The sequence below is a fragment of the Variovorax sp. 01N425 genome (assembly GCF_056399465.1).
The window spans coordinates 332,926-444,900 of the sequence record NZ_JBFTRJ010000004.1; the positions used below are offsets into that span (position 1 = coordinate 332,926).

At 69.3% G+C, this 111,975-nt stretch carries 102 protein-coding genes and 1 tRNA gene (2 of these 103 cut by a window edge); 46 read left to right on the plus strand and 57 right to left on the minus strand.

Going from position 1 to position 111,975, the window contains the following annotated elements; genetic code table 11:
- The 12 genes from AC1DSC_RS09405 to alaS all read right to left on the minus strand — a co-directional run.
- A protein-coding gene (locus tag AC1DSC_RS09405) for an aldehyde dehydrogenase (RefSeq protein WP_012748263.1) crosses the window boundary here: on the minus strand, positions 1–856 show its 5' portion. Its footprint begins 623 nt before the window's first position; only the first 856 of its 1,479 coding nucleotides appear in the window; the start codon lies at positions 854–856; its stop codon lies beyond the left edge, outside the window.
- A 13-nt stretch (positions 857–869) separates the two neighbouring features.
- Complete coding sequence (locus AC1DSC_RS09410; RefSeq protein ID WP_012748264.1) at positions 870–1,664, minus strand: aspartate dehydrogenase; 795 nt, start codon at positions 1,662–1,664, stop codon at positions 870–872.
- A 5-nt stretch (positions 1,665–1,669) separates the two neighbouring features.
- On the minus strand, positions 1,670–3,388 hold the full coding sequence (locus tag AC1DSC_RS09415) for a thiamine pyrophosphate-binding protein (RefSeq protein ID WP_012748265.1): 1,719 nt from the start codon (positions 3,386–3,388) through the stop codon (positions 1,670–1,672).
- Entirely contained in the window at positions 3,381–4,220 is an 840-nt protein-coding gene (locus tag AC1DSC_RS09420; protein WP_020610580.1) for an SDR family oxidoreductase, read from the minus strand. Before AC1DSC_RS09420 ends, AC1DSC_RS09415 begins: the two co-directional genes overlap by 8 nt.
- Positions 4,221–4,228: 8 nt before the next feature.
- Positions 4,229–5,065, minus strand: a complete 837-nt coding sequence (locus AC1DSC_RS09425) for an IclR family transcriptional regulator (RefSeq protein WP_012748267.1) — start codon at positions 5,063–5,065, stop codon at positions 4,229–4,231.
- Positions 5,066–5,109: 44 nt separating this feature from the next.
- On the minus strand, positions 5,110–5,985 hold the full coding sequence (locus AC1DSC_RS09430; RefSeq protein WP_369663080.1) for an alpha/beta fold hydrolase: 876 nt from the start codon (positions 5,983–5,985) through the stop codon (positions 5,110–5,112).
- A 17-nt stretch (positions 5,986–6,002) separates the two neighbouring features.
- On the minus strand, positions 6,003–6,551 hold the full coding sequence (locus AC1DSC_RS09435; RefSeq protein WP_012748269.1) for a cupin domain-containing protein: 549 nt from the start codon (positions 6,549–6,551) through the stop codon (positions 6,003–6,005).
- A 34-nt stretch (positions 6,552–6,585) separates the two neighbouring features.
- Positions 6,586–7,401, minus strand: coding sequence for an SDR family oxidoreductase (locus AC1DSC_RS09440; protein ID WP_012748270.1), 816 nt, complete (start codon positions 7,399–7,401; stop codon positions 6,586–6,588).
- A gap of 9 nt (positions 7,402–7,410) precedes the next feature.
- Positions 7,411–8,397 (minus strand): Bug family tripartite tricarboxylate transporter substrate binding protein, encoded by a 987-nt coding sequence (locus AC1DSC_RS09445; RefSeq protein WP_012748271.1) that lies wholly within the window; start codon positions 8,395–8,397, stop codon positions 7,411–7,413.
- Between the two features lie 187 nt (positions 8,398–8,584).
- Positions 8,585–9,841 carry a D-amino acid dehydrogenase gene (locus AC1DSC_RS09450; RefSeq protein WP_012748272.1) on the minus strand — a complete coding sequence of 419 codons (1,257 nt, stop codon included), beginning with the start codon at positions 9,839–9,841 and terminating at the stop codon, positions 8,585–8,587.
- Between the two features lie 57 nt (positions 9,842–9,898).
- Entirely contained in the window at positions 9,899–10,933 is a 1,035-nt protein-coding gene (locus AC1DSC_RS09455) for a 2-dehydropantoate 2-reductase (RefSeq protein WP_012748273.1), read from the minus strand.
- The gene (alaS, locus tag AC1DSC_RS09460) at positions 10,933–13,557 is read right to left on the minus strand and encodes an alanine--tRNA ligase (RefSeq protein WP_012748274.1); all 2,625 of its coding nucleotides are present in this window, start codon (positions 13,555–13,557) and stop codon (positions 10,933–10,935) included. Before alaS ends, AC1DSC_RS09455 begins: the two co-directional genes overlap by 1 nt.
- A 246-nt stretch (positions 13,558–13,803) precedes the next feature.
- On the opposite strand from alaS, the gene AC1DSC_RS09465 reads away from it, so the two are divergent.
- On the plus strand, positions 13,804–14,625 hold the full coding sequence (locus AC1DSC_RS09465; RefSeq protein WP_369663081.1) for a ferritin-like domain-containing protein: 822 nt from the start codon (positions 13,804–13,806) through the stop codon (positions 14,623–14,625).
- A gap of 127 nt (positions 14,626–14,752) precedes the next feature.
- Positions 14,753–15,313: a hypothetical protein gene (locus AC1DSC_RS09470; RefSeq protein WP_012748276.1), complete on the plus strand. Its 561-nt coding sequence runs from the start codon at positions 14,753–14,755 to the stop codon at positions 15,311–15,313.
- Between the two features lie 45 nt (positions 15,314–15,358).
- Here AC1DSC_RS09470 and AC1DSC_RS09475 read toward each other — a convergent pair whose 3' ends face one another.
- From AC1DSC_RS09475 to AC1DSC_RS09485, 3 genes are read right to left on the minus strand one after another with little or no spacing between them, the layout of a single operon-like run.
- Positions 15,359–15,688 carry a hypothetical protein gene (locus AC1DSC_RS09475; RefSeq protein WP_369663082.1) on the minus strand — a complete coding sequence of 110 codons (330 nt, stop codon included), beginning with the start codon at positions 15,686–15,688 and terminating at the stop codon, positions 15,359–15,361.
- Positions 15,689–15,701: 13 nt separating this feature from the next.
- Positions 15,702–15,941, minus strand: coding sequence for a hypothetical protein (locus tag AC1DSC_RS09480; RefSeq protein WP_012748278.1), 240 nt, complete (start codon positions 15,939–15,941; stop codon positions 15,702–15,704).
- 35 nt (positions 15,942–15,976) lie between these two features.
- A complete protein-coding gene (locus tag AC1DSC_RS09485; RefSeq protein WP_012748279.1) occupies positions 15,977–16,375 on the minus strand; it encodes a hypothetical protein in 399 nt (132 codons plus the stop codon).
- Positions 16,376–16,489: 114 nt separating this feature from the next.
- Here AC1DSC_RS09485 and AC1DSC_RS09490 point away from each other — a divergent pair.
- Positions 16,490–16,563: transfer RNA gene (locus AC1DSC_RS09490), tRNA-Gly, on the plus strand.
- A 34-nt stretch (positions 16,564–16,597) separates the two neighbouring features.
- On the opposite strand, the gene AC1DSC_RS09495 is transcribed toward AC1DSC_RS09490, so the two are convergent.
- Positions 16,598–16,855, minus strand: coding sequence for a hypothetical protein (locus AC1DSC_RS09495; RefSeq protein WP_012748280.1), 258 nt, complete (start codon positions 16,853–16,855; stop codon positions 16,598–16,600).
- A gap of 238 nt (positions 16,856–17,093) precedes the next feature.
- Positions 17,094–17,867 carry a TIGR04325 family methyltransferase gene (locus AC1DSC_RS09500; RefSeq protein WP_012748281.1) on the minus strand — a complete coding sequence of 258 codons (774 nt, stop codon included), beginning with the start codon at positions 17,865–17,867 and terminating at the stop codon, positions 17,094–17,096.
- A gap of 864 nt (positions 17,868–18,731) precedes the next feature.
- Between AC1DSC_RS09500 and AC1DSC_RS09505 the strand changes: the two genes are divergently transcribed.
- The 19 genes from AC1DSC_RS09505 (at position 18,732) to AC1DSC_RS09595 (ending at position 49,099) form a co-directional block, all read left to right on the plus strand.
- Positions 18,732–26,096, plus strand: coding sequence for an amino acid adenylation domain-containing protein (locus tag AC1DSC_RS09505; RefSeq protein ID WP_436287856.1), 7,365 nt, complete (start codon positions 18,732–18,734; stop codon positions 26,094–26,096).
- Complete coding sequence (locus AC1DSC_RS09510) at positions 26,093–31,099, plus strand: non-ribosomal peptide synthetase (protein WP_012748283.1); 5,007 nt, start codon at positions 26,093–26,095, stop codon at positions 31,097–31,099. Before AC1DSC_RS09505 ends, AC1DSC_RS09510 begins: the two co-directional genes overlap by 4 nt.
- Positions 31,100–31,105: 6 nt before the next feature.
- Complete coding sequence (locus AC1DSC_RS09515) at positions 31,106–31,867, plus strand: 4'-phosphopantetheinyl transferase family protein (protein WP_012748284.1); 762 nt, start codon at positions 31,106–31,108, stop codon at positions 31,865–31,867.
- The gene (locus AC1DSC_RS09520) at positions 31,864–32,682 is read left to right on the plus strand and encodes a serine aminopeptidase domain-containing protein (RefSeq protein WP_012748285.1); all 819 of its coding nucleotides are present in this window, start codon (positions 31,864–31,866) and stop codon (positions 32,680–32,682) included. The genes AC1DSC_RS09515 and AC1DSC_RS09520 overlap by 4 nt, the downstream gene beginning before the upstream one ends.
- A 49-nt stretch (positions 32,683–32,731) precedes the next feature.
- Positions 32,732–33,613 carry an alpha/beta hydrolase family protein gene (locus AC1DSC_RS09525; protein WP_230537795.1) on the plus strand — a complete coding sequence of 294 codons (882 nt, stop codon included), beginning with the start codon at positions 32,732–32,734 and terminating at the stop codon, positions 33,611–33,613.
- 31 nt (positions 33,614–33,644) lie between these two features.
- Positions 33,645–34,823: a polysaccharide biosynthesis/export family protein gene (locus AC1DSC_RS09530; protein WP_012748287.1), complete on the plus strand. Its 1,179-nt coding sequence runs from the start codon at positions 33,645–33,647 to the stop codon at positions 34,821–34,823.
- A gap of 45 nt (positions 34,824–34,868) precedes the next feature.
- Positions 34,869–37,163, plus strand: coding sequence for a polysaccharide biosynthesis tyrosine autokinase (locus AC1DSC_RS09535; RefSeq protein WP_012748288.1), 2,295 nt, complete (start codon positions 34,869–34,871; stop codon positions 37,161–37,163).
- A complete protein-coding gene (locus AC1DSC_RS09540) occupies positions 37,160–37,822 on the plus strand; it encodes a sugar transferase (protein ID WP_012748289.1) in 663 nt (220 codons plus the stop codon). Before AC1DSC_RS09535 ends, AC1DSC_RS09540 begins: the two co-directional genes overlap by 4 nt.
- A gap of 42 nt (positions 37,823–37,864) precedes the next feature.
- On the plus strand, positions 37,865–38,845 hold the full coding sequence (locus tag AC1DSC_RS09545) for a GDP-L-fucose synthase family protein (protein WP_012748290.1): 981 nt from the start codon (positions 37,865–37,867) through the stop codon (positions 38,843–38,845).
- A gap of 48 nt (positions 38,846–38,893) precedes the next feature.
- Positions 38,894–40,222: a hypothetical protein gene (locus tag AC1DSC_RS09550; RefSeq protein WP_012748291.1), complete on the plus strand. Its 1,329-nt coding sequence runs from the start codon at positions 38,894–38,896 to the stop codon at positions 40,220–40,222.
- A gap of 8 nt (positions 40,223–40,230) precedes the next feature.
- Positions 40,231–41,319: a glycosyltransferase gene (locus AC1DSC_RS09555; RefSeq protein WP_012748292.1), complete on the plus strand. Its 1,089-nt coding sequence runs from the start codon at positions 40,231–40,233 to the stop codon at positions 41,317–41,319.
- Positions 41,316–42,248 carry a hypothetical protein gene (locus AC1DSC_RS09560; protein WP_012748293.1) on the plus strand — a complete coding sequence of 311 codons (933 nt, stop codon included), beginning with the start codon at positions 41,316–41,318 and terminating at the stop codon, positions 42,246–42,248. The genes AC1DSC_RS09555 and AC1DSC_RS09560 overlap by 4 nt, the downstream gene beginning before the upstream one ends.
- Positions 42,249–42,258: 10 nt before the next feature.
- A complete protein-coding gene (locus tag AC1DSC_RS09565; RefSeq protein WP_230537796.1) occupies positions 42,259–43,191 on the plus strand; it encodes a hypothetical protein in 933 nt (310 codons plus the stop codon).
- Between the two features lie 31 nt (positions 43,192–43,222).
- The gene (locus AC1DSC_RS09570; RefSeq protein WP_012748295.1) at positions 43,223–44,488 is read left to right on the plus strand and encodes a lipopolysaccharide biosynthesis protein; all 1,266 of its coding nucleotides are present in this window, start codon (positions 43,223–43,225) and stop codon (positions 44,486–44,488) included.
- Entirely contained in the window at positions 44,485–45,720 is a 1,236-nt protein-coding gene (locus AC1DSC_RS09575; RefSeq protein WP_012748296.1) for a glycosyltransferase WbuB, read from the plus strand. Before AC1DSC_RS09570 ends, AC1DSC_RS09575 begins: the two co-directional genes overlap by 4 nt.
- A 59-nt stretch (positions 45,721–45,779) precedes the next feature.
- On the plus strand, positions 45,780–46,568 hold the full coding sequence (locus AC1DSC_RS09580) for a LuxR C-terminal-related transcriptional regulator (protein ID WP_012748297.1): 789 nt from the start codon (positions 45,780–45,782) through the stop codon (positions 46,566–46,568).
- A 39-nt stretch (positions 46,569–46,607) separates the two neighbouring features.
- On the plus strand, positions 46,608–48,146 hold the full coding sequence (locus AC1DSC_RS09585; protein WP_012748298.1) for a mannose-1-phosphate guanylyltransferase/mannose-6-phosphate isomerase: 1,539 nt from the start codon (positions 46,608–46,610) through the stop codon (positions 48,144–48,146).
- A gap of 29 nt (positions 48,147–48,175) precedes the next feature.
- Positions 48,176–48,775, plus strand: a complete 600-nt coding sequence (locus AC1DSC_RS09590) for a hypothetical protein (RefSeq protein WP_012748299.1) — start codon at positions 48,176–48,178, stop codon at positions 48,773–48,775.
- Positions 48,776–48,868: 93 nt separating this feature from the next.
- Entirely contained in the window at positions 48,869–49,099 is a 231-nt protein-coding gene (locus AC1DSC_RS09595) for a hypothetical protein (protein WP_012748300.1), read from the plus strand.
- A gap of 11 nt (positions 49,100–49,110) precedes the next feature.
- Here the strand turns inward: AC1DSC_RS09595 and AC1DSC_RS09600 are convergent, their stop codons facing one another.
- The 5 genes from AC1DSC_RS09600 to AC1DSC_RS09620 all read right to left on the minus strand — a co-directional run bounded on the left by AC1DSC_RS09600 (position 49,111) and on the right by AC1DSC_RS09620 (position 57,255).
- The gene (locus AC1DSC_RS09600; RefSeq protein ID WP_012748301.1) at positions 49,111–50,043 is read right to left on the minus strand and encodes a hypothetical protein; all 933 of its coding nucleotides are present in this window, start codon (positions 50,041–50,043) and stop codon (positions 49,111–49,113) included.
- A gap of 79 nt (positions 50,044–50,122) precedes the next feature.
- Positions 50,123–53,479, minus strand: coding sequence for an error-prone DNA polymerase (locus AC1DSC_RS09605; protein ID WP_012748302.1), 3,357 nt, complete (start codon positions 53,477–53,479; stop codon positions 50,123–50,125).
- Entirely contained in the window at positions 53,472–54,821 is a 1,350-nt protein-coding gene (locus tag AC1DSC_RS09610; RefSeq protein ID WP_278876615.1) for a Y-family DNA polymerase, read from the minus strand. The genes AC1DSC_RS09605 and AC1DSC_RS09610 overlap by 8 nt, the downstream gene beginning before the upstream one ends.
- Entirely contained in the window at positions 54,790–55,596 is an 807-nt protein-coding gene (gene imuA / locus AC1DSC_RS09615) for a translesion DNA synthesis-associated protein ImuA (RefSeq protein ID WP_478131802.1), read from the minus strand. Before imuA ends, AC1DSC_RS09610 begins: the two co-directional genes overlap by 32 nt.
- Before the next feature lie 117 nt (positions 55,597–55,713).
- Positions 55,714–57,255, minus strand: coding sequence for a WD40/YVTN/BNR-like repeat-containing protein (locus AC1DSC_RS09620; RefSeq protein WP_012748305.1), 1,542 nt, complete (start codon positions 57,253–57,255; stop codon positions 55,714–55,716).
- A gap of 214 nt (positions 57,256–57,469) precedes the next feature.
- Here AC1DSC_RS09620 and AC1DSC_RS09625 point away from each other — a divergent pair, with 214 nt between their 5' ends.
- A complete protein-coding gene (locus tag AC1DSC_RS09625; protein WP_012748306.1) occupies positions 57,470–58,441 on the plus strand; it encodes an aldo/keto reductase in 972 nt (323 codons plus the stop codon).
- Positions 58,442–58,454: 13 nt separating this feature from the next.
- Here AC1DSC_RS09625 and AC1DSC_RS09630 read toward each other — a convergent pair whose 3' ends face one another.
- The 7 genes from AC1DSC_RS09630 to AC1DSC_RS09660 form a co-directional block, all read right to left on the minus strand.
- Positions 58,455–59,420, minus strand: a complete 966-nt coding sequence (locus AC1DSC_RS09630) for a Bug family tripartite tricarboxylate transporter substrate binding protein (RefSeq protein ID WP_012748307.1) — start codon at positions 59,418–59,420, stop codon at positions 58,455–58,457.
- 12 nt (positions 59,421–59,432) lie between these two features.
- On the minus strand, positions 59,433–60,560 hold the full coding sequence (locus AC1DSC_RS09635; RefSeq protein WP_478131803.1) for a porin: 1,128 nt from the start codon (positions 60,558–60,560) through the stop codon (positions 59,433–59,435).
- A gap of 116 nt (positions 60,561–60,676) precedes the next feature.
- Positions 60,677–62,374, minus strand: a complete 1,698-nt coding sequence (gene ilvD, locus AC1DSC_RS09640) for a dihydroxy-acid dehydratase (protein ID WP_369663084.1) — start codon at positions 62,372–62,374, stop codon at positions 60,677–60,679.
- A complete protein-coding gene (locus tag AC1DSC_RS09645) occupies positions 62,371–62,823 on the minus strand; it encodes an aconitase X swivel domain-containing protein (RefSeq protein ID WP_012748310.1) in 453 nt (150 codons plus the stop codon). The genes ilvD and AC1DSC_RS09645 overlap by 4 nt, the downstream gene beginning before the upstream one ends.
- Before the next feature lie 211 nt (positions 62,824–63,034).
- Positions 63,035–64,330: an aconitase X gene (locus AC1DSC_RS09650; RefSeq protein ID WP_012748311.1), complete on the minus strand. Its 1,296-nt coding sequence runs from the start codon at positions 64,328–64,330 to the stop codon at positions 63,035–63,037.
- Between the two features lie 44 nt (positions 64,331–64,374).
- Complete coding sequence (locus AC1DSC_RS09655; protein WP_012748312.1) at positions 64,375–65,217, minus strand: IclR family transcriptional regulator; 843 nt, start codon at positions 65,215–65,217, stop codon at positions 64,375–64,377.
- A gap of 69 nt (positions 65,218–65,286) precedes the next feature.
- Positions 65,287–66,738, minus strand: a complete 1,452-nt coding sequence (locus tag AC1DSC_RS09660; protein ID WP_012748313.1) for an FAD-dependent oxidoreductase — start codon at positions 66,736–66,738, stop codon at positions 65,287–65,289.
- A gap of 167 nt (positions 66,739–66,905) precedes the next feature.
- On the opposite strand from AC1DSC_RS09660, the gene AC1DSC_RS09665 reads away from it, so the two are divergent.
- Both AC1DSC_RS09665 and AC1DSC_RS09670 read left to right on the plus strand, forming a co-directional pair.
- Complete coding sequence (locus AC1DSC_RS09665) at positions 66,906–67,904, plus strand: Bug family tripartite tricarboxylate transporter substrate binding protein (RefSeq protein WP_012748314.1); 999 nt, start codon at positions 66,906–66,908, stop codon at positions 67,902–67,904.
- The gene (locus tag AC1DSC_RS09670; protein WP_012748315.1) at positions 67,901–68,917 is read left to right on the plus strand and encodes a Bug family tripartite tricarboxylate transporter substrate binding protein; all 1,017 of its coding nucleotides are present in this window, start codon (positions 67,901–67,903) and stop codon (positions 68,915–68,917) included. The genes AC1DSC_RS09665 and AC1DSC_RS09670 overlap by 4 nt, the downstream gene beginning before the upstream one ends.
- A 14-nt stretch (positions 68,918–68,931) precedes the next feature.
- On the opposite strand, the gene AC1DSC_RS09675 is transcribed toward AC1DSC_RS09670, so the two are convergent.
- The 4 genes from AC1DSC_RS09675 to AC1DSC_RS09690 form a co-directional block, all read right to left on the minus strand.
- Positions 68,932–69,804, minus strand: a complete 873-nt coding sequence (locus AC1DSC_RS09675) for an alpha/beta fold hydrolase (RefSeq protein WP_012748316.1) — start codon at positions 69,802–69,804, stop codon at positions 68,932–68,934.
- A gap of 28 nt (positions 69,805–69,832) precedes the next feature.
- Positions 69,833–70,663 (minus strand): DODA-type extradiol aromatic ring-opening family dioxygenase, encoded by an 831-nt coding sequence (locus AC1DSC_RS09680; protein WP_012748317.1) that lies wholly within the window; start codon positions 70,661–70,663, stop codon positions 69,833–69,835.
- 76 nt (positions 70,664–70,739) lie between these two features.
- Positions 70,740–70,976, minus strand: coding sequence for a hypothetical protein (locus AC1DSC_RS09685; RefSeq protein ID WP_012748318.1), 237 nt, complete (start codon positions 70,974–70,976; stop codon positions 70,740–70,742).
- Positions 70,977–71,122: 146 nt separating this feature from the next.
- Positions 71,123–71,908, minus strand: coding sequence for a helix-turn-helix transcriptional regulator (locus tag AC1DSC_RS09690; protein ID WP_012748319.1), 786 nt, complete (start codon positions 71,906–71,908; stop codon positions 71,123–71,125).
- Positions 71,909–72,076: 168 nt separating this feature from the next.
- Here AC1DSC_RS09690 and AC1DSC_RS09695 point away from each other — a divergent pair, with 168 nt between their 5' ends.
- The 8 genes from AC1DSC_RS09695 to AC1DSC_RS09730 all read left to right on the plus strand — a co-directional run bounded on the left by AC1DSC_RS09695 (position 72,077) and on the right by AC1DSC_RS09730 (position 81,488).
- The gene (locus AC1DSC_RS09695; RefSeq protein ID WP_012748320.1) at positions 72,077–73,234 is read left to right on the plus strand and encodes a helix-turn-helix transcriptional regulator; all 1,158 of its coding nucleotides are present in this window, start codon (positions 72,077–72,079) and stop codon (positions 73,232–73,234) included.
- A 110-nt stretch (positions 73,235–73,344) separates the two neighbouring features.
- Entirely contained in the window at positions 73,345–75,207 is a 1,863-nt protein-coding gene (locus tag AC1DSC_RS09700) for an ABC transporter ATP-binding protein (RefSeq protein WP_012748321.1), read from the plus strand.
- 373 nt (positions 75,208–75,580) lie between these two features.
- On the plus strand, positions 75,581–76,990 hold the full coding sequence (locus AC1DSC_RS09705; RefSeq protein ID WP_012748323.1) for a DUF2868 domain-containing protein: 1,410 nt from the start codon (positions 75,581–75,583) through the stop codon (positions 76,988–76,990).
- Positions 76,987–78,408, plus strand: coding sequence for a GTPase/DUF3482 domain-containing protein (locus AC1DSC_RS09710; RefSeq protein WP_012748324.1), 1,422 nt, complete (start codon positions 76,987–76,989; stop codon positions 78,406–78,408). Before AC1DSC_RS09705 ends, AC1DSC_RS09710 begins: the two co-directional genes overlap by 4 nt.
- A gap of 145 nt (positions 78,409–78,553) precedes the next feature.
- Positions 78,554–78,913, plus strand: coding sequence for a hypothetical protein (locus AC1DSC_RS09715; protein ID WP_012748325.1), 360 nt, complete (start codon positions 78,554–78,556; stop codon positions 78,911–78,913).
- Positions 78,914–79,015: 102 nt separating this feature from the next.
- A complete protein-coding gene (gene trhA / locus AC1DSC_RS09720; RefSeq protein WP_012748326.1) occupies positions 79,016–79,636 on the plus strand; it encodes a PAQR family membrane homeostasis protein TrhA in 621 nt (206 codons plus the stop codon).
- A gap of 92 nt (positions 79,637–79,728) precedes the next feature.
- Complete coding sequence (locus AC1DSC_RS09725; RefSeq protein WP_026284125.1) at positions 79,729–80,166, plus strand: helix-turn-helix domain-containing protein; 438 nt, start codon at positions 79,729–79,731, stop codon at positions 80,164–80,166.
- 20 nt (positions 80,167–80,186) lie between these two features.
- Positions 80,187–81,488, plus strand: a complete 1,302-nt coding sequence (locus AC1DSC_RS09730) for a UDP-N-acetylglucosamine 1-carboxyvinyltransferase (RefSeq protein WP_012748328.1) — start codon at positions 80,187–80,189, stop codon at positions 81,486–81,488.
- 21 nt (positions 81,489–81,509) lie between these two features.
- On the opposite strand, the gene bla is transcribed toward AC1DSC_RS09730, so the two are convergent.
- Positions 81,510–82,409 (minus strand): class A beta-lactamase, encoded by a 900-nt coding sequence (bla, locus tag AC1DSC_RS09735; RefSeq protein WP_012748329.1) that lies wholly within the window; start codon positions 82,407–82,409, stop codon positions 81,510–81,512.
- Between the two features lie 165 nt (positions 82,410–82,574).
- Here bla and AC1DSC_RS09740 point away from each other — a divergent pair, with 165 nt between their 5' ends.
- The 6 genes from AC1DSC_RS09740 (at position 82,575) to AC1DSC_RS09765 (ending at position 86,207) form a co-directional block, all read left to right on the plus strand.
- A complete protein-coding gene (locus tag AC1DSC_RS09740) occupies positions 82,575–82,916 on the plus strand; it encodes an ArsR/SmtB family transcription factor (protein ID WP_012748330.1) in 342 nt (113 codons plus the stop codon).
- Between the two features lie 29 nt (positions 82,917–82,945).
- Entirely contained in the window at positions 82,946–83,482 is a 537-nt protein-coding gene (locus AC1DSC_RS09745; protein WP_012748331.1) for an SRPBCC family protein, read from the plus strand.
- A gap of 90 nt (positions 83,483–83,572) precedes the next feature.
- A complete protein-coding gene (locus AC1DSC_RS09750; RefSeq protein WP_012748332.1) occupies positions 83,573–84,214 on the plus strand; it encodes a CDP-alcohol phosphatidyltransferase family protein in 642 nt (213 codons plus the stop codon).
- Positions 84,215–84,240: 26 nt separating this feature from the next.
- Complete coding sequence (locus tag AC1DSC_RS09755; protein WP_012748333.1) at positions 84,241–84,882, plus strand: histidine phosphatase family protein; 642 nt, start codon at positions 84,241–84,243, stop codon at positions 84,880–84,882.
- 45 nt (positions 84,883–84,927) lie between these two features.
- Complete coding sequence (locus AC1DSC_RS09760; protein ID WP_012748334.1) at positions 84,928–85,890, plus strand: DnaJ C-terminal domain-containing protein; 963 nt, start codon at positions 84,928–84,930, stop codon at positions 85,888–85,890.
- A gap of 2 nt (positions 85,891–85,892) precedes the next feature.
- A complete protein-coding gene (locus AC1DSC_RS09765; protein ID WP_012748335.1) occupies positions 85,893–86,207 on the plus strand; it encodes a chaperone modulator CbpM in 315 nt (104 codons plus the stop codon).
- A 24-nt stretch (positions 86,208–86,231) separates the two neighbouring features.
- On the opposite strand, the gene AC1DSC_RS09770 is transcribed toward AC1DSC_RS09765, so the two are convergent.
- The 7 genes from AC1DSC_RS09770 to AC1DSC_RS09800 form a co-directional block, all read right to left on the minus strand.
- Positions 86,232–86,879, minus strand: a complete 648-nt coding sequence (locus AC1DSC_RS09770) for a DUF2894 domain-containing protein (protein ID WP_012748336.1) — start codon at positions 86,877–86,879, stop codon at positions 86,232–86,234.
- A 10-nt stretch (positions 86,880–86,889) separates the two neighbouring features.
- Entirely contained in the window at positions 86,890–87,546 is a 657-nt protein-coding gene (locus AC1DSC_RS09775; RefSeq protein WP_012748337.1) for an OmpA family protein, read from the minus strand.
- Positions 87,546–89,636, minus strand: coding sequence for a DUF802 domain-containing protein (locus AC1DSC_RS09780; RefSeq protein ID WP_012748338.1), 2,091 nt, complete (start codon positions 89,634–89,636; stop codon positions 87,546–87,548). Before AC1DSC_RS09780 ends, AC1DSC_RS09775 begins: the two co-directional genes overlap by 1 nt.
- A complete protein-coding gene (locus AC1DSC_RS09785) occupies positions 89,629–90,327 on the minus strand; it encodes a DUF3348 domain-containing protein (RefSeq protein WP_012748339.1) in 699 nt (232 codons plus the stop codon). The genes AC1DSC_RS09780 and AC1DSC_RS09785 overlap by 8 nt, the downstream gene beginning before the upstream one ends.
- Before the next feature lie 127 nt (positions 90,328–90,454).
- Positions 90,455–90,970 (minus strand): DUF2867 domain-containing protein, encoded by a 516-nt coding sequence (locus AC1DSC_RS09790; protein WP_150106789.1) that lies wholly within the window; start codon positions 90,968–90,970, stop codon positions 90,455–90,457.
- A gap of 14 nt (positions 90,971–90,984) precedes the next feature.
- Positions 90,985–91,212, minus strand: a complete 228-nt coding sequence (locus AC1DSC_RS09795; protein WP_012748341.1) for a DUF7661 family protein — start codon at positions 91,210–91,212, stop codon at positions 90,985–90,987.
- Complete coding sequence (locus tag AC1DSC_RS09800) at positions 91,209–91,685, minus strand: NUDIX hydrolase (RefSeq protein WP_012748342.1); 477 nt, start codon at positions 91,683–91,685, stop codon at positions 91,209–91,211. Before AC1DSC_RS09800 ends, AC1DSC_RS09795 begins: the two co-directional genes overlap by 4 nt.
- A 69-nt stretch (positions 91,686–91,754) precedes the next feature.
- Here AC1DSC_RS09800 and AC1DSC_RS09805 point away from each other — a divergent pair, with 69 nt between their 5' ends.
- Positions 91,755–92,330 (plus strand): DNA-3-methyladenine glycosylase I, encoded by a 576-nt coding sequence (locus AC1DSC_RS09805; protein ID WP_012748343.1) that lies wholly within the window; start codon positions 91,755–91,757, stop codon positions 92,328–92,330.
- A 107-nt stretch (positions 92,331–92,437) separates the two neighbouring features.
- Here AC1DSC_RS09805 and AC1DSC_RS09810 read toward each other — a convergent pair whose 3' ends face one another.
- From AC1DSC_RS09810 to metE, 3 genes are all read right to left on the minus strand, one after another.
- A complete protein-coding gene (locus AC1DSC_RS09810) occupies positions 92,438–92,779 on the minus strand; it encodes a hypothetical protein (RefSeq protein ID WP_012748344.1) in 342 nt (113 codons plus the stop codon).
- A 253-nt stretch (positions 92,780–93,032) separates the two neighbouring features.
- Positions 93,033–93,899 carry a hypothetical protein gene (locus AC1DSC_RS09815; protein WP_150106790.1) on the minus strand — a complete coding sequence of 289 codons (867 nt, stop codon included), beginning with the start codon at positions 93,897–93,899 and terminating at the stop codon, positions 93,033–93,035.
- A gap of 41 nt (positions 93,900–93,940) precedes the next feature.
- A complete protein-coding gene (gene metE, locus AC1DSC_RS09820) occupies positions 93,941–96,286 on the minus strand; it encodes a 5-methyltetrahydropteroyltriglutamate--homocysteine S-methyltransferase (RefSeq protein ID WP_012748346.1) in 2,346 nt (781 codons plus the stop codon).
- Positions 96,287–96,387: 101 nt separating this feature from the next.
- On the opposite strand from metE, the gene AC1DSC_RS09825 reads away from it, so the two are divergent.
- Complete coding sequence (locus tag AC1DSC_RS09825; RefSeq protein WP_012748347.1) at positions 96,388–97,314, plus strand: LysR family transcriptional regulator; 927 nt, start codon at positions 96,388–96,390, stop codon at positions 97,312–97,314.
- On the opposite strand, the gene gcvA is transcribed toward AC1DSC_RS09825, so the two are convergent.
- Positions 97,283–98,227 (minus strand): transcriptional regulator GcvA, encoded by a 945-nt coding sequence (gene gcvA / locus AC1DSC_RS09830; RefSeq protein ID WP_369663086.1) that lies wholly within the window; start codon positions 98,225–98,227, stop codon positions 97,283–97,285. The two genes, AC1DSC_RS09825 and gcvA, sit on opposite strands and share 32 nt — an antisense overlap.
- A gap of 136 nt (positions 98,228–98,363) precedes the next feature.
- Between gcvA and AC1DSC_RS09835 the strand changes: the two genes are divergently transcribed.
- Complete coding sequence (locus AC1DSC_RS09835; protein ID WP_012748349.1) at positions 98,364–99,656, plus strand: MFS transporter; 1,293 nt, start codon at positions 98,364–98,366, stop codon at positions 99,654–99,656.
- Entirely contained in the window at positions 99,628–99,783 is a 156-nt protein-coding gene (locus AC1DSC_RS09840) for a hypothetical protein (protein ID WP_012748350.1), read from the plus strand. Before AC1DSC_RS09835 ends, AC1DSC_RS09840 begins: the two co-directional genes overlap by 29 nt.
- 12 nt (positions 99,784–99,795) lie before the next feature.
- On the opposite strand, the gene mmsB is transcribed toward AC1DSC_RS09840, so the two are convergent.
- Genes mmsB through AC1DSC_RS09865 form a run of 5 tightly spaced genes read right to left on the minus strand, consistent with a single transcriptional unit; the run spans position 99,796 to position 104,940 of the window.
- Positions 99,796–100,698: a 3-hydroxyisobutyrate dehydrogenase gene (gene mmsB, locus AC1DSC_RS09845; RefSeq protein ID WP_012748351.1), complete on the minus strand. Its 903-nt coding sequence runs from the start codon at positions 100,696–100,698 to the stop codon at positions 99,796–99,798.
- 34 nt (positions 100,699–100,732) lie between these two features.
- On the minus strand, positions 100,733–101,848 hold the full coding sequence (locus AC1DSC_RS09850) for an enoyl-CoA hydratase/isomerase family protein (RefSeq protein WP_369663087.1): 1,116 nt from the start codon (positions 101,846–101,848) through the stop codon (positions 100,733–100,735).
- 28 nt (positions 101,849–101,876) lie between these two features.
- Positions 101,877–103,031, minus strand: coding sequence for an acyl-CoA dehydrogenase family protein (locus tag AC1DSC_RS09855; RefSeq protein ID WP_012748353.1), 1,155 nt, complete (start codon positions 103,029–103,031; stop codon positions 101,877–101,879).
- Positions 103,028–103,384 carry a lysozyme inhibitor LprI family protein gene (locus tag AC1DSC_RS09860; protein WP_278881339.1) on the minus strand — a complete coding sequence of 119 codons (357 nt, stop codon included), beginning with the start codon at positions 103,382–103,384 and terminating at the stop codon, positions 103,028–103,030. Before AC1DSC_RS09860 ends, AC1DSC_RS09855 begins: the two co-directional genes overlap by 4 nt.
- Positions 103,385–103,416: 32 nt before the next feature.
- Positions 103,417–104,940: a CoA-acylating methylmalonate-semialdehyde dehydrogenase gene (locus AC1DSC_RS09865; RefSeq protein ID WP_012748355.1), complete on the minus strand. Its 1,524-nt coding sequence runs from the start codon at positions 104,938–104,940 to the stop codon at positions 103,417–103,419.
- 140 nt (positions 104,941–105,080) lie between these two features.
- Here AC1DSC_RS09865 and AC1DSC_RS09870 point away from each other — a divergent pair, with 140 nt between their 5' ends.
- On the plus strand, positions 105,081–105,977 hold the full coding sequence (locus AC1DSC_RS09870) for a LysR family transcriptional regulator (RefSeq protein WP_012748356.1): 897 nt from the start codon (positions 105,081–105,083) through the stop codon (positions 105,975–105,977).
- Between the two features lie 10 nt (positions 105,978–105,987).
- Here the strand turns inward: AC1DSC_RS09870 and AC1DSC_RS09875 are convergent, their stop codons facing one another.
- The 4 genes from AC1DSC_RS09875 to AC1DSC_RS09890 all read right to left on the minus strand — a co-directional run bounded on the left by AC1DSC_RS09875 (position 105,988) and on the right by AC1DSC_RS09890 (position 109,252).
- Complete coding sequence (locus AC1DSC_RS09875; RefSeq protein ID WP_012748357.1) at positions 105,988–106,320, minus strand: hypothetical protein; 333 nt, start codon at positions 106,318–106,320, stop codon at positions 105,988–105,990.
- Between the two features lie 12 nt (positions 106,321–106,332).
- Positions 106,333–107,727 (minus strand): CoA transferase, encoded by a 1,395-nt coding sequence (locus AC1DSC_RS09880; protein WP_012748358.1) that lies wholly within the window; start codon positions 107,725–107,727, stop codon positions 106,333–106,335.
- Positions 107,728–107,808: 81 nt separating this feature from the next.
- Complete coding sequence (locus AC1DSC_RS09885; RefSeq protein ID WP_012748359.1) at positions 107,809–108,447, minus strand: 3-oxoacid CoA-transferase subunit B; 639 nt, start codon at positions 108,445–108,447, stop codon at positions 107,809–107,811.
- Position 108,448: 1 nt separating this feature from the next.
- Positions 108,449–109,252 carry a CoA transferase subunit A gene (locus tag AC1DSC_RS09890; protein ID WP_012748360.1) on the minus strand — a complete coding sequence of 268 codons (804 nt, stop codon included), beginning with the start codon at positions 109,250–109,252 and terminating at the stop codon, positions 108,449–108,451.
- Between the two features lie 101 nt (positions 109,253–109,353).
- Between AC1DSC_RS09890 and AC1DSC_RS09895 the strand changes: the two genes are divergently transcribed.
- Together AC1DSC_RS09895 and AC1DSC_RS09900 are read left to right on the plus strand one after the other, a co-directional pair.
- Positions 109,354–109,920: a LuxR C-terminal-related transcriptional regulator gene (locus AC1DSC_RS09895; RefSeq protein WP_012748361.1), complete on the plus strand. Its 567-nt coding sequence runs from the start codon at positions 109,354–109,356 to the stop codon at positions 109,918–109,920.
- Between the two features lie 115 nt (positions 109,921–110,035).
- Positions 110,036–110,182, plus strand: a complete 147-nt coding sequence (locus tag AC1DSC_RS09900; protein WP_012748362.1) for a hypothetical protein — start codon at positions 110,036–110,038, stop codon at positions 110,180–110,182.
- A 25-nt stretch (positions 110,183–110,207) separates the two neighbouring features.
- On the opposite strand, the gene AC1DSC_RS09905 is transcribed toward AC1DSC_RS09900, so the two are convergent.
- The 3 genes in view from AC1DSC_RS09905 to AC1DSC_RS09915 are tightly spaced (at most 45 nt apart) and all read right to left on the minus strand, a layout consistent with a single transcriptional unit that may run on beyond the window.
- The gene (locus tag AC1DSC_RS09905; protein WP_012748363.1) at positions 110,208–111,179 is read right to left on the minus strand and encodes a Bug family tripartite tricarboxylate transporter substrate binding protein; all 972 of its coding nucleotides are present in this window, start codon (positions 111,177–111,179) and stop codon (positions 110,208–110,210) included.
- 45 nt (positions 111,180–111,224) lie between these two features.
- Positions 111,225–111,605, minus strand: coding sequence for a VOC family protein (locus tag AC1DSC_RS09910; RefSeq protein ID WP_012748364.1), 381 nt, complete (start codon positions 111,603–111,605; stop codon positions 111,225–111,227).
- Positions 111,602–111,975 carry the final stretch of a hydroxymethylglutaryl-CoA lyase gene (locus AC1DSC_RS09915; RefSeq protein ID WP_012748365.1) on the minus strand. The gene runs 610 nt beyond the window's last position, so only the last 374 of its 984 coding nucleotides appear in the window; its start codon lies off the right edge, out of view; its stop codon occupies positions 111,602–111,604. The genes AC1DSC_RS09910 and AC1DSC_RS09915 overlap by 4 nt, the downstream gene beginning before the upstream one ends.

A 111,975-nucleotide genomic window follows, 5' to 3' on the forward strand; every position in this document is an offset into this window, starting at 1 on the left:
TGCACGATTCGCCCGACGAGCTGAAGATGCCGTAGAGCACGCCGCTCACCGCATGGTCGAGGTCCGCATCGTCGAGCACCATGGTGGGCGACTTGCCGCCCAGCTCCAGCGACACCGGCATCATCTTGTCGGCCGCGATGTGCGCGATGTGCTTGCCGGTGGTGGTGCCGCCCGTGAACGACACGCGCTTGACCAGCGGATGCTTCGTGATCGCATCGCCGATGACCGAGCCCTTGCCTGGCAGCACGCTGACGATGCCCTTGGGCACGCCGGCCTGCTCGCAGATGCGCGCGAGCTCCAGCGCCATCAGCGGCGTGACCTCGGCGGGCTTCACGACCACCGCATTGCCGGCCGCCAGCGCCGGCGCGAGCTTCTGCGCTTCGCTCGCGATCGGCGAGTTCCACGGCGTGATCGCGGCGACGACGCCCATGGGCTCGTGCAGGCTCATCGTGATGAAGGCGCCGCGCGAAGGCGTGATGGTTTCTTCGAGCGTTTCGAGCGCAGCCGCGAAGAACTGGAAGGTGCCCGCGGCGCTGGCCACGAGGTTGCGCGTTTCGTTGATCGGCTTGCCGTTGTCCAGGCGCTGCTTCTGCGCAAGGCTTTCGCTCTCTTCGCGGATCAGCTGCGCCACGCGGTGCAGTACCGCGGCGCGCTCGTGCGGCAGGCGCTGGGCCCAGCCGCTGTTGCGGAACGCGTGGTCGGCGCGCGTGATGGCCTCCTCGACATCGGCCAGGCTCGCGGCCCTGAGGCGCGCGATCGGCTCGCCCGTGGCGGGATAGAGGCTCTCGTACACGTCGCCGCCGCCCAGGCGCCATTCGCCGGCAACGCAGATCGGAAGAAGTTCGGAAGAAATCATGGTGGGGAATGGCTCAGATGGCGAGCGCCGCGGCCCGGTTGCGCAGCGCGCGCACCGCGCTGTAGACGGTGAGCGCGGAGGTCTTGGGATTGGCCGCAAGCGGCTTGTTGCGCATGGTCAGCTCGAAGCTGCCGAAGGCGCCCTCGGCCTCGACCGTGTGCACGTTGTCGGCGATGGCCGGATCGGCAATGAGCCGCACCATCGTCCTGTCGAGCCCCAGCCCCGCGAGCGACACGGTGGCCGCGACGTTGGCGTTCTTGGGATAGAGCTGCGCCGCCTCGCGCGCGCTGCCTTCGAAGATGACGGTTTCCTGCGTGAGCGCATCGAGGTCGCGGCCCTGCTCGGCCGGCGTGCCCTTCCAGGCCTGCGGCGGCTTGCGGCCCGTGTAGCGCACGCTGCCCAGCCCGCCGATGCGCGCGGCCGCCAGCGCGTCGATGGCACCGATCGCGCCCGCGATCAGCTGCACCTGGGTGCGGCCGGCAGTGGCGGCGGCTTCGAGCCTTTCGGCAAGGCCCGCGGCCGACAGCGCGCCCACCGAGGCCACGATGCACGGCGTGCCGCGTGCGAGCGCCGGCAGCACATGCTCCTCGATGGCCGCATGCCCGGCCGTCTCGACCACGAGGTCGATGCCCGCAACCGGCACGCGGCTTGCAACCGGCACGCCGGGCACAAGCCTCTGCGCAGCGGCCACGCCTTCTTCAGGCACGACGATGGCCGCCACCGCCAGGGCCGTGTCGCCCTCGAGCAGTTCGAGCACCGAGGTGCCGATGGCACCGCAGCCGATGAGTGCAACGCGCAGCGCGGTCACGCCCGTCACTCCACCGACGTGGCCGCAGCCTTGCCGAGCGCCGGGATCTGCGTCACGGTGTTGGTCGGCGGGCCGGCGAAGGCGCTCTTGAATTCGCCGATCGACAGCATGTCGATCTCGAGCAGGAACGGGCCCTTCTTGGCCAGCGCCTCGCCGAGCTTCGCCCTCAGTTCGTCGATGCGCTGCACGCGCGCATGCGGCAGCGCCAGCGAGGCGCACAGCATCGCGTAGTCGGGCGTGTGCAGGTCGGCATAGCAGCGGCGGCCGCCATACTGCGCGTCCTGGATGTTCTTGATGACGCCGTAGCCCTTGTCGTTCATGAGCACGATCAGCATGTCGGCCTGCTCCTGCACCGCCGTTGCGAGTTCGCCGAGGTTCAGGATGAAGCCGCCGTCGCCGGCCAGGCAGAAGGTCTTGCGGCCCGAGCCCGTCTCGGCCGCGCCAATGGCCGCGCCAATGGCCATCGGCATGCCTTGGCCGATGCCGCCGCCCGTGGCATGCACGCCCGCGCTCGGCTCGAAGATGCGCAGCTCGCGGTTGCCCCAGGTGCTGTTCGACACCGTGACATCGCGCACCCAGTTGAAGTTGCGGCCGGCTGCGGCCTGCAGTTCCTTCACGAGCGCGGCATAGGGGCCGAGGCCGTCGGTCAGCGAGGCCACGGCCTGTTCGTGCGCGGCGCGCAGGTCGGCGAGCAGTTCGGGGTCGGCCTTGTACTTCGCGGCCTCGAGGCGGTCGGCCAGGCCTTCGAGCGCCAGCGCGGAATCGCCGCAGACGAACAGGTCGGTGGCGTAGCCGCGGCCTTCGGCGGCGGCGTCGGCATCGATGCGCAGCAGCGGGCGCGGCAGCTTCAATTCGTACTTGAGCGTTTCATTGCCGCGCAGCCGCGAGCCGACGACCAGCATTGCGTCGCAGCGCTGGTACAGCGCCTCGACCGGCTTGTGGATGTTGTAGGAGCCGAGCGAACCCGCTTCGTCCTCGGGCACCGTGCCGCGGCCCTGCGTGGTCGTGACCACGCCGAAGCCGAGCTTCTGCAGCCGGCGGATGGCAGCGCCCGCATGGCGCGCGCCGCCGCCGACCCACAGCATCGGGCGCCTGGCGGCTGCAAGGCGAGCGGCCAGCGCGTCGAGCGAGGCCGCGGAAGGCACGGGCCGCTCGATGGGCAGCGGCGACAGGTCGGCAGGCATGGTCGTGAGCGCCGACTGGATGTCGATTGGAATCTCCACGCTCACCGGGCCGGTCGGCGCCGTCAACGCAAGCTGCACCGCGCGCTTGAGCGTGCCGAGCACCGTCTCCACGCTGCGCACGCGCAGGGCCGCCTTCGACACCGCCTTGAGCATGGTCAGCTGGTCGGGTGCCTCGTGGATGTACGACATGCCCTTGTCGAGATACGGCGTCTCGATCTGCCCCGTGATGTGCAAGAGCGGCGCACCGGCCGTCAAAGCCTCGACCATGCTGCCCGCGATGTTGCCGGCCGCCGGGCCCGTGCTCGTGAGGCACACGCCCAGGCTGGCCGTGGAGCGCGCATAGGCGTCGGCCATGTTGCCGGCGCCGGCCTCGCCGCGCGCGGGCACGAAGCGGATCGCGCCGCGCTGCGCGAAGGCATCGAGGATCGGCATGTTGTGGATCGAGATCACGCCGAAGGCCGCCTTGACGCCGCACTGTTCGAGAAAGGCCGCGACGACTGCGCCGACCGTGACCGTGTTGTTGTTGTTGGGGTTATGCATGGCGCGAAAGGCCTCCAGAGATATCGATGTGGCTGCCGGTCGTGTACGACGCGAGCGGTGAAGCAAGAAAAAGAATGGCGCGCGCGGCTTCGGTCGGAAGCCCCAGGCGGCCCAGCGGAATGTGCTTGTTCTGCGCGAGCTGGCCGCTCCATGCGGCCCAGTCCTGCGACTTGTCTTCGCGCGCCTCGAAGCGGCGGCGCCACTGGCCCGACTCGACCAGGCCGATCAGGATGCCGTTCACGCGCACGCCCTGCGGCGCGAATTCGGTGGCCATCGAGCGCACGAGGTTCAGCAGGCCGGCGCGCGCGGCCGAGGTGGCGACCATGTGCGGCTCGGGCTGGCGCGCGAGCAGCGAGTTGGCGCAGACGATGGCGGCGTCGCCGTGCACGATGCGCTGCGCCGCGAGCTGCGGCAGGAAGGCACGCGTGGGGTTGATGACCGAGAAGAACTTGAGCTTGAGCTCTTCGGTCCAGGCCGCGTCGTCGGTGTCGGCGAAGGTGGAGACGCGCCCCTGCCCCGCGTTGTTGACCAGCATCGAGGCCGGGCCGAGCGCGGCCTCGCTGGCGGCCGCAAAGGCGCGCACCGAGGGGCCGTCGAGCACGTCGCAGGGCTGCGCGAAGAGCCGCGCGCCCGCGTGCTTCTCGCGCAGGCCGGCCACCGCGCTGTCGAGCCGCCCGGCATTGCGGCCGCACAGCGCCACCGCGGCGCCGCATTCGAGCAGCAGCTCGACCGTGGCCAGGCCGATGCCCGAGGAACCGCCCGTGACCACGGCCACGCGGCCCGCCAGTGCGTCGGCGGCAAAGAAGGAAGAAGAAGTAGATGGCTGTGTCATGGCGTGGTTCATGCGCTGCGAAGCGGCACCACCTTTTGCGCGCGGGCGGGCGAATAGTTCAGGAGGCCCGAAATTTCTTCGGCGGTGGCGCGCACGCGCTGCACCATCTCGTCCATGCGGTTCTCCTCGATGTGGCCCGAGGTGATGGTGGCGCCCAGCGCCGCCACGATGTGGCCGCTGTGGTCGCGCACCGGCGCCGCGATGCTGGAGATGTTCGATTCGAAGAAGCCTTCGCCCAGCACGTAGCCGCGCGTGCGGTCGGCCTGCACCATGTCGAACAGCTCGCTCACGGTGGTGGGCGTGCTCGGCGAGAAGGTCTCGAGCCTGTCTTCCGGGTAGAGCGCGCGCAGCTGCGGCAGCGTGAGGTCTTCGAGCAGCACGCGGCCGAGCACCGTGGCATGGGCCGGCAGGCGCGTGCCCACGGTGACCGAGCTTGCGAACGGCGTGGGCGGCGCCACCTTGGCCACGTAGACGATGGAGCGGCCGTCGCGCACCACCAGGTTGCAGGGCGTGCGCAGCTCGTCGCACAGGCGGTTGAGCAGCGGCGCGCCCAGCTGCGTGAGCTCCAGCGAGGCCAGGTATTCGAAGCCCAGGCGCAGCACGGCCAGGCCCAGGCGGTAGTCGCGCCCGCCTTCGGCGCGCTCGAGGAAACCCATGTTCTCCAGCGTGGTGAGAAGCCGGAACACGGTCGAGCGCGGCAGGTCGAGGCGGCGCCCCAGTTCAGGCGCGGAGAGCGTGCGGCTCTCGCGGCTGAACTCGCACAGCACGCGCAGGCCCCGTTCGAGCGCCGGCACGTTGTAGCGCTCGCCGCCCTCTTCCATTGTCTCGTTGTCGTGGGTGGCCATGGTGGTTCGTTCTTCCCTTTGGTTGTCTTGTCGTGTGTCTTCTGTCAGGCGGCCAGCACTTCGCGCAGCAATGCGGCAACGGCCTGCGGCTGCTCCACGTAGCTCGCATGGCCGGCATCGGCAATCGATTCGAGCGGCACGCCGCAGCGGCGCGCGACTTCGGCGCAGGCCTCTGGCGTGGTGACGGCATCGAGCGCGCCGCAGGCCACGCGCACCGGCATGGCGGGCGGCAGGTCGGCCAGCAGGTCGGCATTGCACAGCAGCTCGACGGCCTGGCGATAACCGCCGTCGCTCAGCTGCGCCATGTTCCATTGCACCCACTGGCGCGCGCGTTCGCTGGCGCCGGCGGACACGAGCCGGCCTGCGCGCTTCGCGGCCATGCCGGCAATGCCGAGTTCGTCGAGCGTGGCAAGCCGCTCGGCGCGCACCTTGCGGCGGGCTTCCTCGCGCTGCGGGGCGCCATAGCCGGCCGCGGGGCTGACGAGCACGAGGCGCCGGATGCGCGAAGCCAGGGCAGAATCCTTGCCCGCCGCGCAGCCCGCCGTGATCGCGCCGAGCGAATGGCCGACCAGCACGCAGGACTGGATGTCGAGCGCATCGAAGAGGCCGTGCAGCCGCTGCGCGTAGTCGGCCGCGGAAGGCGCCGCAGGCGCGAGCGGCGTCGATGCGCCATAGCCCGGCGCATCCCACGCGATCACGCGGGCCTGCGGCGCGAGCTGCAAGGCAAGGCCGAGCCACGAGGCCGCACCCGAGCCGATGCCGTGCAGGCAGACGATGGCCGGGCCCGCGCCGCATTCGCGCACCGACACCACGGCACCGCCGCCGACCGGCACGGCGCGCGCCGGAAAGCGGGCCTCCAGCAGCGCCAGCTCGGAAGCGGGCAAGGCGCTCTGCGCGTGGGTGGCGGTGGCGTCGTTCATGGCCTCTTTCTTTTTCTTCAGCGCTTGATCTTCGCGAGCGGATGGTCGGCCGGATAAGTCGGCGTCACGGGCTTCTTGGCGCCGAGCATCACGCACATCAGCGCGTCTTCGTCGCCGATGTTGATTTCTTCGCGGTACACGCCGGGCGGCACCGAGATCAGGTCGCGGTCCGTCATGATGGTTTCGAAGCGTTCGCCGTCTTTTTCGATCACCACCTTGAGCTTGCCGCGGATCAGGAAGAACACTTCCTCCACGTCGGTGTGCAGGTGCGGCGGGCCTTCATGGCCGGCCGGGATCACCATGGTGGAGAAGGTGAAGTGCTCGGCCGGCACGGTGTTGACGTCCTTCGCAACGCCGGTGCCGCCGGTGCCCACGTAGCGCATCTGCGCGCGGCGGAACTTGGGGTCGAGGTCGGCCTGGAACTTGAGCGCATCCCAGTCGTACTTGCGGGTTTCGTAGCGCGCGATGCGGCTGTTCATCCACTCGGCCAGGCTGCTGCCTTCGGGCTGCGCCAGCGTGCTGCCGGCGGTATCGGTGATCTTCTGCTGTTCGGACAAATCGCTCATCGTGTTCACTCCATTCGTCGGAAAAAAATTTGAATCAGTGCATCGCAAAGCCGCCGTTGACGGCCAGCAGCTGGCCCGTCACGAAGCGCGCGAGGCCGGAAAGCAGGTACAGCGTGGCACCGCAGACATCGGCGGCCTGCTGCTCGCGCGGGATGGCGCGGCCTTCGAGGTACTTCTGGTGGCGGGCCATCGGCACGTACTCGGTGGCTTCCACCAGCGTGAGGCCGGGCGCCACGGCGTTCACCGTGATGTTGTCGCCGCCCCACTCGCGCGCCAGCGAGCGCGTCATGGAAATGACGGCGCCCTTGCTCGACGCATAGGCCAGCAGGTTGGGCGCGCCCCACAGCGCGGTGTCGGACGCGAGGTTGACCACCGCGCCGCGCCCGCTGGCAGCAAGCGCGGGGCGGCAGGCCCGGCCCATGAGCCAGGTGCCGCGCACGTTGACGTTCATCACGCGGTCCCAGGTGCCGACGTCGAGCTGGTGCGCATCGCGTCCGCCCGAGTTGGTGATGGCCGCGTTGTTGACGAGGCCGTCGAGCCCACCGAGCAGGCGAAGCGCTTCCGCGGCGCAGGCTTCGATCGAGGCCGGCTCCGACAGGTCGACTTCCAGCGCATGCGCCCGGTGGCCGGCATCGCGCAGCGCCTTGGCTTCGCCCTGGGCCAGCTCGCCGAGGATGTCGGCCAGCACCACCTGCGCGCCGGCCGCCGCGATGCACTGCGCAAACGCAAGCCCCAGCCCGCGCGCGCCGCCGGTCACGAGGATGCGGCGGCCCGCCAGCAGGTTGGCGGGCAGCTCGGCCAGCAGGGCTTGCAGGCTCGAGGGATCGGGAACGGCTTTGGGTTCGGTCATGGTGCTTTTTCAGTCGGCCTGGATGCCGAGCTCCTTGATGACCTTGCCGAAGCGCGCAAAGTCCGCGGCGTTGGTCTTGCCGAGCACGTCGGCGCTGCCGCCCACGGGCGTGGTGCCCAGCACGGCCATGCGCGAGACGATCTCGGGCATCTTCAGGATCTCGTTGAAGTGGGCGTTGAGCGTCTTGACGATCTCGGGCGGCAGGTTGCGCGGGCCCCAGAGGCCGTTCCAGGCCGTGACCTCCACGTCCTTGTAGCCGAGCTCCTGCAGCGTCGGCACCTTGGGCGCGAGCGCCGAGCGCTCGTGCGAGGCCACCGCGAGCGGCAGCATCTTGCCGTTGGCAAGGTACGGCGCCACCGGGCCCAGCGTGATGAAGGTGGCGGGCACGTGGCCGCCCAGCACGTCGTTGACCGCCGGCGCCACGCCCTTGTAGGGCACGTGCCCGAGGCTCACGCCCGCGGCGCGGTTGAACATCTCGCCCAGGATGTGCATCGGCGAGCCGCTGCCCGGGCTCGCAAAGGTCAGCGGCTTGCCGCCCTTGGCCGCGGCCACCAGGTCCTTGGCGCTTGCGAGGCCGCTGGCGCCGCCCGCCACCAGGAACAGCGGCTGGCTGCCGGTCTGCACGATCGGCGTGAAGCCGTTCAGCACGTCGTAGCCCGAGGTGCCGCCCGTCTTGAGCACCAGCTGCGCGATCGAGAAGGTGCTGGGCGAAAGCAGCAGCGTGTAGCCGTCGGGCTGCGCCTTCGAGACATAGGCGCTGCCGATGATGCCGCTGGCGCCGGGGCGGTTGTCGACCACCACGGGCTGGCCCACGCGCGCCGACAGCTTCTCGGCGAAGAGCCGCGCCAGCGCGTCGGTGTCGCCGCCGGCCGGATAGGCGACGACCAGCGTGATCGGCTTGCTCGGATAGCTGCTCTCGGCCCTGGCGGGCCCCGTGGCGCAGGCGACGCCGAGGGCGAGCGCGGCTGCAATGGCTTGTCGGCGTGTGGATGGCATGGCGTTCGTGGGGTGGATCTGTATGTTTCACTAATGAAACAGTGATTTATTAATGGAACGAGACGAAGAATACCGAGTACCAATGGCTTCGTCAATCTAGGTACAAACCCTTGAATCCGGCGCGCACGGCCGCGGCCCGCCGCGCGGACGGCGGGTGGTTTTCAGGCGGGTTGTCCGGCTGCCCGGCTCAGGCGCCGTAGCGCGCCACCGTCAGGCCTTCCATGTCGATGGCGGGGTTTCGGCCATCGATCAGGTCGGCCATCACGCGGCCGGTGCCGGCCGCCATGGTCCAGCCGAGCGTGCCGTGGCCGGTGCTCAGCATCAGGTTGGGAATGCGCGTGGCACCGATCACCGGCGTGCCGTCGGGCGTCATGGGGCGCAGGCCGGTCCAGAAGGAGGCGTCGCGCACATTGCCGCCCTTCGGAAAGAGATCGGTCACGACGTGCTCGAGCGTGTCGCGCCGCTTCGCATCGAGCCGCAGGTCGAAGCCCGAGAGCTGCGCGGTGCCGCCCACGCGGATGCGCTCGCCCAGCCGCGTGACGGCCACCTTGAAGGTCTCGTCCATCACGGTGGATTCGGGCGCGCCGCTGACGTCGGAGATGGGCACGGTGATCGAGAAGCCCTTGACCGGGTACACCGGCAGGTCGATGCCCAGTGGCTTGACCATGGCCGGCGAGTAGCTGCCGAGCGCCACCACGTAGCGGTCGGCCGTGAAGCGGCCGGCATCGGTGCGCACGGCCGTGACGCCGCCGGCATCGTGCTCGATGGCCTGGATGGCCACGCCAAAGCGGAACTTCGCGCCGGCCGCCTCGGCCAGCACGGCCAGCGCCTGCGTGAACTTGAAGCAGTCGCCGGTCTCGTCGCCCGGCAGGCGCAGCCCGCCGACGAACTTGCTCTTGACGGCCGCGAGCGCCGGCTCGTACTGCACGCAGCCTTCGCGGTCGAGCACCTGGTAGGGTACGCCGGAGGCCTGGAGCACCTCCACGTCCTTGGCGATGCCGTCGAGCTGCTGCTGGGTCCGAAAGAGCTGCAGGGTGCCGAGCGCACGCTCGTCATAGCGGATGCCGGTGTCGGTGCGCAGCGCCTTCAGGCAGTCGCGGCTGTATTCGGCAAGCCGCACCATGCGGCCCTTGTTGAGCTCGTAGCGCGCCTGCGTGCAATTGCACAGCATCGACAGGCCCCAGCGCCACATGGCCGGATCGAGCATGGGCTTGATCACCAGCGGGCTGTGCTGCATGAGCATCCACTTGATGGCCTTGAGCGGCACGCCGGGCCCGGCCCAGGGCGCGGAGTAGCCGGGCGACACCTCGCCCGCGTTGCCGAAGCTGGTTTCGAGCGCGGGCGCGGGCTGGCGCTCGAGCACCGTCACGTCATGGCCGGCGCGCGCCAGGTAGTACGCCACCGAGGTGCCGATGACACCGCTGCCGAGGATCAGAACCTGCATGAAAACACTCCCTTGAAACCATGCGCACCGATGGCCCCAGAGGGTACAGCGTCCGCGCTACGACAGGCCCAGTGCGTCTTGCAATTGCCGTGCCGTCCAGCGCCGGGGCTGCGCGGGCCACTCCTCGAGCAGCGCGAACATCCTTGCGTTGCGCGGCGCCTCCAAGTCCTGGTCCTGCGCAAGGCGCACGACCTCGCCGCTGAGCGCATCGATCTCGGTGCGGCGCCCGAGCGCCAGGTCGTCGGCCATGCTCGAGCGGGCCTTGGCATCGATGCGCAGCATGCGCGCCGCCACGATGCGAAACAGCCAGTCGGGCAGCCGCAGCACCGCCGACAGCCGCTGCGCCGGCACCGCGGCCACCTGCGCGGGCGCGATGCCGGCGCTGCCCAGCACGCCGAGCGCCTCGTCGATCAGCGCCGCAAAGCAGCGCCGGTAGCCGCGCTGCAGCAGCTCGTCGCGCAGCGGCAGGCCCGAGAGCGCATTGACCGGGTTGTTGAGGTTGAGCAGCAGCTTGCCCCACTGCACGGGCAGCAGGTCAGGGTAAAGGTCGAGCGGTACGCCGGCCCGCGCGAAGACTGGCAGCCAGGGCCGCAGCGCCGCATCGTCCTGCGCCGCCAGCCGGCCGGCCGTTCCGCGGTGGAAGGCACCGGGCCCGATCTCGGCCACGTTGTAGGGCACCATGCCCGGCAGCACCTGGAGCGTGGGCCCCACGCGCGACGCCGAGGCGCAGTTGGAGATGCCGTTCTGCAGCGAGACGACCAGCGTGCCCGCGGGCAGCGCAAAAGCCAGTTCGGCGGCGGCACTGGCCGTGGCACCGCTCTTCACGCACAGCAGCACCAGCGACGGCATCGCGCCGACGGGCACCTGCTCGCTCAGCCGAAGGCTCGCGGCCGGCAGGCGGCGCGTGCCGCCTTCCAGGTCGCTGAGCGCCAGGCCGTGTTCGGCCAGGCCCTGCAGCACGCGCGGACGGCCGACGAAAGTGACCGGCACGCCGGCCGCCGCCAGGCTGCCGCCCACGAAGCAGCCGATGGTGCCCGCCCCCATCACCAGCACTTCGCCGGGAGGCCGGCCGGGCACCTCGGCTCGGGCCATCAGGTGCGTTCCGCCACCCAGGCTTGCACCGATTGGAGCGCCGCCGGCAAGCCCGCGGCATCGGTGCCGCCGGCCATGGCCATGTCGGCCTTGCCGCCGCCCTTGCCGCCCACCTGCTGCGCGACAAAGTTGACCAGCTCGCCGGCCTTGACCTTGCCGACCGTGTCGCTCGTGACGCCCGCAGCCACCTGCACCTTGGCGCCGTCGACCGCGGCCAGCACGACCACCGCCGTCTTGAGCTTGTCCTTGAGCTTGTCCATGGTGTCGCGCAGCGTCTTGGCGTCGGCGCCGTCGAGCTTGGCCGCCAGCACCTTGATGCCGTTGACGTCGACCGCCTGCGCCAGGAGCTCGTCGCCCTTGGACGACGCGAGCTTGCCCTTGAGCGAACCCACTTCGCGCTCCAGCGCCCTCACCTGCTCCAGCACCTGCACGAGCCGGCCCTGCAGCTCGGCAGCGGGCGACTTGAGCGTGGCGGCCACGCTCTGCACCGTGGCTTCGAGCTCCTGCAGGTAGCCGAGCGCATTGGCGCCGGTGACGGCCTCGATGCGGCGCACGCCGGCGGCCACGCCGCCTTCGCTCACGATCTTGAACAGGCCGATGTCGCCCGTGCGGCCCACGTGGGTGCCGCCGCAGAGCTCGCGGCTGGAGCCGATGTCGAGCACGCGCACGCTCTCGCCGTACTTCTCGCCGAACAGCATCATGGCGCCGGTCTTCTGGGCCGACTCCATGTCCATCACGCGCGCATGCGTCTCGGTGTTGGCCAGGATCTCGGCGTTCACGCGCTTCTCGATCTCGAGGATCTGGTCGTGCGTGACGGCCGCGTTGTGCGCGAAGTCGAAGCGCGTCTTGTCGGCATCGACTAGCGAGCCCTTCTGCTGCACGTGCGCGCCCAGCACTTCGCGCAGGGCCTTGTGCATCAGGTGCGTGACCGAGTGGTTGCGCATGGTGGCGGCGCGGCGCGCGGTGTCGACCGCGGCCTTGACCGTGTCGCCCACCTTGAGCGTGCCCTGGGTCTGCGTGCCGTGGTGGCCGAACACGTCGGCCTTGATCTTCTGCGTGTCATCCACGCCGAACTGCACGCCCTCGGCCACCAGCACGCCCTGGTCGCCGACCTGGCCGCCGCTCTCCGAATAGAAAGGCGTGGTGTCGAGCACCACGATGCCGGGCTGGCCTTCCTTCAGTTGCTGCACGGCCGCGCCTTCGAAGTACAGCGCCACGACCTTGGCGTTTTCTTCGAGGTGTTCGTAGCCCGTGAAGACGTTGCCCGCGCCGCCGTATTCGACGTTGCGGTCCATCTTGAACTTGCCGGCGGCGCGGCCTGCGGCCTTCTGCTTTTCCATGGCGGCATTGAAGCCGGCCTCGTCCACGCTCACGCCGCGCTCGCGGCACACGTCGGCCGACAGGTCGAGCGGAAAGCCGTAGGTGTCGTGCAGCTTGAAGGCGACCTCGCCCGGCAGCGTCCTGGCGTCGCCGGCCAGGGCCGCGTCGAGGATTTCCATGCCGTTGGCCAGCGTCTCGAAGAAGCGTTCTTCCTCGGCCTTGAGGGTTTCGGTGATGCGCTTCTCGTCGGCCACCAGCTTGGGGTAGGCCTCGCCCATGAGCTTCACGAGGTCGGGCACCAGCTTGTGGAAGAAGGGCTTCTTCTGGCCCAGCTTGTAGCCGTGGCGAATGGCGCGGCGCACGATGCGGCGCTGCACGTAGCCGCGGCCTTCGTTCGACGGAATGACGCCGTCGGCCACCAGGAACGAGGTGGCGCGGATGTGGTCGGCAATCACCTTGAGCGAGTTGTTGCCCAGGTCCTTCTCGCCCGTCTCGCGCGCGGCGGCCTTGATGAGCGCGTCGAAGATGTCGATCTCGTAGTTGCTGTGCACGTGCTGCAGGATCGCGGCCAGGCGCTCCAGGCCCATGCCGGTGTCGACGCAGGGCGCGGGCAGCTTCTTGACCGAGCCGTCGGGCTGCATGTCGAACTGCATGAACACGTTGTTCCAGATCTCGATGTAGCGGTCGCCGTCTTCATCGGGCGAACCGGGCGGACCGCCGGGGATCTCGGGACCGTGGTCGTAGAAGATCTCGGAGCACGGCCCGCAGGGACCCGTGTCGGCCATCATCCAGAAGTTGTCGGACATGTAGCGCCCGCCCTTGTTGTCGCCGATGCGCACCACGCGCTCGGGCGGCAGGCCGATGTCCTTGGTCCAGATGTCGTAGGCCTCGTCGTCCTCGATGTAGACCGTGGCCCAGAGCTTCTCGGCCGGCAGCTTGTAGACCTTGGTGAGCAGCTCGAAGGCCCAGGTGAGCGATTCGCGCTTGAAGTAGTCGCCGAAGCTCCAGTTGCCCAACATCTCGAAGAAGGTGTGGTGGCGCGCGGTGTAGCCCACGTTCTCCAGGTCGTTGTGCTTGCCGCCGGCGCGAAGGCACGCCTGGACCGAGGCGGCGCGCACGTAGGGGCGCTTGTCTTCGCCGAGGAACACGTCCTTGAACTGCACCATGCCCGAGTTGGTGAACATGAGCGTGGGATCGTTGCCCGGCACCAGCGAGCTGGAGGCCACCACCGTGTGGCCCTTGGAAGCGAAGAAATCGAGAAAGGTCTTGCGGATGTCCGCGACCGTGATTGTGGGCTGGCTCATCTTTGGATTTCGTCTTCTGTCGAGGGCGGCCTGGCGATGGCGACCCTCTCGTCGAAACCACTGCGGCGAACCGACCTGACTGCTTGATTTGCTTGAACAATCGATTATAGGTTTCGCTTGCGGGCCGCGCCTTCGCCAGGAGGCGCCAGCGCCGCCCGGGTGCCAAAGCTAATATGGGAATTAGCGCGCAGAACCAAATGCGCCCGGCTTCGTCCCATTCATTTCAACGTGAATCAAGGAGCATGCATGGCAGGCCATGAGGCAGCACACTGGAAGATCGAGGACCTGGATTTCTCCCGCATCGCGCGGCCGGAGGTCCGCCGGGACGAAAATCTCTTCTATCTCGTGGCCTGCGCCTCGTTCGTCGAAAGCGGCTCGGACCTGTACACCCAGAACCTGGTCGACTTCTTCCGCGGCGACGACGAGGTCACCGCCTGGCTCACCCACCAATGGGAAGCCGAGGAACTGCAGCATGGCCGGGCCTTGCGCGCCTACGTGTCCCACGTCTGGCCCGAATTCGACTGGGAAGGCGCCTACCGCAGCTTCCTGGAGGAATACGCCACCTACTGCAAGGTGGAGCTGCTCGCGCCGACGCGCGGGCTCGAGCTGGCCGCGCGCTGCGTGATCGAGACCGGCACCGCCAGCTACTACCGGGCGCTGGCGCGCAGCACCACCGAACCGGTGCTGCGTGACCTGGCAAGCCGCATCGCGGCCGACGAAGTCAGCCACTACAAGCACTTCTACCGTTTTTTCCGGCGCTACCGGCAACAGGAAGGGCTGGGCCGCTTCCGCGTGCTGGGCACCATCGGCCGGCGCACGCTGGAACTCAAGAGCGAGGACGCCGACTGCGCCATCCGCCACGTGGTGCGCGCCCGCTCGCCCGGGCGGGCCGCCGACACGGCCTACATCCAGCAGCTGAGCGCGCGCATGAACAGCACCGTGCGCACCCACCTGAGCCCGGGCGCCACGCTCAAGATGCTGATGCGGCCGCTGGAACTGCCGGCCGGCGTGCAGGCCGTGGTGCAATACCCGATCCGGCAGTTCATGGAGCACGTCTTCCTGCGCTGAGGGTTCACGACCGCAAACTTTCTTTGCAATTAGTGAAAAAATTCACACTTTTTGCCTCTTTCATGTCTTCACTTGCGAGGCCGGGAAAGGGATGCTTCGCCCTTTGCCAACCAATGTGAGCGGAGCAATGGTCCATCAGGTCATTCACAACGCAACAGTCACGTTGCAGTTGTCCTTCTACTTGAGCGTCGACGAGAGGGTCGAGGCGCTTCGGGCAGCCGGCATACCGGTCGATGAAACGGGAAACGCGACAGCGGGCTACCTGTTCGTGCGAACCACGGGCCGCGTCGGCAAACGTAAGAATACCTACCGCTGGTTTGCCGCCGGCATCGGCGAAGAGGCCCACGCCGGGAACATACAGCCCCAGCCGGCATGGGCCGAGGAACAGTTCGCGCATGCGGACGAGATCGATATCGGCGCCGACCTCGTCCCGGGTGCGCCGGGTGCGCCGGCTGCACCGGAGCTCGTGCCCGCCACCGTCGCGTACCTGCGGCTGTGGAAGGAACTGGAGCAGCGCTCCCGCGACGCGGCGAGCGACCTGCACAGGAAGCAGATCGCCTACTTCCGCGACCTCGGGCCCGCGCCCGACGCGCTCGATCAGCAACTGAGGCAGGAGGCTGCGGAGGCGGCGAGCAAGTGCCTTGCAGCGGCACGGGGGCAGAACGAGCCTTCGGTTTTCCGGCGCTGACCCGGTGGCGCGCGGCGGGGCGACCTGCCCCGGGGCGCCTTCCCTTCACTGCCCTTCGCGCACGAGCGGCTGTTCCGCGGTTTGCACGGCGGCAGCCAGCTGCTTTTCGGTGCGCCACCAGGCCAGCAGCCGGTCGAAGCTGCCGTCGAAGGCGCGATCCTGCAGTGCTTCGCCAATGAACGAGCAGCGCGCCGCGGATTCCATGTCCAGCATCTGGCGGGTCGCCGTGCGGTCGCAGGCCAGGTAGGCCTGCTTGAGTTCGGCAAGCGGCATCGAGGCCGGTTTGTCCATGCCCGACTGCGCAGCTGCCATCGACGCGGCCAGGGCCAGCGGCACGGCCGCAAAAAGCATCATGCGGGAGCAATCGGGCTTCATGGCTCGCCTCCTCTCAAAAGCCCGGGGCGTCCGGCTCCGGCGCCTTGAGGGAAAGTGCCTGCTGCTGCTGCGAGAAGACCGCGCCGATGTAGCTGTCCACGCGCTCCGCGGCCACCTTCGCGTTCACTGCCGCCACCACGTGGCCGGCCTCGGCACCCGCAGGCCCGGCCGATGGCTGGCCCTGCCCGCACCCGGCGCCGGCCGCGCCGAGCCCCAAGAGTGCTGCTGCGTGAAAGATCCTGAGGAAGTCCATGTCTGCTCCTGGTGATGTCGGCATTGCCTGGGGAATCACTCGCCCTCGACGCAGAACCAGTGCCAGCGCACCACGCGCTGCCCACAGTAGCGGTCGACGACGCGCGCGATCAGTTGCGCATTGCCGGACACATCCCGGCGCCTCTCCATCCAGATCAGGGCCTCGTAGAGATCGTCGGCCTCGCCGCTCGCGTCGTACCTGTCGAACAAGGCATTGGAGAGTTGCCAGTTCGAAAGCTCGTCCCCGCTGGCCGCTTCGTTGCGCAGCAGACCGAGCCGGGACGCTCCTGCAACGGCCGGCAGCGGCACCGCGGCCATGCTGCGCGGGGCCACGACGTTGGAAGGCGGACTGCCTGCCGCGAACGCCAGCAAGGCGCCGGAGGCCAGCGCACCCGCAGCAAAGGAGCCGGCGAGCTGAATGACGCGGTCGTACATGGCGGGCTTCCTTGCGGCAACGGGATGCGCCAGCGTAGGCAATCCAAGCCGCCGCCGCGTCATCCGAAGCAATGAGGCCCGCCCTCGGGACTGACGGTAGAATCCGCGCCTGCTGCGGGTGTAGTTCAATGGTAGAACGGCAGCTTCCCAAGCTTCATACGAGGGTTCGATTCCCTTCACCCGCTCCACCAGCCCCGCACTCCTGCGCGGCCTGCACGCCGCTCACAGCCGCCGCGCAAGCTTCGACCGGCTCTCCTCGGTCCGCATCCTGTTGATCTCGGCCATCCCCTCCTTGGTGATGCGCTTCACGATGGCGTTGCGTGCGTTCTTGTATTTGCCCGAGCCGTCCAGCGCCGGCGCTATTTCAGCTTCGATCAGGCCCGTTGCCTTGAGGACGGACACGTGTCGAACGTCTGCGGGAGTCACTACTTTCTTGGGCAGCGGTACGTGCTGGAGGCTCATCAGGAAAGTCAAAGGCATGCGGATCCCTCGATTGGTGTTGTTGCCGAAATGTTCCTTCGCGTGAATTTCGAAAAAAGTCTTTCCCTGCCGCGTTGGCTTGTCGGACGCAAGCCAGCCGCGTTGTAGCGAAGACGCCAACTTAAGCACTAAAGCAAGGAGGCCCTCCGAAGCGGGTCGGAAGGCCGGGGGCTCGGGCCGCCGAGGCTGGCGCAACCAGGGGGCCGAGTAACAGATGGAGATGGTACCTAGGTACCCACTATCCCGCCAGATCGAAGCAGCAGCCCGCGTAGTAGGGCTTGTCGCCGCCCTCGACGAACGGCACCTCGATCGGCTTGCCTTCGTTGCGCCAGGCATCGCGGCGCTTGTAGCCGGCATCCCTGAGTTCGGCCCACAGCTCCTCGACGTGCTGGATGCGGTAGGGGCAGAACGCGATGCCGATGCTGTTGATCGTGTAGATGGTGCGCTCGGGGTGCACGGCCGTCGTGTTCAGCACGATGCGCCTGGGCTTCACGGCAAGCCCCGACAGGATCTCGGCGATGCGCTGCGGCAAATACTGCAGGCTGCCCGAGGCAAAGAGCACGTCGCAGCCGCTGGCGCCCTGGTAGTCGGTGGTGAAGTCCAGCTGCGCGGTGGCGTCGCGCTGCACGGCCAGCTCCTTGCCTGACTGCACCACCCCGGGCACGTCGCAGACCGTCCAGCGCAGGCTGTCGGGGTAAGGCAGGACGCGGCGGAATGCGTAGTACTTGATGCCCACGTGGCCGCCCAGGTCGAACACGCGCCGCATGCCCTCGTCGAACGATCTCCCGAGCCAGAAAAGGCCGGGGTAGTCGTAGAAGTAGATCTGGTGGGTGTAGAGCTCGCCGGCCGCCTTGGCGTTGCTGTAGCCGACGGCCTTCGACTCCGGCGCGCCGGCCTCGGCGGCGGCAAAGCTCTCGAAGGAGCCCATGAAGAGGTTCTCGGTCTCGTTGACCAGGAACTTGCGCCTGTAGGCTTCGGCGCGGTGACGCAAGGGCAGCAGGTTGGGAAGCATGGGCTGGTTTCCTCATTGGCTGAAATGCACCCCTGGCGATTCGGGTGCCGCACGGACGAACTTCCGGCAAGAGCCGGCGCTTTTCGGATTTGCTGCGGACCTCCAGGCCTTGAATTGCTATCAAAACGCCACAAACCCGATTGATTTATTAAATTTACAAAAAAATCGGCCTGAATCCTGTCAATCGGCGAGGCAGCCGACCACCCTGGAGTTACACAACTGCGGCGCCCCCTCGGGGAATATCTTCATATTCACCCGAAGCCAAGTCAATTAATGGCTACCTTGCCCCGCGCGGGTAGCGATTACATCCATTGCGCTTCGCGGCCCCACCCAATCTGCTCCCGGCAGACCGGCTGCGGCATCTGGCGCAGGTGATGCCGGGCTGCCGGCACTCCCCTGTCTCGCCTCTACCCCGCCTCCCCATTTTGCAGATGTATTTGGCTTGCGCAGCAGCGGTTTGCCATGTTTTCGACAGGCGCTTTGTCATGGTCGCAAGCAGTGCGGCCGGGGGCGCTTGTCTCCCTCTGGAGGGGGCGCATTGCTCATGCGCGGCAGCGGCGCAATTCCTACAGTGAGTTCCCTGGGCCAATGCCTTCCGTGAAAACGCCTGCTCCTCCGTTCGGGCGGAATCGGGGAAAGGCGCCCGAAATGGGCGCTGGTTACCCTGTTCGAGCGATATGAGGTAGTACGAGTATGTAACGAATGATTCGGGAATGTAACCTGACAAACTTTGATCAACACCACGCCAGACAAAGCCTCTAGGATTGCCTCGAAATAGAAACTAACGTACTAATGAATTTTTATTGGCCAATTGCCAATTCATGAATCCCATCTATTGCATGCATTCTTTCTTCCGTTTTTTCTATGAAAATTCAAATAGCCGATCCGGCGCCATCCGCGCCCCCCCGACTTTCATTGGATGATCTGTTCGTTTCGCGCCTCAATTCGGACAGGCCGGACGAACGGATCCAGGACTCGGTGGCGCTCGGGGAGCAGGGCACGCTGCGCTGGACGCAATGGCTCGACGCCACCGGCCAGCTGCCCGACGCCCCCTTTGCGGCGGCGTGGCTCCTGCTCCAGGCGCGCTGGCTCGGCGAACAGCAGCCGGATCCGTCCGAATCGGCCCGCACCTGGCTGGCCTCGCTCGACCAGGAACGGCGCCAGACGGCTACCGCGGGCTCGGCAGGCTCGCCGGAGCCATCGCCGAAAGTTCTCTGGCTGGGCTGCGACCCCGGCGTCGACGGCGTCCAGGCCCCCCTCCTCCTCTGGCTGAGCACCACCGCATCGGGCGCGCCGCGCCTTCACGCCAGTGCCGCAGCAAGCCTGCTGGACGCGGCATCGGTGCAGCAGCTGCTGGCAGCCATTGCCGACACCGCCGCCGATCTGCTCGAGCGGCCCGAATGCCCGCTCCGCGAGATCCGCACCCTGCCCGCCGCCGACCGCGCGCGCCAGCTCGCCGACTGGAACACGCCCCCCGCTCCCCTTGACCCGAGCCTCACCGTGGTGGGCCTGTTCGCGCGCCAGGCCGCGGCCGCGCCCGATGCCATGGCGCTCGCGCAAGGCGATGCGCAGATGAGCTACGGCGAACTGGAGCGCCAGTCCGGCCAGCTCGCGCAGCGCCTGCAGCACCTGGGCGTGCGTGCGGGCGACAACGTGGGGCTGGTGCTCGACAGGTCGATCGAGGCCGTGGTGGCGCAGCTGGGCGTGCTCAAGGCCGGCGCGGCCTATGTGCCGGTGCCGACGGATTTCCCGCCCGAGCGCATCGCCTTCATGCTCGAGCAGGCGAACGCGCAGCAGGTGGTCAGCACCTCGGCGCTGCGCCACCTGGTGCCCGCCTCCCGTGCGCTGCTGCTGCTCGACGAAGCCGAGGACACCGAACCCGCGCCCTGGAGCGCTCCCGCCATCGACGGCGAATCGGTGGCCTACGTGATGTACACCTCGGGCTCCACGGGCACGCCCAAGGGCATCGAGATCTGCCACCGCGCGATCCTGCGGCTGGTCGTCGGCATCGACTATGCGCAGCTGGCGCCGGGCCGCAGCGTGCTGCACGCCGCGCCGCTGGGCTTCGATGCCGCCACCTTCGAGATCTGGGGCCCGCTGCTCAACGGCGGCTGCTGCGTGGTGCATGGCGAGCGCGTGCCCACGGGCGCGGGCCTGGCCGGCACCATTGCGCGCCACCAGGTGCACACCGCCTGGCTCACGGCGGCGCTGTTCAACGCGGTGATCGACGACGACCCGGCGCATCTTTCGGGCCTGCGGCATCTCATCACCGGCGGCGAAGCGCTGTCGGTGCCGCACGTGCGGCGCGCGCTGGCCGCGCTGCCGGCGCTTGCGCTCAGCAACGGCTACGGGCCGACCGAATGCACCACCTTCGCGGCCACCCACCGCATTCCGGCGGCGCTGCCCGCCGACCTGCGCTCAGTGCCGCTCGGCCGGCCGATCAAGGACACCGTGCTGCGCGTGCTGAGCCCTTCGATGGACCTGCTGCCTAGCGGCCTGGTGGGCGAGCTGTGCATCGGTGGCCATGGGCTCGCGCGCGGCTACCTGCGGCAGCCGCAATTGACCGAAGAGCGCTTCGTGCCCGATCCGTTCGGCGCGCCGGGCGATCGCCTCTACCGCACCGGCGACCTGGCGCGCTGGCTGCCCGACGGCACCATCGAATTCATCGGCCGGCGCGACGGCCAGGTCAAGATCCACGGCCACCGCATCGAGACCGGCGAGGTCGAGGCGGCCATCCTCTCGCACCTCGCGATCCAGGCCTGCGCCGTCGATGCGCGGCCCGACGCCGATGGGCAGCTGCGCCTGGTGGCCTACCTCGTCGCACGCTCGCACAAGCTCTCGTGGGATGCGCTGCGCACGCACCTGGCCGCGCGCCTGCCCGCGGCGCTGCTGCCCTCCGCGCAGGTCTGGCTCGCGCAGCTGCCGGTCACGCCCAACGGCAAGCTCGACCGCCGCGCGCTGCCCGAACCGGCGGCCGAGCGGCCCGATCTGGCGCAGCCCTTCGAGGAAGCGCGCAGCGCCGCCGAGCAGCGCGTGTGCGAAGCCTTCGCCCGCGCGCTGCACATCGAGAAGGTCGGGCGCAACGACAACTTCTTCGACCTGGGCGGCGATTCGCTGCGCGTGCTGCAGGTGCTGGCCGAACTGCAGCAGGACAGCGCGCAGCCGCTGTCGACCAACCTGTTCTTCCGCCATCCGACGCCGAGCGCCATCGCGGCCGAGCTGGAGACGGCCGCCGCCGGCGATGCGGCGCCCGCAGCCGCCGCCGCGCCGCGCACAGTGCACGAGCAACAGCAACAGCAGCCCGCCGAGCCCGACGCCCACATGTCGGATGCGATTGCGCTGATCGCCACCGCGGGGCGCTTTCCGGGTGCGGCCGATGTCGAGCAGTTCTGGGAGAACCTCGTTGCCGGCCGCGACACCATCAGCTTCTTCGACGACGACACGCTCGATGCCGGCGTGAGCGACGCGCTGCGCAAGGACCCGGCCTACGTGCGGGCCCGCGGCGTGATCGAGGGCATCGAGAACTTCGACGCCGCCTTCTTCGGCATCGGCCCGAAGGACGCCGCGCTGATGGACCCGCAGCAGCGCGTGTTCCTGGAGATCTGCTGGGAATGCCTGGAGCGCGCGGGCTACGTGCCCGATGCCGCGCCGGGCCCGGTCGGCGTGTATGCCGGCATGTACAACGCCAGCTACTTCCAGCGCCACGTCGCCACGCGGCCCGACCTCATCGAAGCGGTGGGCGAGTTCCAGGTGATGCTGGCCAACGAGAAGGACTACATCACCACGCGCGTGGCCAACCGGCTCAACCTGACGGGGCCGGCGGTGAGCATCCATACCGCCTGCTCGACCTCGCTGGTGGCGGTGGCCCATGCCTTCCACGCACTGCGCACCGGCCAGTGCTACATGGCGCTGGCCGGCGGGGCCTCCGTCACCTGCCCGCCGCGCAGCGGCTACCTGTACCAGGAAGGCTCGATGCTCTCGCCCGACGGGCACACGCGCAGCTTCGACGCGCAGGCCCAGGGCACGGTCTTCAGCGACGGCGCCGCGGTGGTGCTGCTCAAGCGCCTGGCCGACGCGCAGGCCGACGGCGACACCATCTATGCGGTGCTGCGCAGCGCCTGCGTCAACAACGACGGCGGCACCAAGGCCAGCTTCACCGCGCCCAGCGTGGACGGGCAGGCCGCCGTGATCCGCGCGGCGCTGGCGGCAGCCAACGTGGACGCGCGCAGCATCTCCTACGTGGAGGCGCACGGCACCGCCACGCCGATGGGCGACCCGGTCGAGGTCGAGGCACTGACCTGCGCCTATGCCGAGCACACCGGCGCGCTGGGCTACTGCACGCTCGGCTCGCTCAAGAGCAACGTGGGCCACATGGTGACGGCCGCGGGGGCCGCCGGCCTCATCAAGGCCGCGCTCTCGCTGCACCACGAGGCGATTCCGCCGACCGCGCACTTCAGCGCACCCAACCCGGCGATCGACTTCGCGCGCACGCCCTTCTACGTGAGCGGCAGCCTGCAAGCCTGGCCGCGCACCGGCCAGCCGCGGCGCGCCGGCGTCAGCGCCTTCGGCGTGGGCGGCACCAACGCGCACATCATCCTCGAGGAAGCGCCCGCGCGGCCTGCCACGGCCAGCGCCGCGGGGCCGCAGGTGCTGCCGATCTCGGCCCGCTCGGAGGCCGCGCTGGCGGTGGCCACGGAACAGCTGGCCGCACACCTCGACGCGACGCCCGGCGTGCCGCTGGCCGATGTGGCGTACACGCTGAGCGTCGGCCGCAAGGCGCATGCCTTCCGCCGCGCGGTGGTGGCCGGCGATGCGGCGCAGGCCGTGGCCGCGCTGCGCGCGGGCGACAGCCCGTGGCGCGCCAGCGGCCGCGTCGATGCGCGCGCGCCGCAGCCGGTGCTGATGTTCCCGGGCCAGGGCGCGCAGTACACCGGCATGGGCAAGATCCTGCACGCCAACGATCCGGTGTTCGCAGCCGCCTTCGACACCTGCCTGAAGGCCTTCGGCAGCGCGGTGGACTTCGACCTGCGCGAGCGCATGTTCGGCGACGATCCGCAGGCGCTGCTGCCCACCGCCGTCACGCAGCCCGCGATCTTCGCCATCGAGTACGCGCTGGCGCGCCGGCTGCTCTCGCTGGGCGTGCGGCCGCATGCGCTGATCGGCCACAGCGTGGGCGAGTTCGTGGCCGCGGTGATCGCCGGCGTGATGCGGCTGGAAGACGCGGCCCGGCTGGTGGCCCGCCGCGGCGCGCTCATGCAGGCGCAGCCCGCGGGCGCGATGCTGTCGGTGCGCCTGGGCGCGGCCGAACTCTCGGCCCGGCTCGGGCCGCTGCTCTCGCTGGCCGCGGACAACGGACCCACGGCCTGCGTGGTGGCCGGCCCGTTCGACGCGATCGAAACGCTGCGCGCCTCGCTGCAGGAAGAAGACATCGCGAGCCGCCAGCTGCAGACCTCGCACGCCTTCCATTCCTCGATGATGGATGGCGCCGTCGCGCCCTTCGAGGCACTGGTCGGCGAAGTGGCGCTGCATGCGCCCACGGTGCCGATCTTCTCGACGCTCACGGGCCGCCTGCTCGAAGAGGCCGAGGCCACCAGCCCCGCCTACTGGGCCCGCCACCTGCGCAGCACCGTGCAGTTCTCGCCCGCCGTGCGCAGCGCCATGGCGCAGGCGGTGCGCCCGCTCTTCATCGAGGTGGGGCCCCGCAACACGCTGGCCACGCTGGTGCGCCAGCACGGCGCGGCCGAAGTGATGCCGCTGCTGCACGGCGAGCCCGCCGACGAGGCCCGCACGCTGCGCCTGGCGCTGGCCCGCCTCTGGACCTGCGGCGCGGACGTGGAGCTGTCGCGCCTTTCCGTTCGCACCGGCGCACAGCGCGTGCGCCTGCCCACCTACCCCTTCGAACGCAAGCGTTTCTGGGTCGACATCGCAGCGGCCGCGGCGAGCCCGGCCATCCCCTCGCCGGTTTTGCCGCCGGCCCAGCTGCCCGTTGCCCCATCCACGCCCGCGCTCTCCGTTCCACCCACCTTCTTGGAGCCGACCGTGACAGCTGCAGTGCCCCCGCCACTTCCCTCTTCTCCCGCGTCCCCCGCCCTTGCTGCGCCCACCGAATCCATGGACACGCGGCTGCGCTCCCTGTTCGAGGACATCTCCGGCATCGACATGATGCAGGCCGAGGGACATGCCGCCTTCGGCGAGCTGGGCCTGGATTCGCTCACGCTGACGCAGGTCGCCACGCAGATCAAGAAGCGCTTCAAGGTGAACCTGAGCTTTCGCCAGCTGATGGAGAACTACCGCAGCTTCGACACCCTGTCCGCCTTCCTGCGCGAGAGCCTGCCGCCCGAGCCCGTGGTTGCGGCTGTATCCGCACCTGCATCCGCTGCTGCGGTGCCGCTGGCGATGGCCGCGCCGGTGCAGGCAGCGGCCGCGCAGCCGCCGGCCGCGTTCCTCCCCGGGGTGACCGTGCCGGCCGCGGGCGGCGACATCGGCAGCGGGCCGATCGTCCAGCTGGTGGCGCAGCAGATGGAACTGATGCGGCGCCAGCTCGCGCTGCTGTCGGGCGCGGCCATCGAGACGCTGCCCGTTGCGTCCGCCATGCCGGCTGCCGCCGCAAGCACCGCGGCCGTGGCGGCGCAGCCCGCCGCCGACGAACCCGCCCCGGCCAGGGAGCCGCAGCGCTACGACGTCACCAAGGCCTTCGGCGCGATCGCGCGCATCCACACCCAACGCACCGCCGAGCCGAGCGGCCGGCAGAAGGCGCGGCTGGCGGCCTTCATGCGGCGCTATGTGGAACGCACGCAAAAGAGCAAGCAGTTCACCCAGGCCAACCGCCCGCACATGGCCGACCCGCGCGTGGTCAACGGCTTCCGGCCGCTGACCAAGGAGATCACCTACCAGATCGTGATCGAGCGCTCCAAGGGCTCCAGGCTCTGGGACCTGGACGGCAACGAATACGTCGATGCGCTCAACGGCTTCGGCATGAACATGTTCGGCTGGCAGCCCGATTTCGTGCAGGAAGCGGTGCGCAAGCAGCTCGACGCGGGCTACGAGATCGGCCCGCAGCATCCGCTGGCGGCCGAGGTCACCGCCCTCATCTGCGAGCTCACGGGCTGCGATCGCGCCGCCCTGTGCAACACCGGCTCCGAAGCCGTGATGGCCGCGCTGCGCATTGCGCGCACGGTCACCGGGCGCAGCACCGTGGTGGTGTTCACCGGCTCCTACCACGGCACCTTCGACGAGGTGCTGGTGCGCGCCGGCAAGGGCGGCAAGGGCTTGTCTGCGGCTCCGGGCGTGATGAGCGGCATGTTCGGCGACATCCGCGTGCTGGACTACGGCACGGCGGAGGCGCTGGCCTTCATCCGCGAGAACGCGGACGACCTGGCCGCGGTGCTGGCCGAGCCGGTGCAAAGCCGCCGGCCCGACTTCCAGCCGCGCGAGTTCCTGCAGGAGGTGCGCACCATCACCGAGAAGAGCGGCACCTGCTTCATCTTCGACGAGGTCATCACGGGCTTTCGCGTCGGCCTGGGCGGCGCGCAGGAACTGTTCGGCGTGCGCGCCGACCTCGCCACCTACGGCAAGGTGATCGGCGGCGGTTTTCCGGTGGGCGTGATCGCCGGCAAGCGGGCCTTCATGGACGCGCTCGACGGCGGCGCCTGGCAGTACGGCGACGACTCGATCCCGGGCGTGGGCGTGACCTACTTTGCCGGCACCTTCGTGCGGCACCCGCTCGCGCTGGCCGCGGCCAAGGCCTCGCTCACGCACCTGAAGGAAGCCGGCCCCTCGCTGCAGGCCGGCCTCACGGGCAGCACCGCCGCCATGGCCGACGAGCTCACGGCCTGGTGCGCCGAGGTGGGCGCGCCGATCGCGATCCGCCAGTTCGCCTCGCTCTGGCGCGTGAGCTGGCTCGAGGAGCATCCGCTGCAGGACCTGCTGTTCGCCATGATGCGCAGCCGCGGCGTGCACATCCTGGACAACTTCCCCTGCTTCCTCACTAGCGCGCACAGCGCCGAGGACATCGCCACCATCCAGCGCGTCTTCAAGGAGTCGGTGGCCGAGATGCAGGAATCGGGCTTCCTGCCGCGCCGCGCGACGGTGATCACGGGTTTCGACTACCGCAAGCGCTGCGAAGAAGACGGCTCCGTCCTCGCCCGCGACGTCGACGGCCAGCCCTTCTGGTACGTGCCCGACGCCGCGAGCCCCACCTCCCTCATCAATGGAAAGGCCGCAGCATGAACGCCGTTCTCCGCCCCGCCGCCACCGGCGGCCTCATCGAATGCGTCATACCGACAACCGAGTCGCAGCGCGAGATCTGGCTCGGCGCGTCGATGAGCACCGACGCCTCGCTGGCCTACAACGAATCGGTGCTGCTGCGCCTGCGCGGGCCGCTGGACACCGGCGCCATGGCGCGTGCCGTGGCGCAGCTGGTCGAACGGCACCAGGCGCTGCGCGCCACCATCTCGCCGGACGGCAGCTGCATGCTGGTCAGCCGGCCCGGCGAAGGCATGCTGGAGCAGCAGGACCTGAGCGGCCTCCTGCCCGAGGCCCGGGCGCTGGCGCTGAAGGCCGCGCATGACGACGCGGTCTGCACGCCCTTCGCGCTGGAGCACGGCCCGCTGTTCCGCGCGGTGCTCTTGCGGCTCGGCGATGCCGAGCATGAGCTCGTGATGTCGGCCCACCACGTGGTGTGCGACGGCTGGTCCTGGATGGTCATCAGCGAGCAGCTCGGCCATCTCTACGCCGAGCAGGCCGGCAGCGGGCAGCCGCTGAAGCCCGCGCCCAGCTATGCGGAATTCGCCGCCGAGGAAGCCGCCGAGGCTGCCCATCCCGACATGCAGCCGCACGTGGACTACTGGCTGGAGCGCTTCGCGGGCGGCACCCTGCCGGTGCTCGACCTGCCGGTGGACCATCCGCGGCCCGCCGTGCGCACCTTCCATTCGCGGCGCACCGAACGCCTGCTCGACCGCCGCCTCGTGAGCAGCCTGCGCTCCATGAGCGCGAAGACCGGCGCCAGCCTGTTCGCGGGCCTGTTCAGCGGCTTTGTCGCCACGCTGCACCGGCTCACGGGGCAGGACGACATCGTGGTGGGCATTCCCGCGTCGGGCCAGGTCGCGCGCGACATGCCCGGCCTGGTGGGCCACTGCGTGAACCTGCTGCCGCTGCGCGTGGCGGTCCATGCCCAGCTTCGCTTCGATGCCCTGCTGAGCGAATGCAGCACCACGGTGCTCGACGCCTTCGAGCACCAGGCTCTCACCTATGGCGCCTTGCTGGGCAAGCTGTCGCTGCAGCGCGACCCGAGCCGGCTGCCGCTGGTGAGCGTGGCGTTCAACGTCGACCCCGACGTGGCGAGCAGCGCGCAGACCTTCCCGGGCCTCGAAGTCGCGCAGGACACGATCGCGCGCCAGTACGAGAACTTCGAACTCTTCCTGAACCTGCGTCCGCTCGACGGCGGGCTGCAGATCGAGACGCAGTACAACACCGACCTGTTCGACGAGGCCACGGTGCAGCGCTGGCTCGACATCTTCGAATGCGTGCTGCGCTCGGCCGTGCGCAACCCCGGCGAGACGGTCGGCCGGCTCGAGGTGCTGTCGCCCGAGGCCGCGCAGGAACTGATCGCGCTGCAGCCGCCGCGCACGCCGCTGGAGGGCGCGCCGCATGCGCTGGCCCGCTTCCTGGCGCGCGTGCCGCTGCAGCCCGAGCGCCCCGCGGTGCGCGACGGTGCGCGGGTCTGCAGCTATGCCGAGCTCGATGCCGAGTCCAACCGCCTGGCGCGGGCGCTGCGCGCACGCGGCGTGCGCCGCGGCGAGCGCGTGGGGCTGTGCCTGGAACGCAGCATCGAGATGGTCACCGCGCTGGTGGCGGTGCTCAAGGCGGGCGCCGCCTACGTGCCGCTCGACCCCGGGTTTCCGCAGGCACGGCTGGAGCACTACGCCAAGGACGCCGGGCTCTGCCTGCTGCTGACTTCGTCGGACATCGCGGTGGCGCCGCGCAACTGGCGCGCCGACGCGGCCGAGCGGGTGTTCGAGATCGACCGCCACAGCGCCTGGCAGCAGGAAAGCGGCGAGCCGCTGCCGCCGAGCGGCGATGATGCCGGCCCCGACGACGGCGCCTACGTGATCTACACCTCGGGCTCCACCGGCCTGCCCAAGGGCGTGTGCGCGCGGCACCACTCGGTGGTGGTCCTGCTCCAGTGGATGCAGCGCAAATCGGCCCTGAGCCCGAACGACCGGATCGCCGCGGTGACCACCCTGTCCTTCGACATGGCGGTGCCGGAGCTGCTGCTGCCGCTGTCGGGCGGCTCCGAGATCGTGATGGTGCAGCGCGAGGTGGCCATGGACGGCAACCGCCTGTGCCGGCTGCTCAAGGAAGAGCGCATCACCTTCCTGCAGGCCACGCCCGGCATGTGGCAGCTGCTGCTCGATGCCCAGTGGCCCGGCGCGCCCGGCTTCCGCGGCTGGACTGGCGGCGAGCCGCTGCGGCCCAGCATGGCGTTCGCGCTGTGCGAGCGCATGGACGAGTTCTGGAATGGCTACGGACCGACCGAGACCACCGTGTATTCCACGGCCTGGCTGGTGCGGCCGGACATCGTCGCCTCGCGCGGCGTGTCGATCGGCCACCCCGTCGACAACACCGAGATCTGGATCCTCGACGGCGACCTGCAGCCCTGCCCGATCGGCGTTCCGGGCGAGATCTGCATCGCGGGCGACGGCCTGGCGCTGGGCTACATCGACCGCCCCGAACTCACGGCCGAGCGCTTCGTGGCCGCGCGCATCTTCGGCAGCGCCAAGACGGTGTACCGCACCGGCGACCGCGGCCGCTGGCGCAACGACGGGCTCATCGAGCACCTGGGCCGGCTCGACTTCCAGCTCAAGGTGCGCGGCTACCGCATCGAGCCCGGCGAGATCGAGGCGCGCTGCTGCGAGGTGGCCGGCGTCTCGCGCTGCGTGGTGGTGGCGCGCGAAGACAGCCCCGGCGATGTCCGGCTGGTGGCCTACCTGGCGCTGACGCCCGGCGTCGACTTCGAGCTGGACGTGCTGATGGCGCACCTGCGCGAGAGCCTGCCGGCCTTCATGCTGCCGCAGCACGTGGTGGCGCTGGACGCGCTGCCCACGCTGCCCAACGGCAAGGTCGACCGGGTCTCGCTGCCCGCGCCGCAGGCGGTGTCGCGCGACGAGGCACGGCGCGGCGCCGGCCCGCGCACCGAATGCGAACGCAAGGTGCTCGCCACCATGGAAAAGGTGCTGAGCCTGCCGGGCCTGGACATGCGCGACGACTTCTTCACGATGGGCGGGCATTCGCTTTTGGCCTCGCGCCTGACCACGCTCCTGAGCCGCGAGTTCCAGATCACGCTGCCGCTGCGCTCGCTGTTCGAAGCGCCCACGGCCGAGAAGCTGGCCGCCGTGGTCGAGGGCCTGCAGCGCGTGGGCGCCGGCGCGCAGGCGCCGCTGCCCTGCCGCATCGACCGCAAGACGGCGCCGCTCACGCCCGCGCAGGAGCGCATCCGCTTCATGGAAGACCTGCACCCGGACCGCTCGGTCTACAACGCGCCCGCGGCGCAGCGCCTGACCGGCGTCTTCGATGCCGAGCGCTTCGAGGCCGCGTTCAAGGAAATCATCCGCCGCCAGCCCGCCATGCGCACCCGCATGGGGACCGATCCGCACACCGGCCAGCCGGTCCAGCTGATCGCGGAAGCGGTGGATTTCTCGCTGCCCTTCGTCGACCTGCGCGGCCTGCCGGCCGACCAGCGCGAGGCCGAGCTGGCCGAACGCATGCAGGAGCTCGCCGACCGGCCGATCGACATCCACCGCGCGCCGATGCTGCATGCGGCGGTGTTCCAGCTCGACGTGCACGAGCATGTGTTCGTCTTCGTGCCGCACCACCTGATCTGGGATGGCTGGTCCTTCGACCTGCTGCAGCGCGAACTCTCCGCCATCTACGACGCGGCGGAGCGCGGCCGGCCGCACGGGCTGGCGCCCATCGCCACCACGCAGGGCGACTATGCCGAGTGGCTGGCCCACTGGATGAAGGAGCCCTCGTTCCAGGACCAGCTCGACTTCTGGCTCAAGCGCTTTGCGAGCGCGCCGATGCCGCGCCAGCCCAACACCGACATGCCGCGGCGCGCCGGCAAGAGCGGCCAGGGCGGCGCCCACTGGATCCGCGTCGACCTGGCCACCACGCAGCAGCTGCGCAAGGTGGCGCGCGACATGGACGTGACGCTCAGCATGCTGACCTTCGGCGTGTATGCGTTTGCCATGAGCAGCATCATCGGCTCTGAGACCATCGTCATCGCCAACCCGGTGCGCGGCCGCCAGCAGCCCGAGACGGAAGACGTGATCGGCTTCTTCAACAACGTGCTGCCGGTGTCGCTGCAGGTCGGCCTGCAGCAGCCGCTCGCGGAGTTCATGCGCTACGTGAAGCGCGAGCTGCTCTCGCTCATGAACTACCAGCAGGTGCCGTTCGAGCGCCTCATGGCGGAGCCCGCGCTGGCCGCGCGCATCCGCGCGGTCGGGCCCTACCAGGCGATGTTCTCGTTCCAGGATGCGCGCGACCGTGCGCGCCGGCTCGGCAGCCTGCAGACGCGGCAGCTGCACCTGATGCAGCGCGGCGCCACCGACGACATCGGCGTGTGGCTGATGGACAAGCCGCACGGGCTGGAAGGCGCGCTGATCTACAACGCCGACATCTACCTGCGCGAGACCGGGGCGCAACTGCGCGACCGCTATCTCGAGCTGCTGCAGAAAGTGGCTGAACGTCCCGAGGCCTCGCTGGCCGAGCTCGCGAGCGAAGAAGGCTCCGCGAGCGCCGCCTACCTGCGCAGGCTCGCGGCCGTCGATCCGCTCAGGGCCGCGGCGCCGGTGGATGCGCCGGCCGGTGCCGCGGCCGCGGAGGAAGGCAGCATCCTGATCCCCGAGCACGCGCGGCTCGCGCAGATCTGGGCCTCGGTGATCGGGATCGACGTCAACGACATCCGCTCGAGCGACAACTTCTTCGACCTCGGCGGAGATTCGCTGCTGGTGCTGCGCGCGATCCAGCAGGCCGAGAAGACGCTGGGCTACCGCGTGCAGCCGCGCCGCTACCTGTTCGAGAACCTCGGGCAGATCGCCTCGTCCGCGCAGCAGGCCGCGGAGGACGCGGAGCTCTCGGATCTCGGAAAACTGCCGCTCGGCAACCTGAAGGGCACGGCGCGCAGCGACGGCCTGCTGAGCCGCGCCTTCGGCAACTGGCTGCGCAAGGAGTGATTCATCATGGTCTCCGCAGCTTTCTCCCTGACTTCCGTCGATGCGCCGGTCTGCCGGTATCTCGAACTGGACGGCGAACCCGGCCCCGAGGCCGAGCGGCTCCTCTCCGACGAGGAACTGGAGCGCGCCGCGCAGTTCCGGTTCGCGGCCGACCGGCAGCGCTTCGTGGCCGCGCATGCCGCGCTGCGCTGCGCGCTGGCTGCGCAGACGGGCGAACGCCCCGAGGCGCTGCGCTTCACCCGCAGCGCATTCGGTAAGCCTTCGCTGTCGGGCTGGCCGCGGCTGCGGTTCTCGCTGAGCCACAGCCTGGGGCTGGGACTGCTCGCCATCGGCGAGCGCGGTCCGCTGGGGGCCGACGTCGAGCTGCTGCGGCCGATTCCCGACGCGCTCGCGCTGGCCGCGCAGCATTTCACGGACAGCGAGAGCGAGGCGCTGCTGGCCCTGCCCGCCGCCGAGCGCGAGCATGCCTTCCTGACCTGCTGGACGCGCAAGGAAGCCTGCCTCAAGGCCATCGGCCTCGGGCTGATCGTGCCGACCGAGCGCTTCGAGGTGGGGCTGGAGCCGGACTGCCGGAGCGTGGAAGTGCCCGTGGCCGGCCGCATCCTGTGGCTCGTGCTGCAGCCCGCGCCGCCGCGCGTGGACAGCGTGGGAGCGATTGCGGAATGGCGGCAGACGCACGTGCGCGCCAGCGTGCCGAGTTTCGCGGCGCAGACCTGCACCCGCTCCCGCTCGGCGGAAAGGCGCGCAGCGCAAAGGGTGCCGCAATGAACGCACACCCCTTCATGTTCGGACCGGCGTCGCGCCAGATCTTCGGTGTGTTCCATGCCGCCGGCGACGGACGGCACGGCAGTACCGCGGTGCTCGTGTGCCCGCCCTTCGGCCAGGAGGGCCTGCGGACCCACCGCTTCTTCAAGGTGCTGGCCGAGCGCCTCGCGCGCTCGGGCATTGCCACGCTGCGCTTCGACTTCCACGGCGCGGGCGACTCGCCCGGCGATGAAAGCGAAGGCGAGCTCGACGGCTGGCGCCGGGACCTGTGCTCGGCCCACGAGGAGCTGCGCCGCAGGGCCCCGGGAAGCCGCATCGTCTGGGTCGGCGCGCGGCTGGGCGCCACCCTGGCCGTGCTGGCGGCGCGCAACGGGCGCTGCGACCCGGCGCGGCTCGTGCTGTGGGAGCCGGTGATCGACGGCCGGCGCTATGCGCGCCACCTGCGCGAGCAGCATGTGGCGGCCATCGACACGACCTTCTGCATTCCGGACCTGGTCTGGCGCCGCAACCTTGCGCAGGACCCCGACGCGCTGCCCGAAGAAGCGTTGGGCACCGTGCTGTCGCCCGCGCTGCGCACGCAGCTCGGTGCGCTGGCGCCCGAATCGCTGCCGCTCACGGCCCTGCACGACACGCTGGTGCTGACCTCGCCCGACGACCAGCACACCGCGCAGTGGGCGGCCGAGCAGCAGTCGCGCCACATGCCGGTGCGGCTCGCCTACTTCCAGCACCGGCTCGACTGGACCGCCGATCCCTATCCCAACAGCGCCATGGTTCCGGCCGACGCGCTCAACCGCCTGCAGGGGGCCCTCCATGAATGACATGACGCAATGCCCCGTCCGCTTCGGACCAGGAGACGCACTGATGGGCATGATCACCATTCCCATGTACCGGGCGCCGGCCGACGTCGCCTGCCTGATGCTCAACATGGGCGCCAACCACCGGGTCGGGCCGCGCCGCATCAACGTGAAGCTGGCGCACGTGCTGGCCGCGCGCGGCGTGAGCAGTCTGCGCTTCGACCTTGGCGGCGTGGGGGACAGCGACGCGTCCGACGCCTCGTCCGACCTGCAGGCCCGCGCGGTGCGCGACCTGCGCGCCGGCATGGACCTTCTCGAGAACATGCTGGGCATCCGCAAGTTCGCGATCGTGGGCATGTGTTCGGGCGTGGAGCACGCCATGACCGCGGCCGCGACGGACACGCGCGTGGTGGCGCTCTCGCTGTTCGACGGCTTCGCCTTTCCGGACCGGCGCTCGCGCTGGGAACGCACGCTGCGGCGCGCGCTGGCGGCGCCTGCGCATCCGTCGTTCGCGGGCAAGGCCAAGCGTTGGCTGCAGCGCCACCTGCTGCCCAGCCATTCGACCAAGCCGCTGCCCGGCTTCTTCGCCGAACGCAAGCCGCCCGAGGTCAACGCCGTGTGGTTCGGCGCCACCATGCGGCGCCTGGTCGAGCGCAAGGTGGCGGTGCAGCTGCTCTATTCGGGCTCGCTGCATGTCTGCGACCACGACCGCGACCAGCTCGGCCCGTTCCGCAGCGAACCGTTCGCGCAGGCCGTGCAGTACGAATTCATGCGCGAAGCCGACCACACGCTGTGCACGGCGCGGGGACAGCAGCTGTTCCTGCGCTCCGTCGGCGGCTGGGTGGCCGCCTGCGCCATCGGCGCCGGCCCGGAACGCCGCAGCCCCAGCACCAGCCCGAGCCCGCTCGCACCCGTCGTGGAGCGCCCCGAGCACGGCGCCTACGTCCCGCAGTGAACTGATTCCCCAGGAAGAAAGGACACACCCCATGGCACACCCCGCTCCGGCCAGTTCCTTGCGCATCGCCCGCGCCGTTCCCGCCCGCACCCGCCCCCGCATCCGATCGGCGGCACTGCTGCTGCTGCCGCTGTGCCTGGCCGGCTGCGGGGTTCCGGGGTTCGGTCCGCCCGACAGCGGCAACTGGGGCGCCTACCGCTCGAGCGGCGACGCGAAGGGCGAGCCGAAGATCGTCTCCATCACGCCCGAGCTGATCCGCACGATGGCAACGCGCAACCCCGCCGCGCTGCCGGCCGATGTGCGGCAGCTGTTCGGCAAGGCGCCGGCCTACACGATCGCCCCGGGCGACGTGGTCGGCATCGTGGTCTACCGCCATCCCGAGCTGATGCCCACCGCGGGCGCGGTCATCTCGCAGCAGACGGACCCGACCGGGGTGAGCGTGGCGCCCGGCTTCATCGTCGATGCCGAGGGCGAGATCAGCTTTCCCTACATCGGCCGCACCAAGATCGAGGGCATGACGGAGAGGTCCGCCGCCGAGATGATCTCCAGCAAGATCTCGCCCTTCGTCAAGGATCCGCTCGTGAGCGTCAGGATCCAGTCGTTCCGCAGCCGGCGCGTCTATGTGGAGGGCGAGGTCCGCACGCCGGGCCTGCAGATCTTCACCGACGTGCCGATGACGCTGGCCGAGGCCATCAACCGCGCCGGCAGCATCACGCAGGCGGGCGACCGTTCGCGCGTGACCCTGACGCGCGGGGAGCGCACGATGGTGATCGACCTGCCGCTGCTTCGGCGCCTGGGGCTCGACCCGACCCGCATCCCGCTGCAGAACGGCGACATCGTGAACGTGGGCAGCCGCGACGACAGCCGCATCTACGTGATGGGCGAGATCCAGCGCCCGACGGCCCTGACGATGCGCGACGGCCGCCTGAGCCTGAACGAGGCGCTGGGCGATGCGGGCGGCCCGGCGCTGCAGACCGCGTCGACCGACCAGATCTACGTGGTGCGCAATTCGAGCGGCGACGTGCCCGAGGTGTTCCACCTCGATGCGAAGAACCCGGTGGCGCTGGCGCTGGCCGACCGCTTCGAGCTGCAGCCGCGCGACGTGGTCTACATCGACCCCGTGCCGCTGGCGCGCTGGAACCGCGTGATCAGCCTGATCCTTCCCGCCGCGCAGGTCGTGAACCTCGGCGGCACCACCAGCCGCCGCTGAAGCCGCGCCCCCAACCCGTCCAGGCAACACACAAAGGTGATCCCCATGAATGCGCACTGGCAACCTGCACTCCCCGCTCCCTCGGTCCCCGATGCCGCGGCATCCGACAACCCTCCTTCCAGGCTCAGGGAGCATGTCGACCTGCTGCTGGACAACCGGTGGAGGATCGCGGGCATCACCGCTGTCGCGCTGCTGCTGGGCGCGGCCTACGCCATGTTCGGGCCGCGCGTGTACGAGGCCAACGTGCTGATCCAGGTCGAGGACCCGGACCGCTCGGGCGGCACGCTGGTCGGCGACTCCGCGAGCAACGCGCTCAATGCCAAGACGCCGACCGCGGGCGAGGCCGAGATCCTCAAGTCGCGCCTGGTGCTCGAGCAGGCGATCGAGAACACCAAGCTCTACATCGAGGCGCAGCCGCTGTACGTGCCGATCGTCGGCGCCTGGTTGGCGCGCCACGCCAAGGCGCTCTCCGAGCCGGGCTTCGCAGGCCTGTCGGGCTACGTGAGCGGCAAGGAGCAGATCGTGGTCGCGCAGATGGACGTGCCGGTGGATCTCGAAGGCAAGCGCTTCCTGCTGACCGCGGGCGCGAACGGCAGCTACACACTGACCCACCCCAAGCTGGACAAGCCGATCGCCGGCACCGTCGGCGTGCCGCTCGACGCGCAGACCCCGCTCGGCCCGATCCACCTGCTGGTCGGCTCGATCTCGGGCCTGCCCGGCGCGGCCTTCGAGCTGGTGCGCCAGTCCAAGCAGCTGGTGCTGCTCGACCTGCAGCGCGAGCTGCGCGTGATCGAGAAGGGCAAGCAGTCGTCGGTCGTGGAAGTGAGCTGGCGCGACGGCAACCGGACGCAGCTGGCGAACCTGCTCAATGAGGTCGCGCAGCTCTACGTGCGCGTGAACATCGACCAGAAGACGGCCCAGGCGCAGCGCGCCCTCAACTTCCTGGGCACCGAGCTGCCCAAGCTCAAGCTGCAGCTGGAGCAGTCCGAGGAAATCTACAACCAGTACCGCAACCAGAACGGAACCATCAGCCTGGACGACGAGGCGCGCAACGCGCTGTCGCAGAACCTGGAGCTGCAGACGAAGCTGTTCGATGCCACGCAAAAGCGCATCGAGCTCTCCGAGCGCTTCACATCCAGGGACCCGAGCGTGATGACTGTCGACGCGCAGATCGCCTCGCTCAAGAAGGCGATGGGCACCGTGGAGCAGCGCATCCGCCGCATGCCCATGCTGCAGCAGAACTCGCTGCGCATGCAGCGGGACATCAAGGTCAACACCGACCTGTACGTGTCGCTGCTCAACAGCTCGCTGCAGATGCGCCTGGCCAAGGAAGGCCGCATCGGCAACGTGCGCGTGCTCGACCAGGCGCTGCTCCCGGAAAAGCCGATCCGGCCCAAGCCCTCGATCGTCATGGGCATCGCGCTGATCGCGGGCCTTTCGTTCGGGGCGGGCTCGGCGTTCCTGCGCAGGTCGTGGCGCAAGACCATCGCCAGCCCGGCCGAGATCGAGACCCACACGGGCCTGGACGTCTACAGCACCGTGACGCTCAGCACGAACCAGCCCCTGCTCGACCGCGCCATTCGCCACGCCAAGCCCGGCGTGCACCTGCTGGCGGCGCAGCATCCGAACGACCCGGCGCTGGAGGGGCTGCGGCGGCTGCGCACCGCGCTGAAGTTCGCCATGCCCAAGGCGTCGAACAACCGCGTCATGATCTCCAGCGCCACGCCGGGCGCCGGCAAGACCTTCGTGGCGGGCAACCTGGCGGCCGTGCTCGCCTCGACCGGCCGCCGCGTGCTGCTGATCGACGCCGACCTGCGGCGCAGCAGCCTGGCAAGCATGTTCGGGCTGAAGCGCCGCGGCGGCCTGTCGGAACTGATCCGCGGCTCGATCGAATTCCAGAACGCCGTCCACACGGGCGTGCTCGGGCACCTGGACGTGATGACCACCGGGGCGCTGCCCTCGGACCCGAGCGCGCTCCTGACGAGCGACGCCTTTGCCGAGGTTCTCGAAAAAGCCTCGGAACACTACGACGTGGTGATCGTGGACACGCCGCCGATGCTGCTGGCTTCCGAGACCGCCGAGCTGGCGCCCTGGATGGGCACGCTGCTGATGGTGGCGCGCGCCGGGGACAACGAACTGGGCGACCTGTCGGAAAGCGCGAACCAGCTGCGGCATTCCGGCTCGCAGTTCCAGGGCGTGGTGCTGAACGCGATGGACACCAGCCGCCGCTACTACGGCAAGCTGGCCTACCGCTACGGCGGCTACCAGCCGCGGGTGCACGAGTACCCGAGCGCGGTGGCCGAGCTTCCCCAACCTGCCCGTGCGAGCGCCGCATCATGAACACACTGCGATCGGATGCCGCCGTCCATTCGCCTGGCAATTCACGGCTGCTGATGGGCACCAAGCGGGCCGTGGACGTGCTGCTGGCAGGCGGCTTCTTCCTTCTGCTGGGGTGGGCGTTCGCGCTGGTCTGGATCGGCGTGCTGCTGACTTCCGGCAAGCCCGGCATCTACAAGCAGCCGCGCTACGGCCGGGACGGGCGCGTCTTCAGCTTCTACAAGTTCCGCACCATGGTGCCCGATGCCGACGCCGTGCTGGAGCGCTACCTGCGCGGCAACGAGGCGGCCCGGCGGCAATGGGAGATGTACCAGAAGCTGGACCGTGATCCGCGCATCACGCGCTTCGGCGCGGTGCTGCGCAAGTACAGCCTGGACGAGCTGCCCCAGTTCTGGAACGTGCTCAAGGGCGACATGAGCGTGGTCGGCCCGAGGCCCTGCATGTTCGCCCAGAAGGAGCTGTACGGCGTCTATTGGAGCAGCTACTGCGCCGTGCGGCCCGGCATCACCGGGCTGTGGCAGGTGAGCGGGCGCAACGAGATCAGCTACCGGCGCCGCGCGGCGATGGATGCGGACTACGTCGCCACCCTCTCGATCCGCCAGGACATCGCAATTCTCCTGAAGACCTTTCTCGTGGTGGCCGGGGCACGCGGCTCGCGCTAGGCGCCACATCCCTCAACCCTCAACCTTTAACCGAAAGAACATATGCGTATCTACGTTGCTGGTCATCGCGGCATGGTGGGGCAGTCGCTCGTGAAGCGCCTGGGCAGCCTCGGGCACGAGGTCGTCACGCGCAGCCACGAGGAACTCGATCTGCTCGACCAGGAGGCCGTTCGCCGTTTCTTCGCCACCGAGCGCGTCGACCAGGTGTACCTGGCGGCAGCGAAGGTCGGCGGCATCCACGCCAACATGACCTATCCGGCGGAGTTCATCTACCAGAACCTGCTGATCGCCGCCAATGTCACGCACCAGGCCTTCCTTGCGAACGTCAAGCGCCTGCTGTTCCTCGGCTCCAGCTGCATCTATCCACGGATCACCGAGCAGCCGATCCGCGAGGACGCGCTGCTCGGCGGCCAGCTCGAGCCCACCAACGAGCCCTATGCCATCGCCAAGATCGCCGGCATCAAGCTGTGCGAGAGCTACAACCGCCAGTACGGCGCCTCGCACGGCATCGACTACCGCAGCGTGATGCCGTGCAACCTGTACGGCCCCGGCGACAACTACCACGCCGAGAACAGCCACGTGGTGCCGGCGCTGATCCGGCGCTTCCACCTTGCCAAGACCACCAATGCGCCCGAGGTGCTGATCTGGGGTACGGGCCAGGCCAGGCGCGAGTTCCTCTACGTGGACGACATGGCCGAAGGCTGCACCACCGTGATGGGCCTGAGCCGCGCGGGCTACGAGCAGCACACCACGCCGATGTGCGCCCACATCAACCTGGGCATGGGCGAGGACCAGACGATCGCCGAGCTGGCGCGGCTGGTCGGCGAGGTCGTGGGCTACCGGGGCCGCATCCGCTTCGATCCCTCGCGGCCGGACGGCGCGCCCAGGAAGCTGCTCGACGTGTCGTGCGCCGCCGCCATCGGATGGCACCCCACGGTGTCGCTGGCCGAGGGCTTGCAGCGCACCTATGCGGACTACCAGAAGTCGCTGCAGCCCGCCGCGCAGGAACTGGCGCACGCCTGAGCCCGCGCCGGCTCCCGCACGCAACAACAAACAAGCACAAGGCCTCCCATGAGAGCGCTCTCCTTCTGGTCGGGCATCGCCATCGCCTTCCTGTGCGGCCTGCTCGAGCCGGCCTGGGGCTATGCGGCGGTGTGCGCGCTGTCGCTGGTCCAGCTGTCGATGCTCCGCACGCCGGGGGCCAGCGTCTTCCTGCTGATCCACTACGCCACGATCCTGACCTACTTCTCGGTGGCACCGGCGATGCAGATCGCCGCCGACGTCTCGTTCTGGGACACGGGGGTGATCGGCCCGGTGGCGCACATGCAGGCGCTCACGCTGCTGCTGCTGTACATGGCGGGTGTCGAAGCAGCCCGGCTGGGCCTGCCTGACGCAACGGCACCGGCGCCGGCGCGCGCGCGCGCGCCGGCGCCCGAGCTGCCGGTGGCCGGCGTGGCCCACCCGGCGCTGCTGCTGCTGAGCGGCGCGGTCTCGGCCTTCGGCTCGCTGTTCATCCGCCCCGACCTGAACTTCATCGCGCGCGGCATGCCGGGGACCGAGGAAAACCTGCCGGTCGACTACATCGTCTATTCGACGCTGCCCAAGCTGATCGTGCTGGTCTGCTTCGTGGCGCTGGCGATCCATGCCATGCGCCGCGGCACGCTCTGGGCGTGGTGCGCCGCGGGCCTTTCGCTGGCAATGGCTGCCTTCGCCGCGAACCCGGTCAACACGGCGCGGCAGGTCCTGCTGATCGGCCTGCTGCCTCTTTTCATCCATCTCTTCGGCCGGGGCCGGCGCTGGATGCTGGCCCTGCTGATCTTCGGCGCCATCGCCGGCCTGGGCCCGGTGCTCAACCTGGTGTCGCGCGGCAGCTTCTGGGGCGAGACGCTCGCCACCTTTCCCTTCAGCCCGGACTTCGACGCGATGTACGTCGTGGCCGGCATCCTGGAGCGCGCATCCGAGCCCGAGCTCGGATGGGGGCGCTACCTGCTGTCGGCGTTCTCGTTCATCCTGCCGCGCGACCTGAAGCTGTTTCCGGACTTCGATCCGCTGGGGTGGCCTGCCATCCTGGGCAACTTCTCGCAGTCCAACCTGTCGCTGCCGCCCTTCACCACGGCGTACTTCGACTTCGGGCTGGCCGGGCCCGTGATGTTCGGCCTTGCGATCTCGGCCGGCTTCCGGGTGCTGGACAGGATGGTGGATCCGCGCGCCGCGCTGTCCGGCAGCTATCTGTGCGCGCTGGTGCTGCTGGCCGCCTACGTGCCGTTCCTGCGCGGGCCGATCCTCGGCTGGGGGCCGTTCGCGGCATCGGGGCTGATTGCGGCGCTGCTCGCCGGCCTGCTGAGTTCGCGCTTCCGCCCGGTGCGCCGCGCGGCGCGCTACGCCGCGCGCGCAGCCTGAGGTCCAGCATGTACAAGTACCTGTTCTACGACACGATCCGCCTGAACCGCGGCGCGGGCGGCGTGCTGAACGTGTCGGACCTGCTGCTGCGCAGGATGCGCCTGTGCAAGGGCGACCACATCCAGCCGGCCAGCGAACGGCATCCGCGCCTCTTCGCGGTGGCACGGCGCCTGCGCATCAGCCGGTTCCTGGTCGAGATACTGCTCTACAACTACCACCGGCTGCAGGCGCTGGTATCGGGCGAGCGGGTGTTCTCGCTGTTTCCCAACTACTTCCTGCCGTTCACGCTGTTCGGGCGCCACCGGGATTCGATCGTGATCGTCCACGACCTGCAGTACCGCTACTACCCCGCGTACTTCAGCCGCACCAAGCGCCTGTGGCTCGACTGGAACCTCAGGCGCGTGGCCCGCAGCGCGGCCGACGTGGTGTTCATCAGCAGGAGCAGCCAGCAGGATTTCGAGCGGTACTTCGGATGCTGCGAGCACGCGAGCGTCATCTTCAACCCGGTGGAGGCCACGCGCGCGGCCGGCTCGGCCAGCGCGTCCCGCGAGCCGCCCGTGGGCGAGCGCTACCTGATCGCGTCCTACCACTACTACCCGCACAAGAATTTCGGCGCCGCGCTGAAGCTCTTCGAGCGCATGAAGCGCGAGGGGCTGGTCGACTGGCTCGACATCACGGGCAACGGCGCGGCCGAGGTGAAACGGATGGTCGCCAGCATGGCACCCGAGCTCGGCAACTGCGTGCGGCACCGCGGGCTGGTCTCGCGCCAGGACCTGACGCGGCTTTATTGCGGCGCCACGGCCTTCATCTCGCTGTCGGCCTTCGAGGGCTTCAACCTCTCGGCCGCCGAAGCCGCCACCCTGGGCGTGCCGCTGCTGCTCTCGGACATTCCGGTGCACCGCGAGCTGTTCGGCGGCTACGCCTTCCTGATCGGCAGCGAGCCATGCGACATGGGCCGGCTGGCGCGCTACCTGGACGAGCACCGGGACACGCAGCCGCCCTGGCTGCATGCCGAAGCCTGCGCGCCCGGCGCGGTGGCCAGGCGCTATCTCATGCTCAAGCGCGAGGCCGTCTCGCTGGCCGGAGCCATGCAATGACGCGCACTGCAGGCGCTCTTCGGCAGCTGCTCGCGGCGGGGCTGCTCGGTGCCGCCTGCGCGGCAACTGCGGCAGCGGCGGACACCGGCTTTGGCGTGATGGTGCACTACCTGCCCGACAGGCAGTCGATCGCCGAGGCCGCCCGCTTCGACGTCGAGGCATTTGCGGCATCGCTCGCGCAGATGCGCGCCTCCCATCTCATCCTGACGCTCGGGCAGAACAACGGCCAGTACATCGCGCCGAATGCGGCGCTCGAGGCGCTGTGCCCGCACAGCGCCGCGGACCGGCCGCCGCGCGACCTGCCGCTGGAGATCGGCCGCGCGCTGCGCAGCCGCGGCATCGCCCTGGTGCTCTACCTGCCGTTTCGCGCGCCGCAGGCAGACCCCGAGCTGATGAATTGCCTGGGCGACATCTCCGAGCAGAAGCCGCCGCCGGCCGATTTCATCGCCGCATGGACCGCGGTGATCCGCGACTGGTCGCAGCACTACGGCGCGCTGGCCAGGGGCTGGTGGTTCGACGGCGTCTACAACACCCGGGGCATCTCGCCGTCCGGCTGGGACGCGCTGTGCGCCGCGGCGCGCAGCGGCGCTCCCGACCGCTGGCTGGCCTTCAATGCCGGCGAGGGCCCGGCGCGCTTCAGCGCCAAGGCCGCGCCCTGCCAGAACCTGATGGCCGGCGAATTCATGCAGCCTCCCGCGCAGCTGAACGCACCGCGCTCGGAGCTGAAGTTCCATCTGCTGACGCCGCTCGGCGCCTCCTGGGGCCAGCCGACGCCGCCGCGCTTCACGGCCGCCCAGGTGCGCGGCTGGATCGCGCAGGCGAACGCCCGCGGCGGGCTCTTCACGCTCGACCTGCCGCTGGACGACGACTTCCAGTTTCTTCCCGCGCACGTCGCGCTGGTCCGCAATGCGACGGCGCCCCGGCCCTGACCCCATGACCATGACCCATTCACTTGCCTTCATCGTGGTGGAAGACCGCCAGAACAAGCCCCTGCTGCTGTGCCGCGAATCCGCGGCGCGTGCCGAGGAGCCGCTGATCGTGCTGTCGGGCACCGACGCCGGGCCCGGCTACGAGCGCCTGTGCCGCACCTACGTGCACCTGTCGAGCAATCCGCCGGAGTTCGAGAAGATCTGCTTCCGGCGCTACTTCCTGCTGTCGGAATACCTGCGCGCCCACCCCGAGCACCGCGAATTCGTGCTGATCGACAGCGACGTGCTGCTGTTCCGCGGCATCGGCGCGCACATCCGGCGCGTGGCCGGCAAGGCGGATTTCTCTGGCTCCTACATGCGCACCAACGATGGCTGGGACCCCTGCCAGATATCGCCGCACGTCAGCTACTGGACCGCGGCGGGCCTGCAGCAGTTCATCGCCTTCCTGCTCAACACCTATGCATCGCCCAGCGGCCGCAGGAAGCTGCGCGCGATCGCGGCGCGGTTTGCCGCGCGGGGCGTGCGCGGCGGGGTGTCTGACATGACCCTGCTGCACCTCTGGGCCCATGCGAGCGGCAACGCGGCGCCCATCAACCGGGTGTTCGGCGGACGCGTGATCGACCACAACATCAACGGCGGGCACAACCTGCTCGTGAACGAATTCCAGGGCCGGGGCGGCGCCAAGCGCCTCGTGTTCGTCGGCGGCCAGCCCTGCGTGGTCACGCCGTCGGGCGAACTGGTGAACGTGCTGGCGCTGCACTTCCAGGGCAGCGCCAAGATCGCGATGGCGCACGTGCTGCACGGGCGGGTGCACACGGTCGCGCTGCTCACGGCCGCACTGCGGCTCGCGCGCCGGGCCAAGAACTGGGCCTTCGGCATGCGCCGGCTGGCGCAGCGCCCCGCGGGCGGCACGCGCTTCGCAGGCGCCGCCGGGCCGAAATGACGCCACCGCGCGCACGCACCCAGGCACGGCCATGAACATGCTCCACCGCACCGCCCAGCTCACCGGCATGCGCGCGGTGCAGCTCCACGGCCTGGGCGCGCTGGCTTCGCGGCTCTATGTGTACCTTGCGGGCTTCGCGGCGCTGTTCCTGATGGCCGCGCATGTCTCGCCATCGGATTTCGGCGAATACTCGATCTACCAGTCGGTGATGGAAGTGGCGCTGGTGGTGGCCACGCTGGGCAGCCCGCTGCTGTTCGCGCGCCATGCCGCCACCGTGCCGCCGGGCGTGCGCCGCGGCGACGTGGTCCGCACGCTGGCCATCGGGCTTCCGCTGGCCGCGCTGCTGAGCGCCGCCGTGCTGCGCATCCAGCACCTGCCGGTGGTGGGCGCGCCGTTCGCGCTGCTGATGGCGACGCTCGCGGTGTTCTCGCTCATGAGCCTGCGCCTGTCGTTCAGCCGGGGACTGGGCCGCGCCGGCCTGCTCAACCTGGAGGGCGGCATCCGCTCGACCATCCTGGTGATCGGCGTGGCGGCCTTCGCGGCCTGGGGCGCCGAGCTGCGCGCGACGCAGCTGCTGCTGATCAACCTGCTGGCCTTCGTGCTGGTGGGCGCGGCCTGCATGCAGACGCGCTGGGTCGCGGGCCCGCCGGCCGGGCCCGCCGCGCTCGAGCTGGCGTCGCAGGGCAGCGCCACCGTCTATTCGCTGCTGATCTTCCTGCTTCGCAAGTCGGACCTGCTGGTGGTGGCCTTCTTCATGCCGCTCGGCTACGTGGGCGCCTTCAAGATCGCCTTCCTGCTGGCGGAGGCGCCCTCGCAGTTCGTGCAGGCCTTCCTCTACACCAAGACGCGCCCCATGCTGGGCACCGATCCCGCCAACGCGGACGGCACCGACCTGCGGCTCGCCAGGCACTCCTTCCTGCTGGGCTGCGCGCTCTTCGCCGGGCTCGGCGTCGTGATCACGGCCGCCGCGCCGCTGCTGAAGGTGGGGCGCGAGGCGCTCGAGATCTTCCTGTGCATGGCGCCCTACTTCCTGCTGCGCACCTACACGGTCCACCACGAGATGCTGCTCGCGCTCAGGGCGTCGATGGGCTCGCTGGGCCGGTGGGCGCTGGCCGAGGTGCTGCTGCGGCTCATGGCCTACGGCGTGGTGGTGTCGATGTTTCCCGGCAAGCCGCACTACGTGTTCTTCATTGCCGCCGTGTCCGACCTGCTCCTCTACGAAGTGCGGATGCGCGCGCTGCTCGGCTTCTTTCCGCTCGCACGGCTGGTTCGCGGTTCCTTCCAGAGACCTTCATGAAAATCCTGCTCTATTCGATGAACTTCACACCCGAGCTCGTCGGCATCGGCAAGTACTCGGGCGAGATGGCCCAGTGGCTGCATGCCAAGGGCCACACGGTCCGGGTGATCGCCTCGCCGCCGTTCTTTCCGCACTGGGCGCCGTTCGAAGGGCACTCGGCCTGGGCCTACCGCAAGACCGACTGGAACGGCATCACGGTCTGGCGCGCCCCCACCTGGGTGCCGGCCAGGCCGCGCGCGCTGGCGCGCATGCTGCACCTGTTCTCCTTCATGCTGTCGAGCATGCCGCTGCTCTTCGGGCAGCTGCGCTGGAAGCCGGACCTGGTCTTCGTCGTGGAGCCGCCTCTTTTCTGCGCGCCGGCGGTGCTGTTCTTCTCGCGGATGCTGGGCATCAAGTCGTGGCTGCACATCCAGGACTACGAGGTGGACGCCGCCTTCGATCTGGGCCTGGTACGCGGCGCACGGGTGCGGCGCTTCGCGCTCTCGGCCGAGCGGTGGCTGCTGAGCCGCTTCAGCCGGGTGTCGACCATCTCCGCCGCCATGCTCGACAAGGCCAGGAACAAGGGCATCGACGCGGCGCGGCTGGTGCTTCTTCCCAACTGGGTGGACGTGCGCTCGATCTACCCGCACCCCGGCACCGCACCGGGCACGAACGGCTATCGGGCCATGCTCGGCATTCCGGACGATGCGGTCGTGGTGCTCTATGCGGGCAGCCTGGGCAACAAGCAGGGCATCGAGGTGCTGGCCGAGGCGGCGGGCCGGCTGGCGGCCGCCAGGCACATCCACTTCGTGCTCTGCGGCAACGGGCCGAGCCGCGAGCCGCTGAAGGCCGCCTGCGCAGGCCTGGACCACGTGCACTTCCTCGACCTGCAGCCGGCCGAGCGGCTCAACGAGCTGCTGGGCATGGCCGACATCCACGTGCTGCCGCAGCGCGCCGACGCGGCCGACCTGGTGATGCCCTCCAAGCTGGGCGGCATGCTCGCGAGCGGCAAGGCCGTGATCGTCACGGCCCATGCGGGCACCGAGCTGAGCAACGTGGTCTCCGGCCGCGGCCTGGTGGTTGCGCCCGGCGACGCCGATGCGCTGGCCGAGGCCATCGCGCAGCTCGCCACCTCGCGCCCGCAGCGCGAAGCCATGGGGGCGGCCGCCCGCTCGTTCGCCGAAACCGAGCTGGACCAGAACGCCATCCTGCAGCGCCTGGAGCGCGAGCTGCTGCGCTGCCTTGCCGACTGACACCGCCACATACACCACCCACGACATCCACTTCCTCCAACTCCAACCTGGGGATCCACATGTCCGACACCACTCCTCCTTCCGACGCGCCGGATGCCGACCACCTGCCGGAGCGCCGGAAAGCCAGCCCGCCTGGCCTGTGTCCACCGCCCGAACCGCTGTGGCCGCACTTCCTCACCGGGCAGGAAGACGCGCCGGTGCGCGTGCTGCTCATCGACGACGACGAATTCATGCGGCGCGTGATCGCCCAGGAACTGCTGTCGGACATGCGCATCCAGCTCGAAGGGCAAGGCAGCAGCGTGCGCGACGGCCGCCGCCTGCTGGCCACCCACGAGTTCGACGTGCTGATGGTCGACCTGCGGCTGGGCGACGGCTCGGGCTTCGACCTGATCCGCGAGGCGCGCAAGCTGCACCGCTACTGCGAGATCATCGTGATCTCCGCGCTGGAGGACGATGCCCACGTGATGCACGCCTTCGAGCTCGGCGCCACCGGCTACCTGCTCAAGCATGCCTGGCTGCAGAGCTTTGCCGAGGCCGTGCTGCAGGTGGTCAACGGCGGCGCGGCCATCACGCCCAAGCTGACGCGCCGGCTGCTCACGCGCATGAACCTGCAGGGCAGCGGCGAGCGGCCGCCAACGGAAACGCCGCTGCGCGAAGCCACGCTGACGGCGCGCGAACGCGAGGTGCTGCGCTTCGTGGCGCGCGGCTGCGTCTCCAAGGAGATCAGCGTGCGGCTCGGCATCTCGGGGCAGACCGTCAACGCCCACATCAAGAACATCTACAAGAAGCTGCATGTGCATTCGCGCGCGCAGGCCGTGAGCCTGGCCACCCACACCGGCCAGCTCTGACCGAAAGAAGCGCCCACCACACTTCACGAGGATGACGCCATGACCACCCCCACCATCCACCCCGTCGTGCTGTGCGGCGGCAGCGGCACGCGCCTGTGGCCTCTTTCGCGCAAGACCCTGCCCAAGCAGTTCGCACCGCTGATCGGCAACAAGAGCCTGCTGCAGCTGACGCTGGAGCGCCTGTGCAGCCTCAACCGCGACATCACCTGCGTGGCATCGGAAGACCACCGCTTCCTGGTGCGCGAGGCGGTCGACAAGGCCGGCGCCACCGGCCGCCAGATCCTGGAGCCGGTGGCACGCAACACGGCGGCCGCCATGGCCGCGGCGGCGCTGCGCGCAGGGCCTGACGACCTGCTGCTGTTCGCGCCGGCCGACCACCACATTCCCGACACCGCGCTTTTCGCGCACACGGTGCGAAGCGGCATCGACGCGGCGCTGGCCGGGCGCATCGTGACCTTCGGCGTGGCGCCCAGCTTCGCGAGCACGGCCTATGGCTACATCGAGGCCGGCGCGCCCGCGGCCGACGGCCACAGCCACGCCGTGGTGCGCTTCGTGGAAAAGCCCACGGCCGCCGTGGCCGAGTCGCTGATCCTGCACGGCGGCTACTGCTGGAATGCCGGCATCTTCCTGGCGCGCGCCGACATCCTCGTTGCGGCGCTGCGCACGCATGCGCCCGACATCCTCGAGGCCTGCGAACGCGCCACCGCCGCCATCACGGCCGACGGCAGCTTCGACCGGCTGGACCGCGAGGCCTTCGAGGCCTGCCGCAGCGACAGCATCGACTATGCGGTGCTCGAAAAGCACGACGCCATCTCGGTCGTCAAGTTCAACGGCAACTGGAGCGACGTCGGCAGCTGGAACGCGGTGGCCACGCTGCACCCGCAGGACGGCAGCGGCAACCGCCTGAGCGGCAACGCCAGCGCGCTGCGTTCGAGCGACACCTTCATCCACGCGCCGCACCGCCGCGTGGTGGCGCTGGGCACGCGCGGCCTGATCATCGTGGACACGCCCGATGCCGTGCTGGTGGCGGGCGCGGACTGCGCCGAGCAGGTCGGCGAGGTGGTGCGGATGCTCGCGGCCGAAGGCCAGGCCGAGGCCACCGAACACCGGCGCGTGGTGCGCCCCTGGGGCGCCTACGACAAGCTCGACTTCGGCGAGCGCTTCCAGGTGAAGCGGCTCACCGTCAAGCCCGGCGCCAAGCTGTCGCTGCAGATGCACCACCACCGCGCCGAGCACTGGATCGTGGTGCAGGGCACGGCCAAGGCCACCTGCGACGGGCAGGTCACGCTGGTGCGCGAGAACGAATCCATCTACCTGCCGCTGGGCGCCATCCACCGGCTGGAGAACCCGGGCAAGACGATGCTCGAAGTGATCGAGGTGCAGACCGGCGGCTACCTGGGCGAGGACGACATCGTGCGCTTCGACGACACCTATGGCCGCTGCCCTTCGCTCAAGGCGCGTGGCGGCGATGCATTGCCGCTGCCGGATGCCGCCGTGGCCGCCGTGGCCGCCGCGGCCTCGGTGCCCGTGGTGGCTGCCATGCCGGTGGCCGCGCCGCAGCTGGCGCCCGCCCCGTAGCACCGCACGGCCATCACGCAGCATCCGCCGTGACCAAGCTCTGGCCTGCGCTGCTGGCCGCCGCCCTGCTCTCGGGCTGCGCGGCGCCCGGCACCACGCTGCCGGCCACGCCCGCAGCGACGGCGCCCGCCGCCGGTGCGGTGGCGTGGCAGTACGTGCGCTCGACCTGGCACGAAGCGCGGCTGCCGGGCATGGGCGTGAGCCACCGCTACGAGAGCAGCATCGGCTGGGTCGACGTCTACCTGTACGACCTGAAGCAGGGCCACTGGCAGGCCGGTATCGACGACCCGCGCTTCGCAGCGCAGTTCGAGTCTTCCGTGAACGAGGTCCGGCTCGCGGTGGCGCGCGGCCTCTATGCCGAAGTGGAGGTCGGCCCCATCACCGACGTGCGGATCGAGGGGCAGGACTTTCGCCGCGTGAGCCTGCGCATCGTGCATGCCGTCACGCGCAAGGCCTACGAGTCGTTCACCTTTCTCACGGCCCGCAACGGCCGGCTGCTGAAGTACCGCATGTCCTTCGACACGCCGGCACCGGCCAACGTGGACGCCATTGCGCGCGAGTTCATCGAGCGCAACCTGCGCAGCGGGCCCGACATGCCGAGGGCCGCGCGGCCGCTCTTCGATACCTGAGCTGCCCTCCGCGCACCGCAAAAATACTGTTCTTTTGTACAGTGTTTCCTCTAGAATTACTCGTCTCCAAGAGCAAACATTCAAGGCGACACCATGACCACCGCCAGCCCGCCGGCGTCCTCAGCGCGAATCCTGTTTTTCTCGCCGCTGCGGCGTTCGCAGCCGCGCCAGCCCGTGGGCCGGGTCTCGACCTGGCCCTTTCGCGTGGCCACCGAAAAAGACCGCGACGGCGGCGGCCTTCCTGGCGATGGCAACGAGGTGCGCATGCATGCGGCGCGCGTGCTGCGCACCACGGCCGAGCACTGGTGGCCGCCGGCCGGCTGAATGGAGATTGCCTAGGCGCCGGGCTCGCCCAGCAGGTCCTGCGCGTCGTCGTCGAAGCCCGCGATCGGCTGGGCCTTGGCCAGCGCGAGCCACACGCCGAACGGAATGCGATCGAAGGCGCGGTGCACGGCGGCGCGCGCCACCACCAGCCTTTCGCCTTCGAGCACGAGCACGCCGCACTCTGGCGGAATCTCGTCGGGCGAGGCAATGCAGCGGCCGCGCGCATCGTTGCCCAGCACGTACCAGCACTCGCCGCCCAGGTCGAGGTAGGCCGCGCGCTTGTCGGGCTTGCGCAGGTCGCCCAGCAGGTCGGCGCGGCTCACCTTCACCTCGTGCACGATGGGGTGCGCATAGGCCTCGACGCTGGTATTGCGGATCGAGAACACGTCGGGCCTGGCGATGCACCAGCGCGGCTTGCCGCCCTCTTCGAGCGGCGGCAGGCGTGCCCGCAGGCCGAGGCCGCGCCAGGCGATGCGGCCGCCGCGCGTCATTTCGCGCGCCACGCGCTCGACCAGCGACTCGTGCGGCGAGAGCGCCGCGCGGTTGAGGGTGAGCGTGGTGGCAATGCGCGCAATGCCGGCATCGGTCACGCGCAGGGTCTCGTGGCCATGCGGCGTGCGCACGCGCTCGAGGAACCCGCCCGCGAGCAGCTCGACCTCGATGGCGTCGCAGCAGGGCCAGCCCGCCGAACGGTAGATCTCGCGCAGCCGCCGCGCATGCAGCTTGCCGAACGGCACCTCGCCGGCCTTCTGCATGGGCGGCGGAGGATCGATCACGGGCCGCGGAAAACCGGGGTCGGTGAACGGCGGCTCCACGGGCGGCGGATCGCCCTCGGGCGGGGGCCCGGGCGGCGGTGGCGGCGGCACGGGAATGGGCACGTCGGGTGCGGGCGGCGGCGGGCCGATCGGCGTGTCGACGACGGGATCGAGGGCGAGTGCGGGCATGGGAGAAACAGGTTAGCTAAAAGTCGTGGGGCGCGCGAGACATGGAACGATCGGTTGCATTCGATTGCCCTGCCCTCAATCAATGGAAGTCGCGGCTGGTGTTGCTCTGCGCCAGCCGGCCCATGAGCGGCGTCAGGTCCTTGAAGCCGGTGGCGATCAGGTGCTGCACCTTGCCGCCGCTGTCGTCGTCGCGCTGCCAGGTGCCCTGCACCGCGAGCAGGTGCGACTTCAGCAGCGGCTCGCGCCAGGCCTCGATGACATGGCTCCAGACGATCACGTTGACGTTGCCGGTCTCGTCCTCGAGCGTGACGAAGATGGTGCCGTTGGCAGTGCCCGGGCGCTGGCGGCCCTTGACGATGCCGCAGGCGCGCACGGTCTGGCCGCTGGGCTGCGCGCGCAGCTGCTCCGCGCTCATGAGCTTCATGCGCGCGAGGCGCGGGCGCAGCAGCGCGAGCGGATGGCGGCGCAGCGTGAGGCCGAGCGCGGCGTAGTCGCCGACGATCTCCTCGCCCTCGGGCGCCGCGGGCAGCTGCAGCACCGGCTCGTTGATCGGCACGCCCTTGAGCAGGGCCGGCGAGCGCCGCTGCGCGGTGGCGTCCCACACCTGCTGGCGGCGGTGGCCCGACAGCGACATCAGCGCATCGGCCGCGGCCAGCGCCGCCATGTCCTTGCCGTCGAGCTCGGCGCGCAGCGCGAGGTCTTCGGTGCTGGTGAAGGGCGCCTGGGCGCGCGCTTCGAGCAGGCGCTTGGCGCCCTCCTTGCTGAGGCTCGAAATGCGGTTCAGGCCAAGCCGCACCGCAGGCTGGTTCTCGCGGCCGAGGCGATCGGCATAGCGCGCATCGGTGCCCGGCGGCATGCGCGGCGCATCAGGGGCGCGGGCTTCGAGCGTGGTGTCGATGTCGCTGCAGGTCACGTCGGCCGGCCGCACCTCGACGCCGTGCCGCCGCGCATCCTGCACCAGCTGCGAGGGGCTGTAGAAGCCCATCGGCTGCGAGTCGAGCAGCGCCGCCAGGAAGCAGGCCGGCTCGTAGTTCTTGAGCCAGCTGCTCACGGTGACCAGCAGCGCAAAGCTCGCGGCGTGGCTTTCGGGAAAGCCGTAGTCGCCGAAGCCGAGGATCTGCTTGAAGATGGCTTCGGCGAACTCGGCCTTGTAGCCGTGGTCGGTCATGCCCTTCACGAGCTTGTGGTGGAACTTCTCGAGGCCGCCCTTGCGCTTCCATGCCGCCATCGCGCGGCGCAGCTGGTCGGCCTCGTCGGCGGTGAACCTGGCCGCGATCATCGCGATCTGCATCACCTGCTCCTGGAAGATCGGAATGCCCAGCGTGCGCTCCAGCGCGGGCTTGAGTTCTTCCTTCTCGTAATGGATCTCCAGGCCCTTGGCCACCCGCTCGCGCTGCTTGAGGTAGGGATGCACCATGCCGCCCTGGATGGGCCCGGGCCGCACGATCGCGACCTCGATCACCAGGTCTTCATAGCAGCGCGGCTTGAGCCGCGGCAGCATCGACATCTGCGCCCGGCTCTCGATCTGGAACACGCCGATGGTGTCGGCGTCGCAGATCATGTCGAACACCTTCTGGTCGTCGTTGGGGATGTGGTGCATCTGCACCATCGAGCCGCGCCAGCGGTTCATGTGGTCGAGCCCGCGCCGTATCGCGCTGAGCATGCCGAGCGCGAGCACGTCGACCTTGAGCATGCCCATGGCTTCGAGGTCGTCCTTCTCCCACTGGATGACGGAGCGGTCCTTCATGGACGCCTTCTCGACCGGCACCAGCCGCGTGAGCCGGGTGTGCGTGAGCACGAAGCCGCCCACGTGCTGGCTCAGGTGGCGCGGAAAGCCCTTGAGCCGCCGCGTCATCTCGATCCACTGCACCAGCTTGAGCTCGTCTTCCTGCACGCCGACGCGCGCGGCCGCCTTGAACAGCTGCTCGCCCAGCACGGTGTCATCGAACCAGTAGTGGTCCTTGGCGAATTCGTCGATCAGCCGCTCGTCGATGCCCATGGCCTTGCCCACGTCGCGCAAGGCGCTGCGGGCGCGGTAGCAGATCACGACGGCCGCGATGGCCGCTCGTTCGCGGCCGTACTTCTGGTAGATGTACTGGATGACTTCCTCGCGCCGCTGGTGCTCGAAGTCGACGTCGATGTCGGGCGGCTCGTGGCGGTGGCGGCTCAGGAAGCGCTCGAACAGCAGGTGGCCTTTTTCTGGATTGATCGCGGTGATGCCCAGGCAATAGCAGACCGCCGAATTGGCCGAGGAACCGCGGCCCTGGCAGAGGATGCTCTGCGACCTGGCGAAGCGCACGATGTCTTCCACCGTGAGAAAGAACATCTCGTACTTCATCTCGACGATCAGCGCGAGTTCCTTCTCGAGCTGCGCCCGCACCTTGTCCGGGATGCCCTCCGGAAAACGCACCTGCGCCCCTTCCCACGTCTTGCGCACCAGCGTCTCGGCCGGCGTTTCGCTGCTGCCCACGGTTTCGAGCGGGTACTTGTAGTTCTCGCGGATCACCTCGGGATCGAAGCGGCAGCGTTCGGCCACCACCAGCGTGTTCGCGAGCATCCGGGGCAGATAGAGCTCGGCCAGCCGCACGCGCTGCCGCAGGTGCCGCTCGGCATTGGACTGCAGCGCAAAGCCGCACTCGGCCACCGTCTTTCCTTCGCGCACGGCCGTCAGCACGTCGTGCAGCGGCTTGGCGGAGCGCGCATGCATGTGCACGTCGCCGGCTGCCACCAGCGGCACGCCCGTCTGCTCGCCCGCCTGCATCAGCGCGGCGAACCAGAGATCGTCGTCGAGCTCGTTGAGCATTTCCACCGCGAGCCACAGGTTGCCTGCGTAAAGCGCCTTGGCAGCCAGCAGGTCTTCATGCAGCGTGGCCGCGTCCACGGCGGCGCCCGGCTCGCGGTGCGGCACGAAGAGAACCTGGCAGTCCTGCAGCGAGGCCACGTCGCTGTGCTCCCAGCTCACGCGGTACTCGCCCTTGGGCAGCTCGGTGTTGCGCGCGGCCGTGATGAACTCGCAGAGGTTGCCCCAGCCTTCGGTGCCGTTCGCGATCACCACCAGCCTGAAGCGCTCGAAGCGGAACTCGCTGCCGAACAGCAGCCGGAAACCGGGGTTGCGCGGCAGCGGTGGTTCGCCTGGATGCTCGCGCTCGTATTCCTCGAGCTTGGCCGGCAGGTCGCGCAGGCAGACGTGCGCGCGCACGATGCCCGCCACCGAGCATTCGTCGGTGATGGCCAGCGCGGTGTAGCCGAGCTGGTAGGCGCGCTCGACCAGTTCCTCGGGCGTGGAGGCGCCGCGCTGAAAGCTGAAGTTGCTGAGGCAGTGCAGCTCGGCGTAGTCGGGCAGCGTGGGCGCAGGCTTCTTGCGCAAAGGCAAGGGCAGCGCATGCACCTTGGCCGAGTTGCGCCCGCGCAGCTGCTTTTCGCTGAGGTCAGGCATAGAACCCCTGCAGGTACCAGCGCACCTCGGCCGGAGAAAAACGCGCCGAGGGCCGCTCGCGAAAGATCCACACCAGGCCGGCCTCGGGGCTTTCCGCCACGTAGTAGTCGCGCATCGCGGGCTGGCCGCCGTCTTCCTTGCCGCCCCACCAGCCCGCCTCGATGCGCTGCGGCCCGACCAGCTTGCGCAGCGGGCCGCGGTAGCACGGGCTTTCGCCATCCATCTCGAGCAGCAGCGGTTCGGGCAGCAGCCAGGGCGGGTAGATGGCATCGGGCTGCAAGGCCGCGGCCCTCGCTTGCCTGCCGGCCTTGTCCGCCGGCGCCTTGTCCTGCTGCAGCGCGGGGCGCCAGGCCTGCTTGCGCTCGGGCCGGTGGTCGGCCTGCGCCGCGGGCACCACCACCTGGTGCGCTCCGAGCCGCACGCTGAGCCGCTCGACCATCTCGTGCAGCTTGTCGCCCTTGCGGTTGTCCTCGGGCAGGAAGCTGGTGCTGGCGCCGGCCCACGGATCGGTTTCGAGCGTGCGCAGCCGCAGCCAGCTCGCGGGCGCCGCGAGCGTGGTGAGGGCGAGCTTTTCGGACAGCAGGCGGCGCAGGTGCGCCATGTCCTGCGTGGGCTCGGCCGTGCGCACCGTGACCTGCTGGTGCGGCGGCAGGTTCACGCCGTTGAAGCGCTTGAGGTCGAGCGTCCATTGCAGTTCGAGCGCACGCGCGCCGCGCTGGCGCGCGCGCAGCCAGATCTGCAGCGCCGCGAGCAAACGGTTGGCCGACCACATCAATTCGGGCGCGGTCTCGGCCAGCGCGGGCAGCTCCAGCTTCTGCTCGAACACGTCGGGCAGCGTGAGCCAGTCGTGGCTTTCGGGGGAGAGGCCCCAGGCGGTGTCGAGCGCCTTGCGCAGTTCCGCGCCGAAGCGCCGCGTGAGGCCGCCGCGCGGCAGGGCCGCCACCTCGCCCCAGGTGCGGCAGCCCAGGCGCGCGAGCAGGTCGAGGTGGGGGTGCGCGGCCGTCAGCGTGTCCAGCGGCAGGCCGGCGGGAATGTCCTTGGGCCGGTTCTCGTTGCGCTCGAACAGGCGCAGCCGCGCCAGCGCGATCGGGCTCGTGGCGCCCTGCGCGCCGCGCATCACGGCACCGGGCGCGGGGTTCTCGTGGGCCAGCTGGCGCATCAGCGACGAGCGCCCGCCCCACAGCCGCTCGCAGGCCGAGACCTCGAGCATCAGCGCCTCGTCCTGCCAGGCGACGTGCGGCGTGTAGCGCAGCGCCCACCAGCCCAGCGCCTCGGGCGTGGGAAGCACCGGGGCATCGGGCGCGTCGGCATCAAGCGACCACCGCAACGCGATCCAGTGCATTCCCGTTTCCTTTCCACGCGTCGATGCGCACCACGGTGGCCGACCCCGCGGCCTCGGCGGCCGGCGCCGTGCCCTGCTGCTGCAGCCGCAGCTTGCGGCGCAGCCGGGCGGCGGCCAGCAACGCGGCCATGCGCTCGTTGCGCGCGGGCAGCATCACGGGCGCGGCCAGCGGCGGTCCGCGGCGCTTCAGGATGCGCAGTTCGCTCTGCGATGCATCGGCCTCGCAGCTTTCCACCTGGAGGCGCAGCCGCGCCGGCGATGCGCCCTGCGCGGCCGATGCGGGCCGGCACACGAAGAGCAGCACGTCGTGCTGGGCGGCCGCCAGCTGCAGCCGGCGCAGCTCGCCCACCCGGGCCTGCGGCAGCCAGGCCAGCACGGCGGACACGTCGGCGCAGCGCAGCGCCTGCTCGCAGGCCCACAGCCGCGCGGCCGGCGCATCGCTGCGCACCCACATCAGCGCCTCCACCGGCAGCCCCTGCGCCGCGAGCGCCGCCGCGCAGGGCTCGTAGGGCGCGCCGACCAGCACCACCGGCCCGCCGTGCGCCTGCACCGCCTGCGCCAGCGCGGGCAGCAGCAGGCGCCAGACATGCGCCTCGGGCGCGGTCTGCAGCAGTTCCGTCATGGCGCCGACCGGCCAGCCGCCGCCCGGCAGCTGCGCGTCGAGCGCGGCATGGCCGGTGGCAACCACCTGCGCGTCGGCCAGGCCGAGCTCGTCGGCATGCCAGACGCCACGCCCCGCGGCAGCGGAAAAGGAGTCGAGGAAAGGGAGGCCCATGATTGAATCGTTAACTGTATTTTTATACAGTATTCCGATCCTCGCAAGGCAATGGAAATCCCGCCCTTCGAACAGTGGCCTATGCCCCGTGCGGCGCGCCTTCGCCCGGCGCCTGGCTCAGTTGTCCTTGACGATCTTCCAGCTCTTTCCTTCGTCCGTGGACCGCACGATCAGGTTTTCGGGCAGAAAGGCGATCAGAGAGCCATCGGCCCGGTCCACCATCATCTGGCGCACGGCGTAGGGATTCGTCATTCCCGGCGAGCTGCCGGTCTGTGACCAGCTCCTGCCGCCGTCCCGCGTGGTCATCAATCCCAGCTTTCCGGGCATCAGGCTGGGGGCGACAGGGCCCACCGCATATGCCGTCTGCCGGTCCTTGAAGGCGATCGTCACGACGAAACGGCTGGTGTCGAGATCGGCCCAGGTTTGCCCCCAATCGGGCGAAAGCAAGGTGGTTTTTGTCATCACCACCGTCTGGGACACCAGGGTGCCGTCGGGCAAGGCATTCACGTCGAGGGTGGAGCGACCATTGCTGGAGCGAAACAGCGTGCGGCCATCGGTGGCATGGAGGTCGCCGTTGGGCATCATCACGCCCGCGCGCTCCGGCTGGCCGAAGCTCATGCTGCGCTGCCATGGCACGTTGATCGAGCGGGAATCGGAAAACTCTCCGAGCTTTTGCCACACGCCGGCATCAAGATCCTTCGAGGCGTAGACGGTCCAGAGGCTGTCGCGGCGCGAGATCGCAACCACGCCCCCGTCGCGCATCGGCTGCGCCAGTTGGATCAGCCCGTCATCGGGCGGTACCAGGCTCTTCCAAGTCAACCCCTCGTCGGAAGAGTGGCGCAGAAGGCCTTCCTCGCCCGCTGCCAGCAGCCCGCCGCGGTAGGGGCGGACCGAGAGCACCTCGCGCCAGGAACCCACGTCGAGTTCCTTCCAACGGCTCTCTCCGCTCTTGCGCCACAGCACCTTCCCGAGCTTGCTGCCGGCCATGAATTCGCCGTCGGCCGTCTGCGTCAGGCCATGCCAGATGGACGCCAGGCGCTTGACCTGCGGCGCCAACGCAGCGCGGCGGTCGAGATCGAGCGTGGGAACGAAGCCATGCTGCGGACGGCCGCGGGTCTGCGCCGCCAATGCGGGATACAAGGTCTCGAAGGTCTTCTGCAGCTCAGCCTCCGGTGGCACATAGGCAACGACAAAGCGCGTGCCCAGGCGCGGCTGGATCAACAGCGTTCCAAGCAGCGTGACTTCGCCGCGCACCACGTCGAAGCTGCCGAACTTCGCATCGATGGGATAGAAGTAGCTCATGTTGCCACTCGCACCGGTGATGCTCTTGATGATGTAGCGCCCGGGCGCGACCATGCCGCTGAACACAGCGGTGGTGTAGGTGGCCTTGCGCGTGCGCGTCAGCACCACGATGTCGCGCCCGGTCTGCTTTTCACCGGACTCGAGCACGCGCTCGAGGCGCACGGCCGACAGCGTCTCCGCCGGGTCGGTCTCGCCAGGGCTGTTGGTAATCAGTTTCATGACCACCGCCCCCTCCTGCCCCGTGAGGGTCTGCTCGGGTGCGATCGGCGCAGCACTGCATGCAGCCAGCAGCAGTGCAGCCAGCAGCAGCACGAGCCCGTGCAGCAGGCGGGAGATGGAACGGGAGGTCGGATTCATAGATTGGCGATGGCCGGCGGTGCAGCTTGCGCACCGGCCGATGGTGTTCTTGTTGGAAGAGGCAGGCCCTCCGCCTGCGCGAAGCAGCGTAACATTGCGAAACATCCGCGGGCAAGCAATGGAAAGCGCGGTGTTGCATCGGCGCACGCGGTCGAAGCCTCGGTGCTATCGTCATTGCGGCTGCTCGTCCGACGCATGGCGACACCGCGCTTCCATGAAGAACTTCGGCCCGCCCGCTTTCTCGCCAGTTCCGTTTTTCGACGCGCGCTTGAACCGCGCACGCTTCCTGCAGCTTGTTGCAGTGCTGCCGATGACCTCCGCGATGACCGCGGCGGCACAACACCTGCCAGCCATCACGATGAACACCCGCCCCATCCCCTCCACGCAAGAAGCCCTGCCGGTGGTCGGCTGCGGCACCTGGATCGGCTTCGACCAGCGCCCCGGCAGCGACGAATACCAGCGCCTGCCCGGCGTGCTGGACGCGCTGTTCGCGGCCGGCGGCACGGTGATCGACAGCTCGCCGATGTACGGCCGCTCCGAGGAAACCACCGGCGAGCTGCTGGCCGCCGCAGCGAAGCCGCGCGGGACCAAGGCCTTTCTCGCCACCAAGGTCTGGACCTCGGGCCGCGAGGCCGGCATCGCGCAGATGGAGCAGTCGTTCGCGCGGCTGCGCACCCAGCGCATGGACCTGATGCAGGTGCACAACCTGATGGACTGGAAGACCCACTTGGCCACGCTGCGCAATTGGAAAGAAAAAGGCCGCGTGCGCTACCTCGGCATCACGCACTACACGGCCTCGGCCTACCGCGAAGTCGAGGCCGTGCTGCGCGCCGAGAAGCTCGACTTCCTGCAGATCAACTATTCGCTCGACGCGCGCGAGGCCGAGGAGCGCCTGCTGCCGCTCGCGGCCGAGCGCGGCGTGGCGGTGATCGTCAACATGCCCTTCGGCGGCGGCGGGCTCTTGCGCCGGCTGCGCGACAAGCCGCTGCCCGCCTGGGCCGGCGAGATCGGCTGCGCGAGCTGGGCGCAGGTGCTGCTGAAGTTCGTGCTGAGCCACCCGGCCGTGACCTGCACCATTCCCGGCACCAGCCGCGCCGAGCACATGGCCGACAACGCCGCGGCCGGCGCCGGCGCGTTTCCGGATGCGGCGTTCTGGCGCCGCAATGCAGCTTCGGTCGAGCGCTGAGCCGCCACCGCGGCTATTCGAACTTCACGTTGTGCTGCCGCACGGTGGCGCCGAAGGCCTCGTACTGCGCGCGGAAGAATTCGGCGAATTTCGCGGGACTCATGCCGTAGCCCTCGAAGCCCTGCTGCACCAGCTGCGTATGCACCTCGGGCCGCTTGAGCGTGTTCTGCAGTTCCTGCGACAGCTTGTCGGTGATGGCCTGCGGCAGCCCCGGCGGCCCGAAGAAGCCGGCCCAGGGCGTGATGGTGAGCTTGCCCAGTCCGAGCTCGCCGCCCGTGGGCACGTCGGGCAGCAAGGCGCTGCGCTGCGGCAGCAGCGTGGCCAGCGCGCGGATGCGCCCTTCCTTCACGAAGCCCGGCGCCAGCGTGCCGGTGGTGAACATCATATGGATCTGCCCGCTCAGCAGGTCGGTCATGGCCTGCATGTCGCCCTTGTAGCGCGCGTTGACCACCTTGCGGTCACCGAGCAGCTGCAGCATGGCCAGCTCCGACGCGCTGTTGCTCGAGGCCGAGTTGTAGGCCCCGGGCTTGGCCGCCACCATCGCGAGCAGCTCGTTCACGCTCTTCACCGGCAAGCTGGCCGGCACCACCAAGAACATCGAGAACTGGCCGGCCGAGCTGATCGGCGTGAAGGCCTTGAACGGGTCGTAGGGCGGCGTGGGCCGCAGCGTGGGCGCGGCCACCATCGCGGTGTTGGTGCCCATCAGCAAGGTGTAGCCGTCGGGCTTGGCGGACGAGGTGGCCTGAGCCGCCAGCACGCCGTCGGCGCCCGGGCGGTTCTCCACGATCACCTGCTGGCCGAGCTGCTTGGACAACCCCTCCGCGATGATGCGCGTGAGCGCGTCGGCGCCGCCGCCGGCCGCAAAGCCGACGATCAGGCGCAGCGGCTTGTCCGGATAGCTGCCTTCGGCGCTCCAGGCTGCCGCGCCGGGCAACATCGTCGTTGCAAGGGCCGCAAGGGCCAGGTCTCTGCGTCGCATGAAAGGCTCCTTTCAAAAAAGATGCCGCACACCGAACTCCCAGCCCGACGAGCGCCGCCCGCCCGCCGGCGCCACGCCGCCGCTCACCACGTAGCGCGCCTGGCCGCTGTTCATGAGCCGCGCGTAGGTGCCGTAGAGCGCGGTGCGCTTGGAGAGGTTGTGCACGTAGCCGATGCCGAACTGGCGCGCATCGTCGCGGTTGCGCGGCATGCCGTTGGCATTGCGCAGGCTCTCGTCGCTGCGGTCGTCCAGGTAGGCGTAGCTCAGGCGGATGCGGCCGACCTCGAAGGCCGGAATGTGCACGCCGATCTCGGCCGTGTTCTTGCGCACCGTGCCGGCGGCGAGCTTCACCGTCACCTTGTTGTAGAGCGCGAAGAACTTCGCAAAGCCCGCGTCCCAGGTGCCGCCGATGTTGGCGTGCGTGTAGTTGCCGATGGCGGCGGCGGCGTCGAAGTGCGTGCGCGTGACGGCCGCCGCAATGTCGAACGCGCCCGCGGCAAAGCCGAAGCGCGCACCGGCAAAGTTGCCGTCGTCGCGGTTGGGCGCGGTGGAGTCGTTCTCGCCGGTGCCGATCATCGCCATGCCGTAGAAGCCGCCGAGCCCGGCCGGCAGCCAGTAGCTCACGGTGTTGCTGCCCGTGATGCCGGTGGGCAGCGGCCCGGTGCCCGCGCCCGCGAACGTGAGGTTGCCCGCGCGCGCCACGCCGTTGGCGTTGAAGGGATCGAAGTAGATGCTGTTGTAGTGCGTGGGAATGAAGTCGCGGCCCAGGCGCAGCTCGCCGAACTTCTGGTGCGACAGGCTCACGAAGGACATGCGGTCGAAGGTGATCGGGCCCGCCGCGCCCGCGCCGCTCGCCTGGTTGTTGCTGTTGCTCGGCCGGCCCGTGCCGTTGTCGGGGTTCAGGCTGCCTTCGAGCCAGAAGCCCGCGCGCAGGCCGCCGCCCAGGTCTTCGGTGCCGCGGAATCCGAGCCGGCTGGTCGAAAGGCCGCCGTTCGACAGCGCCTTGACCGAGCCGCCGCCCTCGCCTTTCGTGTACTGCACGCCAAGGTCCACCACGCCGAACACGGTGACGCTGGACTGCGCATGCACCGCGCCGCTGCAGGCCAGCGCCAGCGCCGACCCCATCAAGAATCTCTTCATGTTTTCTTGTCTCCTGCTTCTTCTCTTGGTTGAAAAACTCGGGAACGCGCGCAGGGCTGCGCCACCGGGTGCGCGCGGGGGTGCGCGCCGGTTGGCGAAGGCCGGGTGAAAAAAGCCTAGGGCTCGGGGCGTTCGGTGCGCACCAGCACGGCGCCCTTCGAGAGCGGGCTCACGTTGCGCCGGTACTGCTGCAGCCAGCCGGTGTCGAAGGCCGGCGGCGGCGCCTGCCAGTCGGCGCGGCGGGCGGCAAGTTCCGCATCGGCCAATGCGATGTCGAGGCGGCGCGCATCGAGGTCGATGGTGATCACGTCGCCATTGCGCACGAGGCCGAGCGGCCCGCCGAGCGCGGCCTCGGGCGACACCTCGGCCACCACGAGGCCCTTGCAGACCAGGCCCGAGAGATGCCCGTCGGTCAGGATCGCGACCTGGTCGCCCAGGCCCGCGCCGTCGATCGCGAACACCACGCGCGAGGCGCCGCCGCCCATGGCCGGGCCGCCGCAGGCGCCGGCGCCGCGCATCACCACCACCTGGCCCGGCAAGATCTCGCCCTTCTTGAGCGCCGCGATGGCCGCGTCCGAGGTCCAGAAGCACACGGCCGGGCCCGTGAAGCTGCGCACCTTGCGTTCCACGATGCCGGTCTTGATGAGCCCCGACTCGGGCGCGAGGTTGCCGCGCAGCAGCACGATGGCGGGATGCGGCGCGACCGGGCGCTCGATGGGGCGGATCACCTCGGCGCTGGCGACCTCGGCGCCGCGCAGGTTGTCGGCGACCGTGCCGCCCGTGACGGTGAGCGCACCGGTGTCGAGCAAGGGCGCGAGCTGCTTCATCAGCGCGCGGCAACCGCCCGCCGCCTCGAAGGCCTCGATGCTGTGCTCGCCGATCGGCCGCACGCCGGCCAGCACCGGCGTCTTCGGGCCGAGGCTTTCGAACAGGCCATACACGTCGACGCCGCACTCCCCCTCGGTCGACACGGCCTGCAGGTGCTTGGCCGTGTTGAGCGAGGCGCCGATGGCCAGCACCGCGCGCACCGCATTCGCAAAGGCGCCGGGCGTGAGGATGTCGCGCGGCTTGAGGTCGTCCCACACCATCTGCACGATGCGCGTGCCGGCGGCGCGCACGTCGGCCATCATCTTCGGGCTCAGCGCCGCCACCGGCGCGCTGCCCGGCAAGGCCATGCCGAGCGCCTCGCAGACGATGTGCATCGAGTTGGCCGTGCCCAGGCCCGAGCACACGCCCGGCCCGCGGATTGCCTCGCGGCTCATGCCCACGAGTTCTTCGACCGGCAGGTGGCCCGTGACCGCATGCATCGCGCCGATGAACACTTCCTCGATGTCCATGTGCTTGCCGCGGTACTCGCCGCTGGGCTGGTAGCCGCAGGGCACGAGCAGGGTCGGGATGTTGAGCCGCGCGGCCGCCATGAGCTGGCCCGGCACGGTCTTGTCGCACGAGGTGAGGCACACCATGCCATCGAGCTGCGCGCCTTCGACCGCCACCTCGATGTCGTTGGTCACGAGGTCGCGCGCGCCGAGCATGTAGGCACCGCGCGCACCGGCGCCGGTGATGAAGTCGCTGGGCGCGGCCGTGCGGATCTCGAAGGGCACGCCGCCCGCGGCGCGGATCGCGGTCTTGATTTCCGCCGCCACCTTGTCGAGGTGGCTGAAGCACGCAGCCAGCTCCGACGAGCTGTTGACGATGGCGATCTTCGGCTTCTCGCAATCCTCTTCCGGAATGCCGAGCGCACGCCAGTGCGCGTTGCGCACCGACCAGAGGTACGAGCCGCGCGGGAAGTTGCTGCGCAGGGGTCGGGTGGTCATGGGCGGTCTCCGGGCTTGTTCTTTTTGGTGATCTCGATCACGCCGCGGTCGGCGTCCACGCGCACCCAGTCGCCGGTTGCGATGCAGTCGAGCGGGTCGCGCTCGAAGTCGGTCATCGAGGGCGAATGCGTGACCACGGCGCCGAGCGCCATCTTGGTGGTCATCTCGTTGAACAGGAAGGCTGCGGGCGCCGAGTTCATGAGCCGCGTCATGTGGAACATCGCGGACCAGCCCGACGAGCCCTTGGCGCCTGGAAACACCAGCACCTTGCCCGCGAAGCTCTGGCCGCGCAGCTCGTGCCGCGTCTCGATGACGGTGCCGGTGCGCGGATCGATGCCGCCCCAGCCCGAGATGCGGTCGCGCGTGACGAGCGCCTCGCCTTCGGCGATGCCGCCGACGACCTTGCGGCCGCGGATGACCAGGGTGGATGTGTTGTCGCGTGCATTCATGGTTTTGCTCCTTCCCCTGCCGGGGCTGAGGGCTGCGGCTCCAGTTCCGCCTGCGCGGAACTGGACAGCCCGAAGAGCGGCAGCCTCTGGCTGCCTGCACCGAGGTTGGGATGGGGGCTGGCAGAGCGCTCGATGGATGCGACGCTGGCCCCCACCCCGGCCCTCCCCCGGGAGGGGAGGGAGAAAGACAAAGACATCGCAAGGCTGAAGCTCATTGCATTCCCCCGTTCCAGCGGCCGGTGCACGCCGCATCGATGCACTCCGCCGTGCTGCCGAACCACGCCTGCACGCCGAGGATCGCGGGCAGGTAGTGCGCCTGCTTGGCCGAATCGAGCGCCACGGTCTTCGTGCCCTTGGGCACGGCGCGGCTCATGGCCGAGCAGCTGTCGGTCATGAGGATGCCGCCGGCGTCCTCGATGATCTTCGTGTAGCCGTTGCGGTCGGCCAGCGACTTGATGGCGCGCGGCGTGAAGATCCACAGCTCGCAATCCGGGTGCACGCGGCGGCCCTCGATGAGCTGCGCGGCTTCCCAGATCTGCTCGATGGTGTAGTGCGGGCAGCCGAGCATCACGTACTGCACCTCGGCGTCCTTGCCGGTGGCGTTGATCTTCTCGTAGGTGGCGCGGCGCTCGGCTTCGCCAAAGCGCAGCACCTCCACCGGCGCGCGGCCGCCGAGCGCCTGCTCGAGCGTCAGCGCCTCGGGTGTGATGCCCGCGATGTGGTACATCTCCACGCCGCCCGACGACGATGCCGCCGCGCCGAAGTGCTTGAGCCGCGGCAGGTTGGGCACGCGGGCGATGCCGCGCTTGCTGTGCACCACCGGCACGCGCTCCTGCACATGCTCGCCGATGTAGTAGCCCAGGAGGCCCCAGTCCTGCACCGATTCCACTTCGACGTCGAGCTCGACCACGTGCGTGGCATGCCGGTTCTCGTCGAGGTGGTAGCCCCAGTACGGAATGCGCCCCGTGAGCATGGCGGCGCCGGTGCTCTCGCGGCCTTCGGTGTTGGTGCGCGCACCGAGCACCGAATTGCAATACACCACGGCCGACGATTCCATCCACGCGCAGTGCTCGCCGCGCGTCGGGATGTTGCCGACCTGGTAGGGCGTGCAGGTGTTCATGATCTGCGCGCCCAGGCCTGCCGCATGCCGCTCGCTCTTGTTGTAGAACTGCACGATCTCCTCGCTCACGCCCATGCGCTCGGGCTGGCCGGGGTCGAAGCCCAGCTGCAGGTGGCTCGTGAAGACCTTGAACTTCGGGATCTCGACGGTTTCCTGGCTGTCGAGGCTGAACTCGGAGAACACCGCGTCCATGCCGCCGCCCTTGGCCAGCGCGAAGTCGCGCTGGAACGGCGTGGTCGAGGTGATGGTGGCGCAGACGTTGCGCGTTTCCACCAGCCGCTCGGCGCCGAGCGCTTCGCCGTAGCGCATCAGGAGGTCCATCGCCTTCTGCACGGCCGGCCCGTCGCGGCCGTCCATCATGGCTTTTTCTTCATCGCTCAGGTGCATGGCCTTGTGTCTCCGTTTTTTTATGTCGTGGGGGTCGGCCGGGGCTAGCCCGGCAGAGGCGTCGGCACATGGCCGCCGATGTCGCGCGCAATGGTGAGCGCGATGTCGTGCAGGCGCGGTGCCAGTTCATTGCGCAGGCGCTCCTCGGTGAACACGAAGGCCGCGCCGCCGCCGTTGAGCGCCATCACTTCGCCATCGGGCCCGATGAGCGGCACCGACACCGAGTTGATCTCGCGGTGGAACTCGCCGAGCGAAAGGCAGTAGCCCAGCCGCCGGGCTTCGCCGATGGCGCGCGTCATGCCGGGCGCGATGCTGTCCCACTCGGGGCCGCGCAGGAGGCGCATCGAATCGACCAGCTGGTTGCGCTGCGCCTCGGGCAGCGCCGAAAGATAGGCGCGGCCCAGCGCCGAGTTGGCCAGCGGCGCGCGCGAGCCCACGTCGAGCCGCGCCGACAGCATCGACGAGCGCGGCCGGCAGGCCTCGATCAGCACCATCTCCATGCCGTCGCGTATCGCCAGGTAGACCGAGGCGCCCACCTCCTCGGCCATCGCCTGCATGCTGGGCCGCGCGGCGGCGCGCACGTCGAGGCTGCCGAGGAACACGCGCGACAGCGACACCACGCCGGGCCCGAGCATGAAGCGGTCGGCCACCTGCGCGGCCTTGAGCATGCCCAGCGAGAGCAGCGTGGCGACGAGCCGGTTGACGGTCGGCCGCGGGATGCCGGTCATGCGCGCGATGTCGGCATGGCCCAGCACGGGGCGCGCCTCGCTGAAGCAGCGCAGCACCGAGATGCCGCGCTCCAATGCGCTCACGGTGTCGGCGCGGTCGCCGCGCGCATCGGCGGCATCGGCGGCGGAAAAGGAGGCGTCGTTTTTGTCAGTGGACATGGAGGAACCCTTTGCAAGACTCTGCAATGTAGAGGGCTGGCGAAAGCGCGTCGGCCGGGTTCATGCGACTCAGATCCCGGCTTCGGCCGCGGCCCGCGCCTGCGCGCCCTGCCCGGCGCCGGCGCGCAGGTACACGCCCTGCGCGAGCAGCGCCGACTGCAGCGCACCCACGTCGACGAAGCGCGGTTCGATGCCGCCCCGCGACGCCAGCGCCGCCGCCACGCCCGCGGCCTGGCCGGTGATCCAGCACTGCGGAATCTCGCGCATGAAGCCATGCGAGTTGCGGTCGCACGAGATGTGGCGCCCGCAGGCCAGCAGGCCGTCGAGCTGCTGCGGCACCAGCGCACCGTAGGGAATGGAGATGTTCGGAAACTTGGGCGACACCGCGGGCGTCACGCCCACCTCGTCGGCCAGCGCCACGCCGTCGGGCCACTGGCTGCGCAGCACCGCGCCCACGCCGGAGAGGCGCCGCGCATGGCGCACGCCGATCTGCGGCGCGCTCAGCATCAGGTAGGCCTCCTCGAAGCCCGGCGCATGCGCCTTGAAGTAGTCCAGGTGCGCGGCCATGGCGCGGTGCGAGCGCACTTCGACGGCCGTGAGGTCGTCCACGTCGAGCGCGGAATAGCCCGACTGCCGCGGCCCCATGAACAGCGCCACGTCGTTGCGCCACGAGACGAAGGGCCGCTCGAACAGGCCGCACACTTCGCGCCCGCGCGCCATGAAGGCGCTGAACGCCTCGGGCTGGCCGGCCTTGAATTCGATCCAGCGGTTCATGTCCACGCCGCCGAACAGCCACGAGGTGTTCATGCAGTGGTGCACGTCGGCCTCCTCGATGTCGTTCACGAAAGCCGCGCCGGCGCGCGCGAATAGGTCGCCGTCGCCGGTGGCGTCGACCACCACGTCGGCCATGATCGCCATGCGGCCTTCCTTGCTCTCGAACACCACGCCCTTCACTGTGCCGTCCTGCACGATGGGAATCGCGGCCCACGAGTGGTAGATGAGCTTGACCTTGCGCTCCAGCACGATCTCCTGCGAGAGCAGCTTGAGGCGCTCCGGGTCGATGGTGGGCGACCACGTGACCACGCCGTGGTAGGCGGCCGTGCGCTGCGACCAGTGGGCGGCCTTGGCCGCGTCCTGCGAGCCCCAGTCCTCGCGCGCGGGGCCGGCAATGGCATCGGCCGGCAGGCGGTCGAACAGCTCTTCGGCAAAGCCGCGGATCACGAGCTGGCCTTCCCAGTCGGTCATGCGGTCGATCCAGATCACGAGGCCGCCGGTGGAAAGCCCGCCCAGGTGGTTGTAGCGCTCGAGCAGCGCCACGTCGGCGCCGGCGCGCGCGGCGGCTGCGGCGGCCGCGGTGCCCGACGGCCCGCCGCCCACCACCAGCACGCCGCAGCGGTGATAGACCGGAATGTCCTTGGCGGGCTCGGACCAGGTGCCGTGGTCAGGCCGCTTGACGCGGCTGTCGCGGTCGAAGATGTCGGAGCTGAGGATGCGCTCGTCGGTGCGGACGACAGTTTTCATGGATGAGTGTCTTGGATGGTCTGTTGCATCGTATTTTGATTTCAATGTTCATTTTGTCAAACAAAAAAAGGCTGAAAATAGCATCTATTCGGGGTATTCCCTAGTCGATATGGATTTTTATGGTTTTCTAAACCAATATAAGAAGAACATTCCCAACGGAGACATCGATGAAGAAACCCTGCGGCACCCGCCGCGCATTCGGCGCGGCGCTCGGCGCGGCGGCCCTGCTGGGCGTGGCGCCCCTGGCGCTGGCGCAAGACTTTCCGGTGCGCGGCGGCAAGCCGATACGCATCGTGGTGGGCTTCACGGCCGGCGGCGGCACCGACGCGCAGGCGCGCATCGTGGCGCAGAAGCTCGGCGAGGTGCTGGGCACGGGCGTGATCGTCGACAACAAGCCCGGCGCCAGCACCATGCTGGCCGCAAGCGAGGTGGCGCGCGCGCTGCCGGACGGCTACACCCTGCTCTATGCGCCCTCCTCGACCATGGCGCAGAACCCGCACACCTTCTCGCAGGTGCCCTACGACCCGTTCAAGGACTTCACCGCCATCTCGATGGGCGGCCGCGGGCCGCTGGTGCTGTCGATGAGCACCACCGTGCCGGCCCGCAACGTGAAGGAGCTCATCGCCTACGTGAAGGCCAACCCCGGCAAGGTGAGCTACGCCTCGTTCGGCGCGGGCACCTCGTCGCACATCTACGGCGAGGCCTTCGTGAAGAAAGCCGGCATCGACGCGGTGCACATTCCCTACAAGGGCGGTTCGGACGCGGCCAAGGACCTGATCGGCGGCCGCGTGCAGTACATGTTCGATTCGGCCTCCTCGGCCATCATCACCTCGGGCACCGGCAAGGTGAAGATCCTGGCGATTGCCGCGAACGAGCGCATTGCCGCGCTGCCCGAGGTGCCGACCTTCGCCGAGCAGGGCCTGCCCGGCCTCGACCTGCCGAGCTGGCTCGGCTTCTACGGGCCGGCCCACATGCCCGCGCCGGTGGTCGCAAAGCTCAACGCCGCGCTCGCGCAGGTGCTGGCGATGCCGCAGGTGCGCGAGTTCTACCGCAGCGGCGGCTACGAAGCCGGGGCCAGCACGCCCGAGGAATTCGCCGGCGTCACGCGCTCGACCTACGAGCGCTGGGGCGCGATGGTGCAGCAGGTCGGGCTGGCGAAGCAATGAACGCCTGGCCGCACTCCTTCATCGGCCGCCGGCGCGTGGCCGCGTGGCTGGTGTTCGCGCTCGGCGCGGCCGCGCTGCCGTGCGGCGCGCTCGCGGCCGGGCCCGCGGCCTTCCCCGAGAAGGGCCGCAGCATCCGCATCGTGCTCGGCCTCGCGGCGGGCGGTGCCTCGGATGCACAGGCGCGCTTCGTCGCCAACAAGCTCGGCGAAGTGCTGCAGACGCCGGTCATCGTGGAGAACCGGCCGGGTGCGAGCTTCATCCTGGCCACCGAGGAAGTGATCCGCGCCGCGCCCGACGGCTACACGATGATGTACGCGCCCTCTTCCGTGGTGGCGCAGAACCCGCAGACGCTGGCGCAGGTGCGCTACGACCCGTTCAAGGACCTGACGCCCATCTCGCTCGGCGCGCGCGGGCCGCTGGTGCTCACGGTTCATGCGAGCGTGCCCGCGCGCACGGTGCAGGAGCTGGTGGCCTACATCAAGGCCAACCCCGGCAAGATGAGCTATGCCTCCTTCGGCACCGGCACCTCCTCGCACATCTACGGCGAGGCCTTTGCGAAGCAGGCGGGGCTGGACGTGGTGCACGTGCCCTACAAGGGCGGCGCCGATGCCGCGAAGGACTTTCTCGCGGGCCGCGTGCAGTACTACTTCGACGCGGCGCCCAATGCGATCCAGAACACCGCCACCGGCAAGGTCCGCATGCTCGCAGTGGCGGCGCCCAGGCGCAGCGCGATGCTGCCCGACGTACCCACCATGACAGAGCAGGGCGTGAGCGGGGTCGACATGCCGAGCTGGCTCGGTTTCTATGGGCCCGCGCGCATGCCCGCGCCGGTGGTCGCCAAACTCAACGCCGCGCTCGCGCAGGTGCTCGCGATGCCCGCCACGCGCGACTTCTTCCGCCAGGGCGCCTACGAGGCCGAGTCGTCGAGCCCCGCGCAACTGGCCGAGCTCACGCGCGCGACCTACGAGCAGTGGGGCGACATGATCCGCAAGCTGGGGCTGGCGAAGCAATAGCTAGGCCGCGCGGTTCAGCCCAGGAAGCGCAGCAGCAGCCTGTTGAAATCATCGGCGCGCTCGTACTGCGCCCAATGCCCTGCCCCGTCGATCACCACGCCTTCGCGCTGCGGATGGCCGGCCGTGAGCTGGGCCACCAGCGGGCGCGGATCGGCGGTGACGTCGTACTCGCCCCAGAGCAGCAACTGCGGTCCGCCCAGCGTGTCGAGCGCTGCCTGCAGGCCGCCCGCCTGCGACACCTCCTTGCTGCGAAAGCGCGTGCCGTGGCAGGAGATGTCGTGGATCTCGAAGGCCACCGGATCGATCGCGGCCTTGTCGTGCAGCATGAGCGCGGCCAGGTTGTGCAGCAGCGCGGCGCGTTCCTGCTCGCGATCGGGCGCGGCGCGCCAGTTGATCATCTCCACCGCCATGCGCCGCATCGTGCCGTGGCCGCCACTGCCCACGAGCGCGAGGCGCCGGATGGCGCCGCGCCGCACCGCGAAGCGCGCGGCGGTGAGCCCGCCGAAGGAGAAGCCGCCCAGGTCGATGGGCGTGCCCGCGCCGATCAGCTGGTCGAGCGATCCACCCAGCGCATCGAGCAGCGGGCCGAGCGGATCTTCGCCGGGCACGGCGCGCGGCGGCGCGTCGGAATCGTTGAAGCCGGGCATGTCGGGCAGCCACAGCGTGCGCCCGGCCGAGAGCGCCTCGACGTTGCGCAGCCAATGCATCCAGCTGCCATGGCCGCCGTGCAGCAGCACCAGCGGCGCATGGATGTTCTCATCGCCGAAGCGGCGCCAAGCAACGCGGACGCCGCCGTGCACCACGTCATGGCGCGTGCCGCGCGCGGCGATGCGTTCGATCAAGAGGCGGGCTTCTGTATTGAGATCTGGATCGGGAATGGAAGGCATCACCCGATTCTGCCAACGCGCCGCCTTTTCAGCTGGCGCCAGCGCCGAAGCGGTAGCTCGACACCACCAGCCCGCCCATGAACGCGTCTTCGTGATAGACGCGCTCGCCCGGCTCCTGCTCGGCCGCGCCGACCGCCACCATCAGCGGGATCAGGTGCTCCTCGCGCGGGTGCGCCATGCGCGCCGAAGGGGCTGCAGCCCAGTCCGCGAGGCGCTGCACGCGCTCCTGCGGCGGCGACTGCACGGCCGTGTGGTCGAGCCAGTCGCCGAAGGCCTGGGACACGCCATGCGCCTGCGGGCCGAAGTTGCGCAGGTTGTGATAGCTCAGGCCGCTGCCCACGATGAGCACGTTCTCGTCGCGCAGCGGCGCAAGCGCGCGGCCGAGCGCCAGGTGCTCCGCCGGATCGAGCCCGCGCTTGAGCGACAGCTGCACCACCGGCACGCCGGCATCGGGGTACATCGCCTTCATGGGCGAGAACATGCCGTGGTCGAAGCCGCGCTCCGGGTCGATGGCCGCGGGCAGCCCGGCCGCCTCGAGCAGCGACTGCACGCGCTGGGCCAGTTCGGGCGAGCCCGGTGCGTCGTAGCGCACTTCATAGGTGTGGGCGGGAAAGCCGCCGTAGTCGTAGATCATCGGCGGCCGCGGGTTGCCCTGCACCGTGAAGACCGGCGCCTCCCAATGGGCCGACACCATGAGGATGGCGTCCGGCGTGCGGCCGATCTGGCGCGGCATGTCGGCCAGCGCGGCGGCCAGCTGGTCGTAGGTGGCGCCCATTTCCTTCTTCATCCAGGGCCAGGGACCGCCGCCGTGCGAGATGAAATACGTGGGCAGGCGCGAGAGGGTGTTGTCGTGGGTCAAGCCGATGCTCCTTGAAGGCGTTGCATCGACTGTAGCCGCAGGCATTCCCATCAGGGAATCGAAGAACGGGAACCCCTCACAGTGCGGGGGGAAGGCATCGCAGGCGGGCTTCGTACGCCTCCCATTCACGCATGCGGTTCTCGAGATCTTCAGGATTGGCCGATTGCGCGAGGTAGCGTTCCCGCGGGTCGGCCGTTTCGGCAGCGCCGCGCCGCACAAGAGCGGAGATGGCACGCTTGAAAGTGCCGTGCACGGACGGGCTGGGCACCTTGGCTGCGTCGGCCGGCAGCGGGAGCGGGAGGATCGGGCTCATGTTCACGGTGAACTCCTCAAGTTGGAACCGCGAGTGAGGTCTTCCCAGGCGGAACGGTGAGGCCCCGAGCCTAGGGAGACCGCACGCTCAAGGAGTCATCGGAAACAATGACGCGCGGGATGGCCGCGCCATCGATCGATGCTCGGTCAGCGGGCTTCGGGCAGGCGCCCGAGCCAGAGCGAGGTCAGCGCCGCCCGGTTATGGACGCCGAACTTGGCATAGATCGACTTCACGTGGATGTGCGTCGTATTCGGGCTTTGGCCCAGGATGGCTGCAATCGCTTTCTCCGCCTTTCCTTCGAGCAATCCCAGCAGGACCCTGCGCTCCGTGGCGGTGAGCGGCGCGTTCGCGATGAGGAGCCCATGGCTGAGCAATTGCTGGCGATAGAACCAGCGCAGCCCGCGAAGCGCCAGGCCGAAAGGATTCTTGTCCGCCGATGAGAACCGGGGAGCTTCCGTGCTTCGGAAAATGAAAAGGTGCACCCGCACATCGTCATTGATTGCGCAGCGCATCGACATGCTGTCCGCGTGTCCGATGGCCAGGTAGTGGCGCTGGTAGTGCGGACCGCCGAACCACTCGGGAGGCAGCGCTTCGAACAGGAGCTGGGTGCGGAACGGTTCCTCGCCGGCCACGGCAAGGATCTGCGAGAGGTCGACGGACGGCGACCACAAGGAGTCGAACTGCTCCTGGACCGAAGCGGCCATCGGCGGCAAAGGCCGCAGGAGCCGGACGAAGAGAGGACGCCAGCCGTTCAGGGCGTCGCCCAGCGCGGGGCTCGGCAGCCGCACGACCACCGACCAGAGTGCGTTGTGCGCGCCGAAGATCGAGCAGAGGCTGCAGAGCAGGTGCTCGAGTGCTTCATCGCCATCGCAGACGGGGTAGTTCGCGAGCTTGTCCCACAGCGCGTAGATCGGCTCGGTGCCATCGTGCATTGAAGGCTGGGCGGGGGACGCAACTCCTGCATTCAATGGATCACCTGTTTAGGTTATTACGCAACGCAGCCCGCCTGCCTACGATCCGTCGATGGATCAGCCCCGCATCGTATGGCATTCGACGGACCTTGTGCCAGCGGTTCGGGCATCGTTTCGGGATCGTGTGCAATGACGGCCCCGCAACAGATTCCCGCCGCCGAGCTGTCGGAGCTGATCGGTGCGATCTACGACTGCTCCCTCGACCCGCAGCGGTGGGCTGCAACATGCAGAAAGATTGCGCAGCGCTGTGACAGCGCCGGGGGCGGCATCTGCGTGCACGACCTGAAGCAGATCCAGAACGACCAGTTGTACGTCTTCGGCTATGAGCCGGAGTTCCTGCAGAAATTCGGCGCCCGGTACGCCGAGAGCCCGATGGCCGCGGCGGACGTCCTCTCGAATGCCGGGGACGTGAGCGCGCTGTCGATGGAGCGTTTCCATCTGCATGACAGCGCTTTCTACCGCGAGGTGCTGCAGCCACACGGCGTGCTCGACATCATCTGGTTTCCGGCGCTGCGCACCGGCGGGCGCATGGCGTCCCTGCACGCGTCGCGCAGCGGCGAGTCGCTGCACTACCAGCAGAGCGACCTTGCCCTGTTCGAGCTCCTTGCGCCGCATGTCTGCCGCGCTCTGGCGATTTCCGACGCGCTCGACATCCAGGTGCTCAATTCCGAGGTGCTGAAGAGGACCCTTGACGGGCTGGCGGCCGGCGTGTTCCTCGCGGCGCGCGACGGCCGCGTCGTCTACATGAACACTGCGGCCGAGCGGCAGGTCCGCTCGGGCACGGCGATGCGCCTGATCGACAACCGGTTGTCCCCGGTCCACCCGGCCGCTCGTGCCGCGCTGACGCAGGCGATCCAGGATTCAGGCCGCGAGGGTGCCGACATGCGCACCAGGGACCATGCGATCGGAATCCCCGGTGGAACCGGCGGGGGCTACGTCGCCACCTTGCTGCCGATTGCCGATGGCCGGCGCGCCGGGGTCCTCGCACCGTTCGCGGCGAGCGTTGCGGTGTTCATCCAGGACCCTGTCCAGGCGCCGCTGATGCCCGGGGAGGCATTCGGACGGCTGCATGGGCTCACCGGCGGCGAACTGCGCGTGCTGATGGCGCTGTCGCAAGGCCTGGGCGGCATGGAGGCCGCCGGCGTGCTGGGCGTGGGCGAACCGACCATCCGCACCCACCTGCAAAGGATCTACTCCAAGACCGGCACCTCCAGGCAGGGAGACCTGCTGCGCCTGCTGCACCACTCGACACCCCCGACGCGGCACCAGACGCGCCTGGCGGATTGAGCGGCCGCAGGCCCTCTTCATCGCTTCCGACGGCGCCGGAACGCACCCTTTCGGGGCAAGGACATGCCACCCCGGGCTAAAGTCGCGGCTTCCCCTGGAGACCGCACGTCTTGTTCCGTTTCTTCGAAAAACTGCTCCATCCCTATCCCGCGGCCGAACCCGCGCCTCCGCCGACGGGCTTCTTCGCATTCCTGTGGGCCTGCACCCAGGGCCTGCGCCTCAAGATGGCCGTCATGGCGGCGCTCACCGCGGCCATCTCGGGCTTCGAGGCGCTGCTGTTCGCGATCCTCGGGCGCATCGTCGACTGGCTCGGCGGCCAGGTGCCGTCGCGGCTGTGGGCCGAACGCGGCGACACGCTGGCGTGGCTGGCCGCGCTGCTGGTGATCAGCATCGGCGTGGTCGCGCTGCAGACCATCGTCAAGCACCAGACGCTGGCGGTGAACCTGCCGATGCGCCTGCGCTGGAACTTCCACCGGGTGATGCTGGGCCAGAGCATGGCCTTCTACCAGGACGAGTTCGCGGGCCGCATCACGGCCAAGGTGATGCAGACCGCGCTGGCGGTGCGCGACACCCTGTTCGTGCTGGCCGACGTGGTGGTGGCCATGGGCGTGTACGTGGTGACCATCATCGTGCTGGTGACCGTGCTCGACGTGCAGCTGGTGCTGCCCTTCATCGTCTGGCTGGTGCTCTATGCGGCTGCGCTGATGTACTTCGTGCCGCGCCTGGGCAAGGTGGGCAAGGCGCAGGCCGACGCGCGCGCGCTGATGACCGGGCGCGTGACCGACGCCTACACCAACATCGCCACCGTCAAGCTGTTCTCGCACACCCAGCGCGAGGCCGGTTTCGCGCGCGAGGCGATGCGCGAGTTCATGTACACGGGCTACGGCCAGATGCGGCTGGTGAGCGCCTTCGAGATCGTCAACCACACGCTCAGCATGGGCCTGACCGCGGGCATGGCCGGCACCGCGCTGTGGCTCTGGTCGAACGGCACGGTGGGCGTGGGCGCGGTGGCTGCGGCCACCGCGATGGCGCTGCGCCTGCAGGGCATGTCGCACTGGATCATGTGGGAGATGACCAGCCTGTTCGAGAACATCGGCACCGTGCAGGACGGCATGAAGACGCTGTCGCGCCCGCGCACCGTGCTCGATGCGCCCGATGCCGGCGTGCTCGAGGTGCCGCACGGCGAGGTGCGCTTCGAGCACGCGAGCTTCCGCTATGCGGATGCGGGCCGCCGCGTCATCGACGATCTGAACCTGGTGGTGCGCCCGGGCGAGAAGATCGGCCTGGTCGGGCGCTCGGGCGCGGGCAAGTCGACGCTGGTCAACCTGCTGCTGCGCTTCCATGACCTGGAAAGCGGCCGCATCCTGATCGACGGGCGCGACATCGCGCAGGTGACGCAGGATTCGCTGCGCAGCCACATCGGCATGGTCACGCAGGACACCTCGCTGATGCACCGCTCGGTGGCCGACAACATCGCCTACGGCCGGCCCGATGCAACCCCGGCCCAGATCGAGGCCGCCGCGCGGCGCGCCGAGGCGCACGACTTCATCCAGACGCTGGGCGACGCCAGCGGCCGGCGCGGCTACGAGGCGCATGTGGGCGAGCGCGGCGTGAAGCTCTCGGGCGGCCAGCGCCAGCGCGTGGCCATTGCGCGCGTGATGCTCAAGGACGCGCCGATCCTGCTGCTCGACGAGGCCACCAGCGCGCTCGACTCCGAGGTGGAGGCCGCCATCCAGCAGAGCCTCTACCGGCTGATGGAAGGCAAGACCGTGATCGCGATCGCGCACCGGTTGTCGACCATCGCGGCCATGGACCGGCTCATCGTGCTCGACGAAGGCCGCGTGGTGGAAGAAGGCGACCACCGCACGCTGATGGCGCAGGGCGGGCTCTATGCGCGGCTGTGGGCGCACCAGAGCGGCGGCTTCCTGGGCGACGACCTCGAGGAAGAAGACGGCGAAGCGCTGCGGGCCTGAGCGCGGGCTATTTGTCAGCAAGCGTTACGGCGGCACGGCGCAAGCGCTCGGGGCGGCCTTGGCGAGTCCTACAGCACAGGCCGCCACTCGCCGACAGCAGCCCGCCACCCCGGGCGCGATGCTGAAGCTGTCGTCAACAACGAGGAGTCCTCGCGTGAATTCCATCATTTACATCGTCGGTCTGGTCGTCGTGGTCGTGGCCGTGCTTTCGTTCTTCGGCCTGCGCTGAAACCGGGCACGCGTTTTCGACTCGCCTGCTGAACAAGAACGGGGCCGTCCGCGCGGCCCCGTTTCTCATGGGTCCGCCCGAGCGCGCCGGGCATAATTCGCGCGCCCCGGCACTTGCGGGGAAACTTGCTGCGAAGGGACCCTGTTGACCAACACCGCGTTGCGCGAACCTGCCTTTACGGACGCGGTCGTCACCGAAGCGATCCGATGGACCGAGGAGAAAGGTCCGCTCGACGATGCAGAGGTCCTGCGCGCCGCCCTCTCCCGCAGCTCCGGCGCACCGGCACGCATCACCGCACGCGCGCTGTTGCTCGGTGAACGCATCGGGCTGCAATCCGAACTGGCACGCGCCCGCCAGTGGGCGCCATGGGTGCTGCTCGGGCTGGTGGCGCTCATCGTCACGGCAGGCCTGGGCCTCGCGGGCAACGTGGTCGGCGGCGGCGAACGGCACATCAACGTGATCGTGGCGCTTGCGAGCCTGCTCGGCCTGCACGCGCTCACGCTGCTGCTGTGGCTGGCCGGCCTGTGGCTGCCGCTGGGCGCGTTCTCCACCAGTTCGCTCGGCTGGATCTGGCTCTCGCTCACCGCGCGCGTGGCCGGCGGCAAGCGCGGCCAGGCGCCGGTGCTGGTGCGGGCCGCCACCGGGCTGCTGGCGCGCGCCAGGCTGCTGCCCTGGGCGCTGGGGCTGGTGAGCCACAGCATCTGGTCGCTCTCGTTCGCGGTGGTGCTGGCCGCGCTGCTGTTCGCGCTGGCGTTCCGCAGCTACACGCTGAGCTGGGAGACGACCATCCTCGACCCGGCCTTCTTCGTGCACGCCGTGCAGCTGCTGGGCTGGGCGCCGTCGCAGATCGGCTTTCCGGTTCCCGAAGCCGCGACCGTGCTCTCGCCTTCTCCCGGCGCCGCGGGCCAGCGCACGTGGGCGCTGTGGCTGACCGGCTGCATCGTGGTGTACGGGCTGCTGCCGCGCCTGGCGCTGGTGCTGCTGAGCGCGGCGGTGTGGCAGCGGCGCCGCGCCGCGCTGCAGCCCGACTGGAGCGAGCCCTACTACCGCAAGCTCGCGGCGCGCTTTGCCGCGCTCGCACCGCCCGCCATCGTCGATGCCGATCCGGGGCGCGCGCCGGGCGCGGCGCCGGCGGGCCTCGCGCCTTCTCAGTTGCAGGACGAACTGCTCGTCATCGGCTTCGAGCTGCCCGCGGATACGCCGTGGCCGCCCGAGGGCCTGCCCGCCATCGCCCCGGCCCAGGTGCAGCGCATCGACGGCAGCGCGCCCGCGCGGCGCGCGCTGCTCGACCGGCTGGCACAGGCCCGCCCGCGTGCCGTGCTGCTGGTGTGCCACGCCGCATCGAGCCCCGACCGCGGCACCGAACGCTTCCTGCGCGAAGTGCTGGCCCATTGCGGCGAATGCCGGCTCTGGCTGGCACCGGCCGCCAGGGACGCGGCCGGTGCGGACGCATCGCAGCGCTGGATCGACTGGCTGCAGGGCACCGGCCTTGCGCGCGTCGCGGCCACGCCGCGGCTCGAAGACGCATTGCAAGGCCTGGGAGCCGCCCCATGACACAGCAGCAGCATCAAGCCATCCGCATCGCCGTGGTCGGCCACACCAATGCGGGCAAGACCTCGCTGCTGCGCACGCTGACGCGGCGCGCCAACTTCGGCGAGGTGTCGCAGCGGCCCGGCACCACGCGCCATGTCGAATCGGTCGACCTGGAGGTGAACGGCCAGGCCGCGGTGCGCTTCTTCGACACGCCGGGCCTGGAAGATGCGGTGGCGCTGCGCGAGCACCTGGCCGGCCTCGATGGTGCGCAGGCCACGCCGCCCGAGCGCATCCGCCTGTTCCTGCAAGGGCCCGAGGCGCATGGCGTGTTCGAGCAGGAGGCCAAGGTGCTGCGCACCATGCAGGACATCGATGCGGCCTTTCTCGTGATCGACGTGCGCGAGCCGGTGCTGCCCAAGTTCCGCGACGAGATCGAGCTGCTCAACTCCTGCGCGCGGCCGGTGCTGCCGGTGCTCAACTTCGTGCGCGATGCGGCGAGCCGCGAGCCCGACTGGAAGGAACTGCTCTCGGCCTACGGCCTGCACGTGCAGGTGCGCTTCGATGCCGCGGCGCCTTTCGTGGGGGCCGAGCGCGAGCTCTACGGCGACCTGTCGACATTGCTGCGCGACCGGCGCGAGCAATTGCGCGCGGTGGCGGATTGGCTCGCCGCCGAAGCCGCCGAGCGCCGCCGCGCGGCCTGCGCGCGCATCGCCGAACTGCTGGTCGATGCGGCGGCGCTGCGCCGCACGGTGCCGGCCGAGGAATTCGCCGACACGGCGCGCCGCAAGGCCTTCGTCGCGGCCTTGCAGAAGGAGGTGTTCGACAAGGCGCAGCGCTGCACCGACGACCTGCTCGCGCTCCATGGCTTTCGCCAGGACGATGCGGGCGAGGCACCGCTGCCGCTCATCGAAGGCCGCTGGACGCTGGACTTCTTCAGCCCCGAAGCCATGAAGGACGCGGGCCTGCGGCTCGGCAAGGGCGCCGCCATCGGCGCGGCCGTGGGCGTGGTGGCGGACCTGGCGGTGGCCGGCATTTCGCTGGGCACGGGCGCGGCAGTGGGCGGCGCCATCGGCGGTGCCGTGTCGCAGGGCTGGGGCCCGTTCGGCCGCAAGCTGGCGAACCGGCTGCGCAACGTGCACGAGCTCACGGTGGAAGACGGCGTGCTGTTTGCGCTGGTGGCCTGGCAGCTGAAGCTCACGCGCGCGCTGGAGCAGCGCGGGCATGCGGCCACCGGGCGCATCGCGGCCGAAACGAGCGCGACGCAGGACGCGCCGACGCGCGCCACGGCCACCGCCGTGCGCGCGGTGCGGCCCGCGCGCAGCCACCCCGAATGGGAATCGGCGGGCCTGGCCACGCGCGGCTTCTGGCGCCCCGCGCCGCAGCGCGACACGCTCGCGGCCGATCTGGCGCGCACGCTGCAGGGCGCCTTCGAACCCTGAGCGCCGCTCCTGCCTTCGCTTGCAGGCGGAGGCGACCGATTCCTACGCGCCGGCGCTGCCGCGCGCCCCACCCTTTTTTCGAGGACATCGACGGCACGCGGGGTGCCGTTCGTCTTTTTGTCTTCATCGAAAAAAAGGAGCACCCATGGCCGTCGAATGCAAACTGCTCGCCACCCCCTTGATCGGACGCGTGTGGCAAGGCCGCACGCCGATTGCGCGGGCCGACGAATACCTGCGCTACAGCTTCGAGCACGGCATCCAGGAGATCGCGAAGAAGCCCGAATGCCTGGGCGTGCAGTACTTTCGCAAGCTGAACGGCGACGCCGCCGAATTCAGGACCGTCTCCTACTGGCAATCGATCGAGCACATGCATGCGATGCACGCGCAGCGCGGCGATCCGCTGCGCGTGGCGCCGCTGGCGCGCGACCCCGAGTTCCTGCTCGAGCTGCCGGAATTCGTGGACATCGTCGAGGTGCACGTCAACTCGTTCGGCACGCAGAAATAGCCGAGCCGCCGCGCCCATCGCGGTCACTGCGCAGTCACGCGGCCCGCCTAGCATCCGCAGGCCCTTGCCGCCATCCACCCAGACTGCACCCCACCCCACGCGATGTACCCCGGCGAACGGCTCAACGGATACAGCCATCTGCTGGGCCTGGTGCTTGCACTCGCGGCCACCGCGCTGCTGCTGGCCAAGACCCTGCCCACCGGCGACGCCGCGCGGATTGCCGGCGCGCTGGTGTTCTCGCTCTCGGCCGTGCTGTTGTATGCGGCCTCCACCCTGTTCCACAGCACCCGGGGACCGCGCAAGCGCTTCTGGGAGCGCGTGGACCACTGCGCCATCTACCTCTTGATCGCGGGCACCTACACGCCGTTCGCGCTGGTCACGCTGCACGGGCTCTGGGGCTGGCTGCTGATGGCCGCCGTGTGGGGCGCTGCGCTTTTCGGCATCGGACGCGAGCTGCTGCAGGCAGGCGGCGCGGACTCGAAGCCGCCGCTGGCGCTCTACATCGCGATGGGCTGGCTCGGCGTGCTGGCCGCGGTGCCGCTGGCCGCGCGGCTCGACAGCGGCGGCCTTGCGTGGCTGCTGGCCGGCGGCGTGCTCTACACCGTGGGCACGGTGTTCTATCGCAACCGGCGGGGCTTCCGGCATGCGCACGGCGCCTGGCACCTGTTCGTGCTCGCGGGCACTGCAAGCCACTTCGTGTCGGTGGGCTGGTTCGTGCTGTGATGCGCGGCCGCGGCCGTGCAGCCTCCCGGTGTAAGCGCCTGTTACCACCTCCCGTCAGGTTTTCGCTTCGTGAGATGTGCAAAATGCGCTCCATGCCAAATATCGCCTCCATCCTGAAATCCGAGATTTCCCGTGTCGCCCGCAAGGAAGTTCGCGCGGAGATCGAAACGCTCAGAAAAGCATCCACGCTGCACCGCGCCTCGATCGCCGCATTGCGCCGGCAGGTTGAAAAGCTCGAAAAGGAGCTGCGCCGCGCCACCAAAACCGTGGCGCGCGCCGCGCCCGCAGGCGATGCCGACGAGGCCGCCGAATCGGGCCCGCACCGGCGATTCAGCGCAAGCCGGCTGGCTGCGCACCGCGTCAAGCTCGGCCTCTCGGCCGCCGCCTACGGCAAGCTGGTGGGCGTGACGGGCCAGACCATCTACAAGTGGGAACAAGGCAAGGCCAGGCCGCGCAAGGCCCAGCTCGAAGGCCTGGCCGCTGTGCGGGGCCTCGGCCGGCGCGAAGTGGCCGAGCAGCTGAACGGATAAGCCGGCCGCGCTCTTCCTTCATGTCCAGCCTCATCGTGCACGGCGGCACGCCGCTTCGTGGGCGCATCACGCCTTCCGCCAACAAGAACGCCGTGCTGCCGGTGCTGTGCGCCACGCTGCTCACGCGCGAGCCGCTGCGCCTGCACGGCGTGCCCGACATCACCGACGTGCGCAAGATCCTCGAGATCTTCCGCAGCCTGGGCAGCCAGGTGCGCATGGACCACGCCACCGGCACGCTGGAGCTGCACCACCGCGACACGGCCTTCGATGCCGCACGCGACCGGCTGCCCGAGGAAATGCGCTCGTCGATCATGCTGGTGCCGCCGCTGCTCGCGCGCTTCGGCATCGCGCGGCTCGAAGACAACGTCAAGGGCTGCACGCTGGGCGTGCGCGAGATCGATCCGCACGTCGATGTGTTCCGGCGCTTCGGCGGCGTGGTGGAGCGTGCCAGCGGCTCGCTGCTGGTGCGCTGCGCCGGGCCGCTCGTGCCCGCGCAGCATTGGCTCGACTACGCCTCCGTCACCACCACCGAGAACTTCGTGCTGTGCGCAGCCGCAGCCAAGGGCAGCTCCACGCTCACCAATGCCGCCTCCGAGCCGCATGTGCAGGAGTTCTGCCGCTTCATGGCGATGCTGGGCGTGCGCATCGAGGGCATCGGCACCTCGCGGCTCACGGTGCACGGCGGCGGCGTGCTGGGCGGCGGGGAATTCCGCTTCGACGAGGACTTCCACGAGATCACCACCTTCCTTGCGCTGGGCGCCATCACGGGCGGCGACGTGGTCGTGCGCAACAGCGCGCCCGAGAACTTTCCGCTGATCGACCGCACCTTCGACAAGTTCGGCGTGACGGTCACGCACGCAGACGGCTGGTCGCGCGCCAGCAGCAACGGCCCGCTCAAGGTGCAGACGCCCTTCACCAGCAACGTGCTCACCAAGGTGGAAGCGGCGCCGTGGCCGTACTTTCCGGTCGACCTGCTTCCGATCTTCATTGCGCTGGGCGTGCGCGCCCAGGGCAACGCGATGTTCTGGAACAAGGTGTACGACGGCGCGCTGGGATGGACCGGCGAGCTGTCGAAGTTCGGCGCGCACGTGTTCTCCTCGGACCCGCACCGGCTCATCAGCTTCGGCGGCAGCCCGCTGACGCCGGCCGTGGTCGAGAGCCCCTACATCATCCGCGTGGCGATCGCGCTCTTCATGGTGGCGGCAAGCATCGAAGGCCGCTCCGAAATCCGCAACGCCGCGCCGATCCGCCGGGCCCACCCGCGCTTCGCCGAGAACCTGCGCAGCCTGGGCGCGCAGGTGGAGTGGACGAGCGAGGAGTGAGCCCAGCGAACGCGGGGCGGCTCAGCCCCGCAGCGCATCCGACGCAATGCGCGCCGCCGACGCGATGACGTCGTTGCGGCCCGGCGCATCCGGCGTGGGAAAGGTCAGGTAGACCGCCATCACCAGCGGCGCGCCGGCCGGCGGCCACAGCACGCCGATGTCGTTCACCGTGCCGTAGGAGCCGGCGCCGGTCTTGTCGCCCACCTTCCAGTCGGCCGGCACGCCCGCACGGATGCGCGTGGCGCCGGTGGTGTTGCCCAGCAGCCAGGCCTCGAGCTGGCTGCGCTGCGCCGCAGCGAGCCCATCGCCCAGCACCAGCCGCTGCAGGCTCGCGGCCATGGCCTCGGGCGAGGTGGTGTCGCGCGGATCGCCCGGAATGGCACTGTTGAGCTCGGTCTCCCAGCGGTCGAGCCTGAAGACCGCATCGCCGATGGAGCGCGCGAATTCGGTCACCGCGGAGGGGCCGCCGAGGATCTTCATCAGCAGGTTGGCCGCGGCGTTGTCGCTGTACTGGATGGTGGCGGCGCACAGCGCGGAAACCGCCATGCCCTGCCCCAGGTTCTTCTCGGTGATGGGCGAGTTGGGAAGGATGTCGCTCCTCGCGTAGCTCACGCGCTGCTCCAGCAGGCCGGGCTCGCGGCTGCTGCGCGCGAGGATGGCAGCGGACGCCATCATCTTGAAGGTGCTGCACATCGGAAAGCGCTCGGTGGCGCGGTGCTGCACGCGCGCGCCGGTGGCGGTGTCGAAGGCCGCGAGGCCAAGCCGCCCGCCCACGGAGCGTTCGAGGGCCGCGAGCTGCGCTTCGGCACTTGAAAGCGCGCTGGCCTGCGGCGCCTTGGCGGACCAGGCGGTACAGGCGCTGGCCAGGGGCAAGGCGGAGGCGGCGAGCAGGAAAGTGCGGCGATCGGCGATGGATGTCATTGGTTTTTTCTGCGAGTGGATGGAACGGCGGCCATCGTAGGAGCGCCATCGCGCAGGCTCCAGCGCCGGACGGCGCAGCCGCGTCTCGGCTGTATCGGGTGTAACCGGAAAAATCATTCAACTTATCGGTTGAATGATTTCCGGAGCACGACTATATTCAACCACATGGTTGAACTAGACGACAAACGGCTCGACGCCGTGTTCCACGCCCTGGCCGACAGCACCCGCCGCACCATGCTGCAGCTGCTGGCCCAGGGCGAATGCAGCGTGGGCGAGCTGGGCGCGCCGTTTCGCATGTCGTTTGCGGGCGCATCCAAGCACGTCAAGGCGCTGGAGCGCGCCGGGCTGGTTTCCCGCACCGTGCAGGGCCGCGCGCACGTCTGCCGGCTGGAGCCGGCGGCGCTCGCATCGGCCAACGCATGGCTGCGCTACTACGAAGGCTTCTGGAGCAACCATCTGGACGCGCTGGAGAAGGAACTGCGGCGCGAAGCATCCCGCGGCAAGTGAAGTCCCCATTCTTTTTCAAGGAGCAAGCCATGGCCAAGAGCCACCTCGGAACCCTGATCGAACCCGGTACCCTGCGCATGGAGCGCACCCTGCCCGCCCCCGTCGAGCGCGTGTGGGCCTATTTCGTCGACCCCGGCAAGCGCGCCGCCTGGCTGGCCGGCGGCACCATGGCCGAGGAGCCCGGCAGCGTGTTCGAGCTGCGCTTCGACCACACCCGGCTCTCCGGCGAAGTGGCCCCCGAGCGCTTCGCCGCCTGCCGCAGCCCCATCCTCCAGAAATCGCGGATCGTCGAATTCGAACCGCTGAAGCGCCTGACCATCAGCTGGGGCAGCGAAAGCGCCACCGCCTCCGAGGTCAGCTTCGAATTCACGCAAGAGGGCGACACCACCCGCCTCGTGCTCACGCACCGCCGCCTGCCCGATCGCAAGGACACGCTCAGCGTCGCCAGCGGCTGGCATGCCCACCTCGACGTGCTCGACGACGTGCTGCACGGCCGCAAGCCGCGGGGCTTCTGGACCCAGCACGCGGCGCTCGAGAAGGCCTACGACGAACGCCTGCCGGGCTGAGCGGCCCCCTTCCGGAGTCGGATGGCGACTACAGGCAAGCGAGCGCGCTTGCGTTAAGGTGCGGAGCATCCGCCGACTCCGAAGCACCCCATGGCCACCACCCCCTCCCCCGTACCGGTCCGCAAGCATTTCTCGATGATCCGCGGCTTTCACCTGGCCGATGCATTCACGCTCGGCAACGCGGCATGCGGGGTGGGCGCGGTGTTCCTTTCGATGGCCTTCATGGCGAGCCAGTCGCTCGCGCAATTCCTCTGGGCCGCCGCGCTCGCGCCGGCGGCCTTCGTGTTCGACGTGTTCGACGGGCGCATCGCGCGCTGGCGGCAAACGCATTCGGCGCTGGGGCGCGAACTCGATTCGCTGGCCGACGTGATCTCCTTTGGCGTGGCGCCGGCCGCGCTCGGCTTTGCCGCGGGCCTGGACGGCGGCTGGGATTGCGTGCTGCTGATCTATTTCGTGTGCTGCGGCGTGAGCCGGCTCGCGCGCTACAACGTCACGGCCGAGGCGCTGTCCGCGGGCGCCGACAAGGTCAAGTACTTCGAAGGCACGCCCATCCCGACTAGCGTGGTGCTGGTGGGCGTGCTGGCCTGGGCCGCCTGGCAGGGGCGCATCGGCGACGGGGTGTGGGGCGGCGCCTGGATGCTCGGCCCCTGGCAGCTGCATCCGCTCGCGCTGCTCTTCGCGCTCTCGGGCACGCTGATGATCAGCAAGACGCTGCGCATTCCCAAGTTTTGACCGTCCGCTCATTCACATCCCATCCCATGTCGAAGGCACCCTTCCCCCACGGCGCGGCCCCCGGCCTCGACCAGCTGGTGCGCATTGCCGCCGGGCAGCCGCTGTCACCGGCCTGCGACCATTTCTACTTCCTGCGCCACGGCCAGACCGGCCGCAATGCGCAGCGCATCTTCCAGGCCGTGGACGAGCCGCTGAGCGAGCTCGGCCTGCAGCAGGCTGCACGCGCCGCCCAGCTGCTGGCTGGCGAGCCGATCCGCACCATCGTCTGCAGCGACGCCCGCCGCGCGCACGACACCGCGCATGCCGTGGCCACCGTGCTGCGCCTCGAGCCCACGCCGCAGGCGGGCCTGCGCGAGCGCAACTTCGGCGCGCTCATCGGCACCTCGTCGGCCGAGATCGACTGGGCCTGCGAGCCCGAGGGCGGCGAAACCCTGGCCCAGTTCGTGGCCCGCAAGCGGCTCGCGCTGAACGCCGCGCTCGCGCAGCCTGCGCCGGTGCTGGTGGTGGCGCACGGGGGCACGCTCTATGCGCTGGCGGCGCTGATCGGCCTGCCGATCGACCTGGCCCTGCTCGGCAATGCGCAGCCATTGCGTTTTTCGCGCAGCGGCCCCACATGGACCGTGACGCCGCTGCTGCGGCATGCCGACGGCGGCTCGAGCCTGGCCTGAAGCGGCCGGCAGGCGTACCGTTCGGCATCCACACCACCGAAAAGCATGGAATTCAAGGACTACTACAGCGCCCTGGGCATCGACCGCACCGCGTCCGAGGACGACGTGCGCAAGGCCTACCGCAAGCTCGCGCGTAAGTACCACCCCGACGTCAGCAAGGAGCCCGACGCCGAGAAGCGCATGCGCGACATCAACGAAGCCAACGACGTGCTGCGCGACAAGGAAAAGCGCGCCGCCTACGACGCGCTGGCCGACCGCGTGGCGCGCGGCGGCCACGCGCAGGGCGACTTCCAGCCGCCGCCGGACTGGGACACGGGCTTCGAGTTCCACCGCGGCCCCAACCAGGGCCCGGCCGACCATGCCGACTTCAGCGAGTTCTTTTCGTCGCTGTTCGGCGAGGCCGAGCGCCGCGGCGCCGCAAGGCGCAACTACCGCGCGCGCGGCGAAGACCACCACGCGGCGATCGAGATCGCGCTCGAGGACGCGCTCAACGGCGCCGAGCGCGAGATCACGCTGCGCGCACAGGAGCTCGATGCAGAGGGCCGGCCCGTCTTCAAGACGCGCACGCTCAGCGTCAAGATCCCGCCGGGCGTGCATCCGGGGCAGTTCATCCGGCTCGCCGGCCAGGGCATGCCGGGCCATGGCGGCGAACCCGCGGGCGACCTGTACCTGGAGGTGCGCATCGCGCCGCACCGGCTCTACCGCGTCGAGGAACGCGACCTCTACATGACGCTGCCCGTCACGCCGACCGAGGCCGCGCTCGGTGCGCAGGTCCAGGTGCCCGTGCCTACCGGCGGCGTGGTCGAGGTGACCGTGCCGCGCAACGCGCGCAGCGGCCTCAAGCTGCGGCTCAAGGGCCGCGGGCTGGCCGGCAAGCAGCCTGGCGACCTGTACCTGCTGCTCGACATCGCCCTGCCCCCGGCCGACAGCGAGGCCGCGCGCAAGGCCTACGAGCAGCTGGCGCAGGCATCCGCTTCGTTCAACCCACGCCAGCATCTGGGAGTGTGAGCATGGCGACCGTTTCCGTGACAACCACAGCCATCAGCGCGTCGCAGCCGCTCGCGGCCAGCGAGCTGGCCCATGCCTGCGGCGCCGATACCGAATGGGTGGTGCAGCTCGTCGAAGTGGGCATCGTGCAGATATCCACGGCCGAGGCGCCGCCCGAGCACTGGCGGTTCTCGAGCACCGACCTGCAATGCGCGCTCGAGGCACGCCGCCTGGAGCGCGATTTTGGCGTGGGTCTCGATGCCGCTGCGCTGATCCTCGATCTGCAGCATGAGGTGCGGCGGCTCAAGGCCGTGATCCGCGCGCACGGGCTTCGCTAGCTGCCGCCGGGCAAGCGCCGCAGATCAGCCCGGCTTGCTGCGCGTTGTTTTCTTTTGGCCTTCGGCGCGCGGCGCATTCGCGGCCGCGGCCGGCCCGTTGCTGGCGTTCAGCTGATCGACCCACAGCAAGGTGTCGACGTACGACATGAACCGGTTGAGGTATTCGGGCGACAGCTCGTGCATCAGCATGAGCGACCGGTGCACCAGGTGGTGCGAGTTGAGCGGGCCCGCGTTCTCCGGCACCTTGGCCAGCGACTGCGTCAGCCGCCGGTCGGCACTGAGCCGCGACCAGGTGCTCCTGAAGTAGCGCAGCGTCTTGAGCTCGGGGGTGGCGGGTGCGGCTTCGTCGGCCGCCGCGCCGTCATCGCCTTGCGGCGGCGCCTGCCGTGCCATGTGCTCGACGAGTTCCGCGAGCGGACCGCGGGGAGGACGGGCTGCGTGTTTCGTGCTGGTGTCTGGAACGGCCGAAGCACCGTCAACGCACCGGGCCTCTTCGATCTTCTCGCGATACGCCGCCAGCAGCGCGGCCAGCCGCTCGTCGAGAATGCGTCGCGCATCGCCTTCATGGGCGGCCGCGCGCTTCGCAAGCGCCTCGATGAAGCGAAAGCGCACAGGATCCCGGCGATGGCCGCCCTGTGCGCGCCAGGCGTCGAGCACCGCCGCCGGGTCCATGCGACTGCCGCTATTCACGGGACTTGGTGCCGGCGCCGGCCTGCCGCGGCGTGGGCGCCATCTCGACGCGCCGGTTCTTCGCGCGCCCTTCGGCATCGGCATTGGATGCCACCGCCTGTTCGGAGCCGAAGGCCGCGGCAAACACCGATGACGATGGAACGCCCTCCTCGATCAAGGCCCGCGTCACCGTCAACGCGCGCTGGGCCGAGAGCTCCCAGTTGTCGGCGAACGGACGGTTGCCGTCCTTCGACTGACGCATCTGCCGGTCGTCGGTGAAGCCGCTCACCATCAGCACCTCGTCGCGCGCGCGCAGGTAGCTGGCCACGGGCGCAGCCAGGCTCTTGAGCACCTGTCGGCCTTCGGGCTGCAGCTCGGCCGAGTTGAAGGCGAACAGCACGCTGCCGCTGATGCCGATGCGACCGTTGTTCAGCGTGACGCGGCCCGCCGCGAGCGGCCCGGCCAGCGCCTGTTCGAGCGCCTCGCGGCGCTGCGTCTCGGCCTGGCGCTGCTGCACTTCGGCCTGCAGCTTGGCGGCCAGGTCCAGCTGCATGCCGAGTGCGCCCACGAGGATCAGCACGAAGGCCCCGACCAGCCCCGACATCAGGTCGCCGAAGACCGCCCACACCGGCACGCTCGGCTCCAGGCCGGCGTCGAGATCGTCGCGCATCACGCCTCGCTGCCCACGGCGGCCTGCCGGCTCGCGATCTGCCGCAGGTCTTCGACGATCTGCTTCTGCGACATGATGCTCAGGTCGATGACCTCCCTCGCCTGCGCCACGTAGTAGGCCAGCTGCTCGTCGCTGCGCGCGATGGATTTACCGAGCGCGCCCTCGACGCGCTGCAGGTGGGCCACCAGCTTGTCGTTCGATTCGCTGAACAGCTGCACGGCAAAGCCGAAGGCCTCGCCAAGGCTGGCCACTTCGACGGCGCTGCCGGTGATCTGCGCGGCGACCGCGGCCATCTTGCCGGTTTCCTCGTCGACCTTCTCGGTGAAGCGGCTGCCCACGCGGTCCAGCACATCCGCCGATGCACCGACCAGCGCATCGACCGCCGAGCGCTGCTCGGTGGAGGCGTGGTTCACGGCGTCGAGCAGGGTTCCCAGCGTTTCCATGATGCGGCTGCGTTCTTCCAGCATCGCGTTGTCGCGCGCCATGCTGTCCGACAGCTTCTGGCGCAGCTCGGCCACCACTTCGGCTGCAACCCGCGGCGCTTCCGACGCGGCCTGCAGCAGCCGCGCGATCTCGCCGACCGTGTTCTTCGCATGCGCCTCGGCCTGGGTCGACATGTCGCGCGCGGTCTGCGCGAGCGCATCGAAGAGCTGCCGCTGCTGGCTTGCCGTGTGCGCGCCCGCCTGCTGCCACTCCTGCTGCAGCGATGCGGACACCATGGCCAACTCCTCTGTCCAGGCCGACAGGCGCTGCTCGTCGCGCGCTGCGATGTCGCTCTGCAGCGTGGCATGCGCCTGCTCCACGGTGCGCAGCAGCGATGCCGAGTGCTGCTCGAAGCCGGCCGCCGCCGCCGCGAGCGACTGCTGCGCCTCCTGCGACAGCTTTTCGCTGACGCGCTGGTGCTGCGCGAGCGCGCTGCCCCAGGTGTCCGACACGCTACCTGCGGTGCTTTCCAGCCGGGCCGAGACGCCTTCCACCAGCGAGGCCGAGCGCTGCTCGAAGGTTTCGGCAAAGCGGTCATGCGAGGCGCGCAGGTCGCTCGACAGCGCCGCGGAGGTGCGCTGGTGATCGGCCAGCGCAGCCTGCCAGGTGCCCGCCACGCTGGCGGTGGTGGCCTCGAAGCGGCTCGAGAGGCCGTCGAGCTGCTGCTGCACCGTGCGCGCCACGGTGTCGTGCAGCGAGGCCGTCTCGCGCGCGATGCCCGCCATGGTGGCCTCGACCACCGGCTGGATCGTCGCGCCGGCGATGCGCGCGCTTTCGCTCAGGCTCTGCTTGAGCGACTGGTCGACCGAGGAAGCCAGCCCGGCATACACGGCCTCGGCCTGGGTGTGGAACTGCGCCTGGCCGGCGGCAAGGCGCTCGTTCAGGGCCTGGCTCTGCCGCTCCATTGCCGCCATCATGGCCTGCAGCTGGTCGACCAGCCGCGGCATCTGGTGGGCCTGCTGCTCGAGCAGCTGGAACGAGGCCTCGCGCTGGTGCGCCAGCGAATAAGCGCGCAGCGTGGTGGCAATCTTGCTGTCGAGCATCTGCCCGGCCTGCAGCCGCTCGCGCCGGCACAACGCCGAGGCCAGCCCCAGCATCGCGGAGGCGGCCACGCCGGCCACCGAGGTGCCGAATGCCAGCCCCAGGCCCTTCACGGGCGCCGACAGCGAGGCGCGGATGGCCGGCAGGTCCGTCGCGCTTTCCAGCGCCATGCCGGTGCCGTTCAGCGTGACCACCATGCCGAGGAAGGTGCCCAGCATGCCCAGCAGCACCAGCAGTCCGGCCAGGTAGGGCGTGAGCGCCGGGCCCGGCAGGCCGACGCGCTCGCCCTCGATGCGAAGGCGCACCGCGTTGCGCAGCGTGGGATGCAGCCGGTCGAGCCACGCACCCAGGCTCGCGGGCGGGTCGGAAAGATCCGCCACGGCACGCGACAAGGTGGCGGTGGCCTGCTGGAAGCGGTGCAGTTCCAGCGCCCCCATCAGGTAGAACGCGCCGACCAGCATCGTGACGGCGAGCGCCAGCGTGTGCGAGCCGACGTATCCGGCGCCGACCCAGCAGACGACGGCCAGGCCCGCAGCAAAAACAGCGTAGTGGAGGAATCTATTCATGGCACTCTGGTGGCCTCATGCGAAGGGCTTCAAGCAGCCCTTCGATCGGTTGGAATCGGAAATCGAGTTCGGCGAGCAGCACGTTCTTCATGTCCTTGCGGAACACATGCAGCCACTCGCCGGCCCCTGCCTCACTGTCGGGTTCGCCCGTCGTCTCCGGGCTGGCCTGGCGTAGGCGCGTGAAATGCTTTTCGAGCAGCGCGGGCACGGAAGCGAGCAGGCTGTGCTCGCGCGCCGCCAGCACCTGCTCCATCACCACGTCCACCGCCGCAAGCCGGGCCATGGCCGGCGACCTGGCCGCCAGCAGCGCCCGCAAACGGCCGCGCAGCGGGCCGATGCCCGCTTCCATGGCCTGTTGCAGCGTGAGATGGCGGCGGCGAAACGGCGTGAAGTCGACGGCTGCCGCGACAGCGCCGTCCTCGGCCACGGCCTTGGCCAACGCAGTTCGCGCACGGACGCATTCGCGCTCCTCGGCGCTCGCGGAAGCCCGCGCGCGCGAAGGCGCTGCGGCCGTCGCCACGGCGCCGTCCAGCGCGGCCGACAGCGAGATGGCATCGGTCCAGCCGAACCATTGGCTCAATCGATCCGCGGTGGCCTGCCGGGGTTCGCGAACGTCGGCATCGGTCAGCCGAGAGAGCAAGCGAACAAGCGCCGAGCCGTTGAAAACTGTGCGCTGTGAAACTTGCGCCATACCCGCCAGAACGAAAAACCTGGCAGTCTACACCGGCAGCTCCCCTCGGCCTTCCCCCTCCAGAGCCGCTGCCGGAAGGGAAAGTTCAAGCAAACGTTCCAATCGGTAACCAGGCGTTCCGCCGAGTTCAGCCTGCCGCTTCCGCGGGCCAGCCCGAGCGCGCCGCGCGTTCGAGCGCAGAACGCACCACCCGCCGGTGGAACGGCGCGATCAGCCGGATGTAGTTGCGGCCGAAGAGGTTGTGGCAGTGCACCACCGTGACCGCAGTGAGCGAATCCCCCGCCACGGAGCGCATCACCGAAACGCGGAAATCCAGGTGCCGGTCGTCCTCGCCCAGCACCACCTCGTTGGCATGCGTTTCGTAGATGCGAAAGATGCCGATGCGCGGCGCACCGTCCGGCGTGCCGGCGCGCAGCGCACTGGCCGTCTTGAGGCCGAAGCCGCCAACCAGCCGGTCGCGCAGCGCCAACAGTGCGCTGACCCAAGGCGCGGGACGCTCGAACGCAAAGCGCGCAAGCGCCAGCACGTCGCGGGTGGCGCCCGGCGGCAGGTCGATGGCGAAGGCGTCGGCCAGGAAGGCGCCGCGATAGAGGCCGGCGACGCGCGCGGCCAAGGGCAGCGTCTCGCGGCGTGACTTGTGCAATCGATGATGGTTTGTCATTGGAAGATCTCGAACACGTCGCCGTTGGTCGGCGTCGCCTGCTCGTGATAGATGTCGTAGAGATACTGCGACAGCTCGGCGCGAGAGACGTCGGATGGAATTGCCAGCTGGATCCTGCGGCGCTTGCCATCGGGCCCCATCAAATAGCCGTGCCACCGGTCCTCGGCTCTTTCAATGGCCATGACCTCGCCGAACACATTGAACAGGTGGCGCTCGCCGCTCATGGGTATTCACGCTGGACCGCGTGCGAGAAGACCAGCGGATCGGCCGCGAGCGAAGCCGGAAGAAAGGTCGGCCGCAGGTTGACGGCCGCCAGCTGCGCGATGGGAAACCAGCGGAATTCCAGATCCAGGTGGCTCTCGATGCCCCGGTAGCTTCGCGCCTTGTCGAGATGCGGCGAATCCTCGGGCAGCGAGACGAGAAAATAGAATCCGATCTCGTGGTTGCGCCGGCCCGCCAGGTCGAAGAAATTCTCCGCCACATGAAGCAGCCGGCCGCATTCGACTTCTTCGCCAAGCTCCTCCCTCATCTCCCGCACGATGGTGGCCGAGGCCTCTTCGCCGACTTCGACCCTGCCACCCGGCAAGGCCCAGTAGCCGTCGCCCGGTGCCCGGTGAAGCAGCGCATGGCCCGCATGAAGAATGACCGCGGCAGCCCGCACCTGGAAGCGCTGGCCGTGGAGATGGACTGAGATCATGAGGGCTCGAGTATCGGTGGTTAAAGTCCGAAGCACGCCGCGTAGAAGACGAACCCAACCCACCACCCGATGCCCCCCGAAACCAAGCCCCGCTGCACCTGGGCCCAGAGCGATCCGCTGCTGGCCTCCTACCACGACGCCGAATGGGGCGTGCCCGAGCGCGACAGCCGCGCGCTGTGGGAAAAGCTCATGCTCGACGGCTTCCAGGCGGGCCTCTCGTGGCTCACGATCCTGCGCAAGCGCGATGCGTTCCGTGCTTCATTCGAGGGCTTCGTGCCCGAAAAAGTGGCACGGTTCACCGCGGCCGACGTCGACCGGCTGATGCTGGACGCGGGCATCGTGCGCTCGCGCGCCAAGATCGAGGCCACCATCGGCAACGCCCGCGCCTACCTGGCGATGCAAGCCGCGGGCGAGGATTTTTCGGAATTCGTCTGGGGCATGGCCGGCGGCAAGCCGATCGTCAACAGGACCGGCGCAGTGCCGACGAAGACGCCGCTTTCGGAACAGATGTCGGCGGCCCTGAAGAAGCGCGGCTTCAAGTTCGTGGGGCCGGTGATCGTCTATGCATGGATGCAGGCCACCGGCATCGTCGACGACCACGCACCCGACTGCTTCTGCCACCACGCCGCGCCGCGGCAGCGCTGAAAAACGAAAAAAACCGGACGGCACCTGGGGCGCCGTCCGGCTTTTGTCTTGCAGAGGAAAGACGCGCGGCCGATGCCGCCGCCGTCCCTTCTCTTGTGCCCGCCTTCTTACAGGCCGGCTTGGCGCGTGAAGCTGCGTGCTTGCGAGGGAACCACGCTGCCGGCGAAAGCTTCGCGGCGCAGGTTCTGGCCGGGCGCGTGGGCGGCGGCAACAGCTTCGCTGCGGACTGCGGCGCGGTCGGTCGAGGCAGCCAGCACGGGAGCGACGGTGGCCGAAGCGGCGTCGCTGTAGACGTTGCCTTCGCGGGCAGCGGCGGCGGCCTGGGGAGCCACGTCGGCGCGGCTGTAGCCAGCGGTCAGGGGCTGCACGCCTTCGTAGGTTTCTGCCTGGGCGCCGGCAGCGGCGAGCAGGGACAGAGCGGCGGCGGCGAGGATGTTCGAGGTCTTCATTTCAATTTCCTTCTTGATCGGGCTTTGGATGCCCTGAAGTTTGCATCAGGATGACAAGGGAAAACCCTAGTCAAACTGAATCGCAGTGTTCATGAAACTGAAACAATGACGGGGAACTTTTTGGCGTGAGCGCCAAAGTGCACACTTGGCTTAAGAAATTCGTCCCAATCGGTGTGCTTTTTTCTCTGGCTCCGCCGGGCGGCGAGTATCGCGCAAGATGGCCCACGCATGTTGCGTGCCAGCCACTGCGGGCTCAGGAACGCGGCCAGCCGCGCACCAGCGTCCGGATCGCCACCGCGCCGCTCCCCTTGACCTCGGCGCGGTAGCTGCCCACCAGCGCTTCGCGTTCGGCCGCGGCCTGCGGGTCGTTGCGCCAGGCCAGCAAGGCGGCCACGTCCGCATCGGGCAGCGCCGCGAGCAGCGCCTGCGTGACCTGCCTTTCGAACTCGCGCGCCACCGTCAGCAGGTTGCGCGGCCGCGGCGAGGTGATGCCGCGCGACCACAGCGTGTCGACGGCCATGTCGAGCGTGCGGTCCGGCAGCGAGGTGAACTGGCCGGCGTTGCCGCGCGCCAGCTGCTTGGCGACCGAGCTCAGCAGCAGCTGGCTCGAAAAGTCGACTTCGCGCAGGTCGGCCACGGCCATGCGCTCGAGCAGTTCGGTGCGCGCGGGATCGGCTGGCTTCGCGCGTTCGCGGTTGAAGAATTCCTGCTTGCCTGCGTCGTCCATGGCGGCGTAGTCGGCACGCAGCTTCGAGAACCGGGCCACCGCGGCCTGCACCTGCGCACCCGGCGCCGCACCGCCCTTGCCCGCAGCCGCCACTTCCTGCTGGATGGCGGCCACGGATGCGGCCACGTCGAAGGACCGCGCGGCGGCCGCGTCCAGCGCCTGGAGCGCCTTGCCGGCAATGGCCTGGTCAGGAGGCTCGAGCAGCTGGCGCGCATCGCGCGACACCGCCCCCGGCGCATAGGCCGCCTGGTAGCGGGCCTGCACGCCCTCGAATTGCAGCAGGGCCTGGGCACGGTCTTGCGCAGAGGCAATGGCTGAGGCGAACAACAGCGACAGCAGCAGAAGAAAAGGCGCGCGAAAGAAGCGCCGCGAAGCGACTGAAGAGGCAAGCATGGCGCCATTATTGGCGCCCGCCATGATTGCCCGTCTCTGCCTCAGGCCGCCGCCAACTCAGCGCGCAGCAGCTTCGCCGCCGCCACCATGTTCGACAGCGCGGCCTCGGTCTCCGGCCAGCCGCGGGTCTTCAGGCCGCAGTCGGGGTTGATCCACAGGTTCCCGGGCGGCACCACGCCGGCGGCCTTGCGCATCAGGCGCACGATCTCGCCCACCGAGGGCACGCGCGGCGAATGGATGTCGTACACGCCGGGGCCGATCTCGTTCGGGTAGCGGAAGCCGCCCGCGCTGTTCTCGCCACCGAAGCCTCGCAGCAGCTCCATGTCGGAGCGGCTGGTCTCGATGGTGATCACGTCGGCGTCCATGGCCGCGATCTCGGGCAGGATGTCGTTGAACTCCGAATAGCACATGTGGGTGTGGACCTGCGTCTGGTCGCACACGCCCGAGGCGCTGATGCGGAAGGCGCGCGTGGCCGACTTCAGGTAGGCCGGCCAGCCGGCGCGGCGCAGCGGCAGGCCTTCGCGGATGGCGGGCTCGTCGATCTGGATGATGCCGATGCCGGCCGCCTCGAGGTCCACCACCTCGTCGCGGATCGCCCAGGCGATCTGCTCGCAGGTGACGCTGCGCGGCTGGTCGTCGCGCACGAAGGACCATTGCAGGATGGTGACGGGGCCCGTCAGCATGCCCTTCATCGGCAGTTGGGTGAGGCTCTGCGCATAGGCGGTCCACTCGACCGTCATCGGCGCGGGGCGCGCCACGTCGCCGAAGATGACCGGCGGCTTCACGCAGCGCGAGCCGTACGACTGCACCCAGCCATTGGCGGTGAAGGCAAAGCCGTCGAGCTGCTCGCCGAAGTACTCGACCATGTCGTTGCGCTCGGCCTCGCCATGCACCAGCACGTCGATGCCCAGTTCTTCCTGCTTGCGCACGGCCAGCGCGATCTCGGCGCGCATCTTCTCGCGGTAGCCCGCGGCATCGAGCTCTCCGCGCTTGAAGGCGGCGCGCGCGGCGCGGATCTCCTGGGTCTGCGGGAACGAGCCGATGGTGGTGGTGGGCAGCGCGGGCAATGCGAAGCGCGCGCGCTGCAGCCGCTGCCGCTGGCCGAAGGGGGATGCGCGCTGGTCGTCGCCGGCCACGCTGCGCGCGAGCCGCAGCGCCACGTCCGCGCGATGCACGCGCGGGCTGCTGCGCCTTGCAATCACTGCGGCGCGCGCGGCTTCGAGCTCTTCTGCAACCAAGTCTTCGCTGCCATCGAGCACGGCGCGCAGCACGCGCAGTTCGCCGAGCTTTTCGACGGCAAAGGCGAGCCAAGACCTGAGTTCCGCATCGAGCTTGTCTTCCGCGGCCAGGCTGAACGGCACGTGCAGCAGCGAGCACGATGGTGCGATCCAGAGCTCGCCGCGCCGCTTGTCGATCACCGGGCGCAGCGTGGCAAGCGCGGCGTCCAGGTCGGTGCGCCAGATGTTGCGGCCATCGACGATGCCGATCGACAGCACCTTGTGCGTGGCGAGCCAGTCGGCCACGCCGGTCAGCTCCTGCGGCGCGCGCACGGCGTCCACGTGCAGGCCTGCCACCGGCAGCTGGCAGGCCAGGCGCAGGTTGCCCAACAGCGGCGAGAAGTAGGTGGCCAGCAGCAGCTTGGACGCGCTGCGCGCCAGCTGCCAGTAGGCGCGCTCGAAGGCGTTGCGCCAGGCGTCGGGCAGGTCGAGCCCGAGGATGGGTTCGTCGATCTGCACCCATTCCACGCCCTGCTGCTTGAGCCGGTTCAACACCTGTTCGTACACGGGCAGCAGTGCATCGAGCAGCGACAGGCGGTCGAAGCCCTGTTGCTTCTCCTTGCCGAGGTACAGGAAGCTCAGCGGGCCGAGCAGCACGGCCTTGACCGCATGGCCGGCCTGCTGCGCCTCGGCCACCTCGTCGAAGAGCCGCGTCGAGGCGAGCCTGAACTGCGTGGCCGCGGTGAACTCGGGCACGAGGTAGTGGTAGTTGGTGTCGAACCACTTGGTCATCTCCAGCGCGAAGGCGCCCTCTGCGCCGTGCTTGCAGCCCGCATCGTGCGCATGGCCAGCCTCGTCTTCCACGCCGCGCGCCATCTTGAAATAGCGCGACAGCTCGGGCTCGTCGCCCTTGAAGCCGAAGCGCGCCGGCTCGCAGCCGAAGAGCTGGACGTGGTTGGCCACGTGGTCATAGCAGGCGAAGTCGCCCACCGTCACGTAGTCGAGCCCCGCGTCGCGCTGGGCCTGCCAGTGGCGTGCGCGCAGCTGGCCGCCAACTTCTTCCAGCGCGGCGCGGTCGATCTCGCCGCGCCAGTGCTTTTCGAGCGCGAACTTGAGTTCCCGGTGGGCGCCCATGCGCGGAAAGCCGAGGATGTGGGTACGGGTGGTCATTGCAGGTATTCCGGTCGCTGTATCTTGGAAATCGGCAATGGTCGGGCTTTTGGCTCTATGATTCAAACGAAACCTTTTGCCCATTCACTTGAAATTCATTCATGTTGCAGTCGATCCTGGAGATACGCCACCTGCGCACGCTCGTTGCGCTGCGCGACACCGGCAGCCTGGTGCGCGCGGCGCAGTTGCTGAACCTCACGCAGTCGGCGCTGTCGCACCAGATCAAGCTGCTCGAAGACCGCTACGGCGCGCAGCTCTTCGAGCGCAAGTCGGTGCCGCCGCAGTTCAGCACCACGGGACTGCGGCTGTTGCAGCTGGCCGATGCCGCGCTGCCGCTGGTGGAGGAAGCCGAGCGCGACGTGGCGCGTCTGGCGCTGGGCCGCAGCGGGCAGCTGCGCATCGTGGTCGAATGCCACACCTGCTTCGACTGGCTGATGCCGGCCATGGATGCCTTCCGCCAGCGCTGGCCCGAGATCGAGCTGGACATCGTCTCGGGCTTCCACCCTGACCCGATCGCGCTGGTGATGCAGAACCGCGCCGAGGTGGCGATCGTCTCCGAGCAGGACCCCGACGAAACCGTGGACTACCACGCGCTGTTCCGCTTCGAGATCGTCGCGCTGCTCGCCAACGACCATGCGCTGACAGCCAAGCCGCATCTCACGGCGCGCCACTTTGCCGGCCAGACGCTCATCACCTACCCCGTGCCCGACGAGATGCTGGACATCGTGCGCCAGGTGCTGGCGCCGGCCGGCGTGGCGCCCGCGCACCGGCGCACGACCGAACTCACGGTGGCGATGCTGCAGCTGGTGGCCAGCGGGCGCGGCGTAGCCACGCTGCCGTTGTGGGCGGTTCAGAACTACCTGGACCGCGGCTATGTCACGGCGCGGCGCGTGGGCGCCCGGGGCCTCACGGGGCGGCTGTACATGGCCTGCACGCAGGGCACGTCCAATCAGCCGTGGCTGGCGGACTTCGTGCGCATCACGCGCGAGAGCTGCTTCAAGAGCCTGCCCGGGATCGAGCTGCTTTGACAGGCGTCTTCCTGGGCGGCCTGGCAGCTTTTCTGCTGGACTCGGCAGCGATCCATTCGCGGAAGGCCGCCACCTTCGGCCTGTGGCGGCTGTCTTCGGGGTGCACGAGGTAGTAGGCAAAGTCTTCGAGCCACGCGGCTTCCGACAGCTGGACCAGCCGGCCTTCGGCCACCTCGTCCGCCACCAGCGCCGCCGGCAGCAAGCCCGCGCCCTGCCCTGCGAGCACCGCCTTCAGCAACAGGCCCGAATCATCGAAGGACGGGCCGCGTGCCGTCCTTGCATCTTCGATGCCCTGCGCCTCGAACCACATGGCCCAGCCCTTGCGCTCGGCATCGTTCACGCGCGGCCAGCGCGTGAGATCGGCCGGCGATGCAGGCATGCCGAGCTGCCTGACCAGGGCCGGCGTTGCAACCGGAACAATCTCCACCGTGAGCACGCGCTGGCTGATCAGGCCGGGATAGCGGCCGAGCCCATGGCGGATCGCCACGTCCACGCCGTCGCGCGAAAAATCGGCGAGCGCGGTGCTGCTCACCACCTGCAGGTCGATGTCCGGATGCGCATCGTGAAAGCTCTTCAGGCGCGGCACCAGCCAGGCTGACGCGAAGAACGGCGTGGTGCTCACCGTGAGGATGCCGGTTTCCGCGGGCATGGCGATGCGGCGCGTGGCGTCGCTGATCTGCCGGAAGGCATTGCGCACCGGCGGCAGGTAGGCCTGGCCCGCATCGGTCAGGAAGATGCCGCGGTTCGCGCGCCGGAACAGCGCAATGCCCAGGTGCAGCTCCAGCGACTTGATCAGCTGGCTCACGGCGCCGGCGGTCACGCACAGCTCGTCGGCCGCGTTCTTCACCGAAAGATGGCGGGCGGTCGCCTCGAAGGCGCGCAGCGCGTTGAGCGGCGGGAGCTGGTGTTCCATGGTTTAGCTGATCTGATCCGATTGCCTCAGAAAATCTGGTTTGCGAGGCCGCAAGGGAAGGAGGAGCATTCACTCTCCTGCGCCGGAGACCATTCTCCAGCCAATAGATATTCTGAGCAAACCCGGAGACCCGCCCTTGACTTCCTCTTCCCATCCATCACCGCGCACACGCCTCTTTCGCGGCTGGTTCGTGGTGGCCGGCGCCTTCGCCGTCACGCTCGTCGGCTTCGGCAGTGCCTACACCTTCAGCGCCTTCCTCGAATCGCTGCAGCGCGACTTCGGCGCCTCGCGCGGCTCGGCGTCGCTGGTGTTCTCGCTTGCGGGCTTTCTCTACTTCGGGCTTGGCGTGGTCAGCGGCCCGCTCGCGGACCGGTGGGGTGCGCGGCGGCTGTCGGTCGCGGGCATGGTGCTGGTCGGCCTGGGCCTGGCCGCCGCGGGACAGGCGCGCAGCCTGGCCGAGGCTTGCCTGGCCTATGGCCTGGGCGTCGGGCTCGGCATCGGCGCCTCCTATGTGCCGGTGCTGGGCGCGGTGCAGCGCTGGTTCGTCAGGCGGCGCGGATTCGCCTCGGGGCTGGCGGTGAGCGGCATCGGCGTGGGCACGCTGGCGATGCCGCCGCTGGCGTCGCTCCTCATCGAGGCGCTGGGGTGGCGCCACGCCTACCTGGCGCTGGGCGTGCTGGCCGTGGTGGTGGGCGCCGGCATGGCGCTGCTGATCGAGGACGATCCGCGCCATCGCGGGCTCGGGCCCGACGGCGATCCGCCGCAGCCGCAGGCGCCGTCGGCCGTGCCCGCAGGCTCCACGTTGCGGGACGCGATCAGCTCGCGCCGCTTCGCCGGCCTCTATGCGGCGTGCCTGATCAGTTCGTTCGGGCTGTTCGTTCCCTTCGTCCACCTGGTGCCCTACGCGCTCGACCACGGCCTGCCGGCCGGCTCGGCCGTGCTGCTGCTCGGCGCCATCGGCATCGGCAGCACCGCCGGGCGGTTTTTTCTTGGCGGGCTGGCCGACCGGCTCGGCCGGCAACTGGCGCTGCCGCTGATGTCGGCCGGCATGGCGCTTTCGCTGGTGGTGTGGGCGGTGTCCAGCGGGTTCTGGGGGCTGGCCGCATTCGCTTTTGCCTACGGCGTGTTCTATGGCGGCTTCGTCGCGCTGCTGCCCGCGCTGGTCATGGACTACTTCGGCGGCCGCAGCATCGGCGCGATCCTGGGCGTGCTGTACACCAGCGTGGCTTTCGGCACCCTGGTCGGCCCTAGCGCGGCGGGCTTTGCGTTCGACATCAGCCGCAGCTACCTGCTGCCGATCCTCGCCAGCATCGGCGCCAATCTGGTCGCGGCCGGGGTGCTGCTGGCCATGTCAAAGGCGCGTGCGGCGTCCAAACCGGGCGCGCGGGGTACAGTCGGGAATGAACCCACACACGCCCAGCGCTCCTAAGCCGCCCGAAACGGCTCCCGTCGAAGTCACGGAGACGCAGGCGTTCACCCGCGCATGGGCCGTGTTCCTGCTGCTGTTCCTGGGCGTGCTGGCGCTCCTGTGGGCCAGCGACGCCCTGTTCGGCTAGAAATTTGGAAGGCTAGGACGACGCCTTCTGCAGCAGCTTCAGCACGCTCGAGAAATCGAGCGCGCCATGGCCCGCGAGGCTGTGCGCGGCATAGAGGCTGCGCGCGAGCCCGCCCAGCGGCGTGGCGGCGCGCACGGCGGTGGCGTTTTCCTGTGCGAGGCCCAGGTCCTTGAGCATCAGGTCGGTGCCGAAGCCGCCTGCGTAGTTCTTCGATGCGGGCGCGGTTTCCATCACGCCGGGCATCGGGTTGTACTTTTCGAGCGCCCAGTTGCCGCCGGAACTGCGCCGCATGATCTCGGACAGCACCTTGGGATCGAGCCCGTTGGCCACGCCCAGCGCCAGCGCCTCCGAGGTGCCGATCATCAGGATGCCGAGCAGCATGTTGTTGCAGATCTTGGCGGTCTGGCCTGCGCCCACGCCGCCCGCGTGGAAGATGTTGGCACCCATCTTCTCGAGCACGGGACGTGCGCGTTCGAGGTCGTCGGCCTCGCCGCCCACCATGAAGGTCAGCGTGCCTGCAATCGCGCCGCCCGTGCCGCCGGAAACCGGCGCATCGATCATCGCGATGCCCTTGGCGGCGGCCGCATCGGCCACCTTGCGCGAGGTGGCGGCGGCGATGGTGCTGCTGTCGATCACGAGCGTGCCGGCGCGGATGCTGTCGAGCAGGCCGGGCTTGCTGCCGCCGCTACCGAGGAACAGGCCTTCCACGTGCGCACTGGCCGGCAGCATGCTGATGACCACGTCGGCATCGGTCACCGATTCAGCGGCCGATGCGGCAATGGCCAGGCCTTCGGCCGCGTATTTCTTGCAGGCCTCGTCCGACAGGTCGAAGGCCTTGACCGCAAAGCCCGCCTTGCGCAGGTTCAGGGCCATGGGTCCGCCCATGTGGCCGAGGCCGATGAATGCGATTTTCATTTGATGTTGTCTCCGTTGTATGTGTGGAAGAGGCTCAGGCCAGCGCAGCCAGCTCCGCGGGCATCTGGCCGCGCGGGCGCAGGTGGTCCTCGATGAAGGCGGGCGTGATCTCTTCGATGGTGGCGGGGTTCCAGCGCGGATTGCGGTCCTTGTCGATCAGCACCGCGCGGATGCCCTCGGCAAAGTCCTTGTGCGCGCAGAAGCCGAGCGACGCCCAGTATTCGAGCCGGAACACCTCCGCCAGCGACATGCGGTGCACGCGCTGCCAGAGCTCGAAGCTCAGCGCGGCCGAGCTGGATGCGCCCTTGGCGAAGGTCTTGGCGGCGGACTGCAGCCATGCATCGTCGCTCTGCAGGCTGCGCAGGCGCCTGGCGATGTCGAGCAGGTCGTCGCCGGCCATCAGCGCGTTGATGGTGTCGTAGTGTTCGCGCACCTTCGAGGGCGGCATCTCGGCGCCCTCGCCGGCGCGCGCGAGGATGCGCGAGAGCTCGGCGCGGTCGGCCTTTGGCTCGCCGCGCCATGGCGCGGCGGCAATCGCTTCGAGCACCTGGCCCTTGCGTTCGTGCGGCACCAGCACATCGGCCAGGCCGCAGAAGATGGCGTCGGCCGCATTGAGGTTGGCGGCCGTGAGCGCCAGGAACAGGCCCGTGCGGCCCGGCGTGCGGCGCAGGAACCAGCTGCCGCCCACGTCGGGGTACAGGCCGATGCTGATCTCTGGCATGGCAATGCGGCTCTGCGCCGTGACCACGCGGTGCGAGCAGCCCGCCATCAGCCCCACGCCGCCGCCCATCACGATGCCGTGGCCCCAGCAGAGGAATGGCTTGGGGAAGGTGTGGATGAGGTAGTCGAGCTCGTACTCCTCGCGGAAGAAGTCTTCGGCGTAGGTGTTGCGCGCGGGGCCGCACTCGAGCAGCGTCTGGTACAGCTGGCGCAGGTCGCCGCCGGCGCAGAAGGCCTTCTCGCCGGCTGCTTGCAGCAGCACGCCGATGATGCCGTCGTCGGCCGCCCATTCGCGCAGCTTGGGCGTGAGCAGGCGCACCATGTCCACCGACAGCGCGTTGAGCGAAGCGGGCGCGTTGAGCGTGGCGGTGGCAAAGCGCTTGCCGCCGGCGGTCTTGATTTCGTCGAAGAGAACTACGGAGTCGGTCATTGTCTTGAGAGGTTCTGGGTGCGGGGCTTCAGCGGATATCGCTGTCCCCTTCCAGCAATTTTCGCGCAACGATCACGCGCATGATCTCGTTGGTGCCTTCGAGGATCTGGTGCACGCGGGTGTCGCGCACCAGGCGCTCGAGCGGGAATTCGCTCAGGTAGCCGTAGCCGCCGTGCAGCTGCAGTGCGTCATTGCAGACGTTGAAGCCCGCATCGGTCGCAAAGCGCTTGGCCATGGCGCAGTAGGTGCTGGCATCGGCATGGCCCGCATCGAGCTTGCTTGCCGCGAGCCGCACCATCTGCCGCGCCGCAACCAGTTCGGTCGCCATGTCGGCCAGCTTGAACTGCAGCGCCTGGAAGCTCGCGATCGGCTTGCCGAACTGCTGGCGTTCGTGCAGGTAGCGGCGCGCCGCATCGAGCGCGCCCTGCGCCGCGCCCACCGAGCAGGTCGCGATGTTGATGCGCCCGCCATCGAGCCCCTTCATCGCAATGCGGAAGCCCTCGCCTTCCTTGCCCAGCAGGTTCTCGGCCGGCACGCGCACGTTGTCGAAGTTGATGGTGCGCGTGGGCTGGCTGTTCCAGCCCATCTTGTGCTCCTTCTTGCCATAGCTCACGCCGGGTGCATCGGCCGGCACCGCAAAGGCCGAGATGCCGCCCGCGCCGCCGCCGCCCGTGCGCGCCATGAGCACCAGCACGTCGGTCGAGCCGGCGCCCGAAATGAAGGCCTTGCCGCCATTGATGACGTACTCGGCGCCCTGCAGCTCGGCGCGCGTCTTGAGCGAGCCCGCATCCGACCCGGCGCCCGGCTCGGTGAGGCAGTAGGAAGCCAGCTTGCGCCCGCTCGTGAGGTCTTCGCCCCACTGCTGCGCCACCGCATCGGTCGCCCAGGTGCCGAGCATCCAGGTCGCCATGTTGTGGATCGTGATGAAGGCCGTGGTCGAGGGGTCGACCGCGGCCATCTCCTCGAACACCAGCGCCGAGTCGAGCCGCGGCAGGCCGAGGCCGCCGATGCGCTCGGGCGCGTACAGGCCGCAAAAGCCCAGCTCGCCGGCTTTGGCGATGGCCTCCTTCGGGAAGATGGCCTCGGCGTCCCACCGCGCCGCATGCGGTGCGAACTCGGCCTGTGCAAAATCGCGCGCGGTCTGCGCAAAGGCGTTCTGCTCTTCGGACAATTCGAAATTCATTGTTCGCGCCCCTTCCAGCGATCCAGTTCGGCAGTCCGTTGCCGGGTCGATTTCTCCAGACATGAATTGAACACCAGCGGCCAGATGGAGCCGCCTTCGTTCGCTTTCGAGGCCCGCTTGCAAGAGGGGTCGCGGCCCTTGAGCCAGGTGCGCTGCTCGGTGCGCAGCGCGACGCGCATCTGCGGCGAGAGCGTCTTCATCACCTCGCCGTAGCGGATGTTGAGCGCGGCGTCGGCGGCGCGAAAGTCGCGCACCGCGCAGGCGTTCATCTGCTGCTGGTTGCCGTCGGGCCTGCAGTCCAGCGGGTTGGCATCATCGGCCGCATGCGCGCCCGCGGCGAGCAGGAGAAGCACGGCCGATGCCGCGACAGCGCGAAACGCGCGGCTCACTTGAGGCTGATCGTGGTGTTGACGCCGTGCGAGACGGTGCTGTCGTCGAACCAGCGTGCCGTCACGGTCTTGGTCTGCGTGTAGAACATGATGACCTGCTTGCCGTACGGCCCCAGGTCGCCGAGCTTGGATGCGCGCGAACCGGTGAACGAGAACATCGGCACCGGCACCGGGATCGGCACGTTGATGCCGACCTGGCCCACGTCGATGTCTTCCTGGAAGCGGCGCGCCGCGGCGCCCGACTGCGTGAAGATCGCCGTGCCGTTGCCGTTCGGGTTGCTGTTGATCAGCTCGATGGCCTCGTCGATGTTCTCGGCATCGGCCACGCACAGCACCGGGCCGAACACTTCCTGGTCATAGATCGTCATGCCGGGCTTCACGCCCGAGAAGATCGTCGGGCCCACGAAGTTGCCCTTCTCGTAGCCTGGCACCGTGGGCTTGCGGCCGTCGAGTTCGAGCTTGGCGCCGTCGGCCACGCCGCGCTCGATCAGGCCGTTGACGCGCTCATAGGCGGCGCAAGAGACCAGCGGCCCCACGTCCACGCCCTTCTCGGTGCCGGCGCCGATCTTCAGCGTCCTGGCCTTGGCGATCAGTTCGGGCACCCAGTTGCGCGCCTCGCCCACCAGCACCGCGACCGACACCGCCATACAGCGCTGGCCGGCCGCGCCGAAGCTGGCGCCCGCCAGCGCGTTGAGCGTCTGCTCCTTGTTGGCGTCGGGCATCACGATGGCGTGGTTCTTCGCGCCCATCATGCATTGCACGCGCTTGCCGGCCAGCGTGGCGCGGTTGTAAACGTGCGTGCCGACCTTGGTCGAGCCGACGAAGCTGATCGCCTTGATGTCCTTGTGGTCGCAGATGCCGTTGACCACCGCTTCGCCGCCATGCACCACGTTGAGCACGCCGGGCGGAATGCCGGCTTCGAGCGCGAGCTCACACAGGCGCATCGTGACCATCGGGTCTTGCTCCGAGGGCTTGAGCACGAAGGTGTTGCCGGTGACGATGGCCATCGGGAACATCCACAGCGGGATCATGGCCGGGAAGTTGAACGGCGTGATGCCGGCGCACACGCCCAGCGGCTGCAGCAGCGTGTAGGTGTCGACGCCGTTGGCCACGTTGTTGGCCAGTTCGCCGAGTTGCAGGTTGCCGATGTTCGATGCGTGCTCGACCACTTCGAGGCCGCGGAACACGTCGCCCTCGGCATCGGGCAGCGTCTTGCCCTGCTCGGCGGTGAGGATGGCGGCCAGCTCGCCCATGTTCTCGCGGATGAGCTGCTGGTACTTCAGGAAGATGCGGGCACGCGCGCCGAGGGGCGTCTTGCGCCAGGTCTTGAAGGCGTCCTTGGCGGAGGCCACGGCGGCGTCGAGCTCGGCCTGCGTGGCAAAGGGCACGCGGGCCAGCACTTCCTGCGTGGCCGGGTTGACGATGTCGCGCCATTCGGTGGTCTTGGATTCGACGAACTTGCCGCCGATCAAGAGCTTGACGGTGGCGACCTGGGTCTTGGGGGTGGTGGTGGCGTCCATGGGGTTTTGTCTCCTGTGAATACGGGGCCTGCATGGCAGGTTCAACACGCATCCTAGCTTTGCAGATTTGCCATGACAATAGACAAATATGCGCTATCGCTTTGCGAAAATGCAGAGCCAACCCAAGGGAACGCGAGCACATGGACTGGGACAACCTTCGCTACTTTCTGGAGCTGGCCCGCTCGGGCACGCTGATGAGCGCCGCGCGCCGGCTCGAGGTGGACCACACCACGGTGGCGCGGCGCATCCAGGCGCTCGAAAAGGAAGTGGGCGCGCCGCTTTTCTCGCGCGAGTCGGGCGGCCACCGGCTCACCGAGGCGGGCCGCAAGCTGCAGCCGCAGGTCGAGGCGATGGAAAGCGCGTTCCAGGCGGTGGAAAGCACCGCGCCGGCCTCGCAGGAGGGCTTGTCGGGGTTGATCCGCATCGGCGCGACCGAAGGCTTCGGCACCGTCGTGCTGGCGCCGCAGCTGGCGCTTTTCGCGCAGCAGCACCCCAGGCTCACCATCGACCTGCTCGCGATGCCGCGGCTGGTGCACCTGTCGCGGCGCGAGGCCGACATCGTGATCTCGCTCGAACGCCCGGCGCGCGGGCCGGTGGTCGTGAGCAAGCTCACCGACTACACGCTCAGGCTCTATGCATCGAAGAAGTACCTGGCCGCGCACAAGCCCATCAAGACGCGCGAAGACCTGCGCGGCCACACCTTCATCAGCTACGTGGACGACCTGCTCTTCAGCAAGGAGCTGCAGTACCTGGACGAACTGCACCGCCCCGATGCCTTTGCTCTGCGCAGCACCAGCGTGCTCGCGCAGCACCGCGCGGTGCTGGCGGGCGCGGGCATCGCGGTGCTGCCGGCCTTCATCGCGGAGAACGACGGCGCGCTCAAGCCCGTGCTGCCGGGGCAGGCGAATTTCACGCGCACGTTCTGGATGTCGATGCCCGCGGAAACCAAGCACCTGGTGCGCATGCAGGCGGTGTGGGAGTTCCTGCGCGAGACGGTGCAGGCACAGCGGCAGCTGCTGCTGCCCGCGCCCGCGTGACGTCCAAGGCTCAGCGCCGCGGCGGAGCCAGGTCCGGAAAGTTCAGCGCCACGAACTCGATCACGAACTCCTGCGGGTCCGCGCGCAGCTGCTGCTCTTCTGCACGGTCGAGATAGCTGCGCCAGAACTGCCGGATCTGGTCTTGCACGTCATCGGCAAAGCCCATCTGGGTGCCGACCATCTCCTGCCAGGTGCCGCTCGCACTGAAGGTCTGGGCGAGCGTGGGCTCCAGCGCCTCGAGCTTGGCGCGCTTGGCGTCGTCGAGCTGGTCGATGGCGTCCAGCACCAGGCAATCCACCAGCCGCAGCAACGGCCTTCCTTCGTATCTGTTCGTCGTCTGCATGCGCCAAGTTTCTCACTGCCCGGGGCCGCCGGGCCAGGCCGGCGCATGGCTGCCCGGCGGCATCGAGGGGCGCGGCCATGCGGCCGGCGTGCGCGACAGCTGCGCGCTGTGGCGCAGCGCGGCCAGCTCGCCGAAGCCCGAGGCCGAGGTCTCCACGTAGGGCTTCAAGTCGGGCCTGGCGATCGACAGCCCGCCGGGCACGCGGCCGAGCCCGCGCAGCCATCGGCCGGTCTGCGCCAGCGACACCTGCACATGCCAGCTGCCGCCTTCCTGCTGCTGCCGCCAGAGCGCCGCGGCGGCGCCGAAGGCGATCAGGTAGCCCGTGGCCTCGTCGAGGATCTGCATCGGCAGCGGCCTGGGCTTGCCGTCGCCGGCTGCTTCGCCTTCGGCATGGTTGAAGCCCATGGCGGTCTGCACCAGCGAATCGAAGCCGCGGCGCTGCGCCCACGGGCCCTGCGTGCCATAGGCCGTGAGCGACACGCACACGATGCCGGGCGCGAGCCGCGCGAGTTCCGCCGGCCCGAAGCCCAGCGCCGCGATGCCGCCGGGCCGGTAGCCCTGCACGAAGACATGGGCCTCGCTGGCGAGCTGCCGCAGCGTGGCGCGACCCGCCTCGGTGCGCAGGTCCACATGCGCCGACAGCTTGCCGCGGCTGGTTTCGGCAATAGATTCGATGTTCGGCAGGTGCGGTGAATTGACGAGCATCACGTCGGCGCCATAGGCCGCCAGCGCGCGGCCTCCCACAGGGCCTGCGAGGATGCGCGTCAGGTCGAGCGCGCGCACGCCGGTGAGCGGCCGCTGGTCTTCGCGCAGCGGCGGCAGCGCGCGCGGCGGCGCGTCGCCGATGCGTTCGATGGTGAAGAGCGGCTGCGCTGCGATCGCCTGGCCTTGCGGCGTGGCATCCCATTCGTCGAAGCAGCGCAGTGCAGTCGCCACCAGGCCTTGTGCCGCGGCTGCATCTTCGAAGTCGAGTGCACGCCATGTCGCCATTACCGCCTCGGCCTCTGCGCGCGTGGCGGCGGCCGGGTCCAGCTTCATCAGCCGCAGCGCACCCTCCCGGTGATGCGCGAAGTTCGCGTGGATGCGCACCCAGCCGTCGGCGCAGCGGTACAGCCCGGAGAAGCTGTCCCACGGATCGGGCACGCGCCCGTCGAGGCTGAACCAGCCGGTGCAGTCGAGCGCCGCATGTTGCATGTCGACGGCCACCTGCTGGCGCGCGGCGCCGCGCAGATGCCCGAGCTCGCAGGCCGCGAGCGCCGCCGCCGCGATGGTGCTCTGCGCAGCCGCGCCCACCGCGAAGGACGACGGCAGCACCGGGTCTTCGCCCGTGAGCCGCACATGCTGCAGGGCCTCGGGCGGCAGGCCCGCCTGCTGCCAGATGCCGCTCAGGATTTCGCTCGCATTCATTTCATCTCTCCAGAACGTCCAAAGCAAAAAGGCAGGGCCCGCTCCCGCGGCCCTGCCCTTCGTCGTCGTTGCGTCGGCGCCTTACTGGATCAGCTTGGCGCCGGTCTTGGCCTGCAGCGCGTCGAAGCTCACGCCCGGCGCGAGCTCGACCACCTTGAGGCCTTCGGGCACCACGTCCATCACGGCCAGGTCGGTGATGATGCGGTCGACCACGCCCACGCCGGTCAGCGGCAGCGTGCACTTCTCGAGGATCTTGAGGTCCTCGGTGCCGTCCTTCTTCTTCGCGACGTGCTCCATCAGCACGATCACGCGCTTCACGCCGGCCACCAGGTCCATGGCGCCGCCCATGCCCTTGACCATCTTGCCGGGGATCATCCAGTTGGCGAGGTCGCCCTTCACGCTGACCTGCATGGCGCCGAGGATCGACAGGTTGATCTTGCCGCCGCGGATCATCGCGAAGCTGTCATGGCTGCCGAAGATGGCCGAGCCGGGGATGGTGGTCACGGTCTGCTTGCCGGCGTTGATCAGGTCGGCGTCGACCTGGTCTTCGGTGGGGAACGGGCCGATGCCGAGCATGCCGTTCTCGCTTTGCAGCCACACTTCCTTGTCGCCGACGAAGTTGGCCACCAGCGTGGGAATGCCGATGCCCAGGTTCACGTAGAAGCCGTCTTCGAGTTCTTGCGCCGCACGCGCGGCCATTTGGTCTTGGGTCCAGGGCATCTCAGGCTCCTTTGTTGTTCTTGACGGGGGCGGGCACTTCGCTGCCGGCGGCGGCCTGCGCGATGGCGGCCTGCGCTTCGACCTTGGCGGCGGCCGCATCGGCCGGCGCGGCTGCACTCACGGTGCGCTTCTCGATGCGCTTCTCGGGCTTGGCGTTGAGCACGATGCGGTGCACGTAGATGCCCGGCAGGTGGATGTCGTCAGGGGCCAGCTCGCCCACCTCGACGATCTTCTCGACCTCGACGATGCAGATCTTGCCGGCCATGGCGGCGGCCGGGTTGAAGTTGCGCGCCGTGAGGCGGAAGCGCAGGTTGCCCGACTTGTCGGCCACGTCGGCCTTGACCAGCGCCACGTCGGGCACCAGCGAGCGCTCCATCACGTAGGTTTCGCCGTCGAACTCGCGCAGTTCCTTGCCCTCGGCCACTTGCGTGCCGACGCCGGTCTTGGTGAAGAAGGCCGGAATGCCCGCGCCGCCCGCGCGCAGCTTCTCGGCCAGCGTGCCCTGGGGCGTGAATTCGAGCTGCAGTTCGCCCGCGAGGTACTGGCGCTCGAACTCCTTGTTCTCGCCCACGTAGGACGCGATCATCTTCTTGATCTGGCGCGTCTCGAGCAGCTTGCCGAGGCCGAAGCCGTCGACGCCCGCGTTGTTGGAGATGCAGGTGAGGTCCTTGGCGCCGGAGTCGCGCAGCGCGTCGATCAGCGCCTCGGGAATGCCGCACAGGCCGAAGCCGCCGACCGCGAGCGTCTGCCCGTCGGCCACGACCCCCTTGAGTGCCGCGTCTGCGGAGGGATAAATCTTGTTCACTCGGGCTCCTTGATGGATGGTGGAGAGTTGGCGAAAGCTTTGCAGAGCCTTGAACGATACTACGTAGTCGCATACGTAGTATTTCGTAATGGTGACCCCCGATGCCCGAGATCGATTACCGGCTGGCTTTTGAACAGGCACCCGTCGGCATGGTGGTGTCGAGCAACCGCACCATCGTGGCCTGCAACGAGCGGGTGTGCGAGATTTTCGGCGCAACGCCCAGTGCCTTGGTCGGGCATTCATTCAGCATCCTGTATCCGAGCGTGGCCGAGTTCGAGCGCATCGGCAAGCGCATGGAACCCTTCCTGAACGCCAGCGGCCGCTATGCCGACAACCGCATGATGAAGCGCCTGGGCGGCCTGCACGGCGCCATTGCCGGCGAGACCTTCTGGTGCCATGTCACGGGCCACGCCATGAACCGCGCCGCGCCGCACGAGGCCGGCATCTGGACCTTCGAAGACCTGGGATCGCGCCGCGCCGTGAAGGCCGAGCTCACGCCGCGCGAACGCGAGGTGGCCGCGCAGGTGATGCGCGGGCTCACGTCCAAGGAGATCGGCAAGGCGCTCGGCATCAGCCACCGCACAGTGGAGCTGCACCGGGCGCGGCTGATGCGCAAGTACGCGGCGGCGACCACGGCGGAGCTGGTGCAGAAGCTCATTGCGGGCTGATCGTTGCAAAAACGGAAACGCGGTGTCTTCGGAAGCCCCGTGCCGCTGCCCCTGCAGAGGTCTATCTTGGAGGCCATGCGAACAGATCGTTCGCGTTCATTCAGGAGCAGATGCCATGTCCACAGCCCTTCATTCCGAAAAGAACCTCCTTCAGCAAACCAGGCTGTCGGTGGCGCAGGCCCACGCCATCGCCACGCACCGGCTGCCGGTGACGCTGACCCTCGCGGCAATCATCCTGTCGATGCTCGGCGTCAAGCCCTGAGCACCGCAGGAGGCATCGGCCGGGCTCAGTCCGGCTTGATGTCCGCCGCCTTGATCACCTTCGCCCAGGCTGCCAGTTCCTGGTCGACGAACTTGCCCAGGGCCACCGGGTCCATGTAGGTGGCGAAGGCGCCCTGCTCGTCCACCTTCTTGCGGAACGGCTCGCTCTCGACGATCTTCTTGATCTCGGCGCTGAGCTTGTTGACAACGTCGGGCGGCGTCTTGGCCGGTGCGAACACCGCGAACCACGATTCCACCTCGTAGCCCGGCAGCCCCGCCTCGGCCGAGGTCGGCACGTCGGGCATCGACGGATGGCGCTTGCTGCCCGTGTAGGCGAGCGCCTTGATGCGCCCGCCCGCGAAATGGCCGATGACCGAGGGCGGCGTGGTGATGAACATGTCGACGTTGCCCGCGATCAGGTCGTTGATGGCCGGGCCCGAACCCTTGTAGGGCACGTGCGTCATGGGCTGCTTTGCCTGCCGCGACAGCAGCTCGCCCGCGATGTGCTGGATCGAGCCGTTGCCCGATGAGGCGTAGAACAGGCCGCCCTCTTTCTTCTTCTTGCCGTACTCGATCAGCTCCTTCATCGAATTGACGGGCAGCTTGCCGCTCACCGCGACCACGTGCGGCGCGCGCATCACTAGCGCCACCGGCACGAAGTCCTTGGTCGGGCTCCACTTGATCTGCGGAAAGAGCGCGGGGTTGCCGACGTGGTAGCCCGAGTACTGCATCAGCAGCGTGTAGCCGTCGGGCGCGGCGCGCGCCACGGCTTCGGTGCCGATGTTGCCGCTGGCGCCGGGCCTGTTGTCGACCACGATGGGCTGGCCCAGCGCGCGCTGCAGCGGGTCGGCCACCATGCGCGCCATGATGTCGGTGGACCCGGCGGGCGCGGTGGGCACGATGAAGGTGATCGGTTTCGAGGGCCAGGTGTCGGCGCTGGCCGCGGCGGCCGCCAGCGCGAGGCCTGCGGTGATCAGAAGGCGATGGGTGGGTTTCATGGTTTTGTCTCCAATGTTTTTTAGGTTGCATTCGAAGCCGGCACCTCAGGGCGCCAGCTCGGATATCTCGATGAGATTCAGGTCGGGGTCGCGCACGTAGACCGATCGGATGCGCGCGGTGGCGCCGGTCCGCATCACCGGGCCTTCGAGGATCGGCACGCCCTTGTCTTTGAGCCGCGCGATCACATCCTCCAGCGGCACGCCCGCGATGAAGCACAGGTCCAGCGAGCCCGGCGTCGGCAGCTGCGCCTTGGGCTCGAATTCGTGGCCCTTCACATGCAGGTTGATCTTCTGGTTGCCGAAGCGAAAGGCCTTGCGGTCGGCGCCGAAGGTCTCCAGCGCCATGCCCATCACCTCGACGTAGAAGCGGGTGCAGGCCTCCTCATGGGCGGTGGTGAGCACCAGGTGGTCCAAGTGGTCGATCATGGGTTCAGCTCCTTGGCTCGACGCGCATGCGCACGCGCCGCGATGTCGTTGAAATCCGCCGGCGGCGAATGCCGCGTGAGCCGGTGGCCGGCGCGCGAAACCTGGCTCGGCAAGTCGTGCTCCACCAGCGCTTCGAGTTCCGAGGCGGCAGCTATCAGTCCGCCCAGATCCATGCCGGTGTCGTAGCCCATGCATTGCAGCATGTGCACCACGTCCTCGGTGGCAACGTTGCCGGTGGCGCCGGGCGCATACGGGCAGCCGCCGATGCCGCCCAGCGACATGTCGAGCCGCTCGATGCCCGACTCGACCGCCGCCACCGTGTTCGCGAGCCCCATGCCGCGCGTGTTGTGGAAGTGCGCCGTCCATTGCA

Excerpts from the sequence above, each read along its gene's own strand:
- AC1DSC_RS09415 (WP_012748265.1), bottom strand. The coding sequence starts at position 3,388 with ATGCATAACCCCAACAACAACAACACGGTCACGGTCGGCGCAGTCGTC.
- AC1DSC_RS09420 (WP_020610580.1), bottom strand. The coding sequence starts at position 4,220 with ATGACACAGCCATCTACTTCTTCTTCCTTCTTTGCCGCCGACGCACTG.
- AC1DSC_RS09425 (WP_012748267.1), bottom strand. The coding sequence starts at position 5,065 with ATGGCCACCCACGACAACGAGACAATGGAAGAGGGCGGCGAGCGCTAC.
- AC1DSC_RS09430 (WP_369663080.1), bottom strand. The coding sequence starts at position 5,985 with ATGAACGACGCCACCGCCACCCACGCGCAGAGCGCCTTGCCCGCTTCC.
- AC1DSC_RS09435 (WP_012748269.1), bottom strand. The coding sequence starts at position 6,551 with ATGAGCGATTTGTCCGAACAGCAGAAGATCACCGATACCGCCGGCAGC.
- AC1DSC_RS09440 (WP_012748270.1), bottom strand. The coding sequence starts at position 7,401 with ATGACCGAACCCAAAGCCGTTCCCGATCCCTCGAGCCTGCAAGCCCTG.
- AC1DSC_RS09445 (WP_012748271.1), bottom strand. The coding sequence starts at position 8,397 with ATGCCATCCACACGCCGACAAGCCATTGCAGCCGCGCTCGCCCTCGGC.
- AC1DSC_RS09450 (WP_012748272.1), bottom strand. The coding sequence starts at position 9,841 with ATGCAGGTTCTGATCCTCGGCAGCGGTGTCATCGGCACCTCGGTGGCG.
- AC1DSC_RS09455 (WP_012748273.1), bottom strand. The coding sequence starts at position 10,933 with ATGGCCCGAGCCGAGGTGCCCGGCCGGCCTCCCGGCGAAGTGCTGGTG.
- alaS (WP_012748274.1), bottom strand. The coding sequence starts at position 13,557 with ATGAGCCAGCCCACAATCACGGTCGCGGACATCCGCAAGACCTTTCTC.
- AC1DSC_RS09465 (WP_369663081.1), top strand. The coding sequence starts at position 13,804 with ATGGCAGGCCATGAGGCAGCACACTGGAAGATCGAGGACCTGGATTTC.
- AC1DSC_RS09470 (WP_012748276.1), top strand. The coding sequence starts at position 14,753 with ATGGTCCATCAGGTCATTCACAACGCAACAGTCACGTTGCAGTTGTCC.
- AC1DSC_RS09475 (WP_369663082.1), bottom strand. The coding sequence starts at position 15,688 with ATGAAGCCCGATTGCTCCCGCATGATGCTTTTTGCGGCCGTGCCGCTG.
- AC1DSC_RS09480 (WP_012748278.1), bottom strand. The coding sequence starts at position 15,941 with ATGGACTTCCTCAGGATCTTTCACGCAGCAGCACTCTTGGGGCTCGGC.
- AC1DSC_RS09485 (WP_012748279.1), bottom strand. The coding sequence starts at position 16,375 with ATGTACGACCGCGTCATTCAGCTCGCCGGCTCCTTTGCTGCGGGTGCG.
- AC1DSC_RS09495 (WP_012748280.1), bottom strand. The coding sequence starts at position 16,855 with ATGCCTTTGACTTTCCTGATGAGCCTCCAGCACGTACCGCTGCCCAAG.
- AC1DSC_RS09500 (WP_012748281.1), bottom strand. The coding sequence starts at position 17,867 with ATGCTTCCCAACCTGCTGCCCTTGCGTCACCGCGCCGAAGCCTACAGG.
- AC1DSC_RS09505 (WP_436287856.1), top strand. The coding sequence starts at position 18,732 with ATGAAAATTCAAATAGCCGATCCGGCGCCATCCGCGCCCCCCCGACTT.
- AC1DSC_RS09510 (WP_012748283.1), top strand. The coding sequence starts at position 26,093 with ATGAACGCCGTTCTCCGCCCCGCCGCCACCGGCGGCCTCATCGAATGC.
- AC1DSC_RS09515 (WP_012748284.1), top strand. The coding sequence starts at position 31,106 with ATGGTCTCCGCAGCTTTCTCCCTGACTTCCGTCGATGCGCCGGTCTGC.
- AC1DSC_RS09520 (WP_012748285.1), top strand. The coding sequence starts at position 31,864 with ATGAACGCACACCCCTTCATGTTCGGACCGGCGTCGCGCCAGATCTTC.
- AC1DSC_RS09525 (WP_230537795.1), top strand. The coding sequence starts at position 32,732 with ATGATCACCATTCCCATGTACCGGGCGCCGGCCGACGTCGCCTGCCTG.
- AC1DSC_RS09530 (WP_012748287.1), top strand. The coding sequence starts at position 33,645 with ATGGCACACCCCGCTCCGGCCAGTTCCTTGCGCATCGCCCGCGCCGTT.
- AC1DSC_RS09535 (WP_012748288.1), top strand. The coding sequence starts at position 34,869 with ATGAATGCGCACTGGCAACCTGCACTCCCCGCTCCCTCGGTCCCCGAT.
- AC1DSC_RS09540 (WP_012748289.1), top strand. The coding sequence starts at position 37,160 with ATGAACACACTGCGATCGGATGCCGCCGTCCATTCGCCTGGCAATTCA.
- AC1DSC_RS09545 (WP_012748290.1), top strand. The coding sequence starts at position 37,865 with ATGCGTATCTACGTTGCTGGTCATCGCGGCATGGTGGGGCAGTCGCTC.
- AC1DSC_RS09550 (WP_012748291.1), top strand. The coding sequence starts at position 38,894 with ATGAGAGCGCTCTCCTTCTGGTCGGGCATCGCCATCGCCTTCCTGTGC.
- AC1DSC_RS09555 (WP_012748292.1), top strand. The coding sequence starts at position 40,231 with ATGTACAAGTACCTGTTCTACGACACGATCCGCCTGAACCGCGGCGCG.
- AC1DSC_RS09560 (WP_012748293.1), top strand. The coding sequence starts at position 41,316 with ATGACGCGCACTGCAGGCGCTCTTCGGCAGCTGCTCGCGGCGGGGCTG.
- AC1DSC_RS09565 (WP_230537796.1), top strand. The coding sequence starts at position 42,259 with ATGACCCATTCACTTGCCTTCATCGTGGTGGAAGACCGCCAGAACAAG.
- AC1DSC_RS09570 (WP_012748295.1), top strand. The coding sequence starts at position 43,223 with ATGAACATGCTCCACCGCACCGCCCAGCTCACCGGCATGCGCGCGGTG.
- AC1DSC_RS09575 (WP_012748296.1), top strand. The coding sequence starts at position 44,485 with ATGAAAATCCTGCTCTATTCGATGAACTTCACACCCGAGCTCGTCGGC.
- AC1DSC_RS09580 (WP_012748297.1), top strand. The coding sequence starts at position 45,780 with ATGTCCGACACCACTCCTCCTTCCGACGCGCCGGATGCCGACCACCTG.
- AC1DSC_RS09585 (WP_012748298.1), top strand. The coding sequence starts at position 46,608 with ATGACCACCCCCACCATCCACCCCGTCGTGCTGTGCGGCGGCAGCGGC.
- AC1DSC_RS09595 (WP_012748300.1), top strand. The coding sequence starts at position 48,869 with ATGACCACCGCCAGCCCGCCGGCGTCCTCAGCGCGAATCCTGTTTTTC.
- AC1DSC_RS09600 (WP_012748301.1), bottom strand. The coding sequence starts at position 50,043 with ATGCCCGCACTCGCCCTCGATCCCGTCGTCGACACGCCGATCGGCCCG.
- AC1DSC_RS09605 (WP_012748302.1), bottom strand. The coding sequence starts at position 53,479 with ATGCCTGACCTCAGCGAAAAGCAGCTGCGCGGGCGCAACTCGGCCAAG.
- AC1DSC_RS09610 (WP_278876615.1), bottom strand. The coding sequence starts at position 54,821 with ATGCACTGGATCGCGTTGCGGTGGTCGCTTGATGCCGACGCGCCCGAT.
- imuA (WP_478131802.1), bottom strand. The coding sequence starts at position 55,596 with ATGGGCCTCCCTTTCCTCGACTCCTTTTCCGCTGCCGCGGGGCGTGGC.
- AC1DSC_RS09620 (WP_012748305.1), bottom strand. The coding sequence starts at position 57,255 with ATGAATCCGACCTCCCGTTCCATCTCCCGCCTGCTGCACGGGCTCGTG.
- AC1DSC_RS09625 (WP_012748306.1), top strand. The coding sequence starts at position 57,470 with ATGAAGAACTTCGGCCCGCCCGCTTTCTCGCCAGTTCCGTTTTTCGAC.
- AC1DSC_RS09630 (WP_012748307.1), bottom strand. The coding sequence starts at position 59,420 with ATGCGACGCAGAGACCTGGCCCTTGCGGCCCTTGCAACGACGATGTTG.
- AC1DSC_RS09635 (WP_478131803.1), bottom strand. The coding sequence starts at position 60,560 with ATGAAGAGATTCTTGATGGGGTCGGCGCTGGCGCTGGCCTGCAGCGGC.
- ilvD (WP_369663084.1), bottom strand. The coding sequence starts at position 62,374 with ATGACCACCCGACCCCTGCGCAGCAACTTCCCGCGCGGCTCGTACCTC.
- AC1DSC_RS09645 (WP_012748310.1), bottom strand. The coding sequence starts at position 62,823 with ATGAATGCACGCGACAACACATCCACCCTGGTCATCCGCGGCCGCAAG.
- AC1DSC_RS09650 (WP_012748311.1), bottom strand. The coding sequence starts at position 64,330 with ATGCACCTGAGCGATGAAGAAAAAGCCATGATGGACGGCCGCGACGGG.
- AC1DSC_RS09655 (WP_012748312.1), bottom strand. The coding sequence starts at position 65,217 with ATGTCCACTGACAAAAACGACGCCTCCTTTTCCGCCGCCGATGCCGCC.
- AC1DSC_RS09660 (WP_012748313.1), bottom strand. The coding sequence starts at position 66,738 with ATGAAAACTGTCGTCCGCACCGACGAGCGCATCCTCAGCTCCGACATC.
- AC1DSC_RS09665 (WP_012748314.1), top strand. The coding sequence starts at position 66,906 with ATGAAGAAACCCTGCGGCACCCGCCGCGCATTCGGCGCGGCGCTCGGC.
- AC1DSC_RS09670 (WP_012748315.1), top strand. The coding sequence starts at position 67,901 with ATGAACGCCTGGCCGCACTCCTTCATCGGCCGCCGGCGCGTGGCCGCG.
- AC1DSC_RS09675 (WP_012748316.1), bottom strand. The coding sequence starts at position 69,804 with ATGCCTTCCATTCCCGATCCAGATCTCAATACAGAAGCCCGCCTCTTG.
- AC1DSC_RS09685 (WP_012748318.1), bottom strand. The coding sequence starts at position 70,976 with ATGAGCCCGATCCTCCCGCTCCCGCTGCCGGCCGACGCAGCCAAGGTG.
- AC1DSC_RS09690 (WP_012748319.1), bottom strand. The coding sequence starts at position 71,908 with ATGCACGATGGCACCGAGCCGATCTACGCGCTGTGGGACAAGCTCGCG.
- AC1DSC_RS09695 (WP_012748320.1), top strand. The coding sequence starts at position 72,077 with ATGACGGCCCCGCAACAGATTCCCGCCGCCGAGCTGTCGGAGCTGATC.
- AC1DSC_RS09710 (WP_012748324.1), top strand. The coding sequence starts at position 76,987 with ATGACACAGCAGCAGCATCAAGCCATCCGCATCGCCGTGGTCGGCCAC.
- AC1DSC_RS09715 (WP_012748325.1), top strand. The coding sequence starts at position 78,554 with ATGGCCGTCGAATGCAAACTGCTCGCCACCCCCTTGATCGGACGCGTG.
- trhA (WP_012748326.1), top strand. The coding sequence starts at position 79,016 with ATGTACCCCGGCGAACGGCTCAACGGATACAGCCATCTGCTGGGCCTG.
- AC1DSC_RS09725 (WP_026284125.1), top strand. The coding sequence starts at position 79,729 with ATGCCAAATATCGCCTCCATCCTGAAATCCGAGATTTCCCGTGTCGCC.
- AC1DSC_RS09730 (WP_012748328.1), top strand. The coding sequence starts at position 80,187 with ATGTCCAGCCTCATCGTGCACGGCGGCACGCCGCTTCGTGGGCGCATC.
- bla (WP_012748329.1), bottom strand. The coding sequence starts at position 82,409 with ATGACATCCATCGCCGATCGCCGCACTTTCCTGCTCGCCGCCTCCGCC.
- AC1DSC_RS09740 (WP_012748330.1), top strand. The coding sequence starts at position 82,575 with ATGGTTGAACTAGACGACAAACGGCTCGACGCCGTGTTCCACGCCCTG.
- AC1DSC_RS09745 (WP_012748331.1), top strand. The coding sequence starts at position 82,946 with ATGGCCAAGAGCCACCTCGGAACCCTGATCGAACCCGGTACCCTGCGC.
- AC1DSC_RS09750 (WP_012748332.1), top strand. The coding sequence starts at position 83,573 with ATGGCCACCACCCCCTCCCCCGTACCGGTCCGCAAGCATTTCTCGATG.
- AC1DSC_RS09755 (WP_012748333.1), top strand. The coding sequence starts at position 84,241 with ATGTCGAAGGCACCCTTCCCCCACGGCGCGGCCCCCGGCCTCGACCAG.
- AC1DSC_RS09760 (WP_012748334.1), top strand. The coding sequence starts at position 84,928 with ATGGAATTCAAGGACTACTACAGCGCCCTGGGCATCGACCGCACCGCG.
- AC1DSC_RS09765 (WP_012748335.1), top strand. The coding sequence starts at position 85,893 with ATGGCGACCGTTTCCGTGACAACCACAGCCATCAGCGCGTCGCAGCCG.
- AC1DSC_RS09770 (WP_012748336.1), bottom strand. The coding sequence starts at position 86,879 with ATGGACCCGGCGGCGGTGCTCGACGCCTGGCGCGCACAGGGCGGCCAT.
- AC1DSC_RS09775 (WP_012748337.1), bottom strand. The coding sequence starts at position 87,546 with ATGCGCGACGATCTCGACGCCGGCCTGGAGCCGAGCGTGCCGGTGTGG.
- AC1DSC_RS09780 (WP_012748338.1), bottom strand. The coding sequence starts at position 89,636 with ATGAATAGATTCCTCCACTACGCTGTTTTTGCTGCGGGCCTGGCCGTC.
- AC1DSC_RS09785 (WP_012748339.1), bottom strand. The coding sequence starts at position 90,327 with ATGGCGCAAGTTTCACAGCGCACAGTTTTCAACGGCTCGGCGCTTGTT.
- AC1DSC_RS09795 (WP_012748341.1), bottom strand. The coding sequence starts at position 91,212 with ATGAGCGGCGAGCGCCACCTGTTCAATGTGTTCGGCGAGGTCATGGCC.
- AC1DSC_RS09800 (WP_012748342.1), bottom strand. The coding sequence starts at position 91,685 with ATGATCTCAGTCCATCTCCACGGCCAGCGCTTCCAGGTGCGGGCTGCC.
- AC1DSC_RS09805 (WP_012748343.1), top strand. The coding sequence starts at position 91,755 with ATGCCCCCCGAAACCAAGCCCCGCTGCACCTGGGCCCAGAGCGATCCG.
- AC1DSC_RS09810 (WP_012748344.1), bottom strand. The coding sequence starts at position 92,779 with ATGAAGACCTCGAACATCCTCGCCGCCGCCGCTCTGTCCCTGCTCGCC.
- AC1DSC_RS09815 (WP_150106790.1), bottom strand. The coding sequence starts at position 93,899 with ATGCTTGCCTCTTCAGTCGCTTCGCGGCGCTTCTTTCGCGCGCCTTTT.
- metE (WP_012748346.1), bottom strand. The coding sequence starts at position 96,286 with ATGACCACCCGTACCCACATCCTCGGCTTTCCGCGCATGGGCGCCCAC.
- AC1DSC_RS09825 (WP_012748347.1), top strand. The coding sequence starts at position 96,388 with ATGTTGCAGTCGATCCTGGAGATACGCCACCTGCGCACGCTCGTTGCG.
- gcvA (WP_369663086.1), bottom strand. The coding sequence starts at position 98,227 with ATGGAACACCAGCTCCCGCCGCTCAACGCGCTGCGCGCCTTCGAGGCG.
- AC1DSC_RS09840 (WP_012748350.1), top strand. The coding sequence starts at position 99,628 with ATGAACCCACACACGCCCAGCGCTCCTAAGCCGCCCGAAACGGCTCCC.
- mmsB (WP_012748351.1), bottom strand. The coding sequence starts at position 100,698 with ATGAAAATCGCATTCATCGGCCTCGGCCACATGGGCGGACCCATGGCC.
- AC1DSC_RS09850 (WP_369663087.1), bottom strand. The coding sequence starts at position 101,848 with ATGACCGACTCCGTAGTTCTCTTCGACGAAATCAAGACCGCCGGCGGC.
- AC1DSC_RS09855 (WP_012748353.1), bottom strand. The coding sequence starts at position 103,031 with ATGAATTTCGAATTGTCCGAAGAGCAGAACGCCTTTGCGCAGACCGCG.
- AC1DSC_RS09865 (WP_012748355.1), bottom strand. The coding sequence starts at position 104,940 with ATGGACGCCACCACCACCCCCAAGACCCAGGTCGCCACCGTCAAGCTC.
- AC1DSC_RS09870 (WP_012748356.1), top strand. The coding sequence starts at position 105,081 with ATGGACTGGGACAACCTTCGCTACTTTCTGGAGCTGGCCCGCTCGGGC.
- AC1DSC_RS09875 (WP_012748357.1), bottom strand. The coding sequence starts at position 106,320 with ATGCAGACGACGAACAGATACGAAGGAAGGCCGTTGCTGCGGCTGGTG.
- AC1DSC_RS09880 (WP_012748358.1), bottom strand. The coding sequence starts at position 107,727 with ATGAATGCGAGCGAAATCCTGAGCGGCATCTGGCAGCAGGCGGGCCTG.
- AC1DSC_RS09885 (WP_012748359.1), bottom strand. The coding sequence starts at position 108,447 with ATGCCCTGGACCCAAGACCAAATGGCCGCGCGTGCGGCGCAAGAACTC.
- AC1DSC_RS09895 (WP_012748361.1), top strand. The coding sequence starts at position 109,354 with ATGCCCGAGATCGATTACCGGCTGGCTTTTGAACAGGCACCCGTCGGC.
- AC1DSC_RS09900 (WP_012748362.1), top strand. The coding sequence starts at position 110,036 with ATGTCCACAGCCCTTCATTCCGAAAAGAACCTCCTTCAGCAAACCAGG.
- AC1DSC_RS09905 (WP_012748363.1), bottom strand. The coding sequence starts at position 111,179 with ATGAAACCCACCCATCGCCTTCTGATCACCGCAGGCCTCGCGCTGGCG.
- AC1DSC_RS09910 (WP_012748364.1), bottom strand. The coding sequence starts at position 111,605 with ATGATCGACCACTTGGACCACCTGGTGCTCACCACCGCCCATGAGGAG.